Origin of the sequence: Achromobacter sp. MYb9, assembly GCF_002975275.1 — a bacterium.
Lineage (GTDB): Bacteria > Pseudomonadota > Gammaproteobacteria > Burkholderiales > Burkholderiaceae_B > Achromobacter.
Genome location: NZ_PCOQ01000020.1, coordinates 1 through 115,343, shown reverse-complemented (window position 1 = coordinate 115,343; position 115,343 = coordinate 1). Strand labels below are relative to the sequence as shown.

Sequence of the window (115,343 nt, the reverse complement as noted above, 5' to 3'; positions counted from 1 at the left end):
GGCGCTGCCAAGATCTGCCGCGCCCGGGCGCACCCGCAACGGGAACAGGGACGTAAACCAGCCGACGACTCGGCTCGCATCCACGCCCGTCGCGTCCTCTTCGCGGCCGTGTCCCTCAAGCTCCAGCAACACGCTTTCGTGGCCTGTCCAGGCGCACAGGACGCGCGCCACGGCCGTCAGCAAAAGCTCGGAAGCCTGCGCCCGATACGCCCGCGCACCGCCGGACAACAAGCGCGAGGATGCCGCCGGGTCCAACTGCGCCGCCACGCTGCGCTGGTCCGACACGCGGTTGGCGCCATTGGGCCGCGCCACGGGTAGCGGCGCGTCCTGCTCGCCGCAGATCGCCAGCCATTCCGGTAATTGGGCCTGCGTGGCGGGCAACGCACCATAGCGCGCAAGCGCCTGCGTCCAGTCGGCAAAAGACGTCGTGGCCGATGGCAAAGTCAGCGGCGCGCCACGGCGCGCCTGGTCATAAGCGGCTTCCAGGTCTTCCAGCAGGACGCGCCAAGAGACCGCGTCCACGACCAAGTGGTGCGCCACCCACAACAGCCGTCCTGGGCGGCCCGCGTCAGGGCGGCCCACGTCAGGGCGGCCCCCGTTCGGCTCGACCCACGCCGCGGCAGTCACGGGCCCGGATTCCACACTGAGGCTGCGTTGCAAGGCGTCCGCCAGGCCCGCGAATGGGGCGTCGGTGTCATCCCCGGATGGCGTCAAGGCCAAGCGCGGCGCCACGGCGTCGGTGTCGTACTCCTGCACCCAGCCCGCCTGCGCGTCCTGCCGATAGCGCAGCCGGAACGCATCGTGGTGCGCCAATACCGCGTCCATGGCGCGTTGCAGCGCGGCCACGTCGACCTCTCCATTGGGACGCAGCACCACCGACTGGTTCCAATGGCTGCGATGGGGCACGGACAGATCAAAGAAAGCCTGCTGCACTGGCGACAACAAGGCCGCGCCACGGGCCGGACCCGTTGCCGTCTCGGGACGCATCGCCGATGCCGACAAGGCCAGCGCCGCGATCGTCTGCCGCTCCATTACGTCGCGCGGCGCGATCTTCACGCCCTGCTTGCGCGCGGCCGCCACGATCTTCAGGGTCAGGATCGAGTCCCCGCCCAGTTCGAAGAAGTTGTCGTGCCGGCCGATGCGCGGCACCGCCAGCACGGCCCGCCAGATGCCGGCCAGCAAGTGTTCGGTGTCGCCGACCGGCGTCTCGAACACGCTATCGCGCTGGAAATCCGCCGCGGGCAGCGCCTTGCGATCGATCTTGCCGTTGGCGCTAAGCGGCAACGCCGCCAACACCACGATGACGGCGGGCACCATGTAGTCAGGCAGTTCGGCCGCCAGGGCCGCGCGTAGCATGACGGGGTCGGGTTGCTGCGCGGCGTCCCGTGGCGACACATACGCCACAAGCTTCGTGCCGCTGGCGGTCTCGTGCGCCACCGCCACCGCTGCCGCCACACCAGGCTGCGCTGCCAGGCGAGTCTGCACTTCGCCCAGCTCGACCCGAAAGCCGCGAATCTTGACCTGGTGGTCCGCGCGCCCCTGATACAGCAACTGCCCATCGGCGCGCCATGAGGCCAGATCGCCAGTGCGGTACAGCCGGGCGCCCGGCTCGGACGCATAAGGGTCCGCCACGAATCGGTCCGCCGTCATGCCCGGGCGGCGCACATAACCGCGCGCAAGGCCCATGCCCCCCAAGTACAGTTCGCCGACAGCGCCGGGCGGGCTCAGGTTCAGGTCGGCGTCCAGCACCCATGCCTGGGTGGCCGAGATGGGCGCGCCGATGGGCACGCGCGTGCCATCTTCCGTCGCGCAGCGCGATGCCGTTACGTCGATCGCGGCCTCGGTCGGGCCGTACAGATTGTGCAGTTCGGCCCACGGCATGCGTTGCAGCACGTCGTCGCGCACCTCGGCAGGCAAGGCTTCGCCGCTGCACAGAATACGGCGCAGCGATGCGCAGCGTGCGGCCGATTCGTACGCCATGAAGGCGGCAAGCATCGACGGCACGAAGTGCACGGTTGTAACAGCATGGCGGTGAATCAGCGCCACCAGGCGCTCGGGGTCGCGGTGATCGCCGGGTTGCGCCATGACCAGCCGCGCGCCGGTCATCAGGGGCCAGAAAAATTCCCAGACCGACACATCAAAGCCGAACGGCGTCTTCTGCAACACGACGTCGTCGGCCCCCAGCCCGTACGCCTGCTGCATCCATGCCACGCGGTTCGTCAAGGCGGCATGCCGATTCGCGGCGCCCTTGGGGCGGCCGGTGGAGCCAGAGGTATAGATGACGTAAGCCAGGTTTTCCCCGTGCAGCGTCACGTCCGGGTTGTGCACGGCGTCGCTGGGCGGGGCGTCACGCAGATCGACAATGGCAGGCCCATCGGACGACACCAAGCCATCGGGCAGATCTTGCGCGCAAAGCAGCAGCACCGCGCCGCTGTCCCGCAACATGTAGGCCAGCCGCTCGACCGGGTAGTCCAGATCCAGCGGCACATAGGCCGCACCAGCCTTCTGGATGGCCAGCAGCCCCACCACCATGTCTACCGAGCGCTGCACGGCGATGGCGACCAGCGCGTCAGGGCCTGCGCCCCGCGCGATCAAGTCATGCGCGCGGCGATTGGCGCGGGCGTTCAAGTCGGCATAGCTGAGCGTGTCGTCGCCGCACACCAGCGCAATGGCGTCGGGCGTGGCGCGGGCCTGCTGTTCAAACAAGCGATGCACCGGCGCGCACTCAACGTGTTGCGCGGCGTTGCGGCTCCAGGCCTGCACTTGCTCGCGCTCCTCCGGCAAGATCACGTCCAGAGCCGCCACACGGCTGTCCGGCTGCGTCACCAGCGCCTCTAACACGCACAGATAGCGCCGCCACATCCGCGCCGCGGTGTCCTCGCCATACAGCGCCGTGTTGAACTCCAGCCTGCCGTGCAATGCTGGGGCCGGCCCGGCGGCGTCATCCCACAGCAGGTCCAGCGACCATTCGAACTTGGCGCTGCGTTCGGGCACGGGCAAGCGCTCTACCTGAACGCCCGGCAAGGACAGCCCCGGACCGGCGCTGCCGACCTGAAGGCCGAACAGCACCTGGAACAACGGGCTGCGCGCCGGGTCACGCACGACCTCCCGGCTTTCCAGCAACAGTTCCAACGGCAGGTCGGCATAGTTCATGGCGGCGCGCGCGTCGGCGCGCACGGCCAGGCATACCTGGCGCAGGCTGGCCGATGCCGGCGCATCCACGCGAAACACCTGCGTCGTAACGAAGAAACCCAGCAGCTCCTGAAGCTCCGGGCGATTGCGGTTGGCGCTAGGCACGCCCACGGCAAAGCCGGTCTGCCCGCTGAGCCGCCCCAGCAACAGTTGCCACGCCGTGAACAGCGCTACGAACGGCGTGCATTGCGACGCGCGGCAAAATGCGCGCAGCCCTTCAACCAGCGCCGCAGGCACTTCGACGTACCGCGAAGCGCCCTCGGCGCCCAGTACGGCGGGACGCGGATGGTCCGTGGGCAAGGCCAGGTCTTGCAAGTCGTCACCCAGATGCGCATTCCAGTGCGCAACGTGCGCCGCATACCCCCCGGCCTGCGCGTGCCCGCGCTGCCAGGCGGCAAAGTCGCTGTAACGCCGCGGCGGTTCGTTGGCGACCGCAGCGCCGGATGTGGTGATGTCTTCATAGGCTTGCGCCAGATCCCGCATGAAGATGGGGTTCGACCACGCATCCGAAACGATGTGATGCAGGCTCCACGCCAACACGTGATCGTCGCGTTCCAACTTGATCACGCACGCGATCAACGCGGGCGCTCGGGTCAGGTCGAAGACATGGGTTGCGATGCGCGCGCTGTGGGTTTGCAGCGCGGCCTCGCGCGCCTCAGGCGCCAGCGCGCTCAGGTCCACCTCGTCCAGCGTGAACGCATGCACGGCGTTCACGCGCTGGCGCGGCTCGCCATCCTGTTCATGAAAGGTGCTGCGCAAGACCGCATGGCGACGAGCCAGCGCGGCGAAGGCGGCACGCAATGCAGAGACGTCCAGCTTGCCCCGGATGCGCAAGGCGCGCGGAAGGTTGTACGCGGTAGAGGCAGGGTCCAGCTTTTGCAGAAACCACAGCTGCTGCTGCGAGTACGACAGGGGCGCGTCGTGCCGCGTGTCGCTCACCGGTATCGCCGATGCGTCCAGCGTGGCGTCATCGTCGTTGTCGTCTTCGGCGAGCAACGCTCGCAACAGGGCTTGCTGGGTATCGCTCATGCGGGCTCCGTCACTTGGGCGGCCAGGGCGGCGCGCTCTTCGGGCGACAAGTTGTTCAGCTGGACGCGCAGCTGCGCGATCTGGTCCAGTTGCGCGGGGTCCTCGGCTTGCTGGCGTAATGCCGTGGCCAGGCGCGCCACGGTGGGATGGTCGAACACCAGGCCCGGCGCTGCCTCGACGCGCAATTGCTTGCGCAGCCGCGTGACCAGCTTGATGACCAGCAATGAATGGCCACCCAGCGAGAAGAAGTCGTCATGCACGCCCACGCGGTCGCGCTCCAGCAAGACGCCGACGCACCCCGCCAGTACGGCCTCCAACGCGTCGCGAGGCGCAACCGGTTCGGCCGAGTCCGCATCAAGCGCCGTGACGACCCGCGCTTGCAGCGCGTGGCGGTCTACCTTGCCGTTGGGCAACCGTGGCAGATCGGGCAGACACTGGATGCGCGCGGGCAGCATCGGTGCGGGCAGAAGCTGGGCCAGCGCCGCGCGCAGGTCGGTGTCGGTTTGGGACTGATGCGCATCGTCCATGGTCACGCACGCTGTCAGTTCGACGCCTGCCGCGCCGGGCATGGCCAATACCGCGGCCTGTTGCACGCCGGGCAGGCTCAGCAGCGCCGCTTCGATCTCGGCCGGCTCGATGCGAAAACCCCGGATCTTCACCTGATGGTCGGCGCGTCCGGCCAAACGGAGTCCGCCGTCCGGCAGCGCGTACGCCAGGTCGCCGCTGCGATAAAGACGTTGCCCGGGCAAGTAGGGATCGTCGATGAATGCATCGTCGCCGGACGCACGCAGGTAACCGTCGGCCAACTGCGCGCCGCCGATGTACAGCTGGCCCAGCGCCCCTTGCGCCGTGGCGGTCAGGTCTGTGTCCAGCAAGCGGATGCGGCAGTTGGGCAGCACGCGCGTCAACGGCAGCACACCGCCCGCGTCGGCATCCGCAGCATCCGTGACTGCATGAACCATGACGCCGACCGTGCTTTCCGTGGGGCCGTAGTGGTTGAACAAGCGGCAGCCGGGCGTCAGCTTGAATAGGCGCTGCACCAGCGCGGCGGAGGTCGCCTCGCCACCCAGCACCACCGTACGCGGCGCGACGGCGGCATCGCAATCGAGCAGCGCAGCCAGATGCGACGGCACCATCTTGATGGCATCAATGCGTTGTTCGCCAAGGAATCGCGCGAAGGACTGCGCGTCTTGCATCGCCGTGTCGCTGGCGATCACCAGCGCGGCGCCGTTGAACAACGCGCCTAACAGCGCCGTGTTGCCCAGATCAGCCGCCACGGTGGCCGTCAGCGCCCAGCGGCGCGCCTGGGCCAGCGCCATGGCATGCGTAGCCCCCACGACATAGTTCAGCAAGGCGCGCTGCCCCACCGCCACGCCCTTGGGCGCGCCCGTGGAGCCCGACGTATACAGCACATAGGCGGGTTGGCGCAGCAGCGCCGCGTCGTTCATTGTGGGCAGCGTGGCGTCTGACATGCCCGCGCCCAGCGTCACTTGCGCCACGCCGTCAAACAGCGGCGCGTCCTGCGCACGCTGCACCACGCACACGGCCGACGCATCCTGCATCAGCGCCGCGCACCGCGCGACAGGCCACTGCGGGTCCAGCGGCAGATACGCCGCGCCGCAACGCCATGCCGCCAGCAGTGCAATGATCAGGTCAGCGCCGCGCGGCAGACGCAACGCGACGACGGCGCCTGCCGCCACGCCCTGCCCTGCCAGGACGCGCGCCGCCTGGTCCACCCGAACCGCCAGCGCCGCGTAATCCAGTGTTTCGCCGTCGTCCACGATGGCCGGCGCTGACGGGGTGCGCGCGGCCCACGCCAGCACGTGCGCCAGTAGCGATTGCGCGCCGGCATCCCAGGTTTCTCCGGCATATTGCGCGGTATCGGGCGCGGCGGGCGGCAAGAGCTTGGACAAGGGCGTTTCCGGCGCGCTTGCCGCTTGCGAGAGCACATCCAGGTACTGCGCCAGCAAGCCCTGCACGGCGGCTGCGCCATAGCGCTGCGGCGCGTAGACGAACTGCAAATGCGCGACCTGGTCGGCTGCCGGTGTCAGTACAACGTGCAGGGCCAGCTCAAAATCCGCCATCCCGGCGCGGGTTTCCCAACGCACGGCCGCCACGTGAGCGCCTGGCAGGCCCTGCGGCATGGCGACGAACCCGACCTCGTGATGCCGGGAGCCGCCATCGGCGGCAAGGGCGTAATGTTCCTGCGCGCCGATATGGGCTTGGCGGCGCTGGGCAAGCTGCCGCGCGCAGTGCTCAAACGTGTCGTCCGGCTGCCAGTCGACCTCCAACGGCAACACTTTTTCGTAGGCACCGACCGCGCCGGCCAGCATGTCGTAATCGGCGCGGCAGTCGTGCCGCCAGCCGGTTATGTGACGATAGCTGCCCGTCAAACGGCCCAGCAACGCCAGCCACGCAGCGTGCAACAAGGTTTCAACAGGCAGCTCCAGGCGTTGCGCCAGTGCCGTCACGCCACGCGCGGCCGAGGCGTTCGCGGCGCACACGGCGATGCCGGCGTTATCCTGCGCCGCGCCCGCCGCACGATAGGACAGCCGAGGCACCTGCAAGCCGGACGCCTCGCCATGGTCGCGCCAATACGCGCGCCCCGCGTCGGCATCCGGATCGGCCGCCAGCTCCTGGCGCCACAGCACATAGTGGGTGTAATCGAACGCTGCAGCCTCGCCGGTATCGGAATCGGAGGGTGAAGTTGGACTTGGCTTCGAGGCGCTATCCATCACCCGCGCCACGTCGTTCAGCAGTTGCAGCATCGACCCCTCATCCGCGATGAGGGGCGTGGCGGCCAAGGCCAGCCAGCCACCCTGCCCGGCGCCCGTGAACCAGGCGGCGTGCAGGCCGTCCTGCTGGGCGGCAATGCGGTCATACCAGGCCTGCGCGGCGCGCTGCGGGTCCTTGCCCACGCCCGCCACGATCTCCCACGTCCAGACGGCATCGTCGCCCACCTGCTGGCGCAGGCCGCGATATCCCGGCACCTCGGCAAAGCGCAAGCGCAGCGCCGGATGCGCGGCAACCACGCGGCGTAACGCCGTCCGCAACGCTACGCCGTCGTGCCCGGATTCGATACGGGCCAGCATCAGGCGCGCCGCCGGGGCTGGCCCGGACCGGGCCACGCATGCCCGCTGCTCGGGGCTCAGCGGCAGGAAATCCGCCGCCGCGAAATCGGTGGTGTGGCTCATCGGCTGACTCCTGTATCCGCTTGGGCGTCCAGCGCCGCACGGTCGAACATCGACCCCATCGCCACCACGACCTTGCGCGGTTCCTCATAGGGGTCGCGCGCGTGCGCCGCCAGCATGTTGTCCAGCATCACGACATCGCCCCGCCGCCAGTCGAAGCGCACCGCGCATTCCTCATAGGTCTTGCCGATCAGGTCCATCACAGCGTCCGGAATGGGGCTGCCGTCGCCAAAGCACACGTGACGCGGCAGGCGCTCCAGGCCGGCCGTGCTCAACAGGTGTTCGCGGACTTCCGGCTCCAGGCAATGCAGGTGATGCAACTGCACCTGATTAAAAAAAACGCGCTCGCCCGTGACGGGATGCGTGATGACCGCCGGGCAGCGCGTGCGCGTTTGCAAGGCGTCGTCGCCCAGCCAGGCGAAATCGATACCGGCCTGACGCAGCGTGGTCTCTACCTGCTGGCGGTCATCCGTCTTGAAAAACGACTGCCAGCTGACGTCCAGGCGATCCGTGAAAGTACGGATGTAGAGCAACTGCTTGCGTTCAAACTCTTGCACCAAGGCGGCGGGCAGGCGGCGCAGCATCTCGCGGCAATCCACGATGGGCGTCGCGCCGCCGACCCGTGACGGCAGTTCGCAGAAGAACAGTTGTTTACGTGGCCAGCGATCCAGGTGCGCGCTTTCGTTGTGATACAGGATCATTTGCCTTTCGGGGTACGGCGTCGAGCGGTAGGTGTTGCGACCCCCCTCTTTCTTCGGCAGGTCGCCGTAGTCGCCGTACAGCACCGGTTCGACGGATTCGGCAAAAGACTCGAACTGCTGCGCCGTGCTGATCGCGAAGTTGCGGAACAGGATGCCGCCATGCGTTTTCAGCCAGTTCTCGATGCGCGCGCGCTCGGCTGCTGCCCACGCGATGGGGTCCAGGTCCGGGTCCAGCGCCTCGACGACGATGGGAAATTGCCGCTCAGGCGACAGGAACGAGGTGCGTATTGCAGCGTGCGTAGTGGCATGCGTAGCGGCGGGCGACGCCGGCCCCCGTGCCGACAAACTTCGCAGGCGGTCCAGCTTGGCGGCAGGTGACGGATTGGCGACAGACATGCGAGGCTCCTTGAATGAGGGCAAGGCGTAGCCGCTCAGTGGCAAGCCGGGGTCGGCGGCCACTTGGCGCAGCAGATCCGCCCATCCCTGGGCGACGCGTTCAATCGTGGACAGGTCGTACAACGCCGTGGCGTAGTTCCACTCGACGTCCAGGCCTTGTTCGCGCTCGTGCACGAACACACCCAGGTCGAATTTCGAATCCGTGGCGGGGGCATGGCGCGGTTCGATCGCCAGGCCCGACAGCGTGAATGCGTGGTGCGGCGTGTTTTGCATCACGAACAACACCTGCACCAAGGGGTTGCGGCTGCGATCACGGGCGGCGCCGGTGGCGTCGACAATGCGGTCAAACGGCACGTGTCGTTGTTCGAATGCGGTCAACACGCCCTCGCGCACCTGCGCCAGCCAGTCGCTGAATTCCTGATCCCGCCGCACGCGGGTGCGCAGTGGCACGACGTTGACGAAGAAGCCGATCAACGGCGCAAGTTCGACGTGGTCGCGGCCGGCGACGTCCGTGCCGATCACGAGTTCGTCCTGGCCCGAGCGGCTGTGCAAGACCCACAGGAAGGATGCAAGCAGCAGCTGGAACAGCGTGGCGTCGTGGCGGCGAGCCAGGTCGGCCAACTGGCGGGTCAGTGTGGCGGGAATGGGCAGGCGCAGTGTCGCGCCGCGCAGGTCCGCCACGGCGGCGCGCTCGTGGTCGCCGGGCAAGGTGCTAATCGCCGGAACGCCGGCCAACGCGCGCCGCCAATAGTCCAATCCTGCCTGCATGGCGGGCGACTGCGCGTGCGACCGGCTCCATGCCGCGTAATCGCCATACTGCAGCGCCAAGGGAGGCAGTTCATGGCCTTCGTAACCCGCGCACAACTCGCGCAGGAACACGCCGGCGGACCAGCCATCAAACACGATGTGATGCGCCACCAGCACCAGCAAGTGCCGATCGGCCGCCAGACGCAGGACCGCCGCACGCAACAGGGGCCCGGCATCCAGGTCAAAGGGCTGAGCGGCGCAGGCGGCAATGTGCATCGCGGCCGCATCCGGCTGCGCGCAGAGGTCGGTGACGGGCAGCGGCAGCGGCACGGACGGCAGCACACGCGCCACCGGATCGCCGTGCTCATCTTCCGGATAGATGCTGCGCAGAATCTCATGGCGCCCAACCGTGCCATTCAAGGCGCGCGCCATCCGGTCCAGGTCCAGCTCACCGCGCAGCTCGTAGACGGCGCTAAGGTTGTAGGCGGCGCGCTGCGCCGGTGTGGCGGCCAGCCGGTCCACCAGCCACAAGCGCTGCTGCGCAGGCGACAAGGGCATATCGGCCAGCCGCCGCGCGGGCGGCAATGGCACGGGCGCGGCCTCATGCTCCGGACTCAACCTGGGCAGCGTATCGATCAACGCGGCGGCCTGCGCCAGTTGCGGGTGTTCAAACACGGCGCGCAGCGGCATGTTCACCGACCAGCGCGCGCGAATCCGGGCGGCGACTTGCGCCGCGCTGAGGGAATTGCCCCCCAGATCGAAGAAGTGCGCCTCGCGGCCTGGCGCCTGGCGCGCCAGCACCTCGGCCCAGATCGCGGCCAGCGCCTGTTCGGTGTCGCCCCTGGCCGGCTGCGGCGTGGGTTCGTCAACCGGGCCGCCGTGCAAAAAGGCCCCGTCTTGATGGATGGCGTAGGCATCCAGGGTTTTTTCCAGCCAACCCAGCCGGGTGGCGGCGCGTTGCAGCTTGCCGCTGGACGTCTTGGGCAAGGCGCCCGGTTCCAGCAGCAGGGTCACGGAGGCAGGCTCGCCGCAAGCGATGCCGACGGCGTGGTTCAGCGCCGATACCGTGGCCGCGGCCGTCGCCTTCTTGCGATGCGTGCGCGAAATCTCGACCGCCACGCCGATGCCCTCGCCTTGCGGGCCGTCCACGCGAAACACCGCGACGCGCCCTTTCCGGGCGCCATCGATCCGCGCCTCGATCACGCGTTCTATGTCTTGCGGGTACACGTTGTGCCCGCGCACGATGATCAAGTCCTTGAGGCGGCCGTTCACGTACAACTGGCCGCCGTGAAAGCAGCCCAGGTCGCCGGAACGCAACCAGCGCACGCCGTCACGCGTCACAAAGGTCTGTTGCGTGGCTTGCGGGTTCCCCCAGTAGCCCGCCGCGATGCTGGGACCCGCCGTCCAGATCTCGCCCAGCGTGCCCGGCGCGGCTGGCTCGGCCGTCGTCGGGTCGGCGATCAGCACGCGGTGATCCGCGGCGGGAACGCCGCAAGCGACCAGTGGCGTTCCCAGGGGCGCCGGCCGCAATTGGCCGCCCGCCAAGCCCGCTTCGTCAAAGCGGGTGATTAAGGGCCCGTCACCCCGCTGGTTGCCGGTCACGAACAAGGTGGCTTCGGCCAGCCCATAGCACGGGTAGAGGGTCTGACGCGGCATGCCGGCCGGCGCGCACAGGGCAGCGAACGCGTCGACGGAGTCATTGCGCACCGGCTCGGCGCCCGAAAATGCGATGCGCCAGTGCGACAGGTCCAACATGCGGATCTGCTCGGGCGTTACGCGCTCCACGCACAGGCGATAGGCAAAGTCGGGGCCGCCGCTGACCGTGGCGCGATAGGCGGAAATGGCTTGAAGCCAACGCAACGGGCGCTCAAGAAAATACTTGGGCGTCATCAGCACCACGCGGCAGCCCACGTAGACGGGCTGCAACAGCGCGCCGATGAGCCCCATGTCGTGATACAGCGGCAACCACGACACGAAGGTATCGTCGCGCCGCGTGAGCATGCCGGCCTGGATGGAGCGTTCGTTCGCCATCAAGTTGGCGTGCGTCACCATCACGCCCTTGGGCGCGGCGGTCGATCCCGAGGTGTATTGCAGGAACGCGACGTCTTCGCCCGCCGGTTCGAAGGGCTGCCACCGTTGCGCGTGCGCCGTGTCGATGCCGTCCACCGCCATCACGTCCACGCCCGCGAATACCGCGTCACTGTCTTGCAGCCAGCTCGCAACGTTTGCGGTGGCCAGCACACCGGCGGCCTGGCAGTCCTTGGCCATCAGGCGCAACCGTTCCAGTTGCTGATCGCGCGCGGACTGCGGCGGAAACGCGGGCACCGAGGTCATGCCCGCCGCCATGCACGCAAAGAATGCAATGACGTAGTGCTCGTCGTTGTCCAGCAGCAAAAGCAAGCGCGAGCCGATCTCATGGCGCGCTTGCAGTGCGGCGGCCAACGCGCGCACACGCAGGTCCAGAGCCCCATAGCTATAAGACGTGTCGCCCTGGGCGTTCAGCACGATCAACGCGATGTCGTCGGCGCGGGTGTGCGCCAATTCGCGCAGGCGCGCCGCGATGCTGACGGTGGTTTCGGATACGGAAGCCGGATGATTCATCAACGTCTACGCCAGGCAGTCTAGGGGCTGGGAGCTTGCGCCGGACCCAGATTCGGACCCGAATGCGGATCGGTTGCCGTGCGGTTCGGCCATCGCGACCACCACCTTGCGCGGGCCGGAGAATGGGGTGCGGGCATGCGCGACCAGCATGTTGTCCAGCATCATGACGTCGCCATCCTGCCAACCGAACGTGACGGTCTCGTTGGCCAGCACGGCGCGCACCTCGTCAAAGACTTCGTCGGGGATGGGCCGGCCATCGGCGTAGTAGACGTTGCGCGGCAGGTTCTCCACGCCCAGGATGTCTTCAAGCGACTCGCGCACCTCGGGCTGCAAGCCCGATGCATGAAAGAGATGCGCCTGGTTGAACCACACCGCTTCGCCCGTCAGCGGATGATGTTCCACGCCCTGGCACAGCTGGCGCGTGCGCAAGGCGCCGTCGTCCAGCCATTCCCATTCGATGCCGCTTTGGCGGCAGAACGCCTCTACCTGCGACGGCTCATTGGTGTTGAACACGTCTTGCCAGGGCAAATCGAAATCGCCGTAGTTGCGCACGTACAGCAAGCCTGCCGCGAAGCGTTCGCGAATGGCGGCGGGCATGCGGCGATAGATGTTGCGGCTGTCGGCGATCGGGGTCTCGCCGCCCTGTGGCGCGGCCTTGACGCAATGGAACCAGATCTTCATCGGCCAGTCGCGTGTGTAGGCCTGTTCGTTATGCAGGGGAATGTGTTGATGCGCCGGATACTCGGTGCTGGTGTATACGCCCGAGGACACGGCGCTACGCGGCGTCGACGCAAATTCATAGCTCAGCAGGTCGTGGCCGAATGCCGCGGCGAAGCTTTTGAATGCATCCACGGACGGCACATCGAAGCCGCGCAGCAAGACCCCCCCCACCGTGATCAATGCCGTATCGATCTGGGCCCGCAGGCGCGCCAGCGCCATCATGACGGGTTCACCGGCGCTGGCCGGCGTCAGCAGCAGGGGCAATTCGCTGCCTGCCGGTGCTATACGCTCGAATCGTTCCATTGCTCTTTTCCCACAGTAATTGGGCGCCCACGGCGCCCGACGGCCCTTGTGCGAAAGGCGGCGTCAGAAAGGCTTGCCCACTCCGCGCCCGCCGGCCGCCGGCCTGCCGCCCTGATCGTCCAGCCAGGCCAGCGCCGCCAGGTAGCCGGCGGGCGCCGGCAACGCACAGGCAGAGATGGCACGATCGCCGTCGGCGACGGGAAGGCAGTGCTGCAAGCCGTAATCGCCGCTGGCGGCGGGCGTCACGGTCAGTTGCTGCATGTGCAGGCCGATGCCCAGCCCCAGCGCCTTGAGTACGGCTTCTTTGCCCACCCAGTGGCGATAGAAGCTGGCGGCATCCGCGGCATGCGCGACGCGTTCACGTTCAGCCGCGGTCAGGCAGACCGGCGCAATCGCCTCCACATCCAGGCACGGCCGCCACCATTCAATGTCCACGCCCACGGCGCGCTGATTCGACAACGCCACCAAGGCCGCCTGCCCAGAATGCGACACGCTGAATTCCCAGGCGCCGCGCTGCGCGGCAGCCAGCGCGGGCTTGCCATGCAGGCCGCGCGTGAAGACCAGCGCATGCGCGTCCACGTCGAGCCGCCGCGCCAGCAGTTCGCGCAGCGTTCGACGCGTGTCGGCAAAGCGGCGGGCGTCATCGGCTTGGCGAAAACGCCGCATGCGCAGGACCTCATCGGCCGATAGCCCGTGCGTGGAGACGGGCTCGGCGCCGTCCGCCAGCGCAATGCGCCAGACCTCGACGTCGGCGGGTACGCGTTCAGGCAGGTTGAGCGCTTGCATGTTGGCTTGCATTGCAGTTCACGCCCGCCAGTACGTCACGCAGGGCCGCCAGCACGGCGGGCTCTTGATGCCGGATGAAGAAGTGACCACCGTCGAACCACGTTTCGGTGCAACCGCGCGACGTCTCGGCACGCCAGCCCGTCACCTGCGCGGGCGTGATGTCGTCTTCGCGCCCGGCGAACACCGCGATGGGCAACGGCAAAGGGGGCTGCGCCGTGTAGCAATGGGATTTGCACAAACGGTAATCGGCCGCCAGCGTGTCCAGCGCCAGGCGCAGCAATTCGGCGTCGGCGTACACCGCTTCGGGCGTGCCGCCCTGCTTGCGCATGTCGGCGATCAGCGCGTCGTCGTGATCCAGGCCATCGAAGCGCGCCGGATCGCGCAGCGCGGGCGCCGGGCTGGCCGACGCGATCAACAGTGCCGGTAAGTGGCGACCCTGCCGGCGCAACCACGACGCCATGCGGTAGGCCAGCAGCGCGCCCATGCTGTGACCGAACAGCACAAAGCGCCCCTGCAGGTCGGCGTCATGCCGATCGCACAGCTGCGCCGCCAACGTATCCAGGTCCGTGGCATGGGCGTGTGCGTACCGTTCGCCCCGCCCGGGAAGCTCCACGGGAACCACGCGCAGCCAGGCGGGCAACGCCCGCCGCCAGCGCAGATACATCGTGGCGCTGGCGCCTGCGCACGGCAGGCACAGCAGGGTGACGGTGGGCGCGGTCATTGCGGAGTCGTCGGCGCCTGTTCATCCATGAAGCGGCGCAGCGATGCAGGCCGCATATCGGTCCACACGCGTTCAACGAACGCCAGGCAGGTTTGCTTGTCGCCCTTGGTGCCCGTGTCGCGCCAACCCGGCGGCGTTGCCTTGAAATCCGGCCACAACGAGTACTGATCTTCGTCATTCACCAACACGCGCAGCACGGCGTCATCACGATCAAAACAACTCATAGCGATCCATCTCCAGACGAGACTAGGTGCATCAATGCCGTCTTGAATACGGAATTGACTCTTATTTACATTGACGAATAAGAAGGCCCGGAATTTAAGCGTTTCACGATGTCCGGGCGATGCGGGCCTGGCAAACAGCAAACAGCAACCGGCAATGCGATGCGCCTCAGCCGGGCAGCAAATACTCGCGGCAGGAATTAAGCGCCACGTCCGCATCGCGGATCATGAAGTTCACCAGCGTGGTCGACACGCCCAGTTCGCGCGCCACGTCACGCTGGGTGCAGCCTTCAAAGCGGTGCAGCTCGAACGCGCGGCGGGTGCGCGCCGACATCGTGGCCAGGGCCTGGGCGGCCAGCGCCAACGCCTGATGGCTGACCGCCGCGTCTTCCGCCACCGATTCCGACACCGCGTACTGCCCGTCTTCCTGGCCCGCGAACAGGCGCGATTCCAGCGCGCGCCGTCGGTGATAGTCGATCGACAGATGCCGGACGGTCTGGAACAGATAGGCCACCGGCTCGCGCACGTCTTTGGGCGACGGGCCTTCGAGCAGCTTCAGATAGGTGTCCTGGACCACGTCGTCCGCCAAGTCCCGCGAGCCAAGAATGCGCGTGGCGGTGTGCAGCAATTTACGTCGATGAACCTGATACAGGGCAGCCAGCTCGTCCCTGATGGATGCTGTGTTGGACATGATGTCTCTCCTGATTCAATAGCGGTACGCGACGGCCGCGAGCACCGTGCGCTCGACGCCATAACGGCAATTGACGCGGTCGTTGCGACAGACCACGGTTTCTTTATTCAGCAGGTTCATGGCGTCGACCGAGAAGCGCCACGCGCCGGTGTCGTAGGCCAGCGATGCGTCGAACACGGCGGCGCCGCCGTTCTTCATCGTGTTGGCCACGTCCACATAGGTCGGGCCGATATAGCGCACGCCCAAGCCGGCATTCCAGCCGGACAAGGCGCCTTCGGAGAAGCGATGCCCCAGCCACAAGGCGGCCATGTGGCGTGGCGTGACGATGGGCGTCTTGCCGGCCGCCCCGCCGTCATTACTGGAGACGTTGGTCACGACGTTGTAGGTGTAGGCGGCGACCAGGTCCCAGCCATCGCCCTGGCTGAGCTTGGCCTCCAGCTCCACCCCGCGCGACCGCAGGCGGCCCGACTGCACGCTGAAGCCTGCGTGGGCCGGGTTGGGGTCCGCGGTCAGCGCGTTGCGCTGGTTCAGGTTGAACACCGCGACGGTGTACAGGTGTTGCGAATTCGCAGGCTGGAACTTGACGCCTAGCTCGACCTGATCCGATCTGGCCGGCGTGAAGGACGAGCCATCGAAGGCCGCGCCCGCCTGCGGCACGAAGCCCGTCGCGTAGCTGACGTAGGGCGCCACGCCCGATGCGAAGGCGTAGGACAGGCCGCTGCGCCACGTAACCGCCTGATCGCGTGTGCGTTGGCTGCCGCCGGCCAGTCGGTCGTCGGTATCGTCAACGTAGCGGTCGTGCCGGGCACCCAGGGTCAGCGTCCAGGCCCCGGCCTGAATCTGGTCCTGCGCGTACAGCCCCCATTGCGTGCTGACCTGCCGCACATCCAGGACCGTGTGACTGGCGTCCAACGCGTTGATCGACTGGTTGTAGACGGGGTCGTCAATGTCCAGCGGCGGCGCCAGCGCCTGCCGGTAGTTCTGTGAGCCCGCCAGCCTGCGATAGTCCACGCCTGCCAGCAAGGTGTGCGTCAGCCCTGCCCCTTCAAGCCGGCCTTCCAGCTGCGTGTCCACCGCAACGCCATCGGCGCGCTCGCGCGCTTGCAGCTGCATGCGGGAAAGCGTGCGCCCGTCAGCGGCCAGCGCCAACGGATACAGGTTGCGCAAGCTCATGTCGCCGCGCTGATAGCGCGCGTTCTGCCGCAACGACCACGAGCTGTTCAGCCGATGCTCGAACAGGTAGCCCATGCTGGCGAAGTCGCGTTCGTTGCGGTCATACGCGTAATCGCCAACCAGCGTGTGCGTGGGGTAGTAGGCGCGCGATTCGCCGTCGTTGCGGTCGCGCTGGAAATGCGTCAGCAACGTCACCGACGTGTCTGCATCGCGCCACCGCCACGCCGGCGCTACATAGGCAAGGTCGTCGCGGTAGCGGTGGTCGTCGTCGTACTTGTCTTGCGTGCCGGCCTCACGGGCCGTGGCGGTCAAGCGATAGGTGGCGTTGCCGGCTTCGTTGACCGGGCCGCCCAGATCCAGGAAGGCCTGCTTGTTGTCGAACGACCCGGCCTGCACCGCCACTTCGCGCAGCACGGTGGCGGTCGGACGCTTGGTTACGCGGTTCACGATGCCGCCCGGCGCCACCTGCCCGTACAGGGCCGAGGACGGCCCCCGCAGCGCCTCGATGCTTTCCAACGCGTACGCGGGCATGCGCGCACGAATCTGGTCGTAGGGCATCTGGCTCAGGCCGTCGCGGTAATCGCCCGTCAGCTTGGCGTCAAAGCCGCGCAGCACCAGCCAGTCATTGCGAACTTCGTTGCTGCCGAAGTTGTTGACCTGCACGCCGGGCGTGTATTGCAAGGCCTGCGTGACCGTGCGCGCGTAGCGGGCCTGCATCTCTTGCGCGGTCACCACCGACACGGATTGCGGCACACGGATGATGGGCGTCGCGGTCTTGGTGCCCGCGTCCGCCACCCGCGCGACGAAACCGTCCACGCCAACGGTCGCGCCTTCAACCAAGGTCAGCGGCATCCAGGTGACCGACGGCGTCCAGCCCACGCTTCTGAGCTGGTAGGCGCCCGGCGTGTCCTGGTGCACTTCCAGCCCGTAGCTGGCCAGCACCTGGGCAAATGCCTGCTCGACCGTGTAGCGGCCGGTCAGGCCATCGCTATTGAGATCACGCGTCAGCGACGGGTCGAAGTACAGCAGCACGCCCGCCTGGCTGGCGATCTGCTGCAACACTGCCACAAGTGGTCCGGCCGGCACGTCGTAGCGCAGGCTGACGTTCGCCCGCCCGGCAGTGCCGTCCAGCGCGACGGCTTTCTGCCCCAGCAGTGCGGCCAGCGCCAGCAGCAGCATCGTGACAAGCGCACGCACGCCCTGCCCCCTGGGGGGCCGGGCGATGCGCGCGCCGCTGCCTGTCTGCCTGGCCATGATGTCCGATGTCGATGCGTTGAATGCCGGTCCTGTTCAATAAAGAGGACACGCCAAAAACCAGAACCGGAAAGGTTTTCATGAAGTATTTTTTGCGGCGCGCGGCGCGCGGCGGGCGGCGGGCAGCCGACCTGCGCTCACTGGACGGCCGAGACCCGCACCCAGTAGGACGTGCGCCGGCTGATCTGCACCGGCAACATACGGCCCAGCGCCGCCAGGACCCGGTCCGTGTCGGCCAGCGGGAACAGCCCCGAAATGCGGAGCTGGCCCGCGCGCTCGTCACAGGAAATCAAGCCGGGCCGGTAACGGCTGAGTTCGGCCAGGAACTGCGACAGCGGCATGTTGTCCGCCGCGATCTCGCCGCGAAGCCAGGCGGTATCGCTGGCGGCCACGGGCCCGGTAGCGGTCACCTGCGCGGCCGTCTGGCGCGCGGTCTGCCCGGCGTCTAGCACCAGGCCGGCGCCAGCGGCTTGATCCGGCATGATGCGCACCGCGCCCTCGAACAAGGCGACACGCACGGAATCCGCATCCAGGCGTGTCGAAAACCGCGTGCCCAGCGCTTGCACCGATCCCAGCGGCGTCGCCACCCGGAACGGCATGGCGGCGTAGGCGGCGGCATGGCCGGTCACGACCAGGATTTCGCCCCGGCGCAAGCGGACGATCCGCTGGCCGCTTTCAAAGCGCACGTCAATGGCCGTGTCGGTATTCAGTGTGATCTTGCTGCCGTCGGCCAAGGTGATGTCGCGCCGCTCGCCCACCCCGGTCGCGTAATCGGGCGACAGGCGCAGCCAGCGGTTCCGATCGGCGGCCCACAGCGCGGGTCCAATACAGCCGGCCATGAAGGCGGCGGCGATCAGCACGCGGCGCCTTCCCTTCTGGCGGCGATCCATCGACAGCGCTTCATACGCCGGCTTGCCCGCCAGATCCCGCATTCGGGCGTCGGCGCGCGCCAGGTGGGCCCACGCCCGTTCATGGTCGGGATCCGCCTGGCACCAGTCGCGCCAGGCGCGCTTGTCCTCGTCGGTCGCCATCCCTGACATGAACAGTACGTACCAGCGCGACGCCTCTTCCGCCACGCGCGGCGCCAGCGGCATGCCGCCTGCATACATGGCCACGGCCCCCGCCTGCCGACTCACGTCGGGTGTTCCTGGGCAAAAAAGCACACCTGCACCGCGCGCACCATATAGTTACCCACGGTCCGCGTCGTGACGCCCAGGCGCGCGGCGATGTCGTCATATTTCATGCCTTCCAGTTGTGACAGCAGGAAGGCTTCCCGCGCTTTGGCCGGCAAGGTGTCCAGCGCCCGGTCAATGGCGCACAGCGTTTCCAGCACCAGTTTGCGGTCTTCGGGGCTGGGGCATTGCGCCTGGGGCAGGGTCGCCAGCGTCTCCAGGTAGGCCCTTTCGATGCTCTCGCGCCGATAGTGGTTGGCCAGCAGGCGGCGCGCGATGGTGGCCAGAAAGGCGCGGGGTTCCAGCAGTGTGGGCGCTTCCCTGGCAGTCAGTACGCGCAGGAAGGTGTCGTGCGCCAGGTCGGCGGCCACGTCCTCGCCTCCCATCCGGTGGCGCAGCCAACCTGCCAGCCACGAATGGTGTTCGGCGTATAGCGTCTCCGTTCGACGGTGCACGGTCGCGTCGGTGCTGGACATGGTGGATCTCCAAAGTTACAACCCGACTTGGCCGCCAGGGAACAGCAATGATAACCATTATCTATTGAGTCTAGTATCGGTTTTCGTTTACTTTGATGACATCCGCCCCTTACGGCAGTGGCGTCCAGGCATCAACAGCATGGCGGTACGAGAAGCGGCGATGCCCCGTGAAGTCTTCCAGATCGGCGAGGCTGTAGCGGGCAACGCTACAGCCCTGGCGCCCCTCTAATGGAACCCCGGAAAAGGACGCATCATGAAGACGACAACCGAAAAGGCCACCGCCCCCGCCCTCCAGGGTCTGGCTGCTGCCCATGCCGCCTATTGCCAACGCCTGGCCGAACTGGCCCGGGAAAGCCAGCAGCGCTGGCTGGAACTGGGCCAGCGCCTGGCCAGCGAAAGCACCCGCCAGTACCTGGCCGCGCTGACGCCGCTGAAGGTCGACGGAAACTGGCAGCAGATCGCCCCGGCACTGGGCGAACTGACCCGAAAACAGTGGCAATGCCAACTGGAAGCCACGCAAGCCGTGGCCCATGCCGCGCTGGAAGACCAGGCGGTGCTGGCCGCCGGTGTCAGCGAAGCGGTCAGCGGCTGGCTGCACTACGCCTCGGCCGCCGCAACCGGCGGCCTGGCGACCGTGCCAATCACGCGAATGTGGGCAAGCTTTTCTGACCAGATGGCCTCCACGTGCTCGGCCATGCGCGAGGCTAGCCAGGCCAAGGTAAAACATCCAGACTAAACGCACCGCGCGCGACTGAGGCGATGATAGGCATCGTCCATTGAACCCGGTATCGGTATTCGTTCGCTTTGATGACGTGCCCCCGTGCAGCGGACGCGTCAATCCCCTCTTTCCTTCGCTTTTCTTTCCTAACTTCCTAACGCTCTGTATAGTAATGATTCTTATTTATTTAATCTAGCGATAGTTCCATCATGCCGAGCCCCACATGGCCTGATGCGCAAAGGGCTGGCGCACGACTATGAGCGCAACATGTACTGACCTATCGACCATGATGCCTATGACGACGGGCGGTGAACTTGAAAGGGACGAATTGCGGCGCTTCCGGATACTGCGTCCCGGGCTGTCGCTACATTTCGGCAACGAGGTTCAATGTGAAGAAGCAATAGGACAGGCCGTCGTCCACGACAACATCCGCATCGTGCTATTGCTGGAAGGCGTCATCGATATTTCTTACGGCCGCAGCCATATCCAGCTTGTTACTCCCCATCAGCCAAGCCAGCACCGAAGCGGACAGAAGCAGGATGCCGCTATCGTCACGATACTGGAGCCTGAAGAATGCCGGCGGATCGTGCGCCAGGGAGACTGCTCGCGACGCATTAGCATTGGTCTTAGCAAGCAATGGCTGCAGGAGTCCCTATGCGAGGACATGGGTTCCGAGGTTGCCGGCTCTTTCGGCGCCCACCTTGAAACCCGCACCTGGAATGTGTCGCCGCGGGCGCGGATGCTCGCCGAGCAGATGCTCCATCCCCCTGCCATGCCGCGCCACATCATTGGCATGTATCAGGAGAGCCGCGCCATTGAACTAGTCATCGAAGGGCTCTCCCAGGCTGCGCCCGCCGTACGCCGGTCGGCGCCCTTGCCTACGCTACGGCCCGCGGCCTACCAGCGTATGCAGGACCTGAAGGTCTGGCTGCGCGAGCATGCGTCGGCACCGCTGTGCATCGAGCAGATCGCGCGGCACCTCAACACCACCTCCACTACGCTGCAGCGCCACTTCCGATTGGCGCACGGCATCACCGTCTTCGAGTATCTGCAGCAAGAACGCCTGAGGCAGGCGCGCTGCGCGCTCGAGCGCGAAGGCGTCAGCGTGGGGGACGCGGCGGCCCTTGCCGGCTACGCCAACCAGAACAGTTTCGCCACGGCGTTCAAACGACGCTTCGGTCTGTCTCCGAAGCAGGTTCGACCGCAGCGCTGACCCCCACGCACGCCGGAAGGGTCAGGCTTGGCTGCGTGGATCGCGGTCGCCTGCCCCCGCCGGACAGATTGCCGCGCGCGCGAAGATTTGCGCCGTTTCCACGAAGGACTGAAACCGGCGGAACGGGCAAAATTAACAAATGCGAACAACTCGTATTTGCAATTAAGGACCCTTTTCGTGCAGATCTTCGTCATCACGCCCTCCCCATCCGGCCACGCCTTGCCGTCAGCGCCCAATTCCGCAGTGCCTGGCGCAGACCCGCGACGCTGCTCGCAGCAGCGCGCCCTGCTGTTCGTGCTGCTGATGACGGCATGGGGCGGCGCTACCGCGCAGCCGCTCGCCGCGTCCCAGGAACAGGCATCGACCCTGGAAGCCATTACGGTCAATGCCTACCGCGCGGCGGAGACCATTGGCGGCTCGACCAAGACGGACACCCCGCTGATCGAAGTGCCGCAGTCAGTATCGGTCATCGAGCGCGAGGAAATGGATGCTCGCGGCGTAAGCAACCTGAATGAGGCCACCCGCTACACCGCCGGCGTGCTGCCTGAAAGCCAGGGCATCGATAACCGGGTCGACGACCTCTACATCCGCGGGTTCGATGCCGGCAGCTTCGGCACCAACGTCATGCTTGACGGCTTGCGTGCGCCGTCGGACAGCAACCTGAGCTGGAATCGCACGTCGTTCAACACCTGGAACCTGGAGCGCGTGGAGGTGCTCAAGGGGCCGTCCAGCGTGCTGTACGGCCAACTCGCACCGGGGGGCATGGTCAACCAGGTTAGCAAGATTCCGACGCTGGGCCAGGAGCAGATCGTACGATTCCAGGTGGATGGGCACGGCCGGCCCCAGACCTCGTTCGATCTGGGCGGCGCCAACGACAACGAGAACCTGCTGTGGCGGCTCGTGGGACTTTATGGCGATGGCGATACACAGATCAAGCATACCGACCACGAGCAATGGTTCATCGCCCCCAGCACGACGCTGCGCTTCAACGACAATCGCTCGCGCCTGACACTCCTGGGCCTGTTCCAGCGCGACCGGGGCGGCAGCACCTTCCAGTTCCTTCCCTATGAAGGCACCGTGGTGCCGGCAGCAGACGGCTACATCGACAACGACACGTTCCTGGGTGAACCGAACTGGAACGTCTACAACCGCGACATCTGGACGGCGGGCTGGCAGTTCGAGCACCAATTCAACGACAACTGGAAGTTTGACCAGAACGCCCGCTATACCCACGTCGATTCGCTGTACCGTGCCACGGTGGGCAACGGCGTGCGCGGCGCTCCCCTTACCCAGCTCAACACGCTGATCAATGGCCGCGTCTTGAACCGGCGCGCCGTACAGGGTCAGGGCGACTCGGACGCGCAGACCATCGATAACCGCATCGAAGGCAAATTCGACACCGGCGCGCTCTCGCACACGGTGCTGGCCGGATTCGACTGGCAAAAGACCAACTGGACCTTCCTGCGCCAGGCCGCGCAAGTATCGCCAACCGCCATCGCGATCGACGTCTACGATCCGGTCTACACCTACTACGATTTCGAGCCCACGCTGGCCAACCAGATGTCCACGCGTGAGACCGACGAGCAGTTCGGTCTTTACCTGCAGGACCAGATCGCCGTTGGCAGATGGCATTTCACGCTGGGCGGCCGCCAGGACTGGACGCGCATCGACACGCTCGACCGCCTGACCGACAAGCGCACCCTCACCAAGGACAGCGCCTTCACCGGACGCGCGGGAGTGACCTACCTGTTTGACAACGGCCTGGCGCCCTATCTCAGCTACGCGGAATCGTTCCAGCCCACGGGCGGCCTCAAGCGCGACGGCGGCAGCTTCAAGCCGGTGACCGGCTCGCAATGGGAAGTCGGCCTGAAGTACGAGCCGCGTCATATCGACGGCATGGTCACGCTCTCGGCCTATGAGCTGAACCAGGAGAACGTGCTGACGGCTGACCCGCTGAACCAGGGGGACGAGGCCTATCAGGTGCAGACCGGCAAGGTGCGGGTACGCGGCATCGAACTGGAAGGCCGCATCACGCCCCTGCGCGGCTTGAGCGTAATCGGCGCCGTCACGCGCATGAACTCCGAGGTGGTGCGCAACAACGACGGCTACACGGGTAACCGCATGGCGCGCGTGCCAGACTGGATGGGTTCGCTGTGGCTGGACTACACCATCCAGGACGGCCCGCTGCGCGGGCTGGGGCTGGGCACGGGCGTGCGCTACGTGGACGAGACCTACGGCGACCTGGCCAACAACCTGCGCATTCCGTCATATACCCTGTTCGACGCAGCCATGCGCTACAACGCCGGCAAGATAGGCGGCATGCACCTGAACCTGGCCCTGAACGCCAGCAACCTGGCCGACAAGCGCTATGTGGCCACTTGCACGGCGGCGACCTCGTGCTACTACGGTACCGGCCGCCGTGTGATGGCGACCGCCACGCTGAGCTGGTAGAGCCGATGAAGCCTGGCACCGCACTCGCAAGGCGTCGCGTTCTGTTGTCGATGGCGTGGTTTGGCACGACGGTGCTCGCCCTGCCCGTGCGAGGCGCCCCGGCGCCCAGCGACGGCTGGCCGCGCCGCTTCGCCAACGCCGATGGCACGTTCACGGACCTGCCGGTCCGCCCCACACGCATCCTGTCCACCTCGGTCACCATCACGGGGACGCTGCTGGCCATCGATGCCCCCGTGGCGGCCAGTGCCTCGGCCGCCAACGGCGAGTTCTTCCCACAATGGGCCGAAACGGCCCGCCAACGCGGCGTGGAGAACCTCTGGCCCGCCGGCGGCGTGGACCTGGAGGCTGTGTACGCGGTCGCGCCCGACCTCATCGTCGTGTCCGCCACCGGCGCGGATTCCGCGCGCGAGCAGCTCTCACGGCTGCGCGCGGTCGCCCCCACCATCCTGGTGGATTATGGTCGGCAGAGCTGGCAGGAGTTGGCGTCCGAACTGGCGCAGGCCACCGGCATGGCGGCGCAGGCCGCGCGGCGCGTTGCGGAATTCGATCGCTACCTGGCACAGGCTCGCGCAAAACTGAAGCTGCCGGAGGGCCAGGTGAACCTCATCAGCTACAACGGTCCAGGTACCAGCAACCCCATCGCCACCCGCGAAGGCGTGCATGGCCGGCTACTTGACACGCTGGGCTTCGACGTCGAGGCTCCGGACCCGCGCTGGCACAGCACATCAGACGCCCCAAGCGACTTCATCTGGGCGCAATACGAGTTTTTGCCCCAACTCAAGGCGTCCACCACGTTCCTGCTCCGGGCCGATGACACCAGGACCGCCGCGATGCTCAACGACCCAATTCTTGCCAACCTGCCTTCGGTGCGGTCGCGGCAGGTCTACGCGCTGGGCCTGAATGCATTCAGGATCGATTACTACAGCGCGACCGAACTCGTGGACCGCATCGTGCACGTGTTCGGCCGTTGAGCGGCCGCGCTCCCAAAAATCGTCCACCGATACATGCAAGTACTGATCAAACCCCAAGCGCACCTGCCCGCCGTCGCAAGCATCAGGGCCGGACGGCGCCGGACTCGCCTGCTTGCGTTGTCGGCGGGACTGGCGGCGCTCGTGCTGCTGGCCGCGACCAGCCTGGTCGTGGGCGCGCGCGAGATATCGCCGGGCATCGCCTGGCAGGCCATCTTCGCGTTCGATCCCGCGAACAGCGATCATCTGCTGCTTCGCCATCTGCGGATACCGCGCACGCTGCTGGCTGTGACGACAGGCGGTGCACTGGGCACGGCCGGCGTCCTGATGCAGGCGCTTACGCGCAACCCCCTGGCCGACCCAGGCCTGCTGGGCGTAAATGCAGGCGCCGCTGTCGCCATCGCCGCCGCGATTGCCGCCTTCGGCGTCACCGATATCGCGGGCCAGATGGGCTTCGGCTTCGCGGGCGCCGCGCTCGCCGGCGCGGCGGCCTACTTGTTCGGTGGCATCCGCCAGGGTTTCGATCCGCTACGCATGGTGCTGGCCGGCACGGCGCTGTCGGCGGTACTGCTGGCGGCCACGCAGATCATCACCATCAACAGCGACAACGCCGTATTCGACCAGTTCCGCCATTGGGCCGTGGGCTCACTGCAAGGACGTGGCTATGCAGTGCTGGGCCCGGCTGCAGCGGCGACGGCCGCCGGCCTGGCCCTTGCGCTGGCCATGGCGCGAGGGCTGGATGCAGTGGCGCTGGGCGCGACGTTGAGCGCGACCCTGGGCGCACGCCCGACGCTCGTATGGCTGGGCTGCGCGACGGCCATCGTGCTGCTGGCCGGCGCCGCCACGGCTGCGGCGGGCCCCATCGCCTTCATCGGACTGGCCGCGCCCCACCTGGCGCGCCACGCCGGCGGACCGGACCACCGCTGGACGCTGCACTTCTCGATCCTGCTTTCCGCGCTACTGGTCCTGACCGCCGACGTCCTTGGGCGCATGATCGCTCCTCCGGATGAGATCTCGGTCGGCATTCTGTCGGCCCTTATCGGCGGCCCGGTGTTCGTGGCCCTGGCCAGGCAACGCCGGCAGGGGGCGTCATGACAACGTCCCGGCCATCGAAGCCGCACGCCTTGCCAGCGCCGCGCGTCTGGCGGCTGGGCGGCTACGCCGTGCTCGTGCAGCCCCGGGCGCTGGCGGTTTTCCTGATCCTGTTGGCCCTGCTGCTGATCCTTTCCGCGGCCGCCCTGAGCGTCGGGCGGACCGGCATGGGCCTGCCGCGCCTATTGGAAGTGCTGCTTGATCCGCTTAGCGCCGGCACCGGTGAACGGATGGTCCTGAATATCCGCGTGCCAAGAGTACTGACGGCCTGTTTCGTGGGCGCAGCCCTGGGCGTTTCCGGGGCGGTGTTCCAGTCCGTCACGCGCAATCCACTGGGTTCGCCCGACGTCATCGGCTTTACCACCGGGGCGGCCACGGGTGCGCTGATCCAGATCGTGATCCATGGCCAGTCCGCGTTGGGCGTCACGCTGGGAGCGGTGCTGGGCGGATTGGCGACGGCCATCGCCGTCTATCTGCTGTCGATCAGCAACGGGGCGGCTCGTGGGCACCGGCTGGTGCTGGTGGGCATCGGAGTAGGCGCCATCCTCCACGCGCTTAACGGACTGATGCTTGTAAAGGGCGAACTGGACGACGCGGTAATGGCCAACCTGTGGCTGGCCGGCACTCTCAATGCGCGCAACTGGATACATGCCGGATTGGCGACGGCGGGCGTGGCCCTGTTCCTGCCGCCCGTGCTGCTGGGTGCGCGCAAGCTTGCCGTGATGGAAATGGGCGACGAGATGGCCAGCCAGCTCGGCATACCCGTGGAACGCACACGCTTGGCCATGGTGTTCTGCGCGGTCATGCTCGCCGCGTTCGCCACGGGCGCGGCCGGCCCCGTTGCCTTCATCGCGCTGGCGGCGCCGCAGCTCGCCAAGCGCCTCGGACGATCGCACGGCGTGCCGGTGCTTGGCGCGGCCGCCATGGGCGCCTGCCTGCTGGTCAGCGCGGACCTGCTCGGCCAATTGCAGCCCCTGCGCCTGAATCTCCCCGTGGGCAGGGTGACCGGGATGCTAGGTGGCCTCTATCTCATTTGGCTGCTGACGGCCTCGTCCCGCCGTGTGCGCCCGGGAAAACCAGTATGAAGAACGAACACGCGCAACACGGCAAGGAAGAGAACGGCGGCCAGGCGCTGGCGGGCCATCGGCTCGAACTCTCCTACGATTCCCGGCGCATATCCGTGGACCTGGACGTCGCGATACCCCGTGGCCGGATCACCGTGATCGTCGGCCCCAACGCCTGTGGCAAATCGACGCTGCTGCGCGCCCTGTCGCGGCTGCTGGCCCCGCGCTCGGGCCAGATCATCCTGGAGGGCAAGGACATCCGGCGCTATGGCGCCAAGGAACTGGCGCGCAAGCTGGGACTGTTGCCGCAATCTTCGGTAGCGCCTGCCGGCATCCGCGTGGCGGACCTGGTCGCGCGTGGCCGCTATCCGCACCAGACACTGGTGCGGCAATGGTCGAAGGCGGACGAGGCCGCGCTATGGCGCGCCATGGCCGACGCCCGTGTAACGGCGCTGGCGGACCGGGCCGTGGACGAACTGTCCGGCGGGCAGCGCCAGCGCGTCTGGCTTGCCATGGCGCTGGCCCAGGAAACGCAGGTCATGCTGCTCGACGAACCCACCACCTACCTGGATATCGCCCACCAGCTTGAAGTGCTGGAGCTGTGCCGGCGGCTCAACCGGGAAGGCGGCCGGACCTTGGTCATGGTGTTGCACGACCTCAACCAGGCGGCGCGCTACGCCGATCACCTTATCGCCATGCGCGCGGGCACGATCCAGGCGGCCGGCCCGCCTGGCGAGGTACTTACGCCGTCGCTGGTAGAGCAGCTCTTTGGCATCCGATGCCTGGTGGTGCCCGACCCGGTGACCGGCACCCCCATGGTGGTCCCCATCTCCGCCGTTCCGCAGGCGGACGACAGCCCGGCGCCCGCCTGAGGCCAGCGCCACAAGACGCACCTCCCTTCATTCGACCAGAAAGGAACCTCGACCATGTCTCACCGGAATCCCTTGTGCATCGGGCTGTCCCTGGCCATTACCTGGCTGGCCGGAAACGGCTGGCGCCGGGCCGATAGCCGAGTGGAAGACATCCACTCGGCCGGCTTCTATGCCGGCGTCGCCAGGCGGGCGGAAGCGGCATGCCTGGATTTTCTGTTCCGCCCCGACGCTCTCTACATCGACACGCAGGTGCTGGACCGCTCACCCGGATTCAGCAGCCTGGATCCCACCACGTTGCTTGCCGCCCTGGCCCCCGCCACCGAGCGCATCGGCCTGGTCACGACGGCCGCGACCACCTTCAACCCGCCCTACGTAGTCGCTCGCCAGCTACAGTCGCTGGACTGGATCAGCGCCGGCCGCGCCGGCTGGAACATCGTGACCGCGTTGGACGGCAGCCACAATTTCGGCGACGCGCCCATGCCGCCCTCCGAAGAACGCTACCGCAAGGCGCTGGAATTCACCGAGGTCGTGCAGCAACTGTGGCGCAGCTACCCGCGCGAGGCGCTGTTATTGGATCGTGTCGCGGGCAGGTATGCCGATGCCGCGCTCGTCCAGCCCATCGACCACCGCGGCCCCTACTTCAGCGTACAAGGTCCGCTGAACCTGCCCGCCCATGGAACGGGCCGCCTGCCCTTGTTCCAGGCCGGCGCCTCGGCCTGGGGCCGCGACTTCGCGGCGCGCGTCGCCGACGCCGTGTTCGCCGCCACGCCGGACGTCGCCGCTGGCGCCGAACTGAGGCAGGATCTGCGGCGCCGCGCCGCTGCGCATGGCCGCAGCCCCGATGCCATCCGCGTCCTGCCGGGCCTGAGCTTGTACCTGGGCAGGACGGCCAGCCGGGCTCGCGATCTCTACGAAGACACGCACGCGAACGCAGACCAGGAACGAAAGCTGGCGTATATCGAGCGCCTGCTGAACATTGACATGCGCGGGCTAGCGCCGGACCAGCCATTAACCAGCGCCATGCTGGGCGAAGCTGGCGCGCCCGTGCGCAGTCAAACGCATGCGGATCTGCTGCGCCGACTGGTGGCGCGCGAGCGCCCGACATTGCAGCAGCTGCTACGGCGCCCGGAGGTCTGTGGCTCGGCACACTGGCTGGTCGTAGGCACCGCCGAGGAGGCCCTGCATGAGATCATCGCGCGCGTCGAGGCCGGCGCTGCAGACGGTTTCATCGCGCTACCGGGCGGCGCGCTCGAGTCGCTGGACCTCTTGCTTGACGAATTAATACCCAGGCTTGTCGCGCGGGGGCTATTCCGTAAGGACTACGCGGGGGAAACGCTCACTGAGCACTTGGGAATCGCGCCCTAGATTAGGTTGTAGACATTGATCCGCCGCGCAGCCGGCGCCGACTCGGATCGGGCCGCGGTACCGCGGAGATCAATTTGCGGGTGTAATCATGCGTCGGCGCCTGGAAGATCTGGTCACACTCCCCCTCTTCCACCAGCTCGCCCGCCGCCATGATCGCTACCCGGTCCGCGAAGTGCCGCACCACACCAAGATCATGGGAAATGAACAGATAGGTCAGGCCTTGCTCGGCCTGCAGATCGGCCAACAGGTCCAGCACCTGCGCCTTTACCGAAACATCCAACGCAGACACGGCTTCGTCGGCGATGATGAATCGTGGCTCCAGCGCCAGTGCGCGCGCGATGGCGATGCGCTGGCGTTGCCCACCCGAAAACTGATGCGGATAGCGCCGCGCATGGTCGGGCTGCAACCCTACCCTCGACAACAGCGCCAACATGCGGGCATGGCGTTCATCCGCGCTATGCATTCTGTGGATGACCATGCCGTCCATGATGGCGTCACCCACCGTGCGACGCGGGTTAAGGCTGGAATACGGATCCTGGAAGATGGTCTGCACCTGGCGGCGGAATGACATCAGCGACGCGCCGGCCAAGCCCAGCACGTCGTGGCCGGCCAACTGGATGCGCCCCGAGGTGGGACGCAGTAGCCCGGCGATACAGCGGCCCAGTGTGCTTTTTCCCGACCCGGATTCACCCACCAGCGCCAAGGTGGTGCCCGGCGCGATCGACAGACTGACGCCCTTGACGGCCTGTACCAGGCGCGATGGCCTGCCCAGCAGCGTGCGCGCGGCCACATAGTCCTTGGTCACGGCTTGTGCTTGCAAGAGGTATTCACTCATCGTGCCGCTCCTTGCGTCGCGGCAGGCCGTGGCGCCAGCCGGCGCATACGGTCCCGCGGCGCATCCACGTCCGGCACAGCCGCCAGCAGCGCCTGCGTATAGGGCTGGCGCGGCTGCTTGAAGATCTGCCGGACGTCGCCCTCTTCGACTACCCTGCCGGACTGCATGACCACCACGCGGTCGGCGATCTCGGCCACCACGCCCAGGTCATGGGTGATGAACAACACTGCCGCGCCGGTTTCGGCCTGCATCGAAAACAGCAGTTCCAGCACCTGGGCCTGGACGGTCACGTCGAGCGCGGTGGTGGGCTCGTCGGCAATGATCAGTTTGGGCGTCAGGGCGCACGCGATCGCGATCATGACCCGCTGGCGCATGCCGCCGGACAGTTCATGGGGATAGGCCCGGGCGCGTTCCCGCGGCTCGCGGATGCCGACCCGGTCCAGCAGCGCCACCGCCCGCTCCCACGCGGCCTTGCGGTTCAAGACGCCATGGATGCGCAGGACCTCGGCGATCTGGTCGCCCACGGTGCGGCCCGGATTGAGCGCGGTCATGGGCTCCTGGAACACCATCGCGATGTCTTTGCCGCGCAGCGCGTCCTTGTCGTGTTCCGATGCCTGCAACAGATCGTGCCCGTCGAACCACAGGACATCGGCCGCAACCCGCCCCGGCGGATCGACCAGGCCCATCAACGAAAAGCCCGTGACGGACTTGCCCGAGCCGGACTCGCCGACCAGGCACACGACCTCGCCGCGACGCAATGTCAGATCCACGCCCTTGACCGCCGATACCGTGCCCTGGGCGGTGTGGAAATCAACGGTCAGGTTCCTGACCGACAGCAGCAGATCGGGCGTCAAGTCATCGTGGGGGGTCATCGTTGCAGCTCCGGGTTCAGCGCATCCTGCAGACAGTCGCCCAGGACGTTGACGGCCAGCACGGTAAAGAACAAGGCCAGCGCCGGCACCAGTACGGGCCAGGGATTCGTGTACAGGTAGTCCTTGAGCGACCCCACCATCTGGCCCCACGACGGCTCCGGCGGCCGCACGCCCAGCCCCAGGAAGCTCAGGCCCGCTTCCAGCAGCATGGCGAACGAAAACGTAAAGGACGCCTGCACCGCGATGATAGAGCGCATGTTTGGCAACACCTCGTGCCAGATGATCCAGCCCGTGCCCGCACCCAGCGACGTGGCGGCCAGCACATGTTCACGCGCCCGGATGCCGCGCGCCACGCCCCACGCCACCCGTGCGAACTGCGGCGCGTACAACAGGCCGATGGTGGCGACCAGGGTCGGCAGGTTGCCGCCAATGAAGGCCAAGACCACCAGCGCCACGAAGATCTCGGGCAGCGACACGAACACGTCCACCGCCCGGATCGCGGCGGCCTCCAGGCGTCGGCCCAGAAAGGCGACGCCCACTCCAACGGCCACGCCCAGTACCCCGGCCAGTACGACCGCGGCGGCCGCCACCGTCAGCGAAACGCGGGCGCCATGCACGGCGCGCGACAACAGGTCGCGCCCCAGTTCGTCGGTGCCCAGCCAATGCATGGAAGATGGCGACGACAACAGGTTCGCGGCGTCGATCTGGTAGGGATCCGCCAGCCCCAGCGCCGGTCCGAAGATGGCGGCTAGCACCATCAGGACCAGGAAGCCCAGGGCCAGTCGGGCTGACCAGCCGCCCGGGAAGGTTCGAAGGAATGCGATCATGCGGACGGCCTGCGGATGCGGGGGTCGACGAAGCCCTGAGCCAGGTCGATGACCAGGCTGATCAGGATGAAAAGCGCAAAAATTGCCAGCAGCGACCCCTGGATCACCGGGTAGTCGCGCGAAAACGCCGCGCTGACCAGCAGCGAGCTAAGGCCCGGCCAGTCGAACAGCGCTTCGATGATGACCGTGCCGCCCAGCAGGTTGCCCGCGCGGATACCGACGATGGCGATCACCGGCACCAGCGCGTTGGGCAACGCATGCCGCAGGATCGCCTTGCCGCGTGGCAGGCCCTTCGCCCGGGCCAGCTTCACATAGTCGCGGCCCATGACGTCGGACAGGCTGGCGCGGGTCATCCGGGCCACCACGCCCATGAAGTTCAAGCCAATCGTCAGCGACGGCAGGACCAGGGCCAGGCAATGCTGCAATGGATCGTCCGAAAACGCCACGAAGCCGGACGACGGCAGCCAGCCCAGCGCCAGACTGAACAGCAGTACCAACAGGATGCCCAGCACGAACACCGGCGCCGAGAAGCCGGCCACCGCCAGCACCGAGGCCGCCATGCCGGTCAGCCGGCCGCGCGAACGTGCCGCCACCACGCCCAGCGGAATGCCCAGCAGCATCGCCACCAGGAGGCCGGCGCCGATCAGTTCCAGGCTGCGCGGAATGCGCCGCGCCAGTTCGTCGGCCACCGGTTCGCCTGTACGCAACGACACGCCCAGGTCGCCATGTGCCAGCGCACCGGCCCAATGCGTGAATTGCACGCCCAGTGGCAGATCCAGCCCAAGCTGGGTGCGAACGCGGGCCACGGCGACCGGGTCGCTGCCGGCCTGGTCGCCCAGCATGATGGCCACCGGGTCGCCAGGCAGCAGATGGATGGCGATGAACACCACGCCCGCCGCCAACATCAAGGTCAGCGCGGCCGACGCCAGGCGCCTCAGTAGAAAAGGCAACATGCCGGCGCGCTCAGTTCAACCACATGGTGGGCAGCGAGATGCCGGGGCTGCTTTCGCTCAGCGCCCCGCCCAGCTGCGTGTAGCCATGTACCTTGCGCAGATAGCCCTGCGCCTGTTCGCGCCAGCTCACGAAGACCCACGGGCTGGTCTCCAGGATGCGCTTTTCGGCTTGCTGGTAGATCGGCTGGCGTGCCTTGGGGTCGGTCAGCGCGCGGCCCTGGGCCAGCAGCTTCTCCAGTTCCGGGTCGCGATAGCCAACGGGCTTGGCCCAATAGCTGGAATCGCCGCCCAGGTAGTAGGCGTAGGCATCGGGATCCGGCAACTTGACCGAGACGCCGTAGATCATCGACTCATAGTCGCCACGGTTCTTACGTTCGACCAGCGTGGCCCATTCCACCGGCTCCAGCTTCAGGTTGATGCCGACTTCCTTCAGGTTGGCCTGCACCACCTGCGCCATGGTGGTGTAGATGCCCAGCCCCTGGAACACCACCATCGATGCGTCCACGCCATTGGCGTAACCGGCTTCGGCCAGCAAGGCGCGCGCCTTGGCGGTATCGCGCTGGTAGGTCCCGTCCAGCGCCTTGTCGTAGTATGGCGAATCCTGTGGCGTCGGCGCGCCGTAGATCGGCTTGCCGTAGCCGAAGAACGCGGCCTTGGACACGGCTTCGCGGTCGATCGCATACGACACCGCGCGGCGCACGCGCGCATCGTCGAACGGCTTCTTGCCGGTATTGAACCAGACGCTCATGAAGGCCCCGCCAGCCGTATCGATCCGGGTGCCGGCATTGCGGCGCAGCACGTCGATGTCCTTCCACGGCACGAAGTCGATCATGTCCAGCGACTGGCTGCGCAGCGCATTGACGCGGGCGTCGTCGCTCTTGATCATGCGAAAGTCCACCCCGTCCAGGTACGGCTGGCCGGTGACGAAATAACGCGGGTTGCGCACCAGGCTGGCACGCACCGCGGGTTCGTAGCTTTTCAGCAGGAACGGGCCAGTGCCATTGGCCGACAGCTTCAGGTTCGCGCCGCCCTGCACCCACTTGCGCGACACGATCGCGGCCTCGGGCAACGCCAGCACGCTGAGCATGGTGGCATCGGGCGTCGGCTTTTCGACCTTGACGGTGGCGGCGTCGACCACGGTGACCGTGGCGCCTTGCAGGTTCGACCGCAGCGTGGCACCCGTGGCCGGATCCAGGATTCGGTCCAACGAGAATTTCACGTCGTCCGCGGTCACCGGCGTGCCGTCCTGGAACGTCACGTCCGGGCGCAGGTGGAAGACCAGCGTGCGCGCATCGGGCTGGTCCCAGCGCTGCGCCAATCGGGGCACGATCGCCCCGCTCTTGTCGTAGCCCGCCAGCGGGCTGTACAACGCCTGGATCAGCACCTTCCATGCGCTGCCGCCATAGATGTGCGGGTCAAGCGATACGATTTCCGACACGGTGCCGTAGCGTAGCGTGCCGCCCGGCTTGGGCGTCTCGGCGGCGGCCGCGCCCGACGTCCAGGCCGTCAGGGCGCAGGCGCCCAGGGCCAGCGCCAATCGGCGCCAATTTTTCAGCATTGCCATGATGTTCCCCTTGTGCATGATGTTCGTCCGGTGTCGGGCGCGCCGTCAGGACGGCAGCGCGTCGACCAGGCGATCGATTTCACTCGTATCGTTGTAGTAACTGGGCGAAATGCGCAGATTGCCGCCACGCACCGCCAGGTCCACGCCGGCCTCGCGCAAGCGCTCGGCAAGATCCTGCGCGTCGTGGCCGGCATGCTTGAACGACAAGTTGCCGGACGCCTCGCCGGGCACCCGCGAACTGACGACCTGGTAGCCCTTGCGCTGCAACGCAGCGGCGGCATGGTCGGTCAGTTCCAAAATGTGCGCTTCGATGCGGGCCGGCGTCAGCGCCAGCTGGATACGTACCGCCGCGTCCAGTCCCCAGATGCCGGTGAAGTTGGCCAGCGCCTCTTCGAAGCGGCCGGCATTGGGCCGGTATTCCAACAGGTAGTGCATGTGGTCTTCCGTGCTGTCAACGCTGTGGTACCCGACGCTTGGGGGGTCCAGCAGGCCCAGCACGCTCTTGCGGCAATAGAAATAGCCCGTGCCGATCGGCGCCAGCATCCACTTGTGCCCCCCCACCGCCAGGAAGTGGATCCCCAGCCGCTCCACATCCAGTTCCAGCGCACCGGCCCACTGGATGGCATCCAGGTTCAGGTACACGCCGCGTTCGTGGCACAGGTTCGACGTGGATTCCAGGTCTTGGCGAAAGCCATTGGAGAACTGCACCGCGCTTAGGGAAACCAGGCGGGTGCGATCGTCCATCAGCTTGCGGATATCGTCCACCAGGATGCGGCCGTTGCGGTTCTTCACCCAACGGATCGTAACGCCGCGCGCGGCCAGCTTCATCCAGCAATACACGTTGGACGGGTACTCGATGTCGGCCAGGATCAAGTTGTCGCCATCGCGCCAGGGAAAGCCGTTGGCCACGTTGACCAAGCCTTCGGTGGTGTTCTTGACGTAGGCGATCTCGTCGCGGCTCGCGCCGATCAGCCGGCCGATGCGTGTCTTGATGGTCTCTTCGGCGTAGCGGCACCATTCCGGATAGGCGTTGCGACCGTTGTCGCGCACGTCTTCCATGAAGCGATTCACCGCTGCCACCACCGGCAGGCTCAACGCTCCGATCGACGCGTTGTTCAGATACGCCCGCCGTTGCTTGATCGGAAATGCCTGCCCGATGTTGCTCCAGTCCAGTTGTTCGATGCCGTTGCGGTCATCGGGAAACAGTGCCACGGGCCCGCCCACGGATGCCGATTTTTCCAGGATATTCACGCCGCGCCTCTTTCATTGAAGATGAGATGATCCTAAGATTGCGTGAATCCATGCGTCAATTTCGTTTGGGGTATCGATTCATGCACTTTTGTAATGTGTCGCCGCGGCTTGGCCCCGTTCTCCTATGGTGCGGGGTGGCTACGTCCGACGAGCCCCCATTCCGCCTTTCGGGTTTGTCCTTATGCGCCTGAACCGCTTGCAAGCGTTGCGCGCCGTCATGGAGACGGGCAGCGTTACCGAGGCCTCGCGCCGCATCCATCGCACCCAGCCCCAAATCAGCCGGCTTATCTCGGCGCTGGAGGACGAGGTGGGATTTTCACTGTTTTCGCGTCAGGGGCGCGGCCTGATTCCCACCCAGGAATGCCTGCGCTTCTATGAAGGCACGCGGCATATCCTGGCCGGATTCGAAGAAGTGTCACGGATCGCCGATTCCATTCGGACCCAACAGGACGCGTGGCTGCGCATACTGACCCAACCGTACTTTGCCTATAGCGTCACGCCGGGCGCCATCGCGGAGTTTTCCCGCCGTCATCCACGGGTGCGCGTGTCGCTGGAAGTCCGGTCCCGAGTAGATGTCGGGCTATGGATGTCCGGCCAGCAGTTCGACCTGGGACTGGCGGCGCTGCCTATCGACTTTCCCGGCATTCGGTCCCGCCCGTTCGCGGACGTCCGTCTGGTCATCGCCATGCAGGCAGGCCATCGCCTGGCCGCCAAGACCGTATTGACGCCCGATGACATCAAAGACGAGCCTTTCATTGCGCTGCGCCCGTTCACCCTGTTGCGCCAGCGAATCGACGACTTGATGGAAAAGCAACGCTTGCCATTGCGCCTGGTCATGGAGACGTCGTCCGGCCAATCCGCCTGCCAGCTCGCGGCGTTGGGCGTGGGCATTGCCTTGGCAGATCCGATTCTGGCGATGAACGTGCCGGGTATCGTGCTGCGCGATTTCGAGCCCGCGCTGAGCATTCCCTATGGCTTCTTGCTGCCCCGCAGCTATGCGCCTTCAGAACAGGCTCGCGAATTCGCCCGTCTTTTCGTGCGTATCGTCAAAGAGACGGCCCCGGACCGGGTGCAGCTGATCACGTTGCCGCCCACTGACGACGACGGGCTATTTTCCGCTTTCTGAGCGAGATCCGCATGAATTTCAAGAGCCTCGAAGTTTTCTACTGGGTGGTGAACCTAAGCAGCTTCAACAAGGCCGCGGTGAAATTGCACACGACGCAGCCCGCCGTGTCGCAGCGCATTGCAGCCTTGGAAGCGGAGCTCGGAGTCAAGGCGCTGGACCGCAGCTCACGCGCCATCAAGCTCACCACCAAGGGGCGCGTCTTGTACGACTATGCCGAACGGTTCATGGCGCTGCATACCGAAATGATGTTGAAGGTTGCGGAAGAACAAGCCGTCAGCGGCGTGGTGCGCCTCGGTGTGGCCGAGACCATCGTGCACACGTGGCTGGTGGAGTTCCTGGAGCAGGTGCAGCGGAAGTATCCCAACCTGAGCATCGACATCGTGGTCGACATTACTCCTACCCTGCGTGACTCGCTCAAGTCCGGCGAGCTGGACATGGCGTTTCTGTTGGGCCCACAACTGGATGACGAGCTGGTCGAGACCACGCTCTGCAGCTACGAGCTTAATTTCCTATCTTCGCCATCGCTGAAGCCGGGCAAGGAACCGTTGTCCAATAGCGATGTGGCTGCGCACCCCCTGATTACCTTCCCCAAGCGTACGTACCCCTACACGTATTTACGTCAGGAACTGACCACGCCCGAGCATGGAGCGCCCCGTTTTTTCACCAACTGGTCGCTATCCACGATCGTGCGCATGGCGGAAGACGGCTTTGGCATTTGCGTGGTGCCTCGGCTGGCGGTGCTGAAAGAGGTCGAGCAAGGCCGCCTGAAGATACGCAATACGCAACTGCAACTGCGTGACCTGACATTTGCGGTGGCCTACGCGCGCGGCAGCGACGAACCCACCAAGCTCGCCCTGGCCAAGCTCGCCGGCGAAATCGCCCAAGCGTCCATGGCGGCCAGTCCACGCCGCCGCAGCATGCGCCGCATGGCAAAGTAGCGCGACGGTGCGAATGCGGGTCGCCTGCCCCGCATCCTATTAGTGCTTTCCCTGATTGCCGAAGGCGTCGTCTCCGCGCGCTCGCCGGGTTTCCAGGGCGTGGCCCCCATGGATAAGCTGAACTTATCCAGTTCGATCCATATTCACGATTGGTTCTTATCGAACGGTCACGCTGTAATGGCTGCGCAATATCGCATTCAGCCAGGAAAGAAACACCGTGACCCTTCCCTCTACTCCGCCTCCATTCGCTATATCGCTCAGCGAAGTGCAACAAGCGCATGAACGCATCCGTGCGCACATCGTCCGCACGCCGCTGTTGGAAAGCCAGACGCTGAACCACCTGTTGGGCGGCCGGATTATTGTCAAGGCCGAATGCCTTCAGCATGCGGGCGCCTTCAAGTTCCGCGGTGCGTGCAACCGTCTGCTGCAGCTCAGCCCGGCGCAACGCCAGGCAGGCGTCGTGGCGTTTTCATCGGGCAACCACGCGCTGGCGACCTCGGCAGTTGCCCGCAAGCTGGGCATTCCCGCAACCATCATCATGCCGTCGGACGCACCCAAGGCGAAGATTGAAGGATCGCGCGCCAATGGCGCGACAGTCATCCTGTATGACCGCCAGAACGATGACCGCGAAGCAATCGGAGCGGAGATCGCCACCCGCACCGGCGCGGTCATGGTGCCGCCTTATGACGATCCGCACATCATGGCGGGCCAAGGCACGGTGGGCCTGGAAATCATCGAACAAGCCACCGAACGGGGCGTAGCCCTGGACGCGGTCATCGCCGCCAGTAGCGGCGGCGGACTGGTCGCCGGCGTTGCCACGGCCGTGAAAAGCTTGTCGCCCAAGACGGCGGTCTATGCGGGCGAGCCGGCTGGCTTCGACGAGTTGGCACGTTCCCTGGCGTCGGGTCAGCCCGAGTCCAATGCACCAGGCGCCCGCTCCATTTGCGACGCATTGCAGGTCGTGCGCCCCGGCAAGCTCACCTTTCCGGTCAATCTGCACCTATTGGCAGGCAGCCTGGTCGTGACCGACGACGACGTCCGGCAAGCCATGAAGGCCGCATACCAACACCTGAAGCTGGTGGTTGAACCGGGCGGCGCCGTGCCGCTGGCCGCCTTGCTGGCGGGCAAGCTGGACGCCGCCGACAAGACCATCGTGGTCATCCTGAGCGGCGGCAACGTGGATACCTCTGTCTTCATTGAAGCGCTCAATCGTTAAGCGGCGCTTGTCACCGGAAACATCATGCTGAATCCCGAATCGACTACTTATCAACGCGTTGCCCGCACGATCGACGAGTTCATGCGGCTGGATTACACGGGCGTCGGACTGATCGGCAACCTGTACGCTGCGCTCCAGACCCGGCAGCCGGGGCATGCGTGCATGGGCGCAGCCGAACGCCTGTACCAGGCGACGCAAGCACAAACCGGCCCGATACTGATCGCCACCGGCTTTCCGGAGGGCGGTGGCGCACCCGAGACCGACGGCCCGATTGGCGCTGCGTTGATGGCGCGCGCCTTCTTTCTTGGCATGCGCCGCGAAACAGTCATCGTCATAGACGAAGATTGGGAAGCAATGATGATTGCCACCTGCCGCGGCGCTGGCATGGCACCCATGCCCTTCCCGGCCGATGGCGTCATCCGGCCCATCGAGTACCTGCGGCCGGTATACATCAAGACCGTACCCAAAGGCGACGAGGCCTCGCAGGCCATCTGCGATGAACTGATGCGGGTGACGCGCCCCTGCGCCGCCATCGCCATCGAACGTCCGGGCCGTAACGCCAAAGGGCTTTATCACGGGTTGGGGGGGCGACCGCTGGACGGCCTGGTGGCCAATCTCGATTATCTGTTCGAACAGGTGCAAGCGGCCGGCATCCCATTCATCGGTATCGGCGATGGCGGCAACGAGCTGGGCATGGGCGTGATTGCCCAGGACCTGCCGCGCTTTTCCCCAAAAGCGGCCGATACCGGCATGCCGGGGCGTGGCGGCGTAGCGGCCGTAACGGCCGCCGATTGGCTGGTAGTGTCCAATGTGTCCAATTTCGGGGCAACGGGCGTAGTGGCGGCATTGTCTGCCTTATTGGAGAACCCCGTGGTGTTCCATACGCCCGAGCTGGAAACCCGCAGCACCGAAATGTGCGTGGCCAGCGGCGGCGTGGACGGCATGTTCATGGCACCAGAGCCGGCACATGATGGCATTGCCATGGAGGAATACGCCGGAATGGTGCGCGCGTTGCGTGGCAGCGTGATGCGCGCCCTTGGTCACTCCATCAACTGGCAGGGCCATCAGGGTGATTGGAGGCAGATCAAATGAGCGCTGCCACGATCTCCGCGCGGGTTCGCGGCCTGGGCCTGACACTGCCGGCCGCCAACCCGCCTCGCGGCAGGTACGTGCCTGCCGTGCGGGCCACGGACCTGCTGTTCGTCGCAGGCCAGGCACCGCGCCTGGACGGCGTCCTGATGTTCTCGGGCCGCGTCGGACGCGACCTGACGATCGAGCAAGGCCGGGAGGCCGCGCAACTGTGTGCGCTGAATGTTCTGGGCCATCTTGCGCAGGCATGCGGCGACGACTTAACGCGCGTGGTCGGCGCGGTACGGCTGGCAGGCGTGGTCAATTGCGCCGACGATTTCGACGCGCATTCGCAGGTTTTGGACGGCGCTTCCAACCTGATCGCTGCCGTGCTGGGCGACGCCGGACGCCATGCCAGGATCGCGACTGGCGCCTCGTCCCTGCCGTCGCGCATGGCCGTGGAAGTGGAAGCCATCTTTCAACTCAAACCATAACGGCCGCGTCCGGGCCAGCCAGGTGCGAGTCCGGACGTCTGCCGATCAAACAAGGGGTAAGCCGTGCAAGCAACATTGAATCCTCCCGCGCAGGCGGGCCAGGCGCTGGAGCGCAACGCTGTCTACCGCAAGGTCGCCTTGCACATTATGCCGTTCCTGATGCTGTGTTACGTAGCCGCCTATCTGGACCGCATCAACATCGGCTTCGCCAAGCTGCACATGCTTAACGATCTTGGCTTCAGCGACGCCATCTACGGCCTGGGTGCAGGCCTGTTTTTCATTGGCTATCTAATCTTCGAAGTGCCTAGCAACCTACTGATGATGCGTATCGGCGCCAAAAAGACGATTTCGCGCATCATGATCCTGTGGGGCTTCATCTCGGCCGGATTCGCCTTCGTCGAAACGCCCACGCAGTTTTACGTACTGCGCTTTCTGTTGGGCGCGGCCGAGGCCGGTTTCTACCCCGGCGTAATTCTGTACCTGACCTATTGGTTTCCTGCGAACAAGCGTGCAAAGATGGTGGCGCTATTTGTTGGCGCCGTGCCCCTATCTGGCATGATCGGCGCACCGCTGTCCGGCGCGATCATCGGCTGGGGCCATGGGGCGCACTCCCTCGCGGGTTGGCAATGGATGTTCCTGATTGAAGCGATTCCTTCGCTGGTGCTGGGGCTGCTGTGCCTGAAGTACCTAGCGGACAACCCCGCCAATGCGCGTTGGCTGGCAACCGACGAGCGCGATCTGATCGAGCGGGAAATTCAAGCGGAACGCGATCTGACCAGGCACGACAAGGCAACGGGTTCGCTCGCGGCAACCCTTCGGGACAGACGCGTTTGGAAGATGACGTTCATCTGCTTCTGCTCGGCGATTTGCTCGTACGGCGTGTCGTTCTGGCTGCCGACGCTGGTCCAGCAACTCAATGTAGGGGACGTCATGCACGTGGGCCTATATACGGCCGTGCCCTTTACCGCCGCCTTTGTCGTGATGATTCTCATCGGCCGCAGCTCCGACCGAATGCGCGAACGCCGTTGGCACCTGGTGGGCCCCTTCACCTGCGTCTGCGTTGGTCTTATCGGCAGCGTCTGGTTCCATGACTCGATTGGGCTGGCCTTACTGTCATTGACGATTGCCGCAATCGGCGCCTACAGCACTACCTCCATGCTATTCACGATTCCAGGCCTTTTTCTGTCCGGCGTCGGCATGGCCGCAGGCGTGGCGATGATCAATTGCTTTGGCGGCCTGGGAGGGTTTGTCAGCCCCTATGTAGTGGGGCTGGTCAAGGACATGACGGGCAGCACCGACAACGGCGTGATCTTTATCGCCTGCGTCGCCCTGATCGGCGCGGCCCTGACCCTTACCTTGCCCAAACGGCTCGTTAACCGCTAGGTTCCGGATTTGGCCGGCCCCGGACCGCTGATCCCAACATCATTTCCGTCGCCCGACTGCCAGTACGCGCCGGGGAGCATCACAATTTCGGCCGGATTACCTTGCCGGTGCGCGACCCGGTGCCTGCGCCGGCCCGCCACGCAACGCTGCCATTGACCAGCACGTAGTCAATGCCTTCCGCCTGGCGCGTCGGCGACGACCACGTCGCGGTGTCGGCGATGGTGTCCGCGTCGAACACGACGAGGTCCGCCGCGTGGTCGACCGCAATGCGGCCGCGTTGCGGCAGGCGGAAATAAGCGGCGGGCTTGCCGGTCATCTTGTGCACGGCCTGCTCCAGCGTGAACAGCCCGACGTCGCGGCAGTAATGGCCCAGCACGCGGGGGAACGTGCCCCACAGGCGTGGGTGCGGCGCCGGGTCGTGCGGCATGCCATCCGAGCCGATCATCGTGCCGGGATAGGCCAGGATGCGTTCGACGTCGGCCTCGTCCATGATGAAGTAGATGGCGCCCGCCGGTTGCAGCGCGTCGACCGCCTCTTCCGGGCTTACGCCCATATCGTGCGCGATATCGTCCAAGTCCCGTCCCGCGTATTGCGGGTGCGGCACGGACTTTGTCACGATGACGCGGCTGGACACTGCCAGACGATCCTTGCGCAGAATCGTCGAGCCGGCCACGTAGGGATAGCAGTCCAGCGCCACTTCCTGGCGCTGGCTGGCTTCGGTGATGTGCGCCAGCGTTTGCACCGAGCGGCCGTGGTTGCGCGGGCCAATCAGCTTGTGATGCGAGATCAGCACGGGTGCGCCGCCCGCCTCGCCCACGGCGAAGGCTTCGTCCAGCGCCGCGAAGATGCGGTCGCCTTCGTCGCGGATATGGCTGGCGTACATGCCGCCCTGCTCGCGCAGCACGCTGGCCACCGCCATCAGTTCGTCCAGCGTGGCGGGCATGGCGGCCGGATACGCCGTACCGGTGGACAAACCAATCGCGCCGCTTTGCATGGCCTCGCGCAGCAAGGCCTGCATGTGCTCGATCTCGCTGGCGGTGGCGGGCCGGTCGAACTCGTCCATCGCAGCGGCGCGCAGCGAGGTGTGGCCCACCAGGCAGGCGGCGTTCACGGCGGGCGGGTGGAGGTCCAGGTTGCGCAGGTACGCGCCAAAGGTCTCGTAGGGAAAATCGCTGACGTCATTGCCCAACAGATTGACCGGCGCCGGCACATCGCTGCGCCAGCCCGAACGCCACGGGGCCTGACTGATGCCGCAGTTGCCCGTCACTACCGTCGTCACGCCCTGGCTCAGCTTGGCGGGCATGCCAGGGTCGATCGACAGGTAACGATCGTCGTGCGTGTGCGTGTCGATGAAGCCGGGCGCCACGATGCGGCCGACGGCCTCCAGCACCTGCGTGGCGTGTGCGCCGTCCAGGTCGCCGACGGCCGCTATGCGGCCGGCGCGCACGCCCACGTCGGCGCGGAAGCGGTCGGCGCCCGTGCCATCGATCACCGTGCCTCCACGGATCAGCAAGTCGTAGCGTTCATGGGTCACGGTGGTCAGGTTCATGGCGTTCAGTCGATCTTCACGTTGGCTTGCTTGATCACCTGCGCCCACACCGGACGTTCGGCATGCGCGCGGTCAAACAGCTGCTGGCGTGGGCCGATGTTCGGCACATAAGACAGGCTCTTCAGTTTCGCCTGCACGTCGGGCGATTGCAGCGCCTTGTTCATGGCCGCGTTCAGGTAGTCCAGCACCTTGGGATCCGTGCCGGCGGGCGCCACATAACCGGTCCACGCCACCGCGCGATAACCCTTCAGGCCCTGCTCATCCAGCGTGGCAAGGGCAGGCATGGACGGGTCACGTTGCAGATCGGTCACGGCCAGCGGCACGACCTTGCCCTGGTCCACGAACGATGCGATGGACGAGATGTTGTCGAACACCAGGTCGGCTTCGCCACGCAGCACGGCCAGGTCCGCCTCGACGCCGCCCTTGTATGGCACGTGCATGAACTCCACGCCGGCCATCGAACTGAACATGGCGGCGCTCAGGTGCCCCGTCGTGCCGTTGCCGCCCGACGACACCACCAGCTTGCCTGGCTCCTTCTTGGCCAGCGCGATCAGTTCGGCCACGCTCTTGACGTTCAGGCCCGGCCGTACGGCCAGCAGGTTCTGCACGGAACCCGTCAAGGCCACGGGCGCCAATTGCTTGTCGGCGTCGTATTGAAGCTTGGCGTACAGGCCCTGGTTGATGGCCAGCGTGGCCACGTTGGCGAAACCGATCGTGTAGCCATCGGGTGCGGCGTTGGCCACCGCCTGCGTGCCGATAATGCCGGAGGCCCCCGTGCGGTTCTGCACCACGTAGTTGCCGCCCGTCTGCTTGGCCATTTCCGCGGCCAGCAGGCGTGACACGAGGTCGGGTGTCGTGCCGGTATTGAATGGCACGATGATGGTGACCGGGTGCTCGGGGTAGGCGGCCTGGGCGGCGGAGGCCGCCGTCAGGCTCAGCGCGGCGCTCGCCGCGGCGAGCCAGCGCTTGGCGCTGCTTTGGTGCGTGGACATGGTTTTCTTCCTTGGACTGTTATGGGTTTTGCCGCGCCAGCTCTGCGTCCGGCGCGGGTACGGCATGGCCGGGCCTTGCGGCCCCGCCGATCTGGAACCAAACGCTTGCGCGCTTAGCCCAGGGCAATCTGGCGCAACAACGGCAAATCGATATTTCCGCCCGACAGCACGATGATGGCGTCGCGGCCCTCGGCCGTGATATGGCCAGCCAGCAAGGCCGCCAACGCTACGGCGCCACCCGGTTCCACGACCAGCCGCAGTTCATCCAGCGCGAAGCGGATGGCGGCGGCGACTTCGGCATCGCTGACCGACACCGCCGCGCTCAGGCTGCGGCTGTTGATGGCATAGGGCAGTTCGGCCGGCGTGGCCGCCTGCAAGGCGTCGCAAATAGTCTTGGCGCCGGGCGGGTTGCCTTCACGTTTGCCGGACGCAAGGGATCGCACCGTGTCGTCGTATTCACGGGGCTCCACCGCCACCATGCGGGCCTGCGGCGCCAGCTCTCGCAACACCAGCGAACACCCCGCCGCCATGCCCCCGCCGCCGCACGGCGTGGCGAAGAGCCCCAGGTTTGCGCGCGAGGCGGTGGGCAGGTCTTGCAAGGCTTCCAGCGCCAGCGTGCCCTGCGCCGCCAGCACATCGGGGTGGTCCCCCGGCGGCAACAAGGTCGCGCCGGTTTCGGCCAGCAGCCGCATGCCGATTTCCTCGCGGCTTTCGCGCAGCCGGTCGTAGCGCACGACCTTCGCACCATGGCGCAGCGCCTTTTCGACCTTGTTCTCCGGCGCATCCACCGGCATCACGATGGTGGCGGGCACGCCTAGGCAACGGCTGGCCCACGCCACCGCCTGCCCGTGGTTGCCGGTGGAATACGCCACCACGCCACGCGCGCGTTGTTCGGCATCCATATTCAGCAGCGCGTTGAACGCGCCACGCGCCTTGAACGAGCCCGTGACTTGCAGGTTTTCCAGCTTCAGCCAGATGGGCGCTTGCGCGCATTCATCCAGCACGGGCGAGCGCAGGAGCATCGTGCGGCGTACGTAGGGGCCCAGGCGCTCGGCGGCGGCGGTGACGTCGGCGTAGCCGGGCACGCGCATCGTGCCCAGCATTTCATGTTCGATGGTCGGAGGCAGAAGCGTCGCGGTCATGAGGAATGTTCAATCCAGGGGGAAGAGTCGATTGGGGCGCGTCAGACCGACGGCGTCCACACGGCGGGGGCCACGCTGCCGGTCTGTTCGACCAGGCGGGTATACGCTTCGGGGCGGCGGTGCTTGGCAAAGTTGAAGACGGTGTTGCGGCCCAGCTCGCACAGATCCAGGTCGCAGTCGGCAACGATCAGCTCGTCGTCCCAGGTGGCCGCCATGGCGATGATTTCGCCTTGCGGATTGACGATGATGGAATGGCCCAGCAGTTCGTGGCCGTCTTCGGTGCCGGCCTTGGCGACGGCGGCGGCGAAGGTGGCGTTCTGGTAGCAACCCGCCTGGATAGACAGATGCGAATGCAGCACGCGCAGGTGATGCGCTTCGAAACCGCGGTTGTCTTGATTTCGGCTGGGCGTGTTGTAGCCCAGCATGACCAGTTCCACTTGCTGCAGGCCCAGCACGCGCCACGCTTCCGGCCAGCGCCGGTCATTGCAGATCAGCATGCCGAGATTGGCGTCCAGGCCCGGCGCGACCGGTGCACGCACCACCGGGAAGCCCAGATTTCCCACTTCGAAATAGCGCTTTTCCAGATGCTGCACCTGACGGTGTTCGGCAAACTCTGCGTGGCCCGGAAGATGGACCTTGCGGTACTTCAGCACGATCTCGCCATTGGGCGCGATGACGACCGACGTATTGAAGCGGCGCTTGCGCGCGATGCCTTGCTCGTCCGGCTCCCACGCCAACTCTGCATAGCCCAGATACACCATCACGCCAAAGCGCTTGATGGCGTCAAACAGGGGTTGCGTGGCGGGCGATGGCAGGCTGGGTTCGAACCAGCCATCAGCCTCGTCCAGGTCTTCACAGTACCAGCGCGGAAAGAACGTCGTCAGCGCCAACTCGGGAAACACCACCACCTGCGCGCCCCGCTGGTGTGCACGCTCCAACAGTCGGAGCATGCGGCCGATCACCACCTCGCGCCCCTCCAAACGTTGAATGGGACCCAACTGGGCGGCGGCGACAGTGACGATGCGAGACATGAGGCGATCCTGGAAGGGGTAAAAGACAGGTTGCTGGCAGCATGCCGCGCCCCGCGCTTGCCGGAAAGCCGTCCCCTTGCGCGGGATAGCGAGGACACCGCCGGCGGGAATCGACTGGAAGTCCTTGAAAATAAAGGGTTCTGGCCGCAGCGCCGAATGCACAAGCATCGCCGAGGACTGTGCATTTAGTTATGGGCTACGCGCAAAACGTCATGGCGACCGCGTGGCGGGCGCGCCGCAGCGCCTGTCAGGCCATAAAATGGCAGCCACCCTTTTCCTTTGCGGACATTCCTTCCCATGGCCGGCCCCCTCCCCTCCGCGCCCGGAGCCCTGACGCTTCGCCAGATCGAGGTTTTCCACGCGGTGATGTTGACCGGTTCGCTGAGCGAAGCCGGCCGCATGCTGTCCGTGACGCAGCCCGCTGTGAGCCGCGTGCTGGCCTCCGCTGAAAACCGCTTGCGCTATCAGCTGTTTGAACGCGTCAAAGGCCGGCTGCATCCCACGCCGGAAGCGCGGCGGCTGTACGCCGAGGCCGAAGAGATCTTTGGCCGCGTTAACCGCTTCAACGCCCTGGCGGGCGCATTGGGCGCAGGGTCCGCAGGCGCGGTCAGCCTGGTGTCCAGCCCCAGCTTCAGCGAATGGCTGATTCCGCACGCCATCCAGAAGTTTCGTGAACGCCACCCCGACACGCCCATCCGCTACCGGCCGCTGGCCTTTGATGCGCTGTTGCCTCACCTGCTGCTGGGTCAGGCCGACTTTGGCCTTGCGTCGATGCCGCCGCCGGTCAACGCCAATATCGTCAGTGAAGAAATCGGTCAGGGCTGGCTGGGCTGTGCGGTGCCGCGCGGCCATCCGCTAGCGGTGCGCAGCCGTGTGCGGGCCGAAGATCTGCAGGGGCATCTGCTGATCGGCTACGGCGCGGACACGCCATTCGGGCGGCTCGCCAGCCGCTTCCTGAATTCCGGCCCGGTGCCGGTGCAGCCGCAGATCGAAATCCGCTCGACACCCGAAGCGCTGGCGCTGGTGCGGCAAGGCGTGGGCGTGGCGTTGATCGAGTCATTTGGTTATCACCCGAGCTTCGGCAAAGACTTCGTGCTGCTGCCCACCGACCCGGCGCTGGGCCACGCAATCCATCTGCTGAATTCGGCCAGCAGCCCGCTGTCCAGCACCGCCCGGCGCTTTGCAAGCGTGCTGAAGGCGCTGATCAAGCAGGCGCAGAAAGACGCGCCTTTCTAAAGAAGCCCTACTGAAAGTCCAGCTGCGAGATCGGCCGCAGGCGCACGCCTTCGGCCAGCAGCGCGTCGCGCACGGCCTGCGCAATCGCAACCCCTTGCGGGTTGTCTCCATGCACGCAGATCGTGTGTACCGGCATCGCCACAACCTTGCCGCCTACCGTCCGTATCGCCTGTTCGCGCACCATGCGCAGCGCCTGCGCGGCCGCCGCCACCGGGTCATGGATGACGGCGCCCGGCTCGCTGCGCGGCAGCGTCAGACCGTTGTCGCCATACAGACGATCCGCAAATACTTCACACGCCACGCGGATGCCCGCCCGGCGCGCGGCGCGCTCGGTTTCGTTATGCGGCGTGCACACCAGCACCAGGTCCGGGTCCAGCGCGCGCATGGCCCACGTCAAGGCCTCCGACAACGCGCGGTCTTCGAAGGCCTGCGTGGCCAGCGCGCCATGCAGCTTGACATGCGACACGCGATGCCCCGCCGCGCGCGCCATCCCCTGCATCGCGGCGATCTGGTACGCAATCATGTCGCCAATCGCTTGCGGACTATCGCCCGTGATCTTGCGCCGGCCAAATCCCCACAGGTCGTTAAAGCCCGGATGCGCGCCCACGTCTATGCCCCGTTTTAGGGCGGATGCCGCGGTTTGGTGCATGACGGAAGCATCGCCACCGTGAAATCCACAGGCCACGTTGGCTGATGTGATGAGGTCGAGCATGGCCTCGTCCGAGCCGATTTTGTAGGGCCCAAAGCTCTCTCCCAGGTCGGAATTGAGGTCTACGTCGTACATGTGAAGAACTCCGAAAAAAAACGAATTGCGATGCTTGGCATACCGTTGGCATGCAATTTGCATGCCAAGGACTTGCTGAGGCGATATGCCCAGGATCGGGGCAGGTTTGCCCATCGCGTTTTTCTTCTCGAACGGAGTCCAAGCAATGCATCTCAAATGGAAGAACGTCACGTGCGCTGTTGCCGCCACGTTGGCAATGGCCACGGGCGTGGCACAAGCAGCAGAACTCAATTTCGCAAGCTGGGGCGGCAACTACCAGGGCGCCATCCGTGACGCGTGGCTCAAGCCGTTCTCGAAGGAAAGCGGCATCACCATCCACGAGGACACCGACCCGCAAGTGGCGAAGATCCGCGCCATGATCGACACCAGGTCGGTTACCTGGGACGTGGTGACCGAGAACAGCGCCCGCCTCACGCGCGGCATCAAGCTGGGCGTGTTTGAAAAGATCACGCCCGACATGGTCAAGCAGGATCACGTCATTGCCAACGCGCGCAGCGACTACGGCGTGCCGTCGGAAATCTTCTCGACCAACATCGGTTTTTCCACGCAAGCCTTTCCCGCAGGCAAGCCGCAACCCAGCACCTTCGCGGATTTCTGGGATGTGCAGAAATTCCCCGGCAAGCGCACCCTGCAGGATGATCCGGCCACGGTGATCGAGGCCGCGCTGATCGCCGATGGCGTGGCGCCCGCCGACGTCTACAAGGTGCTGGCCACCAAAGAAGGCCTGGATCGCGCCTTCAAGAAGATCGAAGCCATCAAGCCGCATGTGGCGCGCTGGTGGAAAAGCGGCGCCGAGCCCGTCAACGCGCTGGGCAGCGGCGAAGTCGTGATGGCGCTGGGTTGGAACGGGCGCTTTCAGGCCGGTATCGATTCAGGCCTGCCGATTGCGATGGGCTGGGGCGACAGCATTGCGCAAGTCGGCTACTTCGCCATCGTCAAGGGTTCACCCAACCGCGATGCGGCCATCAAGCTCTTGAACTTCATGATCCAGCCCAAGAACCAGGCGGAGTTCAGCAAGTACATCGCCTACGGCCCGACCACCGAAGCGGCCCTGCCCCTGATAGATGCCAAGCGGCTGGAACGCCTGCCGTCGACCACCGAGCGCCTGAAGAACAGCATCTTCCTGAACTCGGAATTCTGGGACGCCAACGGCCCCGCCATCACCGAGCGCTACAACCAGGTCCGCGCCCGCTGATCCGCCACCTTCCTTACCCAACGCCGGCGTGCGCGCCGGCGTCCCCTGCCATGACTACGAGCACCGACGCCCTTCCCCTGCCCGCCGCCCGACTCCGTCCGGCCGCCGCTCGCCGGCGCGGCCGCGTGGCGGCCCTGGCCGCATTGCCGTTACTGTTATTCCTGTTGCTGTTCTTCGCCGGCCCCATCGCTGGCTTGCTCAGCAATGGATTCAAAGGCGAGGACGGCGGCCTGACGCTGGCGCATTACCGCCATCTGCTGGACACCCCGATCTACCGGATCGTGCTGGGCAACACCTTCACGATTGCCGCGGCGGTCACCGTGTCTTGCGTGGTGTTGAGTTATCCGCTGGCCTATCTGATGGCGACGGTATCGCCGACGGTGGCGCGCGTACTGTTCTTCGCGGTGCTGTTGCCGTTCTGGTCCAGCGCGCTGGTGCGCACGTCGGCGTGGATTGCGCTGCTGGGCAAGAATGGGCCGCTGAACACGCTGCTGACCACGGTGGGCGTCCTGGATCAACCCATGGCGTTTCTCTATAACTTCACCGGCGTGATGGTCGGCATGACGCATGTGCTGATGCCGTTTGTCGTGCTGCCCTTGTATGCGTCGTTCCGGTCGCTGGACGGCAGCCTGGTGCAGGCCGCGCAGAGCCTGGGCGCCGGGTCCGCGGGGATCTTCAGCAAGGTCATCCTGCCGTTGACGAGCCCCGGCGCGGTCGCGGGCGGCATCATCGTGTTCATGAATGCGGTGGGCTACTACATCACGCCGTCGCTGATGGGCGGCCCTGCCCAGCGCATGGCGGCCGAACTGATCTCGCACAACATCACCGAAGAACTGAACTGGGGGCTGGCGTCGGCGCTGGCTGGCGTATTGCTGGTGACGGTGCTGCTGTCGCTATGGCTGTTCAACCGGCTCTTCGGCCTGAACAACCTGATCAGCGCGAGTTCCGGCAAGGGCAGCAACCACGCCGGCTACCGGCGCACACCCGGCGGGCGCGTGGCAGCGCTGCTGGGCGTGGCCTGCGCGATCTTCCTGCTGCTGCCCATCGTCGTCGTGATTCCGATGAGCTTTGGCACGACAGATTTCCCGATCTTTCCGCCGCCCAGCTATGGGTTGCGCTGGTACGAGAACTTCTTCACTGACGGCAAGTGGCTGGCGGCGTTGGCCTCCAGCACCAAGATCGCCATCGTCGTGACGCTGCTTGCCACGGTGCTTGGCACCGCTGCCGCGCTGGGCGTGAGCCGGCTGGCCGCGCGCCGCCAGGGCTGGCTGGACGCGTTCTTCATCATTCCGATGTCGGTGCCGGCCATCGTCACGGCGGTGGCGCTGTACTACCTGTTTGCACCCATTGGCTGGGTGGCGAACTCGATGGCGGTGATTCTGGGCCACACGGTGCTGGCCGCGCCCTATGTCTACATCACCATGCGCGCCGCGCTGCGCAGCCTGGACCCGAATCTGGAATTGGCCGCGCTGGGCATGGGCGCATCGTGGCCGCGCATGTTCCAGCTGGTGATGCTGCCCGCGCTGATTCCCAGCCTGGTTGGCGGCGCGGTGTTCGCCTTGGTGAGCTCGTTCGACGACGTCGTCATGGCGCTGTTTCTGACCACGATTCGCAACCGCACCCTGCCAAAACTCATGTTCGAAGGCCTGGCCAACGACTTCGATCCCACTGTTATCTCGGCCTCTTGCCTGCTGGTTGGGGCAACGGCGCTGATTTTGCTTGCCAACCTGCTGCTGCGCAGGAAGAAGGAAGACTGATATGCAAACCGCTTACGACATCCGTCCGCAACGCCCGCCCGAGAGCCAGGGCAAAGAACTGGTCATGACCGGCATTCACAAACGCTATGGTGATTCCGTGGCGCTGCCCGAGGTCGACCTGACGGTTGCGCGCGGCGAATTCTGCACGCTGCTGGGCGCGTCGGGCTCGGGCAAGACGACGCTGTTGAAGATCATTGCGGGCTTCGAGACGCCTGATGCGGGGGGGGTGAAGATCGGCGGGCGCGACGTCACGCATACGCCAATATCGGATCGCAACATCGGCATGGTATTTCAGAACTACGCGCTGTTTCCGCACATGAGCGTGTTCGACAACGTGGCCTTCGCCTTGCGCATGCGGCGCTTGAACGAAGACGACATCCGCCGCCGCGTGGGGGAAGCGCTTGATCTTGTCAGCCTGGTGCCGCTTCAAGACCGCAAACCGGGCGCGCTGTCGGGCGGCCAGCAGCAGCGCGTGGCGTTGGCGCGCGCGCTGGTGTTTACGCCCGACATCCTGTTGATGGACGAGCCGCTAGGCGCGCTGGACAAGAACCTGCGCCAGGCCATCCAGCTGCAACTGCGCCGCCTCCATCAAGACCTGGGGCTGACGGTGGTGTTCGTGACGCACGATCAGGAAGAGGCGATGAACCTGTCTGACCGCATCGTGATTCTGGAGCAGGGCCGCATCGTCGATGCTGGCTCGCCAGAAGGCTTGTACCGCCAGCCGGCCAGCGCTTTCGTGGCGGGGTTCCTGGGCGAGTGCAATTTTCTTCCAGCTGAAAGTGCCGCTACCGCTGCCACATTGGGCGTGCGGCCCGAACACCTGCGGCTGGGCAGCCTACTGGCGGGTTCGGATGTGCGCCACAGCGGCCGTGTCGTAGCGGCAACCTTCTGCGGCCTGCACTGGAAAGTGTTCATCGAAGCCTTCGACAAAGTCATTCTGGCGTATGCGCCGCTGGGCATTGACGCCGCTGACCGCACGCCGGGCCAAGCCGTGACGTGGGGCTTTCGCCCCACCGACGCCATGGAATTTGCCGCCGCAGCATGACGAGCGCCACGCTTTCCTCTTGCAGCAGCAACGCGCCGCGCATCCTGACGGCGGGCGATGGCACGCTGCTGGTCGAATTCGCCAACCGCATCGACGCCGATACCAATGCGCGCGTGCTGGCGCTGGCGCAGGCACTTCGGGCGCAGCAGCGCAAGACGTGTGGTTTACTCGGCGTGGTGCCGGCGTACCGCTCGCTAAGCATCCGCTTTGACCCACTGACGATCAGCCCTGCGGGGGTGCGAGACGTGATCGCGCGTTGCCTGGACACGCCGGCCATCGCCATCCACACCCTCCCGCGCCGCTGGGACGTGCCCGTCTGCTATGGCGGCGCGTATGGCGAAGACCTGCACGCGCTGGCGGAACGTCATCAGCTGGAACCCGCCGACGTCATCGCGCGCCATCGCGCACCGGTGTACCGCGTGTTCATGGTTGGGTTTCTTCCGGGCTTTGCATATCTGGGCGGGCTGGACCCCATCTTGCATACGCCGCGCCGCGCCATGCCCCGCTCGCATACGCCGGCCGGCAGTGTGAATATCGGCGGCCAGCAAACCGCCATCGCCTCGGTGCCCGGCCCCAGCGGCTGGCACTTGATCGGGCGCACGCCGTGGCGCAGTTTTGATTTGCGCCATGCGCAGCCATTCCTGTTCGAGGCGGGGGACGAGATCGTGTTCACGCCGATCAGCGAAGACGAATTTGCGCGCATCGATGCCTTGCATGCTGATCCCGGCTACCGGCCGCAGCCACGCACCGGAGGCCACTCATGAGCGCGCGGCTGCTTGTCGTTACGCCCGGCATGCTGACCACCGTGCAAGACCTGGGCCGGCCGGGCTATGAACACATGGGCGTCCCGCCATCTGGCGCGATGGACCCAGGCGCGCTGCGGCTGGCGAATGCCCTGGTGGGCAACCCTGGTGATCTTGCCGCGCTGGAATTCACGGTGACGGGTGGCCGGCTACGCGTCCTGGACGCCGCCTGCACCCTGGCGTTTGCGGGCAGCGCCGCGCTGCATGTGTCGGCGGCGGGCGGCTTGCCCGCGCGCGCGTTGGCACCCTGGCAATCCCACCGCGTGCCGGCCGGCGCCCTCTTGACCATCGGCCCGCTGGAACGCGGCATGCGCGGCTACCTGGCCGCAAGCGGCGGCATCGTGGTGCGCCCGGTGTTGGGCAGCGCGTCAACGCTCACGCGTGCGGCCATGGGCGGCATTGAAGGCCGGGCGCTAAAGCGCGATGACGTCCTGGCCGTCGGCCGCGCCGGCGCGCCTTTCCTGCGGCGCTGGGTGCCATTGCGCCACACCGCGTGGTTCTATCGCGATACGCCCATCGGCGTCATCCTTGGGCCGCAGCAAGATCATTTTTCCGCCAGCGAGATCCGCCGCTTCTTGAACGCCACCTATCGCCTCGCGCCGCAGTCCGACCGCATGGGGTTGCGCCTGGACGGACCCGCCATCGCGCCCGCCCTGGGCGCTGATATCATTACCGACCCCATCGCGGCAGGCAGCATCCAGATCCCTGGCGCGGGCCAGCCCCTGATCGCCATGAATGACCGTCAAACCACCGGCGGCTACCCCAAGATCGCAACCGTTATCAGCACCGACCTGCCGCGCCTGGCGCAGATGCGGCCGGGTCAGCCGCTGCGATTCGAAGCGATGGACGCGGCCGCCGCCGTAAGACGTTTGCGCACCGATACGCAATGGCTGGACACTCGCGAACGCGAGCTGCGCGCCGATCCGAATTTTTCCATCTTCCCTCTTCTGCATCCGTGATTCCTATGCCACCCACCCCTGCCATGGAAAGCCCCCCGCGCGCGACCGCACCGGTTGCGGCAAGCGCCGCCGATGAGTCGCGCGATCTGGTCGATGAAGCCTATTCAACCTTGCTCGACATGATCCAGCTGGGCCAACTGCCCATCAATCAGCCGTTGCAGGAACGCAATCTGGCCAGCGCCCTGGGCGTCTCGCGCACGCCGCTGCGCGAAGCGATGAGCCGCTTGATCGGCGCCGGTTTCGCGGTGCGCACGATGCGCGGGCAGTTGATCGTGCCCGAGCCGACGCTGCGCCAGTACCTGGAGATTTTTCAAATGCGCCTGCTGCTGGAAGGCGACGCGGCGGCGGCCGCAGCCACTCGCATGACGCCCGAGCAGGCTGCCGCGATTCTTGAACAGGTCAGCGAGATCAAACGCCGCCAGCATTCGACCCATGAAGAAAATCACCGCGTCGACAACCTGCTGCATGACAGCATTGCGGGAGCCAGCGGCAACCGACTGATGGCGCAGGCCATTCACGACCTGCGCATCAAGGCGCGCTGCTTTGATCAGAACGGCGCGCCCGAGCGGCTGATTCCCTGTTGCGATGAGCACATGGATATCCTGCAAGCCATCCTGGACCGCAACCCCGAGGCCGCGCGCGCGGCCATGCAGCGGCACCTGAGCAATGTACGCGTGGGCCTGGTGGCCCGCCACACCCAACTCTGAATTTCCTTCGACCCCATGCCGTCTTCCTCGCCTTTGCTCATCATCATGAACCCGGTCACGCAGGCCGACCGGGTTCAGATCGCCCAACACTTCGAAGTGATCTTCGCGCCCACGCCGGAACAGTACGCCGAGGCCGTGGCCGCGCACGCCGCGCGCGTTGAAGTCGTTCTGACGATCGGCGCCATCGGCCTCACTGCGCAACAGATCGACGCGCTGCCCAACTTGAAAATGATCTATTCGATGGGCGCGGGCTACGAGAAGATCGACCTGGCGCATGCCAGGTTGCGCGGCGTGAAAGTCGCCAACGGCGCTGGCACCAATGACAGCTGTGTGGCGGACCACGCGATGGGGCTGATGATTGCCGTCATCCGCGGCATTCCCCGGCTGGATCAACTTACGCGCCAAGGCGTCTGGCGCACGCAGCTGCCGTTGCCGCCCAACGTGTCAGGCAAGAAACTGGGCATCGTGGGCTTGGGCGGCATCGGCGAAAAGGTGGCGACGCGCGCGCAGGCCTTCGAGATGGAGATCGGCTATTTCAACCGCCGCCCGCGCGCGGGTGCAACACATCGGTACTTTCCGACGCTGAGCGAACTGGCGCAATGGTCCGACGTGCTTCTCGTCGCCATCCCTGGCGGCGACTCGACCTTCCACCTTATCGACGCCCGCGTCCTTGCGCAGTTGGGCCCGAATGGATACCTGGTCAATATTGCGCGCGGCAGCGTTGTGGACACGGCCGCGCTGGAAGGCGCGTTGCGCGAACGGACGATTGCTGGCGCGGCGCTGGATGTCTATGAAGGCGAACCACACCTGCCTGAGGGCTTGGCCGGCCTGCAGAACCTGGTGTTAACCCCCCACGTTGCCGGATGGTCGCCCGAGGCCATGCAGTCCATGGTGGAGAAGTTCCTGGAGAACGCGCGCCGCCTATATGCCGGCGAGCCACTGTTGACGCCACTTTGACGCTTGGTCAATGGCGACGACACCGCCGCGCGGATCCCATTGTTCACGGACGCCAAGATCGGTTCAGATGGCCCCGCTGGAGCCAATAGTCCGGTCCGTAACGTCCAAACCACTTGTCCGCCCTGGGCCTCTTTGCCGCGCCCTTCGCGCCTGTTTGTCGGCATACATCAGCCGATCAGCCTCCTTGAGTGCGGCCTGCACGGAACTGACGGCCGGATCGACGCTGACAATGCCAAAGCTCGCGCCTCGGTATTCAAAACTACACTCGCCCAAGGTAAAGGCGCCGATCAACGGCATCGCCAGCCGGTGACGCATCTCGTCGACGGCCTCTCGCAGGGCCTCGGGTCTAGGGGCAGCCACCAGACCAATCACAACGAACTCGTCGCCCCCCCACCGGCCCAGCATGTCGCTCGCTCGCAGTGCCGCTGACATACGCCGGCCGACCTCGATCAAGAAGCTGTCGCCGACCTCATGCCCGTAGGTATCGTTGATCGGCTTGAACCCATCCAGATCAATAAACGCCACGAGGACCCATTGCTGGGTGCGCTTTGCCAACGCGAACAACCGGTCCAATTCCGTCAACACTGCGCGTCGATTGGGCAGGCCGGTCAGCGCGTCATAGTTGGCCGCGTACCGTTCATCTTGACGCCGCATCACCATCTGCGCAGCCGCGTGGCCGGATAGCAGGATCAGGACCAGACCTAACGCCGCGAACAACCCTGCCACCCAAAGGTGCTGCTTGCGCATGGGCGTCAAATGCTCCAGTGACGCCAGCGTCAGCAATTGATATTGCGTGCCAGCCAGCGGCTGCCGCCGCAGCAGATAAGGCTTGCCATCGATCAGCCATTGGTCGGCCTGGATGGCGTCGGCTACCGCATTGACGTCCATGGGCTCGCCCGGCTCTTCTTCGCCGTCCGGCGGCAGCACCGTGCCTGGCGGCAGAAGCGCCGCGACGTTGCGCAGCATGAACGGCGCGGAGGAAGTGGTGATTACGCGCCCTTGGCGATTCACGATCAATGCAATATGGCGGCCCGTCAGGTAGAGCGCCACATCCGGCGCGTCGAACTTCACGGTGACGGAGCCCAGCGGCGCGTCGTTCGAGTCCTCGATGCGACTGGCTACGAAATAGGAGGGAGTCTTGTTCAGGCGGGCGATACCGAACGAATGGCCATTACCGGTGCGCAACGCCTCGATAAGGTACGGCCGCCCCGAGTAAATCATCCCCACGATGCTATCCGGCTCGGCCCAATTGCTGGCCGTCACGGTGTCGTCGGACATGTTGTTCATGTAAATGCGGGCGTAGCGCAGGTCGGCAGCCAGCGCATTCATGACGTCGCCGACCCTACGCACCAAGGGGTCGCGCGTAAACTGCACAGCCCGCTCCTGCCGCGTGAGTTCGGCGACGCCTGGAGGGTCGATGCGATAGCGGGTGGCAAGTTCGATCACCAGACGCTGGCGCGCCAACATATTGGCCACGCTAGCCATCTCGGTAAACAGGCGATCCATGACGCGCGCGGTGGTTTTCGTTTCGTATTCGGCGCTGGCAGCCAATCCATCCAGCTGTGCCGTCACGATCCGCTGGGATGTCCACCAACCTATGCCAGCCACCAGCGTCAACCAACCTGCGGCCAAGCCGAATGTCACTTGGCGCGCGATCGGCCGCATCTGCCTTACATGCAGACTATGCTGCTGCAACACGTCGCCTCCCCACAATAATCGATCATTCAAACCGATATTATCCAGCGTTCGTGCCCTTTTTTCTCCTGGCGGCAGTATAGATCTACATTATGCGCGAATTTATCCCCGGATATTCTTTAATAATCCTTGACGGTGAAATGCTTGCGATACCCGGCGACACACTGCAATCGTCGACGCAAGCATTATGTCGGACAGTAATGGACTGCGACCGCCCTTCCCTTCGTGCCGGTCAGCGGCTCGAAAGGACGATCTTCTCGAGATAGTCCAGGTCTTCGCGCACCAGACGCAGCGATTCCCGCACGTCAGCGGGGGCCCGTGGGCGGCGCGCCTCGTCGCGCAACAACGCATTGACGGCCATCTCCGCCATGATGTCGGCGACTTCCGCGCGGCTGAGCCGCCCGCTGGACTTGTACCACCACGCCGACCAATTGCACATGCCGATCAGGCTGAACGCCGCAACGTGCGCATCGACGATCCGGAACTGTCCTTCCCGAACGCCCCGTTCGATCACGCTGCTGAAATTCTCCAGGATGTTGCGGCGCGCGTCCTGCACCGACGCCCGCTGCTTCGGCGTCATGTCGGCCTCGGTGCGGTCCGCCACGCGAAACTCGGCAGGCCGCGACAAGATCAGTTCAGCGTGCTGCGTGACCAGTGCGCGCAAGGCGGTGACGGGGTCGATGTCGTCGCGCGAAACCGTCTCGCCGGCTAGCTTGCGCGCGGCGCTGAGCACTTCCTCGGTCAGCGAGCGCTGGATCGCTTCCTTGTTCTTGAAGTAGTAGTAGACCGCGGTGCGGCTAAGCCCCAGCGCTTCGGCGATGTCCTGCATGCTGGTGCCGGCGGTTCCCCTTTCGATGAACAGCTTGGCCGCCACATCGAGGATGGCGCTGCGCAGTGCCTCGCCCTTCAGGGTTGCCTTGGTCGATACGTCATTCACGGTTGCGGTGTCCCTTCATTGCTACACGAGGACGGTCCGCGCGTGGTTTCGCGGCCCGTCGGATCAGCCATTATTTTCCTCAAATTGACGCTCACGTCAAATTATTTACTTTAATTGACACGCACGTCGAATATTTGTCTAATGCGACAAAACAGGCTGCATTACAGCTTGGAAGGAGACAGACGTGGCAATCGAAACCTCTACGGGCCCGGTCAACGCGGGCTTCCTGAACACCGACTGGAATCCCCGGGACCTCCCGGCCGGCGCCTCGACTCGCAATGTCGTGCTGCGCACGGCCGATGGCGCCGCGACCTCCGGCTCCCTCTACCTGCCCGCCGGCAAACGGCCCGACGTGGTGGTGTGCGTGATGCACCCGCGCGAATTCATGGCCTGCCATTACCTGATTCCCGACATCGTCGCGGCCGGCTGCGCGGCGTGGTCGCAAGGCGCGCGATCCGTCGGCAACGACCTGCGCCTGGAACACGAAATCGCGCTGCATGACGTCGCCGCGGGCATGCGTTTCCTACGTGAGCAGGGCTACACCCACATCGTGCTGCTGGGCAATTCGGGCGGCGCCGGCCTTTATTCGCTGTACGCGCAGCAATCGGCGCTGCCTGGCGCGCAGCGTTTCGCACGCACGCCAGGGGGAAAGCGAACCGGACTTGAAGAATTGGACATGCCCGGGGTACAGGGCATGGTGCTGGTCGGCCCGCATCCCGGCCAGGGCGCTTTGCTCATGAACTGCATCGACCCGTCGGTAGCCGATGAGAACGACGCGCTGTCGGTGACGCCGGATCTGGACCCGCTGGATCCCGCCAATGGCTACCGGCCAAAGGGCCAGGCGCGCTATGCGCCGGATTTCGTTGCCCGCTACCGGGCCGCGCAGCAGGCGCGCGTCGAACGACTGGATGCGCTGGCACGCGGAATGATCGCCGCGCGCCAGCAAGCCCGCGAGCAGGTGAAGACCGGTGCGGACACGTCCGCCGGCCGCCGTCGGCAGGCGGCCCATACGCCTGTCCTGACCGTCTGGCGCACCGATGCGGACCTGCGCTGCCTGGACTTGGAGATGGACCCTTCCGACCGCCACCCGGGCTCGCTTTGGGGCAAAGACCCCTATGCCTCGAACTATGGGGCGGTGGGTTTCGCACGCTTTTGCACGCCTGAAAGCTGGCTGTCCACCTGGTCGGGCCTGTCTTCCAACGCCGCCCTTGCCCGTACCGCGCCGGCCATCGTCCAGCCCACCTTGCTTATTGAATACACCGGCGACCAAGCCTGTTTCCCAGCCGACGTGCGGGCCATCAACGATGCCATCGCTGCGCGCGACAAGCAGCATTTACGCATCCGCGGCGATCACCACGGCCGTGCGCTGCAGGACGGTGAAGAGCCCGGGCGCTATCGCGCCGGCCGCGAACTCGCCGCCTGGCTGCAAGCCCATTTCCTGTAATCACCGACTGACGGAGTAGCCGCATGACTTCCTGCCAAACAATGCCCGGCCCGCTGAGGCTGCACGGTGTGGATCACACCGCCAGGCCCACCTGGCGCCTGCGCGCCACCGTGGCCTTTTACCGGGACATCCTTGGACTGCCCCTCGTCCACGTCATTTCCGCACGCGGCTGGGGTCCACGGACACATCCCGACTTCCTGCACTTTTTCTTCGATAGCGGCCAAGGCAGCACGATTGCCTTCTTCTATTACCTGGGTTCGGAGGAACCCGAGTTCGTGCAGGGGCGGAGCCGCATGCGTCCGCTGCCCGACGACCATATCGGGGACGCCACGCATACGGCCTGGCTGGTGCAAAGCGAAGATGAGCTCAAGGCCTGGAAGAAAAAGCTGGAAGACGCCGGCCTGGAGGTCTCGGTCGAGACCCGCCACGAGGTGATCGAATCCATTTACGTGCGCGACCCGAACGGCTATTTCATCGAATTCACGCGCAAACTTCGGCCGCTGGGCAAGATCGATGCCCTGGACGCGGACCTGACCCTGCAGGCCGCCATCCAGGCCGAGGATGAAGCGCTGGCCGCAGGCACGCGCATCAGCCATATCGACGGCATCTGGGCGCGCAAGGCGGCACTGGTCGAAGCCTTGCAATCGGACCACGATGGCAAGCGCCCCGGCGTGCGCATTTTCGTGCCGCGCGTCGAGGAGTTCGCACCGCTCGTGCGCGACGCCGAACAGCGCGACGATTGCGCCGTGGTGCAGGGCGAGTATTTCGATTGCATCCAGGGCGACGCCCCTCTGGAATTCCGCCGTAAGACATTGGGCCTGAAGCCGGCCGTCTGGTATGGGCTGTTCACCGGCGGCGTAAGCGGCACCATCGCCGTCCTGGACCGCGATCACGTAAGAATCGAGCCCATGGCCGCGTGAGCCCCACAAGGAGGAGACAGACATGCGGAACATTCGCTACCCCATAGAGGGCGTCATATATCACCCCGAGGAACGGGCCCGCGCCTATTTCGCCAGCGGCGCCTGGCGCCCGCTGACGGTCGGCCAAGCCTTGCGCGAAACCGCGCGGCGCTGCGGCAACCGCCCGGCCATCATCACCGACGAAGGAAGCCTGGGCTTCGCCGAGCTGGACGCCCGCAGCGAAAGGCTCGGGGCGGCATTGCTGGAAGCCGGCCTGCGTCCGGGCGACCGCGCCATATTCCAGATGGGCACCACCCTGGAGACCGCGCTTGCGCTGCTGGCCTGCTACAAGGCAGGCATCGTACCTGTGTGTTCGCTGCCGCAGCATCGCGAACTCGAGATCGGCCAATTGATCCGGCAGTCGGGCGCGCGCGCCTACTTTGTCCAGGCCGATTTCAGCACCTTCGACTTGCCCGGGTTCGCGTCCCGGATGATGCAGGCCCATCCCGGGCTGGAGCACCTGATCGTGGCGCGCGGACAGGCGTCCGAGGGCGCCTGCCTGCAGGCGCTGATAGACGGCATGCCGCTGGAGCGCGCGCGTGACATGTTGGCCGGGCAGGAACCCGGTTGCGAGGATGTGCTGGGCTTCCAGCTATCAGGCGGCACAACCGGGGTGCCAAAGATCATTCCGCGCTTTCATGCCGAGTACCTGGCGCACGCGCTGGCATGTGCAGAGCGCTATGAACTGCGCGAGGACGATCGGATCATCTGGGCCCTGCCCCTGCTGCACAACGCCGCCCAGGTCTACGTGCTGATGCCGATGGTTCTGCTGGGCCTGTCGGCGGTGTTCATGTCCCGGGTGGATGTGCCGCGCATGCTTGAGCTCATCGAAGCCCATCGCGTCACCCGCGCCATTTCGATCGGGCCCATTGCTCCTCAGCTCATGGCCTACGCCGATCTTGCGCGGCATGACCTGTCTTCTTTGCGGCTGTTCACCACCATGAGCGCTGCCGACCGCCTGGAAGCCCACCTTGGCGTCCCCTGCTCCAACCTGTTCGGCATCACGGAAGGCCTGCTGCTGGGCTCTCCCGCCAGCGCGCCCGCCCATGTGCGCCACAAGACCCAGGGCCGCTCGGGCAGCGCCGAAGACGAGATCCGGCTGCTGGTGCCAGGCAGCGAAGCGCGCGCGGCGCCCGGCCAGATGGGCGAACTTTGTTTTCGAGGCCCTTCCACGGTGCCCGGTTTTTTTGACGCGCCACAAGCCAATGCCGAAGCCTATACCTCGGATGGCTTCTACCGTACCGGCGACATGATGACCGAGCACGTGCACGATGGCCAGGTCCACTACACCTTCGAGGGCCGTCTGCGCGACAACATCAACCGTGGCGGAGAGAAGATCGGCTGCGAGGAAGTCGAAGCCTTGGTCAGCGCGCATCCGGCGGTGTCCGAGGCGCGGCTGGTCGCCATGCCCGACCCTTTCTATGGCGAAAAAGGTTGCATCTTCGTCATCCCGCGCCCAGGCCACACCGCCCCATCCGTGCAGGAACTGTTGTCCTTCCTGGTTTCGCAGGGCCTGGCGAAATACAAATGCCCCGAACGCGTCGAGGCCATCGAGGCGTTCCCCATTACCAAGGTAGGCAAGCTCGACAAGACGGCCCTGCGCAGGATGATCGGCGAAATTCTCAACCAGGAGGCCGCCCGCGCGGCAGGAAGCCAGCCATGACCAGCACCGAATATGTGATCGGCGTAACGCCCTTCGTCGTCCGGCGAAGGGTCAAATGGGGCGATTGCGACCCCGCTGGCGTGGTCTACACCGTTACCTTCAGCGAATACGTGATCTCGGCCGCGGAACTCTTCTATGGACGGCTGCTCGGCGGCACACCGCAACGCCTCAAAGACGAACACGGTTTCGGCACCCCGACGCGCGCGCTGGCCTTCGATTTCCAGGCTTCGCTATGGCCTGACGAAGAGTTCGACATGGCGGTTCACGTCGAACGCATCGGCGAACGTTCCTACACCCTGCATATCGCGGCCAGCGTGCAGGGCCTGCCTGCCTTCGATGCGCGGCTGACGCCCGTTTGCGTGGCCCGCGGCGAACGCCGGGCCATCCCCATTCCCACCGCGATGCGCGATGCTTTGCTTGCCTATCAGACCGCCTGCGCACAGGCGGCGCCCCTCCAGGAGTCCTGAACCATGAAGATCGCCGTTATCGGGGCCGGCCCCGCCGGCCTGTATTTCTCCCTGCTTGCCAAAAAGCACGATCCCAGCCATGACATACAGGTCTATGAGCAGAATCCACAGGGCGCCACCTACGGCTGGGGCGTGGTGTTTTCGGATATCGGCCTGGCCTTCCTGCGCGAGGCGGACCCGGAGTTCTTCCATGCCTTCGTCGCGCACCACGAACGCTGCAACTACATGGAGATCGTGCACAGGGGCGAACGCATCCAGGTACAGGGCAACCATTTCTCGCGCACCTCGCGGCTGGACATGCTGAAGGTGCTGGAGCAGGCCTGTTTGAAGGCCGGGGTACGCATTACCCATGACCATCGCGTCGAGGACGTTTCGCAACTGGCCGATGAGGTCGACATGGTGGTCGCCGCCGATGGCTCCAACAGCGCCGTGCGCAAGCAGTTCGCCGATCATTTCCGGCCCAGTTTCGAACGCCGGCGCAACAAGTTCGCCTGGTATGGCACGCGCCAGCGCTTCCACCCCGTATCGCTGATCTTCCGCCAGACCGGACACGGAATATTCATCGCCCACAGCTATCAGTACAGCCCCGAACTGAGCACGTTCCTGGTCGAGGTCGATCCCGATACCTGGCGCCGTGCGGGCCTGGACTGCGCCAGCGAGGAAGAAGGCCGCCGCTATTGCGCCGACGTGTTCCGGGCCGACCTGGGCGCCCATGAACTGCTGGGCAATCGTTCCCTCTGGTTCGAGGCGAACATCGTGCGCAACGACAACTGGTCGCACCGCAACATCCTGTTGCTGGGCGACGCCTTGCGCACCGTGCATTTCTCCCTGGGCTCTGGCACCCGCATGGCCATGCAGGACGCGATTGCCTTGCATGAAGGGCTGAAACAACACCCGGCCGACACGCAAGCCGCCTTCGCGGTCTTCGAGTCCCTGCGTCGGCCGGCTTCGTCCAACTTCCAGGCGGCCGCCGCCCGCAGCCTGGACTGGTACGAGAACGTCGCCGACAAGATGCACCTGAATCCGGTGTCTTTCGCCTACGACTACATGCGGCGCACCGGCCAGGTCAGCCATGAAGACTTGCGCCAGCGGGACCCGGCGTTTACCGCGGCCTATGAAGCCCGGGCCGGCGTGACGGCCGACAACAAGGATGGCCAGACCATCCGATAAACCATCCATGGAGTATGGAGGAGACATGACAAAAACCCTGATCCTGGCGTCTATCGCCCTGACCGCCGTAGCGGCGGCTACCTTTGCGCCGCCCAGCCAGGCGCAACCATCCGGCTATCCCAGCCACAGCGTGCGCGCCGTGCTGCCCTATTCTGTTGGCAGCGGCCCGGATGCCGTCACCCGCATCATCGGCGAGCAATTGACGGCCACCTGGAAGCAGGCCTTCATCGTCGAAAACAAACCCGGCGCCAACGGCTGGCTGGCCATCGGCGAAATCAAGCGATCAGCGCCGGACGGCTATTCCCTGGCGGTGGTGGACAACACCCACATGACGCTGCAGCCCCATCTGTACAGCAAGCTGCCGTTCGATCCCGTGCGGGACTTCACCCCCGTCGCCCCTATTTACACCACTAACTTCTTCATCGTCGTTTCGGCCAATTCGCCGTGGCGCAGCGTCACCGACCTGATCGATGCCGCACGCCGGAAACCGGGGTTGCTGACCTACGGAAGCTGGGGAATGGGCAGCGTGGCCCACCTGGGGTCGACCCAGTTCGAACGCAAGACCGGCACGACCATGACGCACGTGCCCTTCAAAGAGCTGCCGCAGCTGTACACGGCCGTGGCCAATGGCGAGGTGGACTGGGCCTTCGGCACGGCCGCGACGGTGCAGAACCTGTACCAGGCCAAGCGGGTCAGGCTGTTGGCCCTTGCGGCGCCCGCCCGCCTGGCGCTGTATTCCGACGTGCCGACGGTGTCGGAAGCTGGCGGCCCCGGTGATTTCGAACTCAAGACCTGGGTAGCCGCCTTTGCACCCAAAGGCACATCGGTCGACGTGGTGCGGCGCCTGAACGGCGACATCGCCGCCGCCTTGGCAACCCCCGCCGCGCGCGAGCGTTTCCGTACCTTCGGCTTTGAACCGTGGGCCGGCGATGCCGCAACCGTCGCCCGCGCCCAGGAGCAGGACTGGGCGCGCTTCGCCGACATCGTCAAGCAAGCCAACCTTTCCCTGGATTGATCCGCAAAGGAAACACCATGAGCCGTCCATATCGCATCGGTCAGATCGTCCCCAGTTCCAATACCACCATGGAAACGGAAATCCCGGCCATGCTGCGAGCGCGAGAGGCCATGCGGCCAGAACGCTTCACGTTCCATAGCAGCCGCATGCGCATGCATAAGGTCACCCCCGCCGAGCTACAGGCCATGAACCGTGAAGGGCTGCGCTGCGCCGCGGAACTGGCCGACGCACGCATGGACGTCATCAGCACCGCCTGCCTCGTGGCCATCATGGCCATGGGGCCGGGCTACCATCGTCAGACGGAGGACGAGCTTGGCGAGGTCGCCCGCGCCAACCACTGCCAGGCGCCCGTGATGACCTCGGCGGGCGCGCTGATAGACGGTTTGCGCCACCTGGGCGCGCGAAAGATCTCCTTGATGGCGCCGTACATGCGGCCACTGACCGACCAGGTGGTCACCTATATCGAAAACGAGGGCATCGAGGTCGTGGACGCCCTCAGCTTCGAAATTCCGGACAACCTCGAAGTGGGCCGGCGCGATCCCATGCGGCTGATCGAAGACGTCAAGCGCCTGGACACGCGCGGCGTCGACGCCGTGGTGCTTTCGGCCTGCGTGCAAATGCCATCGTTACCCGCGCTCCAGTCCGTGCAGGACACGATGGACATTCCTGTCGTGTCGACGGCTGCGTGTACGGTTTGGCGCATGCTTGGGCACCTGGGCCTGGAACCCGTCACATCGGGCGCCGGCGCATTGCTGTCCGCCAGGTAGCAAGTTCCGCCGTGCGGATGCGCCCAGGCCATCAACATGATCACCGCCCTAGGGGTATGCCGGAATGGAGCCTCGGGCGCCGGATCCGGATAATGCCGGGCAGACATGACCGTTTTTATCCGAGCCCGATGACTTCCCCCCTAGCCGAGACCATTGTTGGCGACCACGCGTCCATTGTCGCGTTGCGCGACCTTGTGCTGCGCGTGGCGCGCAGCCGCGCCAGCACCGTGTTGATCTATGGCGAAACCGGCACGGGCAAAGGCCTGGTGGCGCGGGCCTTGCATGACCATTCCAGCCGGGCCGACAAAGGCTTTACCGAAATCAACTGCGCGGCCATTCCCGGCAATCTTTTGGAGTCGGAGCTTTTCGGCCACGAACGCGGCGCGTTCACGGGCGCCGTGACGCGCAAGGAGGGGCTGCTGGAGATCGCGCATGGCGGCAGCGTGTTCCTGGATGAAGTCCGCGAACTTGACCCCATGATGCAGGCCAAGATCCTCACCTTGCTGGACAGCCGACGCTTCCGGCGCATCGGTGGCGTGCGCGAGCTGTCCTCCGATGTGCGCTTCATTGCCGCCACCAACAAGATCCTGCTGGGCGAGGTCAACGCCGGAAAATTCCGCGACGATCTTTATTATCGGCTGCAAGTCGTGTCGATCAATCTGCCCCCTTTGCGCGAGCGCGGCGACGACGTTTTCGTGCTGGCCGAGCGCTTTCTGGCACGCTTTAACCGAACACACGCCAGCGGCTTCAAGCGCATCGACCCGGCCGTCGAACAGGCCTTTCGACGCTATGCCTGGCCCGGCAATGTGCGGGAACTGGGCAATTTGCTGGAACGAATCTGCATCCTGGAGTCGGGCGACACGGTCGGCCTGGAACATCTGCCCGCACGCATCGTGCGCGGCGCGCCCATCACGGAGGCAGGCGGTTATGCGGAACGCACAAGCCGCTTCCAGCGCGACATGATAGAAACGGCGCTGGCTGCCGCCGGCGGCCATGCCGGGCGCGCCGCCGAGTCGCTGGGACTGTCGCGCCATGCGCTTCGGCACCAGATGGCCAAGCTCGGCCTGGCCGCAAGCGCCAGTCCGGCCTGAGGCGGCCCCGGCCGGCCTGCATCGGCGCGAGCCGCCTTGAACCGGTTATTCCACGCTGATATGGTGGCTTTGCGCGACGGTTCGCCATTGCGCCAGATCGTCGGCCACGCGTCGTCCGAAATCTGCGCTGCTTAACGCGGTCGGCACGGTGCCATCCATATCCAGGAGCGCGGTCGTCTCCCTGGATGTGGCGATGCGATTGATGGCATCGTTATAGACGTCGACCAGGTCTTGAGGCGTTCCGGCCGGGGCAAAAACGCCCACCCAGATTTCGATGGCATAGCCGGAAAGCAACTCGGCGGCGGCCGGCAAGGCGGGAAAGGCGGGATGCGCTTTTGGCGCTGTCGTGGCCACCAGCCGCACTTTGCCGCCCTGCACCAATGGCGCAAGCGAACTGTAGTTGGCCAGCATCAGGTCGATCTGCCCGCCGGCCAGGTCGGACGCGGCATTGGCGGCGCCCTTATAGGGCACGTGGGTCATGGACACCCTGGCCGCTTCGTTCATCATTACCGTGGCCAGGTGGGCCAGCGAGCCGACGCCGGCCGTGCCGTAGTTCAGCGCTTCGGGCCGGGCGCGCGCGGCATCCAGCAAGGCGGGCAGATCGGCATAAGGCTTGGCACCGGACACCGCCAACACCAGCGGGCCCTGCCCCACCATGGCCACCGGCGCGAAGCTCTTGACCGGATCGTAGGGCATTCGCGGCTGCGTGGCTGCCGAGGTAAGAAAGGATGACGAGGTGAGCAGCAGCGTGGCGCCATCCTTGGCCGACCTGGCCACATACTCCGAACCGATGACGCCCGCCGCGCCAACGCGGTTCTCGACAATGACGATGGTCTTGAGCCGTTCGGCCAATTGCGGTGCGATGGCCCGCGCGATGGCATCATTACTGGCGCCGGCCGAGAACGGCACCACGATCTTGATCTGCTTGGGCACCGGACTCTGCGCGGCCGCGGAACCGGCCAGCGCGCAAGCCAGCAGCGCCACGCCGCGAATCAGTTTTTTCATGCGTTTCCCCTTGTTTTGTGGGCCGGCGACGCCCTGGCGCGCGCCGCCGGCAAAGCCGCCTAAAGCGTCACGGGCAAATCCAGCAACGGCGCATACTGCTGCGCGCCGAAGATATCGCCGTCGCCAGCCGAGCCGCTGGGCCGTAAACGGTAGATGGTGAACTTGATCGCCAGGCCGGGATCGTATTCCACAAAGTCCGAGATGCGCTCCTGGCTGATGCGGTACAGCGCGGCCATGGTCTCGCGCGTCAGGGCGCGTGAACGCCTGACGGCGTCATAGGTGTCGCGGTCACGGAAGATGATGTCGAACGTGATCTTGTTCACGCCCGCGTTCTTGCTGCGTATGGTCTTGGCGAGTTCGCTCAATTTACGTGTGTTCATGGTCTCAGGCCTCGGTCATATGGGTTTGGAACAGTTCGAACACATCGTCCACGGGAATGGTGTGATTGAGCGTCCAGCGGTAGGCGGCGCTAACGCGCACGACCTCGTCCAACGGAAAGGCCACCGAACCCGCCGTCCCCTTCACGTCGGGCAGGCGCGCATAGAACATCTGGCGCAGGCCGGTAAGGGTCAGTTCTTCGGCCATTTCGGTCGTGGGGGCCACACCCTGCACCATCACGCAGAGTTCATGGCCTGGCTGCTCCCTCAAGGGCTCCAGTTCCCCCATCACACCGTCGCGCCCATAGACCTTGTAATGCAGCTCGTAGCCGTTGTCGCCGAAGCGTTCGCGCACCTTCTCGCGGGCCCACCCGATGACGCGGTCCACATTGGCAATCGTGTAGGGGTCGCGGATGCCGCACAGGCCGAGGTAGCGTTCGCCCACTTTGCCGGAGCCCTCCAGCTTCACGGTGATCTTGTCCGACGGAACAAAACGCGAGCCGGTGATGCGTGTGGTCTTCTCGCTGATCTGTTCATAGTGGCATTCGCGCATGTCGAGCCTGCCGCCGGCAAAGAACTCGTCGTAGGGGTTGGAACGCTCATACATGGCGTGTCCCGCCACCGAAGCAATGGTGCAGCGCTGATCGGGGTGCATGGCAGTGACGCGCACATCGTCATGGCTGATCTCGCCCAGCACGGTTTCCTTGCCGCCATACGGCTCGGCGCAGAACGACGCGCATTCCAGTACCTTGCCAAGGTAGTAGGCCTGGTCGGCGGCGTAGCCGTGGTGCAGCGCCGGGGCGGCAAAGACCGCCGCGTCTGAACTACGCCCTCCGATGATCACGTCGGCCCCGGCCTCGAGCAATCTCAGGTAGGGCTGAACACCCGCCACGGCCACGATGCGGTCCGTCGCATCCAGCTCGGCTTCGACCAGATCGGCATAGCCGTCCAGGCCGGCAACGGCGGCCCCCGCTCGCATCTTGGCGCGCACGAATTCCGGATCGACTTCGGAATAGAAATAGCCGATTTTGAAGGGTTTCAGTCCATGCTGCCGGGCAAGGTCCTTGATGATACGAACGTACAGGTCGACTCGGCTGTTCGAACCCGTGTCGCCCGCGGACCCGATGATCATCGGCACGCCATGGGCGCGCGCGGCTAGCAGCATCTGCTCAAGGTCATGGCGCTGCCACGCTTCGGGGCTGGTCGAGGTGTCGGAACCCAGGGGCACGGGCCCGACATCGTCGCTGCCCGAATCGGCGGCAATGTAGTCCGGCTGCGCAAGCACGCCCGCCTGGAAACTCTCGGTACGCAGGGGCGCGAAGCCCAGGTGTCCGTTAGGACAAATAATTTTCAACGAGCGCATCTGTCTGACTCTGGTGAAGTGATGACAAGGCCACGCGAACCGTGGCAACTTATCAACGCAAACACCGTGCCAACTTGGAGAAAGACAGAAACTTCAAATAAATCAATGGATTGGATTTCCGGGAATGCTATTCGCCAGCCGGAAAATGCGTGATAAGCACGCAATATGCGTGAATTTCACGCATTACACTTGCCACATTGCCGAACGCGGCTTTCTTGCCCCGCCGATCCCTGCGGCACCTGCATTCAACGCCACGCGCTACCCACCTGGATGTATACGGCGTTCTGGTCCTTGCTGTGCGCGACGTCGATACCCACGGCAAGCCCCAATTTCTGCGCAAGCAGATAGCGGAACCCGGTGCCGACGCTGACGACGTTGGACGCGTCTGAAAACGGAAGGCGCTCGCCATACGCCTTGCCTACGCCCGAAAATGCCAGCAAGGACCATCGCGGCGTCACGTTCCAGCGCAGTTCTCCTTCCGTCACCACCGCATTGCGGTCTTGGTAGCGGCCGCGCGACACGCCGCGCAGGTCGACGTAAGGTTGTGCGTAGAACGGGACCGCCCCGCTGGTGAACTGCGCATCCGCGCGCAGCCCCAGCGTCCAATTGGGCGCGGTTGGAATCCATGTGAATCCGCGCGCCCGATAGGTCTCGAAATTCTGGTCGCTACCGGCCCATGGGCGCGCCATCTGCGCTTCCAGCTCGACGTAGCTTCCGTTGTTGGGATAGAACATGTTGTCGCGTGTGTCGTAGTCCGCCACCAGGCCGACTTTCCCGATATGGCGCGCGGCGTTCGCATCCAGCGCATCGGCCGCGTTGCCTGTGAAGCGGGTCTCGGACCGGAAGTACGTGTAGCGCGGCCCAACGTACCAGGACGAACCGCCTATCCGCGCAAGCAATTGTTGAATCAGCATCGTGCCCTTGAGCTCGTAGCTGCGGCCATTCCCAAGCGGACCGTAATAATCCAGGTTCACGCGCCCCGAGACCAGCGCGCCAAGATAGCGGTATTTGTCGCCGCCCCAGGTATGGAAATGGAATAACCCGCCGCCCCGCGACCCATTCTCGGTGAGCCCCCCGCCGACGCCGGTGACGTTCGGCGGCACATCCTTGCCATCGGGCCGCGCGGTGGGCGGTTCCGCGCCGTCGGGCGCCGAAAAGTACAGCAGCATGACCCCGCCTCCGTATCCGACGGCGGGCTCCGTGATCACCATCGGCACCGGCAGCACGCCTTTACGGTTCAAGAGGAAATCGCCGGCGTCAAAGCCCCCTGCTTCGGCATTTTCCCGCGCGGGATCGCTGGCTGATGCGGCCAGGGGGAAAAGGCAACACGCCACGGCGCGCAGCGTCTTCACACTTGCGGATCGCGTCCTGGCGTTCACGGCCTGCTGCCCTATTCCGCTTTCCCGCTCGTAAACCAACGCAAATAGGGGTTGTCGCGGCTGGCCGCCGCCAGTCGGGCGCCGTTGCGCGCCCATCCGTCGCGGTCGCCTTCATAGGCCGCCAGCGCGCTTTGATAGAACACGTCCAGCACACTGCGTTCGCGATCGATGTCCTGCGCCATGTCGGCATCAACGGAGGTTAGCGGCGGTTCGCTTCGTTCCGAAAGCAAGGCGGGCAAGGTGCGAACGACCTCACGCGGGCGAACCCAGGTTGCGTACTCGATCGCCGGCCGGTCATCGGTGACGGCGGGCGTCGACCCGGCAAAGCGCGCCAGGCCGTCGCGATCGGTCACCCAGGTGGCCAACAGCGCGGCCGGGGATGCGATCCCGACCTCGGCCAGCGCCGTTTTCACTTTCGGGTCGGTGAACCGGGCGGCAATGCGGGCGGCATCCAGCGGCAGCGGGGCCATCGAGCCAATCATCAGCATTTCGTGGAACTCGGTGGTCCAAAGGGTGGCGTGCGGAAACACGTTGATGAAACTGGCGACCAATGCGCGGGTGTCTTCCAGATTCTGCGTGGGCAGCGGCAGCCACTGCGCAACGATGCCTTGCGGGTTCAGCCGCGAGGACGCCAGGGCATAGAAGTCTTGCGAGTAGAGATTGACCACGCCCGCGGCCGACGGCGGAGGCGGCTCCAGCGTGATGAGGTCGTAGCGGTCGGCGCTGCCCAACAATTCCCGCCGCCCGTCTTTCAGCCGTACTTCCAGCCCGGGGTCGGTCGACGCCCCATAGCTGCCCTTGAACAGCGGCGCGGCATGCAGCACGCCGGGAAGCAGTTCGGCGACCACCCTGTGTTGCAGGCCGGGATAGCGCGACAATGCGCCCGCGGTAATACCGGTGCCGTAGCCGATCACCAAGGCGGAGCGCGGTTCGCCTGCATGCACGATCAGCGGCAAGAGCGCCTGCAGGCGCATATAGCGCAGCGACGGCATCGCGTCGCCGGAATTGGACACGCCCTGGATGTACAGGCGATGGAAGCGCCGATCGCCCTTCCCTTGTTCGACCACCGCGACGGTGCCGCCGTGGTTCTCTTCGTAAAAGGCCAGGTTGCCCCCTTGCGCGCCCGGCAAGAGACGGGCCAGGTGGTCGACCGGCATGGCAACACCCAGAATGACGGCGGCCCCCGCGAATGCCGCGCCCAAGCCTTTTGCCAGCGGCGATGACGCTTGCGCGCGCCATATCGCCACGACCCCGATGCAGCAAGCCAAGACCGTCAACAACGCCAGGCTGCGCACCGTGCCCAAATAGGGAAGCAACACAAACCCCGTCACCGCCGTTCCCGCGATGCCGCCGAGCGTGTTCGACGCCAGCACCGCGCCCGCGCCCTGCCCTCGGCGGTCGGCTGGCACGGCAATGCGCAATACTGCGGGAAAGGCCGCGCCCAGCAGCAGCGTGGGCAAGAGCACCACGGCGCTTGCCGCCACGGTGAACCGCCCGGCCATGCCGGCCATATTGCTTTCGGTCCAGCTTAGAACGGACGCTTCCACCAGGCTTTGCGCGCTGACCAGCCAGCGCCCCAGCAGCGCGGCTTCGATCAGCGCGATCAGGCCGGCGCCTGCCACCAGGAACCCGAAGACGCGCCAGGGCTCGCCCAGCCAGCGTTCGCAGCGGGCGTACAGCGCCGAGCCCACTGCCAACCCGGCAAGATAGACGGCCAGCACGATGGAAAATGCGAATGCCCGGGTGCTCATGAAGGGCACCACCATTTGCGACCAAAGCACTTCATAGCCCATTGCGACCGCGCCCGCGGCTGCATACAGCCCCAGCGCCGCACGCGCGTCGCGGGGCAACGCCAGGGCTGGCGATTTCACGCGTGGCGGCGGCGCATCGCCAGCAGCGGGCAGGTGTTTACGGTCCAGCGACCACGCGCCCAGCGCGGCAACGAGATTCAGGCTGGCGGCCGCCCAGGCGGCGCCATGCACGCCAAGCGCGGGGATAAGAAGAAACGCGGGAAGCAGCGCGCCGATGATCGCGCCGCCCGTGTTGGCGGCATAGAGGGTGGCGCCTGCCCGGCCCACCCGTCCGGCGCCTGTCGCGCGCAGCAGCACCGGCAAGGTGCCGCCCATGAAAAAGGGAGCAATGCCGACCACCAACACCACGGCAAGCCAGGCCAGCAAGGGGCTGAACGCCTCGCCACGCGCAAACGCCGGCGCGCCCAGCGCCAGGATTGCCGTCACGCCCACGCCCAGGACGGCGATGGCCGCTTCAATGCCCGCATACAGCAGGAACGGCCGCTCGGACAGGTCAGCCCGGCGTCCCAGCACCCAGCTGCCCGCCGCCAGCCCCAAAAAGAACGCCCCGACCGCCGCCGCGATCGCATGCACTTCGACGCCCACGATCAGCGACAGTTGTTTGATCCACAGAATCTGGAAAATCAAGGACGCCGCGCCGGACAAGGCCAGCAGCACGGCCGCCTGCCACAAAGTCGTGCGGGAAAGAAAGGCCACGCCTGCCGCAGGGACCGCCGTCATCGGGCGCGCGGATGCATTCATGGAGTTGTCCTCTTCCTCTTATCGGGTCCACCAACATACCAGCGGCGGGCGCAGCCGCAAAGCCGCGCCCGCCCCTTACTGCTTAACTACCCTTCTTTTTCGCCTGCTGCGCGAAATACTCCTCGATCTTCTTGTCCACTTCCTTCTGCACCTGATCGGTACTGAAGCTGGGCGGATTCTGGCTGGGCGGCCAGTCGATGAAGGTCTGCAGGAATTCCCCGGCCTTGGCGGATCCGATGAACGCCAGATACGCGTTCTTGGTCAGCCAGTCGTTGTACTGATCGGAAACGACGTCGGCGCGTTCATAGGGGTCCATGCGTAGGTTGAACACCTTGGGCACGCGCAGGCATACGAACGGTTCCTTCCATACGGCGAACCCGCCCGGCGCTTTTTGTTCGCAAAACACGACCTTCCAGTTCTCGAACCGCATGGCGACCAGCAGGCCGTCATCGTTGAAGTAATAGAAGTCCTCGCGGGCGCTCTTGTCGCTCTTGCCGGTCAGGTAGGCCAACTGGTTATAGCCGTCCAGATGGACCTTGAAGTCCCGATTGGCGCCGCTGGGTCGCCAGCCCTTAAGCAACTGATCCTTCACTCCCTCGTTGCCTGCGGCGGCCAAGAGCGTCGGGAACCAGTCCAGTCCCGAGACGATGTCGTTCTTGACCGTGCCCGGCTCAATGTGGCCTGGCCACCGGATCATCGCCGGCACCCGGAAGGCGCCTTCCCAGTTGGTGTCCTTCTCGCTGCGGAATGGCGTTGTGGCAGCATCCGGCCAACTGAACTGGTTGGGCCCGTTGTCCGTCGTGTAGATCACGATGGTGTCCTTGGCGATGCCCAGGTCGTCCAGCTTTTTCAACAGCTTGCCGACATCCTGGTCATGCTCCCACATGCCGTCGGCGTAGTCGTTGCCTGGCATGCCGCTTTTGCCCTTGTGCTCGGGCCGGATATGCGTGAACACGTGCATCCGCGTGGTGTTCATCCACAGGAAGAAAGGCTTTTCCGCCTTTCCATGCTTGTCCAGGTAATCCAGCGCCGCACCCACGGTTTCGTCGTCGATGGTTTCCATGCGCTTGGTCGTCAAGGCCCCGGTGTCCTCGATCTTGCCATCGGCCGACGCCTTGATCACGCCGCGCGGCATATAGGCTTTGACGACGGGGTCCTTTGCATTTTGCGGAAAGTACGGGCGCTCGGGCTCTTCTTCGGCGTTCAGGTGATAGAGGTTGCCGAAGAACTCGTCGAAACCATGTTTGATGGGCAGGTATTCGTCGCGGTCTCCCAGGTGGTTCTTGCCGAATTGCGCCGTGTTATAGCCTTGCCCCTTCAAGGCTTGAGCAATGGTGATGTCGCGGTCCTGCAACCCAACGGGCGCGCCCGGGATGCCCACCTTCGACAAGCCCGTGCGGCGGGCCGACTGGCCAGTGATGAAGGTGGACCGGCCCGCCGTGCAACTGTTCTCGGCGTAGTAGTCGGTGAAGATCGCGCCCTCGTTGGCAATCCGGTCGATATTGGGCGTCCTGTAGCCGACGACCCCCTTCGTATAAGCACTGATGTTGGCCTGCCCCACGTCATCCCCGAAGATGACAAGGATGTTCGGTTTTTTGCCGGACGTTTGCCCCTGAGGGCTGGACTGGGCATTCTGGGCCTGCGCATAAGCACCGCCCATCACCGCAAGTCCGCTTGCGGCCACCAGCGCCGCTCCCAACCATCGTCTTGCTTTCATAACTGCTCTCCTCGCCCAACAGGGCCGTGTACTCCCGACTCACACTTGCTCAAGGCTTTTCGAACGCGTATATCCGTTTCCACTCCGTCTTCATGTCAACCACCGTCCAGCCACTGCGCTGCGCTTCGTCCAGCGCGCGGTCCAAACGCCCGATACTGGAATCCCGGTCATAGGCCCATTCGCGCTGCGCATCAGTGTGATGGACGATGCCGGCAAAGCGCTTGCCCGCGCCGGCAGCCGTCCACTGCAACATCTGAAGGTCGCCGTCTGAATTGCCGAAGGCCAACAGCGGCCGGCGGCCGATGTAACGCTGGATGGCCACCGGCTTTCCGGGACCGTCATCGTTGAACTCGAGCTTGCCCTGGCGCCAGAGCACCGGCTTGTCGCCGCGCATTTCAAACGTCGTGGTGAACCCGCTGCCAATGACCTGCTCTGGCGGTACGCCGTAGGCGGCCTGTGCCCAAGGGCGCATGAATTCGGTTTCGCCACCCGATACGATGTAGGTCTTGAAGCCGTTCGCGCGCAGGTAGTCCAGCAATTCGCGCATTGGCACGAACGTCATCGAGGTATAAGGCTGATTGAACCGGGGATGCCGCGCCGTCGCGGCCCACTGGGTCACGCTTTGCGTGAAATCGTCCACAGTCATGCCGGTGTGCGTCGCGCCCACGATCTTCAGCAGGCCCTGCTGGCCGGTCTTGGCCAAAGCGGCCTTATCGCCTTCGATCGCCGCTTTGAAAGGCGGACGCTTGGCCCATTCGGGGTGCGCCGGCGCCATCTCCTTGACCCGGTCCAGCGCGAACAGCACCTCGAAATACATGGGCTGCTCGGACCACAGCGTGCCATCGTTGTCGAACACCGCGATACGTTCCTCGGCCTCGACGAAGTCCGGGCCGCCTGGCTGTGTCACCGCGCGCACGAAATCCACGATGGCGGTGCGCGAGGGCCCGTCGTTCCACGACGGCAGCTCTGCTTGCGCAGGCGGAGCCTTCTGCGGAGAGGCGCAGGCCGTCAAGAGCAGCGCGATGAAAGCCGGCGCCAACCACGCCGTCCAGCCATGCCGTCGTTCAGTCGTTTGCGTCATCATTGCCTTCCTTGCGCATCTTGCGCCGTTGCAGTTCGCCCGGCGTGGACCGGGTTCAAATCGTCCGGCAGGGCATGGGCGGGCGTCGGCGCCCGCCGTCGCCGCCACGCCTGTCTCCACTGAGCCGATGACCGGGAAAGCATGTCCCGCCATGCCGAAGCGGCTTGCGGCGCACCATAGGCATCGCGCAGCACCGCCGCCGCCGTCTGCCGCGAATCCTGGCCTAGCGGCGCCACGGCCGCGCGCAAGTCCTGCGCGCCCGAGGCCACGCGCAACCAACGATAGAAGGCGCCAAGCGTTGCAGTCGGCCCGCGCGCTTCCTGCCGCCATGCGCGCCAATGCCAGGCTTCGCTTGCCCGCCGCGCCACGGCCACTTGCACCGCGCGGGCGCGCAGCGCCACGGCAAGACGCCGCCACAAAGACCAGGTCAGCCACAGCGCGACAATGACAGCCAGCAAGGCCCCACCCCACGCCAACCAGGCCGTCGGGATGACCCAGCGCAGTCCATGGCGCAATCGGGCCAGGTCTTCAGCCAGCGAGAACGGCGGGGTGACGGCAGGGGCTGGCGCCACGGTGAATTCCCGCCCGGGCAATTCCGATTTGGCGGGCTCGCCGGTTGCGCCATCGCGCCATCTCACGGTCAGTGGCGGCAGGCGGAATGTGCCCGCGGCTTGCGCGACGTAATCGGCGCTGTCCGTCCGCTGGCCTCCGACAAAGCCGCCGCGGCCGTCGTCCAGGGTGGTCACCTCCGGTTCGCGCGGGTAGCGTTTGAAGCCCGGCAGGTCCGGCAGCGCCACGGCGGGAAGTAGCATCGCCTGCACGCCTTCGCCGCGCTGCGTGACCGAGCGTGTGATCCGCCCGCCCACGACCAACGGGTCGGGCGCCATCGAGAAGGCCTGGGTGACTTCCATTTTTCCAGCCGCCACCGCTTGCCCGGCCACCGCCCCCTGCGGCAGCACGGAAAACGAAACGGGTTTGCTCGTTCCCGATGCCATCGGGCCGCCGGGACCCACCTTGGCCGTCACTCGCAACGCTGGCACCTGCATGGCGCCAGCGGCCGTGGGACTCAGGACATAGGTATAGCGCACGCCGCTATAGGAAACCCCGGCTACGGTATCGCGCACCAGTTCGCCTTCGCCCTGTGGCGGCGTCACCAGCACGCCCGGGATGTCTAGCGCGGGCAACACCGGCGGTTGCGTGAACCAGGTGGCGGTCAGCACCTCAAGTTCCAATCGCACTGTCGCGCCCACCCGCACTTCCGCGGGCGCCTGCAAGGTCGCGGTGACGCGCAGGGCCGGCGCGTCTTGCGCGACGGCAACACCGAGCTGGCTGAGCAAGCCGAAGAGGCCAAGCAGGCAAGACAGGCCAAACAAGCCCAATGGGCCCCGCGTCAGGAACGAAAGCACTCGATGCAACCCCATCATGGGCGCCCTCCCGCCGCCGCGTCTTCGACGGCGAACCTGCCGCGCAGGAAACGCGTCGGCGATAACGTCAGGTTGCGCAACCACACCTCTTCGGACGCAGCCTGCGCGACCGGAGCGGCGACCATCTTGCCGCCCTTTGCCGTCTTGTCGGCGATGGTCTGATCCGGCGGCTCGGCTTGGTCGCCCTGCTGTTCCTGGCTCATGGCCGCCAGCAGCCTCTCGACGATGCCGCGGTTCACGGCGGCGGCCTCCCAGCCCGGCGACAAGGCCAGGGCCCGATCGTAGGCGGCCAATGCGGCGTCGTATTGCCGCAGGCGCGTCTGGGTATTGGCCACATAGAAGACGCCTTCGGGGGTCTCGACCTTTGAAAACGCGGCCAGGGCGTCGGCGTACTTGCCTGCCTGGTAGGCGGCCCGCCCCTTCCAGTACGGATCCTGGAACAGCGCGGCGGCTTCTTCAAAGCGGCCATTGTCGAACGCCCGGCGCCCTTGCTGGTCCGGCGTCAGAAACGCATCGGCCAGCGGATTGGCGCGCGATTCCGTCGGCATGCCTACCGATACGGCGATCAGGATCGCAGCCATCCAAGCCACATTCCAACCCCGCCGCACCGTCAACCATGCCAGCAATGCCAAGGGCCAGCAGAGCCAATAGCCCGCGTCCTTCCAGTGAATGGCGCCAGACTGCGCGTCCTGCACGGCCTGGAAGTGCTGCTGGGCGTGCAGCGTGATCCAATCCAGGTCGTCGGGCGTGGCGGAAAGGCTGCCCAGCGGCGCGCCAGCTGCCCGCGCCAAGCCTTGCAGCGCATCCTTATCCATGCCGGATTGCCCCACCGCCATCACCAGCACCTGCAGGTCGGATGCCGCTTGCGCGCGCTGACGTACCGCGTCCAGGCTGCCGGCATCGGCGCCATCGGTCAGCAGCAGCAATGTGCCGCCGGCGCGTTCTGCCGCCAACACCTGCGCGGCCAATGCGATGGTGCCTGCCGCGTCGCGTCCTTGCGGGCCGATCAGATCGGACGCCAACGCCTGGGTGAACAGGTCCAGCAAATTGGCGTCGTCGGTGGGCGGCAGCACCAGGTGGCTACTGCCCGCGTAGGCGATCAGGCCCGTCTTGGCGCCGGCGCGACGCGCCGCCAGGTCGCGCACCAGGTGCTTCGCCGCTTCCAGACGCGTGGGCGGAACATCGGCGCCGTCCATGGACGGTCCCAAGGCAACAGCCACGATCAGCGGCGCCACATTGTCCAGAAATTCGGGCTGGTCGCGATGCCACGCCGGGCCTGCGGCGGCGACGGACCCGATGGCCAGGATCAGCGCCAACACGTCGATCGGGCGCGGTCCGCGGCTGCCGGGAGAACGCACGATCAGATAGGGCAACAGCACGGGTGAAATCCGGCTGGCGCGCCCCACGGCGTCTCCTTCGCCGCGCCGCGCCCACCAGGCCAGAGCCGCGCCCAGCAGGCCCAGCAACCACCAGGGGCGCAGGAAGTGGAAGGCGCTTAGGTCGAGGTCCATGCATCCCCCTCTTCCGTCCGCCCTTTCCGTGGGCCCGGCGCACGCCGGGATCGCCACGCCGACATGGCGGCCCCGCCGTGCCAGGCGGCCAGCAGGCACAGGGCCAGCCCAAGCGGCAACCAGAAATAATCGCGCTTGGGTTGATGCCGCAACGTCTTGACCTCCTGCGGCGTGATGCGGTCCAGCGTGTCATACACCGATTGCAGGCTGGCCAGGTCTTCGGCCTTGAAGAACTGGCCATTCGTTGCGCGGGCGATTCCTTCCAGCACGCCGAAGTCGACCCGGTCTTCGCCGCTTGCCGCCGGATCGCCAATGCCGATGGTATGCACGATGATGTGGTGCTGGGCCGCCAGCGCAGCGGCGCGCGCAGGCGGCACGGCGCTTCCGGTGTCGTTGCCATCGGTCAGCAGAATCAATACCTTGTCCCGCTCTTTCGCGACATCCAGCATCCGTATGCCCAGGCCGATGGCGTCGCCAATGGCCGTGTTGGGGCCCGCCATGCCCACGGCCGTCCGGTCCAGCAATAAGCTCAGCGCGACATGGTCGCCCGTCAGCGGCGCCTGCGGATACGCACTGGTGCCAAACACGATCAGCCCCAGCCTGTCGTCCGCCCGCTTGGCGATAAAGTCCGCCACCACGGCCTTGACGGCCTTCCACCTTGACTCGGGCCGCCCGTCGGCGTTCCGGAAATCAGCGGTATCCATCGACTGGGAAATGTCCACGGCCAGCAAGACATCGCGGACCGCTTCGGTGTGCGTCAGCGGCGGTTCGACCCACTGCGGCCGCGCCAGCGCCAGCACCAACAACAGCCACACCACGACGTTCAGCCACAGCTGGCCAGGGCTGGCCCGCACGCCGGGCCGCGATGGGGACTGCCCCGTGATCGCGGCGACGGAATCGAAGAACGGCACGCGCAGCGCGTTGCGCTGCTGCACATAGGCGGGCAGCCAGCGATACGCGGCCAGCGCCAGGGGCGCGGCGGCAAGCAACCAGGGATATTCAAGCCGCCACATGGTGCTTCACCATCCAGTCGCGGCTTGCCCGGATCAATTGCGTAAGGGTGGCGCTATCCAGTTCACGCACCGCCTCGTCCGGGGCATATGCCAGCAATCGCATCAACGCAGGCGCCTCTTTCGGGAAGCCCTGCGGCACGTCGCGCTCCAGGTAGTCCAGCCACGACTGGCCGCTCAGCGATGCCACGCCGGCGTGCCCGCCGGACGCCTGGGCCGCCAGCGCCGTTCGCTTCAGCAGCGCCGGCAGGCCGCGCGCCGCCAAGGGATCGCGTTCGGCCTCTCGCGCCAGTTGCTGTAACGCCTTCAACGCCTGCCGGCGGTAGAGATTGCGTCGGCGGCGGCGCCAAATGGTCGCTGCGGCCCATGCGCCGCCACCCCCCAACACGACGGCCAGCACGGCCCAGCCCCAAGTCTGGGGCCAGTACGAGACCGCTGCCGGCAGCGGTAGCTCGCGCAACGCGTCCAATCCTGGCAGCGCGTCGCTCATCCCAACGCCTCTTGTCGCGTGGGCGCAGCCAACGCCGTCGCCGGTTTGCCGAGTTCACGGCGCAGCTGGGCCAGTTCGTCTTCCGCCGTATCGATGGACAGCGACGGTACGTGGCTGCGCCGCAGCAGTTCCGCGACTTGACGCAGGCGCTCGCTGAAGAAATGCGCAAGCGGTTCGCGTTCTCGCTGCCTGCCCACCGCAACTTCCAGCTGCAGCTCGCCTTGCGTGACGACCAGTCTGCCGTTGCGGGGCAATTGTTGCGCCATCGGATCGAACACCAGCATGGCCAGCACATCGTTGTGGGCGGCCAGAAGACGCAGCGTGCGCAACGTTTCCTCGTCCGCGCCGGCGAAATCGCTGATGACGCAGACCAGGCAATCGTGCGGCGCGTTCAACAAGGCGCCGCGCAATGCGCGGTTCAGCCCCTGCGCGGCAGGCGCATCCGGCTGCGCCGCGCGCAAGTTGGCGTTCGCGCGAGCAACTTCAGCCAGCAAGGCGCGGACCCGGTCGCGGCTGCGCAACGGCTTGAACGCCTTCACCCCGGCGTCGTCGAATACCAGGCCACCGACACGGTCCCCTCCTCGATAGGCGATCCAGGCTGCAATCGCCGCAAGCCGCGCCGCCACCGCGCACTTGAACGCGCGCACCGATCCGAAGTACATGCTCATGCGTTGATCGACCACGATCATCGCCGGGCGGTCCCGTTCCTCGGTGTACGAACGCACGAACGGTTTGCCGTAGCGCAGGGACGCGCGCAGATCCAGACGGCGCAGGTCATCGCCTGCCACGTAGCGGCGAAGTTCGGCAAAATCCAGCCCCCGCCCCCGCAAACGCGATCCGTGCGGCCCGGCAAGCACACTGCTGAGCGGCTGGTTCGCCAGGAACGACAAGCCGCTGGCGGCCGCCTCCAACGCGATCAGCTCGGACAGCGGTGGATGAACGGGGTGCGGCATGCGGTTCATGGCGATCTCTATGCCGGCACGGCGACAACGTCCAAGACCCGGTCGATGACCTGATCGGCCGTAATCCCGTCCGCAACCGCGTCGTACGAAAGGTGCAAGCGATGGCGCAGCACCGCGTGAGCCACCGCGCGCACGTCGTCCGGCGAGCTGAAGTCGGCGTTTTCCAGCCAGGCATGCACCCGAGCCGCGCGGTCCAGTGCGATGGCGCCACGCGGGCTGGCGCCGACCTGGATCCATCGGCCCAGATCCGCGTCGTAGTCGGCGGGGCGGCGCGTGGCGTTCACGAGGTCTACCGTATAGCGATCCACCGCGGGCGCCACATGTACGGCCGCCGCTTCGGCGCGGCAGGCGAACAAGGTTTCCTGCGACATCTGGGCAGTTTCGTGGCGATCGCTCGTGGCAGCGTCCCCTGGCGTGCCCCTCAGCAGCGCCAGCATCGCCATTTCGTCCTCGGCGCCGGGGTAGTCCAGCTTGATCTTCATCAGGAAGCGATCCATCTGCGCCTCGGGCAAGGGATACGTGCCTTCTTGTTCGATCGGGTTCTGCGTGGCCAGCACCATGAACAGCGCAGGCATCTTCCGCGTGTTGCCACCGACGGTGATCTGCCTTTCTTCCATGGCTTCCAGCAGCGCGGATTGCACCTTTGCCGGCGCGCGGTTGATTTCGTCGGCCAGGATCAGGTTGCCGAACAGCGGCCCGGCCTGGAACGCGATGCGGTTGTGCCCTTCGGCATCCTGCTGCAGCACATCGGCGCCCGTGATGTCCGACGGCAGCAGATCCGGCGTGAACTGGATGCGGCTCATATCCGCCGCAAGGTGCGCGGCCAGGGCCTTGACCATGCGCGTCTTGGCCAGCCCGGGCAGGCTCTCAAGCAGCACATGGCCGTCCGCCACCAACGCGATCAGCATGTGGCGTATGACCGGTGCCTGCCCCAAGACCTGCTCGGAAATCGCCGCTTCCAACGCCAGAATTCCATCGCGCTGCGCCATGCTTATCCCTTTCGTCTGATGCAAAACGGGTAGATCTCGCCGGGGCTCCCGGCGAGCGATCAACGGCTGGCGACGCGTCCCGGGCGGCTTTGCGCCTGCTTCCATTGCTCGGGCGTCATCACCGTGCGAAAGCCCAGGTGCGACATTCCGTTCAACGGGTCGGTGCCCCGGCGCGCGCTGGCCCGGTAGCTGATGCAGTACGTATCGCTGCACAGGAACGAGCCGCCGCGCGTGACGCGCTTGGGCGCGGAAGCCGGCACGTTTCCATCGTCGGGATCGAAGCTGTCTGCCGGCCCGGCGGGATCTTGCGGCGGCTGACGGTACTGGGCCTGAATGCGGAATGCATCGGCGCGATACCAGTCGGCCGTCCATTGCCACACGTTCCCCGCCATGTCATAGAGGCCGTACGCATTGGGAGGGAACGAACCCACCGGGGTCGTGCCGACTTGAATCTTCTCGTCCTTGACCACCGGGAACGGCTGCTGTTGCTGCGTGTCCCAGATGTTGGCCATGGGTTTGCCATCGGGACTGAGCTCGTTGCCCCAGGCGTAGGTCGCCTGCTCCAGGCCACCGCGCGCGGCAAACTCCCATTCCGCTTCCGTGGGCAGGCGCTTGCCCGCCCACTTGGCATACGCCTGCGCATCCTCGTACGACACTTGCACGACCGGATGGTCGTCCTTGCCGTCGATGCTGCTGCCCGGGCCTTGCGGTTTACGCCAACTTGCGCCGGGCACGAACCGCCACCAGCGGGTGTAGTCGCGCAACGACACTTCGGACTCGGACCCCACAAAGACCATGGCGCCGGGCACAAGCAGGCGGTCATCCGGACGCGGCGTGCCCGGCGGCAACTGGACCTTCAGGTCTTCCCACTTGGGCTTTTGCTCGGCCGTCGTCACATAGCCCGTCGCCTCGACAAAACGGCGGAACTCGGCGTTCGTGACATCGTGGGTGTCCATCCAGAAGCCGCTTACCCGCACGCTATGCGGGGGCAGTTCGTTCGGCTGCGAGAGTTTGTGGTTATTGCCCATGAGGAATTCCGCAGGAGGAATCCAGGCCATGCCGGCCGGCCCCTGCTTGCCGTCGCCAAGCGTGGCCACCACCGCCGCAGGCTTGGGCGTCAGGCTGACGCCCGCGACATAGGCCCCCAGCGCGCTGGCGCCAAGAAGGACGCCGGCTATCGTCAATCCAACTTTCAGTTGTTGCTTCACGTGCCCCTCCGTACTGCTATGGAAACGAAACGGTGCGCCGTTACGCTGGCGCATGGGTATCACGAATTGCTTGTCACGCTGAATCGGAAATGCATTCGGCGAATGCCGACGGAGACCTTCAACACACACGTTGCCCGCCTGGGCAGTCAATCCACGCTGAAAGCGTGGCGATCCTTACCCCTGACCCAGTTTGGCGGACGGCCGATGCCGTTCCACGTCTGGCCGGTATCCGGGTGGCGATAGCGCACCAGGTCGGAAAGATCGGGGCCAAACAAATGGTCTGGCTTTATTCCATACTCTTTTATCTTGCGCCGCATGTCGACAAGAATAATTTGCAACTCCTGGCGACGCAGGCGTTCTGCCTCGGCCTCCAGCGTGCGTATGCGCGCTTTGACCTGCCGATAATTTTCCTCCATGGACCCACCTTTCAGCCGTTCGGTGCGTGCGAAAAAAATACCGGGTCGCGTTATTTGGCGATATCCGAAAAGCGAAATCTTTGGGAGGCAATTTGTTATTGTTAGCTACGAACGCGCCGCAGCGTCTCGCGTGGCGATTCGCCGAATGCCTGCCTGAAATACTGGGCAAACCGAGACATGTGCCGAAACCCCCACTTCGTGGCAACCTCGGACACGCTACTCTGGCCGTCCGTAAGCAGGTCTCGCAACGCACCATTCAACCGGGCAGTCATGAACCAGCGTCCCGGTGTCATGCCCACGCTGCGCCGGAAAATCAATTCCAACGAACGCAGGCTGTAGCCGCTGCGCCGCGCAATCTCGGTCATCGCGACATCGGCGTCTTCGCCCGACAGGACCAAGCGCTCGCAGGCGGAAATCAAGTGGTGATGACGCCGTTCGACGACGGAGCGCGCGGCCTCACGCGACGGTGTCGCGCTGCCTAACGCGTCGATATAGCCGTTCAGGAGCGACTCGCGGATCACCGCGGCCAGTTCGGGGGCCAGTCCGCCCCCGGGTTGCACCCGCCTGGCCACATCGAACGCGTCGTCGGCCAGGCACGTCAATGCGTGGCGGCCACCCGCCGTCAGGTGCAGCGATTGCGCTGACTGCGTCGGCAGCGCCAGCGTAAACCCCAGCCTGCGCGTGGCCTGCAATTGAAGCACCGCTTCCGGAACAAAGAAATTCACCCACCGCGAGGGGCCGAATGCGTGATAAAGAAGTTCCAGGCTTGCGGGATAAATCTGTATTTCATCCGCGCCGAGCGACGTTGTGTTGACTTTCGTTCGGTCGCCCCCGACCGCCATGAATCCGATGCAAATGCCGTCTTCCGGCATGCACCCTTGCGCAATCACGGGAAAGTCATAACACCCGGTTTCCAGGCGAATGTCGCCGAGGATCAGCCGTTGATGTTGCAGCACGGTTTGCCGGGACGAAAGCAGGCGATGTTCGAAGCGGCCGCCGTAGACCACATCGAATGCCTGCGACGGCTCGAAACCCGAATAGACCTGCGTCATGTAGACCGACTGAAAGGACACGGCAAAACCCCTGCATGATTTCGCTTTTCGGATAACGGCCGACAGAGATTATCACCGGCAGATAAATCGCTACAAGGCTAAAACTCGTCTTTAATCGGTATACCTCAGAATCGTTACGCCCCATCGATTTTCTGGGAGCGCGGCACAGGAATGCCGACCACGGCCCGCACCGAAGGCAACGAGCCGCGACAAGAGGACGCCCCACTCCAGGCTACAGCCGGTTCAGGCTGTACACGGACGCTGGCGGCAGGTTCAGCGGCACGAAGCGTTCCCGGCGAGCCGACAGCCCGCAGGCGTCCAGCACGTTTTTTGATATCGGGCACCGCACGCCATAGGTGAAAAAGTGCATGGCCGCCCCGGGCCGCATGGCCTCGAAAACCGCCGTCAGCAATTGATGATGGTGCGCCCCGCTCATGTTGCGCAGCGGCAAGCCACAGATGGCGGCGTCGATCCCATCGAGCTCGGGATGCAGATGCCTGGACAGGTCTTGCGCCGACACCTGCAGCACGGCGGCTTCGGGAAACTGCGTCTTCAAGCTTGAACTCATGCCCGAGTCCTGTTCGACCAGGACCAGGCGGGAAGGATGGACGCCCTTGCGCAGCAGTTCGCGGGTGAACACGCCCGTGCCGCAGCCCAATTCCAGGACTTTTCCCGCCATGGCGGGCACCGCCGCGGTAATGGCGGCGGCCAGGGCGGGGCCGGACGGTGACACGGCGCCGATGGCAGACGGGTTGGACAACAGGGCTTTGACGAACTGCTTGCGCTCTTGCAGCCAGCTCATCCGCCACGACGAAGGATGGCTGTGACGGGTGCCGGTCTTGCACGACGACGAGGAATGCATGGGTGCCTTTTATCTCCGGATTTTCGAACCCCATGCACACCGTATTGCTGCGCGGCACGAGAGAACTACGCAGACATTACCTGCACCTGGCCGCCCAGGCTGGCAACCGGACGTAAGCAGCCTTATCAAATGGCGGCGGCGCGACGGTCCGGCCTCCTTGGCGAGCGGCTGTCGCTGTCAGCTTGCGTTGCAAGTCCCTGCGCGACACGGTCACTCGCGGCACCCGCCACTGGCACCAACCGGCCCTAGTCGATACGCGCGATCTCGGCCCCTGCCGCCACCGCCTTGCCTGCGGCCGCCTGGTGCTTGAGCACGCCATCGCGATGCGCCAGCACCTGCATTTCCATCTTCATGGCTTCCATCGTGGCGATCAGGTCGCCTTGCTTGACGGTGGCGCCGTCTTCGGCGTTCCACGACTGGAGGGTGCCTGCGATGGGCGCCGCCACGCTGTGGGCGCTGGCCGGGGCCGACGCGCCAGCCATGCCGGCCGTCGCGGGGCCTGCCGCCGCGCCTGCAGATTGCAGGCCGCGCAGCAACTCGGCGGGCAGACCCAGCGACACGCGGCGGCCATCGATCTCGACGGCGGTGCGGTGCAGGCTTGCATGACCCAACGGCGCCGGGCGCACAGCGGCCTCCAGGTCATTCGCGAAGTCGGTCTCGATCCAGCGGGTATGCACCTTGAAGCCTTCACCGTCGCCGATGAAATCGGCATGGTCCAGCACGGCCCGGTGAAACGGCAGCACCGAGGCCACGCCTTCGATACGGAATTCAGCCAGTGCACGGCGGGCCCGTGCGATCGCCTGTGCCCGGGTGGCGCCGGTGACGATCAGCTTGGCCACTAGTGAATCGAACGTGCCCGGAATGGTGGAGCCGGATTCCACGCCGCTGTCGACGCGCACGCCCGGCCCGGACGGCGCGGCGAACGCCGCGATGCGGCCCGGTGACGGCAGAAAGCCGCGGCCCACGTCTTCGGCGTTGATGCGGAACTCGATGGCATGGCCGCGTGGCGCGGGGGCCGCATCGATGGCCAGCGGCAGACCGTCGGCGATGCGCAGTTGCTCGACCACCAGGTCCAGGCCGCAGGTTTCCTCGGTGACGGGATGCTCCACCTGAAGGCGGGTGTTCACCTCCAGGAACGAGATGGCGCCCGACGCGCTAAGCAGGAATTCGACCGTGCCCGCGCCGACGTAGCCCGCGTGGGCGCAAATGTCGCGCGCCGACGCGTGGATGCGCTGGCGCTGGTCGTCGCTGAGGAACGGCGCCGGGGCCTCTTCCACAAGCTTTTGGTTGCGGCGTTGCAAGGAGCAGTCCCGGGTGCCCAGCACGACCACCTTGCCATGCGTGTCGGCCAGCACCTGCGCTTCGACATGGCGAGGATGGTCCAGGAACTGCTCTACATAGCATTCGCCGCGCCCGAAGGCCGTGACCGCTTCGCGCACGGCCGACTCGTACAGATCGGCCACGTCCTCCATGCGCCAGACGACTTTCAGGCCGCGACCGCCGCCGCCAAACGCCGCCTTGATCGCGATGGGCAGGCCGTGTTCCTGCGCGAAGGCCAATACCTCTTCAGCGCCGTTGACCGGGCCTGGCGTGCCGGCCACCAGCGGTGCACCGACGGCCAGCGCGATCTTGCGGGCCTGGACCTTGTCGCCCAGCCGTTCGATGGTGTCGGGCGACGGCCCGATCCAGCTCAGGCCCGCGTCGATCACGGCACGCGCGAACACTGCACTTTCAGACAGGAATCCGTAGCCGGGATGCACGGCATCGGCGCCGCTGCGGTGCGCCACGGCCAACAGCTTTTCGATGTTGAGATAGGTGTCGGCCGGGCGGTCGCCCTCCAGGCCAAATGCTTCGTCGGCCATGCGCGTGTGCAGCGCGTCGAAATCGGCGTCGGCGTAGACCGCCACGGATTTCACGCCGTAGTCGGCGCAGGCGCGGATGATGCGCACCGCGATTTCGCCACGGTTGGCAATCAGGACTTTCTTCATGGCTGGCATATTCAGGTTATGGCGTTGCGACCGGTGCCGCGGGGACGTCGACCGGGACAAATTCAGAAATGGGATTGAAGCGCACGCGCGCGCCGATGGGAATCTGGGCCGCGCGGTCCAGGTGCCAAGGGGCTACGGAACCGATCACCGGGTAGCCGCCCGTCAACGGGTGGTCGGCCAGGAACAGCACGGGCTGGCCGCTGGCCGGCACCTGGATTGAACCTTTGCGCGTGCCCTCGCTGGGCAGTTCGGCGTGGTTGGCGCGTTGCAGCGGGCGTTCACCGTTCAAGCGGATGCCCACGCGGTTGGACTGGGGGGTGACGGTCCAGGCTTGATGGGCCAGCAGCGCCACGGCATCGGCGTCGCACCAGTCGGTGCGCGGCCCCAGGACGACGTCCAATACGACCTCGGTGTCTTCCGCAGGCAGGTCGGCCGCCGGCAGTTCCGGCGCGCCGACGATGGCGCCCTGCCCCACGGGCAGGATCCCGATGCGGTCGCCCGCGGCCAAGGCGTCGGGCCCGACGTGCGCAAGCGTATCGGTCGAGCAGCTGCCCAACACGGGCGCCACGTCGAAGCCGCCGCGCACGGCCAGGTAATAGCGGATTCCCGCCACGGGCTGTCCCAGCGTCAGCGTGTCGCCATCGTTCAAGGCGATGGCCTCGTGGCTGGGCACGGTCCAACTGGCTCCCGTGGCGTCTCGTAGCGCAAGCTCGCCTTGGGCGCCCGTCACCGCCGCGACGCACGCGCCACGGGCGCGGACCTGGAAGCCGCCGTACACGATTTCGATGCAGGCCTGGCCCGGCGGGTTACCGACCAGCCGGTTGGCGGCGCGAAGCGCGCCCCGGTCCATCGCGCCCGACGCCGCCACGCCCTGGCGTGCCTGCCCGGGCCGGCCCAAATCCTGGAAGACGGCTTGCAGGCCGGGCGCCACCACTTCAAGCGATGCGCTGGCGTCGTCGATCGGCCGGAACCCGGCAGGCGTGGCGCGCGCGGCGGCTGAAGGCGCAGCCGTCGAAGCGGCCGCGGGGCCGGCGTCGATGAAGCGGACGCGATAGCCGGGCTGGAGCAACGCCGGCGTGTCGCGGGACAGATCCCACATGGCCACCGGCGTTACGCCCAGGATCTGCCATCCGCCCGGGCTGGCTTGCGGATAGACGCCGCTGAACGTACCGGCCAGCGCCACCGCGCCTGCGGGAATGCGGGTGCGGGGCGTCTTGCGACGGGGCACATCCAGGCTGGGGTCACCGCCGCTGAGGTAGGCAAATCCGGGCGCGAACCCGGTGAAAGCGACGCTGTAGGTGCCGCCGGTGTGCCGGCGCACCACTTCCTGGCGCGTGATGCCAAGCAGCGCCGCGACTTCATCCAGGTCTTCGCCGTTGTAATGCACGGGAATGTCGATCAGTTTGCCTTCGCGCGCGACACGGTTCGAGGTATCGCGGGCGCCGATATCGGCGATCAGCGCCTCGCGCGTCACGGTGTCGGGCCGGAACACCACCAGCACGGTACGCGCCGCCGGCACCAGCTCGGTCACGCCAGCGATGGGCCTGGCCTGCAGCGCATCAAACAGCGCCAGGGTCTGCTCAAGATCGTCCAGTTCAACGAGCAAGGCATCGGTATTCACGGGCAAAAAGCGCACGAGGCCTCCTAGGCGGCAAACGAGCGAATGGTAACGCCAGCCTGCTCCAGGCGGCGGCGCACTTCGCGCGCCATGCCCACCGCGCCCGGACTGTCGCCATGCACGCAGATGGAGTCCGCCTCGACGCGCGTCAGCGAACCGTCGATGGCTTCAACCAGGCCGTCTTCCACCAGGCGCAGCATGCGCTGCGCCACCACCTCGGGATCATTCAGCACCGCGCCTTTTTCCCGGCGCGACACCAGCGTGCCTTGCGGCGTATAGGCCCGGTCGGCGAACGCCTCGGCCACGACCCGCAAGCCGCGCTCGCGCGCCAGCGCCAGCAATGGCGAACCGGCCAGCCCGACCAACGCCAGCGACGGGTCCACCGCAAGCATCGCCGTGATGACGTCGTTGGCCTGGCGCGCATCGTGCGCAATGGTGTTGTAGAGCGCGCCGTGCGGTTTGACGTAGCTGACCTGCGTGCCGGCCGCGGCGGCCAGGCCTTTCAGCGCGCCAATCTGATAGATAACGTCGGCGACCAGGTCGGCGCTGGCGACATCCATGTTGCGGCGTCCGAACCCGGTCAGGTCCGGGTAGGACACGTGCGCGCCCACCGCCACGCCGTTGGCCGCCGCGCCCTTCAGCGTGGCAAGGATGCCGGCCGGGTCGCCGGCATGAAAGCCGCAGGCCACGTTTGCGCTGGACACCAGCCGCAGCATCGCGGCATCGTCGCCCATGGTCCACGCGCCCAGGCTTTCGCCCAGGTCGCTGTTCAGATCTATGCTAACCATCGCTTGCTTCTCTATTGACCGTCAGAGCCGGATGCAGGGCTTCTGTTACAGGATTGTTCTACAATATCTATAAATAGTAGATCAAACGACAGTCCATTGCCTATCAGTATTTCCACCCGGTCTGCACAAAACAGGCGGATGTGAGGGGCAATCTGGTGGGGGCTCAGATACACTCATACGGAAAGGCCATCCCGCCTATGCAGATTTCCCGTCAATGACCGATCCCCACGCGCACCAGACCCTGACCGACAAAGTCACCGAACAGATCCGCCGCCGGTTGATCAACGGCGAATTCGCGCCCGGCCAGCGCCTGTCGGAAGCGACCCTGACGCAAAGCCTCGACGTATCGCGCAATACGCTGCGTGAAGCCTTTCGCAACCTGACCAAGGAAGGCCTGCTGACCCATTCACCCAACCGTGGCGTTGCCGTGGCGGTGCCCAGCATGGCCTCCATCATCGACTTGTATCGCGTGCGGCGCATGATCGAATGCCAGGCGCTCGCGCAGGCGTACCCGCATCACCCGGCGCACCAACGCATGCGCCAGGCGGTGGACGATGCGGTCGCCTGCCGGCTCAGCCACGACTGGCCGGGCGTGGGCACGGCCAACATGGCCTTCCATATGGCCATCGTGGAACTGGCCGACAGCGAACGGCTCAACGCCATGTTTTCGCTATTGCTGGCCGAACTGCGGCTGGTGTTCGGCCTGCTGCAGGACCCCGAATTCCTGCATGCGCCCTATGCCGAAATGAATGCGCGGATTCTGGAATGGGTCGAGGCCGGCGAATTCCAGAAGGCCGCCGATGCGCTCAAGGACTACCTGGCGCAGTCCGAGCGCATCGTGCTGGCAAGCTATGCGCGCCGCGTCAGCGCCTTGGGCGGCTGAGCCCGCCACGACCGCAGCGCGTCCACCACCAGGAACGCCAGCAGGCTCGCCCCCATTGCCGGCAGGCACCACCCCAGCGCCAACGCCACGACCGCCACCCCAAGCCGCCCCGGCCACGACAGCTCACGCCACGCTTGCGTCAGCGTTTGACCGGATGCGCCCGACACCGGGCGGCGCAGCCACCACATGCGGTAACCCAGAACAATCATCGTGGTCAGCGCCACGCCGATGGCCGCCATCAGCAATTGGTTGGGCCAGCCGAAGAGAATGCCCATGTGCATGTCCACGCCCCAGCGGATCAACTTGGCGATCAACGGGAAGGTGGCGAAATCGGCGCGGCTGGTGATGGCGTAGGTGGCCGGGTCGATGGCGATGGTGTCGACCTGCGTGGGCCACGACCGGTCCACCTCCCGCACCGTCCAGGCCTGATCCGCCGCACGCGGTGGACGAATCTCCAAGGCGTCGCTGTCGATGCCGCCCGCCCGGGCGGTCTGCCGGATGCGGTCGATATCGCCCACCGCGGCGGACGAAGGCGCCATGGCCATGCCGGCCATGCCCGCCATTGAGCCGTGATGATGCGCGTGTTCGCCCTCGCCTGCGCCCTGCCCGGGCAGCGCCCCGGCGGCGGGCAGCTTCGACGAAATTGACGGTGTGATCCAGCCGAGTTGCGCGCGCAGCTGGTCCACGCGCCCGCCCGCCCAGTTCGACCAGGTCAGCCCCGTCGCGGACAGGAACAGCAGGCCGACCGCCAGCCACAACCCCAGCAACACATGCCAGCGTCGCGTGCGCAGCCGCGGACTGCGTGCCGCCCCGGCCGCATGGCGGCGGCGTCCCGCCCACCACATCGCCAGCCCGCCCAGCGTGGCAAGCCACATCCATGACGCGGCCAGCTCGCTATAGTTGCGGCCCACTTCGCCCAGCATCAGGTTGCGGTGCAGATAGTCCAGCGCCGTGCGAAATGGCAGCGTGCCGCTGGTGCCGTAGACGATCAGGTCGCCCTTGATCTCCAGCGTGGCGGGATCGACGAACAAGGCGCGGCTTTCAGAATCGCCCAGGCCGGGCTGCGTGAACATGACGCGCGTGGTGTCGCCCGGACCGGGCGCCGGGCGCACCGCGAACAGGCGTGGCCCTGGGCCGATACGCGCCTGCGCCGCCTGGACCTGGCTGGCCAGGGATTGGGCCGGTCCTGTCGACGCGGTGCGCAATTGATCGGCATACAGCAGGTTTTCGATCTGGGGGGTCAGCACGAATAGCGTGCCGGTAATGGCCGCCACCAGGATGAAGGGGCCGACGAACAGCCCGATATAGAAATGCAGGCGGGTGATCAGCGCCATCAAGGCGCTGCGGCCCGCGGTCCGTTCACGCCCGGGCGCGGTGCGGGAATCCAGCGTTTGCGTGGACATGGGGTCCTCCGAATACGAACGACGCCGCCCAATGCGGGCGGCCTTCATGCGCGCGATGCGCGCACGTCGACAGGGGTCATTCGAGTATCGAAGGCGGGGCGCGCGATCCCAGTGGCGGGCCGGCGGCCGGCATGGCCGGACGCGGACTATCAACCTGCGCAGGCGTCTGCGCGAGCCAGCGCAACAGCACCGGCGCCACCGCCATCATCGGCGGCACATCCAGCACCTGATGCGCGCTCAGGCCAAACGGGCATTCCTGTCCGGCCGCGCCATGGTCGCCGGGCGCGCCGCCGCCATGATCCCCGTGGTGGCCGTGGTGCGCGTCCATCTGGGCGGCCGGCGCCCGCAGCACCGGCGGCAAGCCGCCGCCTGCCGCGCAAAACCCCAGCGCCAGCCGGCCTTGCCGGAGCGCGTCGATATCCGGCATATAGCCAACCGGCACCCAGGCCCGCACCACCAGCAACAGCAGGAGCAACAGCCGCCCGATATCGGCGGCGAACGCGGTACGAGGGGAGCGACAGGAAAGTCCGGTGCGCATGGGCCCAATCCAGCACGCCGGCGGATTCCGGCGCGAAGCTGGAATTCTACCCGCCGCCTTGCGGCCGACGGCCAACGCATTCTGCTTGCGGATGCCTTCTTTCGGGCATAAATTGAGCAGACCCGTTTTGGCCCGGGCACCCTGCCCGTCCAACGCGGCGTCGAAAGGTCGTTTTTTATCTTTTAAGCCCGCGAGGAGCGTTGCGATGAAAGTGAAACACCTGTTAGGCCCGGCAGCCCTTGCGCTGTCTCTGCTGTTCACCCCGCCAGGCGTCGCCCAGACCGCCGACCCAGCGCCCATCATTACCGGCAAGCAATGGACGGAATCAGACGCCAGCCATAAGAAAGCCTACCTGCTGGGAATCGCCAACCTGCTGCAAGTCGAACGCGCCTACCAGGAACGGCGCAAGCTGAACGACACCCAGACGCTGGTTCCCCGGTTCACGGCCGGCCTGCAATCCCACACGCTGGATTCGGTGCGCGACGGCCTGGACCGTTGGTACGCCGCGAACCCCACCAAGCTGGACCGCCCCGTGATCGAGACCCTGTGGTTCGAGATCGTCGTCCCCGGCGCCAAGCGCAAGCCTTGAAGGAGCCGTCATGAAGCTTATTCGATCGATTGTCATCAGCGTCGCGATCGGGACGCTTGCTGCCTGCACGAACATGTCGCCGAAGCAGCAAGGCACCGTGTCGGGCGCGGCCATTGGCGCCGCGGCGGGCGCGGGCATTGCCGCCATCGCTGGCGGCAGCGCCTGGACGGGAGCCGCCATCGGCGGCGTGGCGGGCGGCGTCGCGGGCAATATCCGCGGCGGCAACTCCTACTAATTGGGCATTGCGCCCTGCTTGGCACGCCAGGCCTGATACCGGGCCTGGTTTTCCTGATTCGGCGGATACAGCCCGGGCAACTTTTCCCCTGCCTCGACCTGCTGCATGATCCAGCCTTCCAGCCGTTCCTGCTCGATGGCGATGTCCACGACTTCGTCCAATATGGCGGCCGGGATCAGCACCGCGCCGTCGCGGTCCAGCACGATCACATCATTCGGAAATACCGCGACGCCGCCGCAACCGACAGGTTCCTGCCAGCCCACGAAGGTCAGCCCGGCAACCGACGGCGGCGCCGCCGCCCCGCTGCACCACACCGGCAGGCCGGTGCCCTCGACGCCTTCCAGGTCACGGACTACGCCGTCCGTCACCAGCGCGGCCACGCCGCGCTTGTGCATCCGCGCGCAGAGAATGTCGCCGAAGATGCCGGCATCCGTCACGCCCATCGCGTCGACCACGGCGATGCAGCCTTCGGGCATGTCTTCAATCGCGGCCCGCGTTGAAATGGGCGACGCCCACGAGGCCGGCGTGGCCAGATCCTCGCGGGCCGGCACGAAGCGCAGCGTGAACGCGCGCCCCACGATCCGCCTGGCACCCGGCGCCAGCGGCCGCGCCCCGCGCAGCCACACGTTGCGCAGCCCTTTCTTGAGCAGCACGGTGGTCAAGGTGGCGGTGGTGATGCCGGACAAGGCCTGAACGACGCGCGCGTCCAAAGGCTGAGGTGCAATCGTCATGATGCAGGTTCTCCTGGAATGGAATTCGATTGTGACCCCGCGCAAACCGCAATACAACACGGCTTTTGCAGATTCAGAATCCGTTTTTTATACCTGCTTCCTTAGCGTTCGGGTGTGCGCCGTGCCGCGCGCGCGCCTTAGCGCTTACCAGCGGTGCTGGTACGTCAACGTCAGCACCGTGCCGGCCGCCGGAAGACGGCTGGTGTTGGTGCCGCTGCGCATCAGTTGGCTGTACAGCGGGTAGTACTCACGGTTGAACAGGTTTTCGATGCCGACCGTCACCGTGTCCTTCTTGGTGAACTGGTAGCGGCTCATGACGTCCACCGTGAAATAGCTATTGACCTCGCGCCGGCCGAAGCTGGCGACGCCATCCAGGCGGTAGTCCTTGCTGGCGTAGTAGTTGGCCTGCAGGCGGTTGCTCCAGCGCTCGTTCGGCCGGTATTGCACGTAGCCCGTCACCTTGACCGGCGGGATGCGATACCCCGTCATGTTGCGCCATTCACCACCCTCCGGCTGCTCCTGCCCCTTCATCCATGTGAACGTGCCGCCCGCGCCCCAGCGTTCGTCGTCCGTCAGATAGTCGGCGGCCGCTTCCACGCCGTACACGCGTTCCTTGGTGCGGGTCAGGATCAGGCCATTGTTGAAACTCTGCACATCGCCCAGCTTCGAGGTCGTGTAGAACACGGCCAGCGACGCCGTCGTGTTGCCCAGGCCGCCGCGCCAGCCCAGCTCGTAATTGTTAGTCTTGACGGGTTCCAGGTCCGACGAGCCGATGTCGAAGCCCGGACGCGCGTTGCGCATCTGCACGCCGATGTCGGGCAACTGGAAGCCCTGGCTGAACGACGTGTAGAACTCTTGCCCGCGCACCGGCTCGTAGCTCAGGCCCAGGTTGAACAGCAAGGCGTCGTAGTTCACGGTGCCGCCCTGCACGGTCGCCGGCGACGGCACCCGCGACTGCGACAGCGGCACGAAATCATTGAAACGCGCGGACGAATATTCGTAGCGCACGCCGCCCTGCCCTGACCATTGGTCGTTGATGCGATGTTCCAGCTGGCCAAAGATACCCGTGCTGCGGGTGGTCAGTTCCGGCATGTAGGTCAGCGTGCCCGTCTTGCGGAATACGCGGCCGCCACTGCCGTCGAAGGCGGTCGGATCGAAAATGTCGATCGGCATGTCGCTACGTTCCTGGTTGAAGTCCGCACCCCACAACAGGCGGGTCTTGTCGGAATCGCCCAGTGGCGTGTCGATCGTCAGGCGGCTGCCCATCACCTTGGAATTCTGCATGGCCTGGTCCACGTTGCCGCCCCGCGTCACCACGGCGCGGGCGTCGAACGGCGTGAAGCGCGTGTAGTAGTCGCGGTAATAGACCTGGGCCGACAGCTTGCTGCCCCACAGGTTCTGATGCTGGTATTCCAGGTTCACGAGGGTATTGCGGATCTGGTTCTGGTCGGCCAGCACCAGGCCGTCCAGCGGCAAGGCGCGCGCCGTGCCCGGCGGCAGGCGGGCCACCGACGGGTCCGACCCGTAATCGCTGTCCTGGTCGGCGTTGTAATAGCTGGCCGACAGTTGCACGCGCTGATCGTCGTCGATGCGCAAGCCGAGCTTGCCGCCCAGACTGTAGATGTTGGAGTCGAACAGGTCGCCCTGGCTGGGCTCGGAGGCGATGCGGCGGCCCTGCGCGTCGTAGGAGGCGCCGTTGTGGCGCGCGCCCAGATCCAGCGCGTAGTCCAGTTTGCCCTGGCTGCCCGCGAAATGCTGCTGCAATTGGCCGCCAAGGCCATCGGCGCGCAAGCGGCTCAGGGGCGACACGGCGGTCAGCGTGGTTTCGGACACCGGTTCGCCGCCTGCCGGCCGCGTGGTGACCGAGACGATCCCGCCCGTGGCGCCCGCGCCGTAGATCGAGCTGCTGCCGCGCAACACTTCGACCCGCTCGATGATGGCCGGGTCGATGTTGGCCAAATTGCGCGACGAATCGCGGTTGGTGTTCAGCGGAATGCCGTCCACCAGCACCAGGATGCCGCGACCGCGCAGTGTCTGGCCATAGTCGGTCATCGTGCGGCTGGAATCGGCCATGCCCGGCACGACCTTCGACAGCACCGTTGCCAGGCTGTCGGACCCCGTGCGCAGTTCCTGCAGGCTGTCGCGTTCCAGCACGATGGTCTGCTGCACCGGGCTGACCAGGTTGCTGGCCATGCGCGAGGCGCTGACTTCGATCGGCGCGAGCACCGTCGGGGCGGCCGCGCCGGCAGCGCCGGCGGGTTCAAGAATGATGGCGCTGCCTTCGTGGCGGGCACGCAGCGGCGTGCCGCGCAGCAAGGCATCAAGCGCCTGGTCGGGCGTCATCGTGCCGGACACGGCCGGCGCCTGGATGCCTGCCACCGCTTGCGGGGTGTAGAAGATCTGCAGGCCATGCTGCTGCGCCAGCGTTTTAAGCGCGCCGTCCAGCGGCTGGGCCGGCACGTCCACCGCAACCGGCGGCGACGCGGCCCACGCGGCAGGCGCCCCCAAGGCGATCAGCACCGCCGCGCTAACGGCCCGGATCCGGCCGCCCATCGGCTGCGCGCGCTTGTTCTTATTGCGATCCACTTCATCCTCTCCTGAGTCGGGCGGTCTCCGGCCCCCTGGCCGGATGTGCCCCGCGTTAAGAGAGAAGACGCGAAAGCGGAAAAAAACCTGAATGCCCGACCGAAATATTTTTCAAGGCGTGTGGATCGCCGCCTTAACGGGCCACGACTTCAGCGCGTCCGTCGGGCAACTTGCGCACCGTCACCGGCAGGATGTGCGGCAACGCGGTCAGGAAGGCGTCGGTGTCGTCGATGCGGAACACGCTGGTCAGGCGCAGGTCGGCCACGCCTTTGTCGCCGCCCAGCACCACCGCCTGCGCGCGGTAGCGCGACACCTCGCGCACCGCGCTGGCCAGATCGGTGTCGCTGAAGACGATCTGCCCCGCGCGCCAGGCCAGCGCCGACGCCACGGGCGTCGTCTGCGGCGGCTCGACCTTGCCCGACGCGGTAACGCGGGCACCCAGCCCCGGAGTGACCGAGACCGCACTGGCAGCGTCATCTTGCCGCCCGGCCACCCGGACCGAACCGGATTCGACCAGGACGCGCACTTCCTGCGCATCCCGGCGGACATCGAAACGAGTGCCCGTCACCGTGGCGGTGGCCAGGCCGGCATCCACCACGAACGGACGCCGGGCGTCCTTGCCGACCGAGAAGAGCGCCTCGCCTTCCAGCAGTTCGACCTGCCTTGCGTCGGCGCTGAACCGCAGCTTCACATGGGTACGGCTATTCAATTCGGCACTGGATCCGTCCGGCAACGCCACCACTCGCCGTTCTCCCGGCGCCGTGCGGTATTCGGCCGTCTGCACGGCCAGCGGCTGCTGCCGCTGCCAGAACAGCACGCCGGCCCCCACCGCCAGCGCCGTCATGCCAAGCGCCAGCACCTGGCGCCGGCCCGATGACCGCGCGCGCCGGCGCGGCTCGGCCAGCGCCCGCAGACGGTCCGTCGGCACCTCGGCGGCGGCTTGCCAGATGGATTCCAGCACGCGGTATTCATAGGCATGGCGGGGATCGGCCGCCAGCCACGCCTGCCACTCGGCCTGGCCCGCGGCGTCCAGTTCCCCGGATCGTGTCCGGGCAAACCATTTGGCGGCTTCGGCGCGCGCGGCATCGCTAGCTGGGCGCATAAGCCCCCAGCCGTTCGCGCAGATGCAAGGCGGTGCGGATCATGTACTTTTCGACCATGTTTTTGCTCAGGCCCATGCGCTCGGCGATCTCGGCCTGGGTCAGGCCTTCCAGACGCTGCCAGATGAAGACCTGGCGGCACTTGAGCGGCAATTCGGCCAGCGCCGTTTCCAGCGCCTGCCCCAATTGCTGCGTGCGCGCCTGCGCCACAGGGTCGCCCAGCGCGCTGGGATGGGCCGCTATGGTATCAAGCGGCACCCACTCCTGCCCGCCTTCCCGGCGAAAGCTGTCGATAGCCGTATTGCGCGCCGCCTGGTGCAGATAGGCGCGCGGCTGTTCGACATGGGCGGAACCGGCCTCCAGGCATTTCACGAAGGCGTCATGGGTCAAGTCCTGGGCGGCGTCGCGGCATCCCAGCTTACGGGTCCAGACGGCGAGCAGTTCTTCGTAATAGGCAAGAAAGCCGTGTGGACGGGACCGTGAGGATGACATGGGGTGAGTTCTAGGCGAAGCGGCATGATAATGCTTTTTATTACCGATTGCCACGTTCGCGGCGGCGAACGGCACATCAGTGTGGCGCGCGGCCTTCAAACAAAAAACACGGCAGTGGCCGCTTTGTTGCAATTCGTAAGACACCGGAAAATTCTGCCGGGCGTACCGGCTTTTCCGCACCATTGCGCCCCGCCAGCGGCGTCGGCATCGGGGCGATCACCCCTCGCGAGCGGCGTCGGGGCACCCCGGGCACGCTAATTGCGCCTGATGTGGGTTTTCCGCCTACGGAGAGTCCATGCCTGCCCCGACCGACGATTCCCCTCGGGTGTTAACGGTACTTACCGTCAACACCCACAAGGGATTCACGAGTTTCAACCGGCGCTTCATGCTGCACGACCTGCGCGCTGCGTTGCGCGGCGCCGCGCCCGACGTGGTGTTCCTGCAAGAGGTGCTGGGCGAACATCAGGCACACGCCGAACGGCACCCGGCCGCGTGGCCGGCACTGTCGCAATACGAATTTCTGGCCGACACGCTGTGGTCCGATTTTGCCTACGGGCGCAACGCCGTCTATCCCGCAGGGCATCACGGCAACGCGATCCTGTCGCGCTACCCGATTGACCGATACGAGAACCATGACGTCAGCGTGGACGGACACGAAGGCCGCGGCCTGCTCCACTGCGTGCTGCGCGTCCCGGGAAGCGCGCCGGTGCATGCGATTTGCGTGCACCTGGGTCTGCGGGAACGGCACCGCGGGCAGCAATTGAACCGGCTGTGCGAACTGGTTGGACGCGACGTGCCGGCCGACGAACCGTTGCTGATTGCCGGCGACTTCAATGATTGGCGGCTTACCGCCGACCGCCTGATGGCCAGTTGCGGCACGCAGGAAGTCTTCACCACGCGCGTGGGCCGGCCCGCTCGCACCTTCCCCGCGCGATGGCCGTGGCTGCGGCTGGACAGGATCTACGTGCGCAATGTGCGCGACTGGCGGCCGGTGCCGCTGGCGTCCCGAGTCTGGTCGCGGCTGTCCGACCACGTACCCATTTCGGCGGAGATCGCGCTATGACGACCGTTGATCTGGGGTGGCGGGAAGGCAATCGCTATACGCTGCTGGAGAACGGCGAGGCCTACTTCCCCGCCGTCCGCCGCGCCATCGATTCGGCCACCCGCGAAGTGCTGGTCGAAACGTTCATTCTGTTCGACGACAAGGTGGGCCAGGCGCTGCAGCAGACGCTGATCGCCGCCGCCCGGCGCGGCGTCAGCGTGGACGTGCTGGTGGATGGGTACGGGTCCGACGAACTGACGGACGAGTTCATCGGCGCCATGACGGAAAGCGGCGTGCGCTTCCACATTTTCGACCCGCGGCCCCGGCTGCTGGGCATTCGCACCAACGTGTTCCGCCGCATGCACCGCAAGACCGTGGCCGTGGACGGCCGATGCGCCTTGGTGGGCGGCATTAATTTCTCGGCCGACCACCTGCCCGACTTCGGTCCGCAGGCCAAGCAGGACTACGCGGTGCAGGTGGATGGGCCGCTGGCTGCGGATATCGCCGACTACGCCCGGGCGGCGCTGAAACGGAATGCGCCGCGCCGTTGGCGGCGGCGGGCGGCGGCATCGGTGCCCGACGGCGACGGCGGGGGGCGGCTGGTCGTGCGCGACAACCAGGCCCATACCACCGACATCGAACGCTATTACCGCGCCGGCCTGCGTTCGGCCAAACACGACGTGCTGATCGCCAACGCCTATTTCTTCCCCGGCTATCGCCTGCTGCGCGACCTGATCAGCGCCGCGCGCCGAGGCGTGCGGGTGCGCCTGCTGCTTCAAGGCGAACCCGACGTGCTGGTGGCGCGGCTGGCCGCCTCGATGCTCTATGACTACCTGATGAGCGCGGGCGTCGAGATCTTCGAATATTGCAAACGGCCGCTGCATGGCAAGGTGGCTTGCGTGGACGACGACTGGTGCACCGTCGGGTCCAGCAACCTTGACCCCTTGAGCCTGGCGCTGAACCTGGAGGCAAACGTCGTGGCCCGCGACACGTCGCTTAACCGGGCGCTGCGCGACAGCCTGGACCACCTGATCGAACAGGACTGCAAGCGGGTGCCGATGAGCCCCAAGCCCACGCGGGTGCTGCGGCGTTTCTGGGTGGGCGTGGTGGTGTTTCACTTCCTGCGGCGCTTTCCGGCCTGGGCCGGCGCGCTGCCTGCCCACAAGCCCAAGCTTCAGACCATCAAACCCGCCGCTCCCGGCGAAGGCGAGGCGGCATGAGAGTGTTCCGAACGAACTTCATGCGTTCCTTGCGCCACCGCTGGCCGCGCATCAAGAAGGTGCTGCCCTGGCTGATCCTTGCCCTGGTGGCCGGGCTGCTCTTCTATTTCGGGCGCTCGGTCGACTGGCCGCAAGTGTGGCAAGCCATGCGCCGCATTCCCCGCGACGCCCTGTTGCTGGCCGGCGGCCTGACGGTGCTTGGCTACCTGAGTTATGGCGTGCTGGACTTGCTGGGCCGCCGCTACACCGGCCACAAGCTGCCGATGCCGACCGTCCTGGGCGTGGCGATCGTGAGCTATGCGCTGAACCTTAGCCTGGGGGTGCTGGTGGGGGGCCTGGGCGCGCGCCTGCGCCTGTATGCCCGATTGGGATGCCGCAAGGCGGTCGCCACCCGCGTCGCCCTGTTCGCCGCGGCGTCCAACTGGATCGGCTATGCCTGGGTGGCCGGCACGGTGTTCGTCAGTGGCGCCATGCCCGTGCCCGAGGGCTGGGATGTGGGTAGCGGCGTGCTTCGGCTGATGGGCGCCGCCATGCTGGCCGCGGGCGCCGGCTATGTGTGGGCATGCGCCCGCGCGCGCCGGCGTTCGGTTACCTGGATCGGGCAGCACGTCACATTGCCGCGGGCACGCATGGCGGTGTTGCAATGTCTGTTCGCCGGCCTGTCATGGATGTTCATGGGCGCCGTGGCGTATGTGCTGTTGCAAGGCAAGGCGCCCTATCCCGTCGTGTTGGGCATTTTGCTCAGCGCCAGCTTCGCAGCGGTGCTGACGCGCGTGCCGGGCGGGCTGGGCACCACGGAAGCGATCTTCATTGCCGTGCTGTCGCCCAAATTGCCGTACTCCGAGGTGCTGGGCGCCGCCCTGGCGTACCGGGCCTGCTATGCGCTGGCACCCATGTGCCTGGCATTGGCCGCATTCCCCTTGATGGAGGCCCGCATTGCGTGGCGCAAGCGCCATGCGAATGCAAGCGTGCCAGGCCACGGGAAACCTTCCCTGTAGCGGGGCCGGGCACGCCGCTTGCTGCTATGGCGGCCATGACAAAACACCCGTCCCCATCCGAGTCCGACCTGGTGGTCGCCTATCCCCGCCGCGCCAACGCGTCGGAACATGAAATCGCGTCACAGGAAGCCCTGGCCTCGCGCCTGGCCGCATTGCTGGGGCGCCGCTTCGAGCCGGGCTACCGGCCCAGCCTCTATCGAGATGCGCCGCCGCCCTACTACGTGCCCGACCGGACGATCATCGGCCTGGTCCTTGCCGCGCGGTTGGGCATCACTCGCGCCGCCGATCTGTATGGCGGCGTTGCCCCGCATTCCTTCGTCGCGGGGAAATCCATCACCCACGGGTTGCCGGACCCGCATTCCAAGGCGCCTAAAGCCTGGGTCGCCGGCCTGGCTGAAACACTGCGCGACGTGGTGCTGACGGGATACACCGCCTTCACGCCGCAAGACGCGGAGACCGCAGGCATGCGGCTGCTGAAACGCGGGCCGCTACGCATCAAGCCACCCGATGGCACGGCGGGGCGCGGCCAAGTGGTCGTGCGCAACGCGGCCGAGTTGCACGCGGCACTGGCGAACCAGTCCGTCATGGCCATGCGCAGGCTGGGACTGGTGCTGGAGGAAGATCTGGAAGACGTCGCCACCTACAGCGTGGGCTGGTCCCGCGTCGGAAAGATGGAGATCTCGTACGTCGGCACGCAATCCCTGACCCCTGACAACGGGGGCGTATCGGTCTACGGCGGCTCTGAGCTGCGGCTGGCGCGGGGCGGCTTCGACGCCTTGCGCGCCCTGGACCTTGCCCCCAGGGAGCGCCAGGCGGTAGACCTGGCCTGCCGCTACGACACCGCGGTGTCCACGGCCTACCCCGAGCTGTTCGCGTCGCGCCGCAATTACGACATCGCGTTCGGACGCGACGCCTCGGGACAAACGCGCGCCGGCGTTCTTGAACAATCCTGGCGGGCGGGCGGCGCAAGCCTGGCCGAACTGGCGGCAATGCAGGCCTTTGCGTTGTCGCCCTCGCTGGCCACCGTCCGCGCCGCCACCCGCGAACGGTACGGCGAGAACCAGCCGCGGCCGATCCCGCAGCATCTGGTCTTTCATGGGAAGGACTCCGCCGTCGGCCATATCAGCAAATCAGGCGGCGTACTGGAGGATGCCGATGGCGGCGCATAGCGATCCCATCGCGCTATCGGTCGACGGCCAGGTGCTTGATGGCACGTTCCTGACGCCGGAAGACAAGGTGCCCGGAGTGCTGTTCATTCACGGTTGGGGCGGCAGCCAGGAATTCGACCTGTCGCGCGCCAAGGGGATCGCGGCGTTGGGGTGCGTGTGCCTGACCTTCGACCTGCGCGGCCATGCCGCCACCCGCCAACAGCAACTGCAAGTGACCCGCGAAGACAATCTGCGCGATGCGATGGCGGCCTACGACCGCCTGGCCGCGCACCCGTCACTGGACTCGGGTTCCGTCGCGGTGGTGGGCAGTAGCTACGGCGGCTACCTGGCCGCGCTGCTGAGCGGCCTGCGGCGCGTGCGCTGGCTGGCGCTGCATGTGCCCGCCCTATACAGGGACGACGAATGGCTACTGCCCAAGAACCAGTTGAACCGCGACGTGTTGCGCGCCTACCGCAACACTTACGTGCCGCCAGAGTCGAATCGCGCGTTGAAAGCCTGCGCGGAATTTTCCGGCGACGTGCTGATCGTGGAGGCCGAACACGACACCTTCATCCCGCATTCCACCATCATGAGCTACCGCTCCGCGTTCCGGCGGTCGCATTCGTTGACCCACCGCATCATTGATGGCGCCGACCACGCCCTGACGGAAAAATCCTCGCAGCGGGCGTATACGTCGATCCTGGTCAACTGGGTCACGGAAATGGTGACCGGCGCGCGGATGGGAGATCCGCGGCCGGCGCCTTGAGGCACGCCGGGCCGTGCGGCCCGGCGCCGCGGCTTACCAATAGATGTCTTGCTTGTAATAAGTATGCAGGCTGCGCGCCCACGTTTCGTCCGCCATGCTGGGCCAGTTGTCCTTATCGAAGCCCGGCGCGTTCTTCAGCGTTTCCTTGTCGACGTTCAGGACGAAGCACTTGCGGTCCGTGTCCAGCGTCAAGGCGCCCCAGGGAATGGCGAAGAGCTTGTCGCCGATGCCAAGCACACCGCCGCGCGACAGCACGGCATACGCCACGCGGCCACGCGGCACATCGATCATGATGTCCTTGATCGATCCCAACTCCTCGCCGGCGGAGTTGTACACATCATTGCCTTCCAGCGTGTCCGCCGCCATGACCTGCGGCCCCGGGCCGCTCGGGTCGCTCTTGGGGCCGCCCACGATGTTGGTTTGAGTTTCCATGGTCTATCTCCTTTGCCGGGCTTTCGCCCCGCGTTCTTGTGGCAGGAATCCCCTCCTCCGCAAGCGCCGTGCCGCAAGGCCGGTCAACTTGCCCACCACTGCTTGATCGTGGCGCGCAAGGCCGCGCCGCCCGTGGTTGCGCCCTCTTTGCGCAGCGCGGTCATGTACGCGCCGACCTGTTTCAACGAGATATGCGGCGGCATCGGCGGCACTTCGGGGTCGGTGACCATTTCGAGCACGGCAGGCCGGCCGGCGGCAAGCGCGCGGTCCCACGCGGGGCCGATCTCGTCCGGTTCGGTCACCCGGATGCCCTCAAGGCCCAGCATGCGGCCGTAGTCGGCATACGAAAACGGCGGCAGCCATTGCGAGTCGCCAAACCGCGGATCGCCGCCCATGACGCGTTGTTCCCACGTCACCAGGTTCAAGTCGCCGTTATTCAGCACCAGCACCACCAGCGTCGGGTTGGACCAATCTTTCCAACGATGCGCAATCGTGATCAGTTCATTGATACCCAGCATCTGCATCGCGCCGTCCCCCACCAGCGCGACCACCGGCCGCCCCGGATGCGCCAATTTGGCCGCCAGCGCGTATGGCACCCCGCAACCCATGCTGGCCAATCCGCCCGACACCGATCCCATCATGCCGTCGCGCAATTGCACGTCGCGCGCATACCAGTTGGCGGCCGTGCCGGAATCGCAGGTGACGATGCACTGCGCCGGCAGCCGCCGCGACAATTCCAGGAACGGACGTTGGGGATTGATGCCATTGGCCTGGACCATGGCGCGCGCCGCCACCGTCTCGCGCCAGCGCGCCACGCGTTTTTCGATCCCCTTGCGCCAACGGTCGGACGCCTTCGGTTCGAGCCGGGGCAGCAACGCCTGCAAGGTCAGGCGCGCATCGCCCACCAGGCCGGCTTCGACCGGATAGCGCAGGCTGAGCTTGCGCCCATCGACGTCGATCTGCACGGCCCGGGCCTGCCCCTCTTTCGGCAGGAATTCGGCATAGGGAAACGATGTGCCGACCATCAACAACGTGTCGCATTCATTCATCATTTCCCAACTGGGTTGCGTGCCCAGCAGGCCGATGGCCCCCGTCACGTAAGGCAGTTCGTCCGGCACCACCGCCTTGCCCAGCAGGGCTTTGGCCACGCCCGCGCCCAACCGGTCGGCCACCGCCTGCACCGCTTCGCCCGCCTCGAGCGCGCCCGCGCCCACCAGCATCGCCACGCGTTCGCCCCGGTTCAGGATCGCCGCGGCATTGTCCAGCGCCGCCTCCGGCGGCACGGCGGCGTGCGACGTCAGGCCGATGCCGGTATGCACCGTGCCATGCTCGCGGGGCGGCGCCTCCACGGCCTCCAGGTCCTGCACGTCGTTCGGAAAGATCAGGCAGGTCACGCCGCGCCGCTCCATCGCGATACGCATGGCGCGGTCCACCATATGGCGCACCTGCAGGGGCGACGTCACCATGTGCACGAAGTCGTGCGCCACGTCCTTGAACAAGTTCACCAGGTCGACTTCCTGTTGATAGTCGCCCCCTAGCGCGCTGCGCGCCTGCTGGCCCACGATGGCCACCACCGGCTGATGGTCCAGCTTCGCGTCGTACAGGCCGTTGAGCAAATGGATGGCCCCGGGGCCGGACGTCGCCAGGCACACGCCGACCTGCCCGGTGAACTTGGCGTGGGCGCAGGCCATGAACGCCGCGCCTTCCTCGTGGCGCGTCTGGATGAACTCCAGGTCCTTGTTTTTCCCGAACGCGCCGATCAACCCGTTGATCCCGTCGCCGGGATAGCCAAACACGCGTTGCACGCCCCATTCGCCCAACCGGGCGAGCACAAAATCGGAAACGGTTTTCAAGTTGACGCTCCTTGCCATGGTTGTCGGGAACCCCAGCGCGCCGCAACCGCCATGCCTGGCAGCGCCGTTTCCAGGGGAAATGGTGCGCCGCTCCCAGTTTTACAAAAGTCAGCAACAACGACACCCGGCGCCCCGGCCCCGGGCGGCGCGCCATTGTGGCGGCGACGCGGGCACGCCTCTTGCGCATTGAAAGGCTTACGGAATCGGGCCCCCTTTTTCAGTGGCCCTCCGACTCTCCCCGGAGCAACAAGCATGGCGACGACGACAATACTCATAGTGGCTGCCGAAGCATTCCCCCTTGCCAAGACAGGCGGGCTTGGGGACGCCATCACCGGCATGGCGCGGGCGCTGTCCGAACGCGGCATCGCCGCGACCATCCTGCTGCCCGCGTATCGCGGCGTGACGCGCCGCCTGGCGGGCGCGCGTGAAGTGGCCAGGCTGGACGACCTGCCAGGAGGCGACGCCCGACTGCTGGCTGGCGTGTGCCCCGCCTCCGAGCTGTCCTTCCTGCTGCTGGAGAACGACGCGCTTTATGACCGCGCCGGCCTGTACATGAACGACGACGGCCAGGAACACGCGGATAACGGGGTGCGCTACGCCGCCTTGTGCCATGCCGCCGTGCGGGTCGCGCAGGGATTGCCCGGCCTGCCCCGCCCCACCGTGGTGCATGCGCATGACTGGCACGCGGCGCTGACGCCGTTGCTGTTGCGCGAAGCGGGCGTCCAGGACGTCAAAAGCGTGCTGACGATCCACAACCTGGCTTTCCAAGGGCAATTCCCCCTTGAGGACGCCCCGGCCCTGGGCATTCCTCCCGCGTGCCGCAGCGAAGACGCGATGATCGCCTGGGACAAACTGAACTTCATGAAGGCAGGCATCCGCCACGCCGACCACCTGACGACCGTCAGCCGCACCTATGCCCGCGAGATCCTGACCCCGGCATTCGGTTGCGGGCTGGATGGCCTGCTGCGCGAGCGCGCCGCGGACCTGATGGCGATTCCCAACGGCATCGACACGGCCCTGTGGGACCCCGCCCGCGACCCGCAACTGGGGCCGTTGCGCTACCACGCTGGGGACTTGGCGAACAAGCGTCTGTGCAAGACCGTCCTGCAGCGCGAGTTCGACCTGCTGCCGGACGCCCAGGCCACGCTGGTGGTGCTTGGCAGCCGCCTGACCGAACAGAAGATGGCGGACGTGGCCGCCGAGGCGCTGCCCCGTGTGCTGGATGCCCATGCCGACATGCAGGTGGCCATCTTGGGCCAGGGCGACCGGCGCCTGGAAAACGCGCTGGCGTCGCTGGCCACCCGATACCCGAAGCGCTGCGCCACGCGCATTGGCTACAACGAGACCGGCGCGCACCGGCTGCATGCCGGGGGCGACATCCTGCTGCATGGCAGCCGCTTCGAGCCGTTCGGACTCACCCCGCTTTACGCCATGCGCTACGGCACCGTGCCCATCGGGTCGCGCGTCGGCGGCATGGCCGACACCATTGAAGACCCGGGCGCCGACGCGCCGCTTACCGCCATGGCGTTCGCCAATGGCCTGTTGTTCGATGGGGACAGCCCGGACGCCATGGCGGACGCGCTGTCCCGCGCGATGCACTTGCGCCGGCACCCGACGCTGTGGCGGGCGATGCAACGCAACGGCATGACCCGGGATTTCAGCTGGCAGCGCGCCGTCGGTCCGTATGAACAGCTTATCCAGGCCCTGGCCGGGGATTCCACCGTCGAAGACGCCGCCGCCGTGCCCGCGCCGGCCCAGGCGTCCGAGGCGTCCCAAGCATCCCAGGCGGGGCACCGGCGAACACGGCAGGCGCGCGGTTCCATGCCGATGCCCCTATAAGCGAGGCGCAACCGCATGACCGCCACCGTCCCCCTTACCCCGGCCCCCCATACCCCGCTGCGCATCTGCCATGCGAGTCGAGGCTTTCCGGACGGTGCGCCGGTGGAAGGCGACGCCGAGTGGGACACCAGGCTGTCGCGCATTCGCCAGGCGGGGTTCGATGCCGTGCTGATCGCGCCGCCCTGGTTGCGGCCCGCCGGCGCGCCTTCGCTGGCGCCCGTCGACGCCGACCTGAGCCCGGCGTCGAACCAGACAGAGCCGATCACGGACAGATTGTCGCGGCTGGCGCAGGCGGCCGCGAATCACGAGCTGGCGTTGTGGGTCCGCGTAATGTTCGACCGCGTCTCGGTGGATGCCAGCCCCGGCACCGCGCCGCCGGGCTGGTACCGCGCGCACCCCGAAGACCCGGCGCGGGACCCCCGCCTGCCTGTCAGCGATTGGGGGCTGATGGCGCTGAACGACGGCCCGCCCGACGGCTTCACGGCCTCGTGGGGCGCGCGGCTTGCGCGCTGGGCCGACGCCGGGGTGACGGGCTTCCTGTTCGAGGCCCCGCAGTGCCTGCCCGCCGTGGCGTGGCAGGAACTGTTGGCCCCCTTGCGGCGGCACGCGACGCAACCGCCCTGCGTGGCCTGGACGCCCGGCATGAGCCCGCCGCAACTGGAGGCGTTGCGCAACGCTGGCTTCGACGGCGTGTTCTCGTCGCTAGCCTGGTGGGACTACAAGTCGGGTTGGCTGGCGGAAGAGGCCGCGCGGCTGGAGAAAGTCGCCCCCGTCCTGGCCTGCGTCTCGCCCTTGGATGGCTCGGCGTCCGCGGCCGTGCCGCCGGCCGACGGCCGCCGCGCCTGGGCTGCCGCCTTTACCGCCAACGGCTGGCTGGCCGACGAAGCGGATGTCGATTCGCCCGGCCCGGCGCGGCAGATCAACCAATGGCTTGGCGCACTGCCGTTGCAAACGGGCCGGCCCCATGTGCTGGGCGGCCGTGACGGCCGCGCGACGCTGGTGCTGCGCGACGCCGCGGAAGGCGCAACCGCGATCCTTGCCTTGAATCCCGCCGATTCGGCGCTGGCCCGGATCGATTGGGATGCCGTGGCGTCCTGCCTGCCGCCTGGCGACATCGCGCCGCACCCGGACGCCGGAATGCCAATGCCGGATGGCGATGCCCTGGCCCCCGCCGGCTACGCGGTGATGGCGATCACGCCGATGCCGCCCGTGCGCGAAGCCTCTCGCCACCCCGGCCCCCGCACGGAAGGCGGCGCCGGTTTGCGCATCGCCATCGAAAGCGTCTCTCCCGCCGTGGACGACGGCGCGCTCCCGGTCAAATGCGTGGTCCACGAACGCGTCACCGTGCAGGCGGATCTGGTGATGGACGGCCACGATCGCATCGGCGCCGAATTGCGGTGGCGCGCGGCCGACGAGCCGAACTGGCGCCGCGTACCCCTGCAACTGATCGCCAACGACCGCTGGCAAGCCAGCTTTCGCCCGCGCCGCATCGGGCCGCACGAGTTCCAGGTCGCCGCATGGTTCGACGCCTGGGAAACGTTCCGCCACGACCTCGAAGTCAAGCATCGGGCCGGCCGCGCGTTGGGCCTGGAAATCGCCGAGGGTCTGCAATTGCTGCGCGACGCCGACAGGCGCGCCAGCCGCCTCCCCTCCGCAAGCGATGGCGCGGCCGAAATCAAGCGCGTGCTGAAGGCGCTGCCGGACGTGCCCGCCGACGCCGCGCCGACGGATGAGCAGGTCGCCCTGTTGCTGGGCGCCGGCCTGGCCCACGCCATGCGCGAACTGGACGCGCATCCGTTTGAATCCGTGACCGCCACGCGGTATCCGGTATGGGTCGACCGCCCGCAAGCGGCCCACGGCGCGTGGTATGAACTGTTTCCCCGGTCGCAGGCGCGCGAACCCGGCCGCCACGGCACCTTCGACGACGTCATCGCGCGGCTGCCCGACATCCAGGAAATGGGGTTCGACGTGCTTTACATGCCGCCCATTCATCCCATCGGGCGGCGCAACCGGAAAGGCCCCAACAACAGCCTGACCGCCGGCCCGGACGATGTCGGCAGCCCCTACGCCATCGGCGCGGCCGAAGGCGGCCACGACGCCATCGACCCCAAGCTGGGCACGCTGCCGGACTTTCTGCGGCTGGTGGAGGCGGCGCATGGCCACGGCATGGAAGTGGCGCTGGATTTCGCCATCCAGTGTTCGCCCGACCATCCCTGGCTGCAGGCGCACCCCGACTGGTTCTCGTGGCGTCCGGACGGGTCGCTGCGCTACGCCGAGAATCCGCCCAAGAAGTATGAAGACATCGTCAACGTCTCGTTCTACGGCCCGCCGCCGCGTCGCACCCGCAAGCTCTCGTTGTGGCGCGCGCTCCGTGACGTGGTGCTGTTCTGGGTCGACCATGGCGTGCGCATTTTCCGGGTGGACAATCCGCACACCAAGCCGCTGCCGTTCTGGCAATGGCTGATCGCCGAAGTGCATGGCCAGCATCCCGACGTGCTGTTCCTGTCCGAAGCGTTCACGCGCCCGAAGATGATGTACCGGTTGGCCAAGGTGGGCTTCACGCAGTCCTACACCTATTTCACGTGGCGCAACGAAAAGGCCGAACTGCAGGCCTATCTGGAAGAAGTTTCGCGGCCGCCGCCGGCCGATTTCTTCCGCCCGCATTTCTTCGTCAACACGCCCGACATCAACCCGCTGTTCCTGCAGACCTCGGGCCGCGCCGGCTTCCTGATCCGCGCAGCGCTGGCCGCGATGGGAGCCGGCCTGTGGGGCGTCTATAGCGGATTCGAGCTGTGCGAGGCCGCCGCCGTGCCCGGCAAGGAGGAATACCTGGATTCCGAGAAATACGAGCTGCGTCCGCGCGACTGGCGCCAGGCCGGCAATATCCGCGCCGAAATCGCCCGCCTGAATCAGATCCGCCGCGCCAATCCCGCGCTGCAAACGCACCGCGGGCTGACCGCGGTCGCCAGCGGGAATGATCGCGTGCTGGCCTTCTTGAAGGCCACGCCCGGTCTGGGCAATGTCGTGCTGACGGTGGTCAGCCTGGATCCGTTCAACCCGCAGACCGCGTACCTGGAGCCGCCGTTGTGGCGGTTCGCGGAACGGGGCGCGGAGGTCGCGGCGCATGCCGGCGCGGTGCATGCCGGCGCGGTGCAGGCCGGCGCGACGCAGTTGACCGCCGAAGACCTGCTGACGGACAGCCGCGACACCTGGCGCGGCGCGGCGCGCGCCGTGACGCTGTCGCCCGACCAACCCTATCGCGTCTGGCGCTTGTCGCTGCATGGCTGACGCCGCCCGGAGCCCAAGAACATGATCAGTGAAACCCAGCCCCTCAAGGACGACGGCCTTTGGTATAAGGACGCGGTCATCTACCAGTTGCATGTGAAGTCGTTCTTCGATTCGAATGACGACGGGGTGGGAGACGTGCCCGGCCTCATCATGAAGCTGGACTACATCGCCAGCCTGGGCGTGAACACGATCTGGCTGCTGCCGTTCTACCCGTCGCCCCGGCGCGACGACGGCTACGACATCGCCGACTACCGGGGCGTGCACCCCGACTACGGCACCGTGGCCGACGTGCGCAAGCTGATTCGCGAGGCGCACGCCCGGGGCCTGCGCGTGATCACCGAACTGGTCGTGAACCACACCTCGGACCAGCATCGGTGGTTTCAGCGCGCCCGCACGTCGCGTCCGGGCTCGGCGGCGCGCAATTTCTATGTCTGGTCGGACAACGACAAAGCCTACGCCGGCACCCGCATCATCTTCTGCGACACCGAAAAGTCGAATTGGACCTGGGACCCCGAGGCCCAGGCGTATTTCTGGCACCGCTTCTATTCGCATCAACCCGACCTGAACTACGACAACCCTCAGGTCCTGAAGGAGGTGCTGTCCGTCATGCGGCACTGGCTGGACATGGGCGTGGACGGGCTGCGGCTGGACGCCGTGCCGTATCTGGTGGAACGCGAAGGCACCAACAACGAAAACCTGCCCGAGACGCACCAGGTGCTAAAGCAGATACGCGCGGTGATCGACGCCGAATACCCGGGCCGCCTGTTGCTGGCGGAGGCCAACCAATGGCCCGAGGATGCCCAGGAGTATTTCGGCGCGGGCGACGAATGCCATATGTCGTTCCATTTTCCGCTGATGCCGCGCATGTACATGGCGATCGCGCAAGAAGATCGGTTTCCCATCACCGACATCATCCGCCAGACGCCCGACATTCCGACCACCTGCCAATGGGCCATCTTCCTGCGCAACCACGACGAGTTGACGCTGGAAATGGTGACCAGCCGCGAACGCGACTACTTGTGGAGCGTGTATGCCGCCGATCCGCGCGCGCGCATCAACCTGGGCATCCGCCGCCGGCTCGCGCCCTTGCTGGAACGCGACCGCCGCCGGGTCGAACTGATGAACAGCCTGTTGCTGTCGATGCCGGGCACGCCGGTGCTGTACTACGGCGACGAACTGGGCATGGGCGACAACGTGCACCTGGGCGACCGCGACGGCGTGCGCACGCCCATGCAATGGTCGCCCGACCGCAACGGCGGATTTTCGCGCGCAGACCCCGAACGCCTGCCGCTGCCGGTGCTGATGGGGCCGCTCTATGGCTACGAGGCCGTCAACGTGGAAGCGCAGCAGCGCGACCCGCATTCCCTGCTGAACTGGACGCGCCGCATGTTGGCGCAGCGCCGCCAGACGCACGCCTTCGGGCGGGGGTCGCTACGCTTCATCCTGGCCGGCAATCGCAAGATCCTGGCCTATCTGCGCCAGTGGAACGACACCATCATCCTGTGCGTGGCAAACCTGTCGAACGCCGCGCAACCGGTGGAATTACCGTTGCAGGCCTTCAATGGACGGGTACCCGTCGAGATGCTGGGCGGCACGCCTTTCCCCGCCATCGGCGAACTGCCCTATCTGCTGACGTTGCCGCCGTATGGCTTCTACTGGATGGACCTGAGCGCCGACGCCGCCCCGCCCGGCTGGCACGCCAGCGGCCCGGCGCAGATGCCCGAGCTGACAACGCTGGTACTGAAATCGCGCGGCGGCGCCGCGCTGACCGACGCCTCGCGCGTCACGCTGGAAAATGAAGTGTTGCCCGAATACCTGGCGCGCCAGCGCTGGTTTCCCGGCACGCACGCGCCCGCCCGGGTCCGGCTGGCCTACGCCACGCCCTTCACCGGGGCGGGCGGCGAGTACTACTGGGCCGAAGTACAGCCTGAAGACGGCGTCGACGGCTGGCGCGCCCAGGCCCCCTTCGTGCTGGTATGGGACGAAACGGCCCAAGTCCAATACCCCATCGCACGCGTGCGCCGGGGCGCCGAAGTCGGCACGCTTGCCGATGCCTTCCTGCAACCGGGCTTTGTGCTGGGCGTGATCGACGCCTTGCGCGCCGGGCGCGAGCTGGACGGCCGCGACGGCGGCAAGCCGGGCGACAAGCCCGGCGTCATCCGCTATCTGCCGGAACCGGGCCTGACGGCGCTGGACCTTGGCGAAGACCCCGCGCTGCAATGGATCAGCGGAGAACAATCCAACAGTTCGGTCATCCTTGGCGGGCAGGCGATCCTCAAGCTGATACGCAATGTGCAGCCCGGCGTGTCGGCCGAAGTTGAAATGACGCGTCATCTGACCCGCGCCGGCTACGCCAACATTCCCGCGCTGCTGGGCGAAGTGCAGCGCGTGGATGCCGACAATGTTCCGCATACGCTGGCCGTGCTGCACGCCTTCGTGACCAACGAAGGCGACGCCTGGACCTGGACGCTGGACTACCTGAAGCGCACGCTGGGCGCCGCGCTGCTGGGGGGCGACAGCCCCGAAGAATTCGAAGCCAGCCTGGAAGGCTACGCCGTCATGGCCGCCACGATCGGGCGTCGCCTGGCCGAGCTGCACAACGCCCTGGCCCAGCCGTCCGACGATCCTGCCTTCGCTCCGCGCACGGCCACGCCCGAAGATGCCGACGCGCATGCCACGCGGGTCATCGCCCAGCTGGACCGCACGGCCGAAGACCTGCGGGCGGTGCTGCCTGCCCTGGAGGCGCCGTCGCGCGCCTGCGCGCAGTGGTTCTTCGAGCACCGCGCGCGCCTGACCCAACAAGTCAGCGCCATGGCGCAGGCGCTGACCGGCGCGCCGCTGACCCGCGTGCATGGCGACTTCCATCTGGGGCAAGTGCTGGTGGCCCAAACAGACGCCTACCTGATCGATTTCGAAGGCGAGCCCATCCAGTCCTTGCAAGCGCGGCGGCAGGCGGCCAGCCCGTACAAAGACGTCGCCGGCATGCTGCGTTCGTTCGATTACGCCGCCGCGTCCATCGCGCGTGGCGATCCCCTGGGCGGCGCGCCCACGGACGCCAATGCCGGCCCCGCCGATTCGACCGCGGCGCCGGGCGCGCCAGTGGAACTGCGCGACACCTTGCTGGCGCGGTTCGGCTCACGGGCCGCCGAGGCGTTCCTGCAGGGGTACGCCGAAGCCGCCACCACGGCCGTTGCGCGGCCCGCCACGCAGGAGGAGCCCTTGCTGAAACTGGCATTGCTGGAAAAAGCCGCTTACGAGGTCAGCTATGAAGCCGCCCATCGTCCCGACTGGATCTCGATCCCGCTGTGCGCCTTGACGGAGCTGGCCCGAGAGCAGCTGCAGGCCGCCGCCATCAGCACCGAGGAAAAATCCCAATGAACCGCCGCCCCACCCCCACCC

At 66.2% G+C, this 115,343-nt stretch carries 93 protein-coding genes (1 of these 93 running past the window's edge); 41 read left to right on the top strand and 52 right to left on the bottom strand.

Annotated elements, in window-relative coordinates:
• From CQ050_RS23570 to CQ050_RS23520, 11 genes are all read right to left on the bottom strand, one after another.
• On the bottom strand, positions 1-4,221 hold the 5' portion of the coding sequence (locus CQ050_RS23570) for a non-ribosomal peptide synthetase (protein ID WP_105559237.1). The gene continues 3,699 nt to the left of window position 1, outside the view; only the first 4,221 of its 7,920 coding nucleotides appear in the window; the start codon lies at positions 4,219-4,221; its stop codon lies beyond the left edge, outside the window.
• Positions 4,218-7,415: an amino acid adenylation domain-containing protein gene (locus tag CQ050_RS23565; RefSeq protein WP_105559236.1), complete on the bottom strand. Its 3,198-nt coding sequence runs from the start codon at positions 7,413-7,415 to the stop codon at positions 4,218-4,220. Before CQ050_RS23565 ends, CQ050_RS23570 begins: the two co-directional genes overlap by 4 nt.
• A complete protein-coding gene (locus CQ050_RS23560) occupies positions 7,412-11,857 on the bottom strand; it encodes a condensation domain-containing protein (RefSeq protein ID WP_105559235.1) in 4,446 nt (1,481 codons plus the stop codon). The genes CQ050_RS23565 and CQ050_RS23560 overlap by 4 nt, the downstream gene beginning before the upstream one ends.
• A gap of 6 nt (positions 11,858-11,863) precedes the next feature.
• Positions 11,864-12,880: a TauD/TfdA family dioxygenase gene (locus tag CQ050_RS23555; protein WP_105559234.1), complete on the bottom strand. Its 1,017-nt coding sequence runs from the start codon at positions 12,878-12,880 to the stop codon at positions 11,864-11,866.
• 63 nt (positions 12,881-12,943) lie between these two features.
• Complete coding sequence (locus tag CQ050_RS23550; protein ID WP_158266080.1) at positions 12,944-13,666, bottom strand: 4'-phosphopantetheinyl transferase superfamily protein; 723 nt, start codon at positions 13,664-13,666, stop codon at positions 12,944-12,946.
• Positions 13,644-14,387: a thioesterase II family protein gene (locus CQ050_RS23545; RefSeq protein ID WP_105559232.1), complete on the bottom strand. Its 744-nt coding sequence runs from the start codon at positions 14,385-14,387 to the stop codon at positions 13,644-13,646. Before CQ050_RS23545 ends, CQ050_RS23550 begins: the two co-directional genes overlap by 23 nt.
• Positions 14,384-14,611: an MbtH family NRPS accessory protein gene (locus CQ050_RS23540; protein ID WP_050444828.1), complete on the bottom strand. Its 228-nt coding sequence runs from the start codon at positions 14,609-14,611 to the stop codon at positions 14,384-14,386. The genes CQ050_RS23545 and CQ050_RS23540 overlap by 4 nt, the downstream gene beginning before the upstream one ends.
• 166 nt (positions 14,612-14,777) lie before the next feature.
• The gene (locus tag CQ050_RS23535; protein WP_050444829.1) at positions 14,778-15,299 is read right to left on the bottom strand and encodes a sigma-70 family RNA polymerase sigma factor; all 522 of its coding nucleotides are present in this window, start codon (positions 15,297-15,299) and stop codon (positions 14,778-14,780) included.
• A 15-nt stretch (positions 15,300-15,314) separates the two neighbouring features.
• Positions 15,315-17,726: a TonB-dependent siderophore receptor gene (locus CQ050_RS23530; protein ID WP_233214263.1), complete on the bottom strand. Its 2,412-nt coding sequence runs from the start codon at positions 17,724-17,726 to the stop codon at positions 15,315-15,317.
• A 137-nt stretch (positions 17,727-17,863) separates the two neighbouring features.
• Positions 17,864-18,862 (bottom strand): FecR domain-containing protein, encoded by a 999-nt coding sequence (locus CQ050_RS23525; protein ID WP_105559230.1) that lies wholly within the window; start codon positions 18,860-18,862, stop codon positions 17,864-17,866.
• Positions 18,859-19,374: a sigma-70 family RNA polymerase sigma factor gene (locus CQ050_RS23520; protein WP_105559229.1), complete on the bottom strand. Its 516-nt coding sequence runs from the start codon at positions 19,372-19,374 to the stop codon at positions 18,859-18,861. Before CQ050_RS23520 ends, CQ050_RS23525 begins: the two co-directional genes overlap by 4 nt.
• 253 nt (positions 19,375-19,627) lie before the next feature.
• Here CQ050_RS23520 and CQ050_RS23515 point away from each other — a divergent pair, with 253 nt between their 5' ends.
• From CQ050_RS23515 to CQ050_RS23480, 8 genes are all read left to right on the top strand, one after another.
• Positions 19,628-20,110: a hypothetical protein gene (locus tag CQ050_RS23515; protein WP_105559228.1), complete on the top strand. Its 483-nt coding sequence runs from the start codon at positions 19,628-19,630 to the stop codon at positions 20,108-20,110.
• 268 nt (positions 20,111-20,378) lie between these two features.
• Positions 20,379-21,305: a helix-turn-helix domain-containing protein gene (locus CQ050_RS23510; protein ID WP_158266079.1), complete on the top strand. Its 927-nt coding sequence runs from the start codon at positions 20,379-20,381 to the stop codon at positions 21,303-21,305.
• 177 nt (positions 21,306-21,482) lie between these two features.
• Positions 21,483-23,756: a TonB-dependent siderophore receptor gene (locus tag CQ050_RS23505; RefSeq protein ID WP_233214261.1), complete on the top strand. Its 2,274-nt coding sequence runs from the start codon at positions 21,483-21,485 to the stop codon at positions 23,754-23,756.
• Positions 23,702-24,727, top strand: a complete 1,026-nt coding sequence (gene fepB / locus CQ050_RS23500) for a Fe2+-enterobactin ABC transporter substrate-binding protein (protein WP_233214260.1) — start codon at positions 23,702-23,704, stop codon at positions 24,725-24,727. Before CQ050_RS23505 ends, fepB begins: the two co-directional genes overlap by 55 nt.
• Before the next feature lie 33 nt (positions 24,728-24,760).
• Positions 24,761-25,819: an iron ABC transporter permease gene (locus CQ050_RS23495; RefSeq protein WP_105559225.1), complete on the top strand. Its 1,059-nt coding sequence runs from the start codon at positions 24,761-24,763 to the stop codon at positions 25,817-25,819.
• The gene (locus CQ050_RS23490; RefSeq protein ID WP_105559224.1) at positions 25,816-26,901 is read left to right on the top strand and encodes an iron chelate uptake ABC transporter family permease subunit; all 1,086 of its coding nucleotides are present in this window, start codon (positions 25,816-25,818) and stop codon (positions 26,899-26,901) included. Before CQ050_RS23495 ends, CQ050_RS23490 begins: the two co-directional genes overlap by 4 nt.
• Entirely contained in the window at positions 26,898-27,752 is an 855-nt protein-coding gene (locus tag CQ050_RS23485; protein ID WP_105559223.1) for an ABC transporter ATP-binding protein, read from the top strand. The genes CQ050_RS23490 and CQ050_RS23485 overlap by 4 nt, the downstream gene beginning before the upstream one ends.
• A 54-nt stretch (positions 27,753-27,806) precedes the next feature.
• Positions 27,807-29,117 (top strand): NtaA/DmoA family FMN-dependent monooxygenase, encoded by a 1,311-nt coding sequence (locus tag CQ050_RS23480; RefSeq protein WP_105559222.1) that lies wholly within the window; start codon positions 27,807-27,809, stop codon positions 29,115-29,117.
• Position 29,118: 1 nt separating this feature from the next.
• On the opposite strand, the gene CQ050_RS23475 is transcribed toward CQ050_RS23480, so the two are convergent.
• Genes CQ050_RS23475 through CQ050_RS23450 form a run of 6 tightly spaced genes read right to left on the bottom strand, consistent with a single transcriptional unit; the run spans position 29,119 to position 35,419 of the window.
• Positions 29,119-29,952, bottom strand: coding sequence for an ABC transporter ATP-binding protein (locus CQ050_RS23475; protein WP_105559221.1), 834 nt, complete (start codon positions 29,950-29,952; stop codon positions 29,119-29,121).
• Entirely contained in the window at positions 29,949-30,824 is an 876-nt protein-coding gene (locus CQ050_RS23470) for an ABC transporter ATP-binding protein (protein ID WP_105559220.1), read from the bottom strand. The genes CQ050_RS23475 and CQ050_RS23470 overlap by 4 nt, the downstream gene beginning before the upstream one ends.
• Positions 30,821-31,651: an ABC transporter permease gene (locus CQ050_RS23465; protein WP_105559219.1), complete on the bottom strand. Its 831-nt coding sequence runs from the start codon at positions 31,649-31,651 to the stop codon at positions 30,821-30,823. The genes CQ050_RS23470 and CQ050_RS23465 overlap by 4 nt, the downstream gene beginning before the upstream one ends.
• The gene (locus CQ050_RS23460) at positions 31,648-32,604 is read right to left on the bottom strand and encodes an ABC transporter permease (RefSeq protein ID WP_105559218.1); all 957 of its coding nucleotides are present in this window, start codon (positions 32,602-32,604) and stop codon (positions 31,648-31,650) included. The genes CQ050_RS23465 and CQ050_RS23460 overlap by 4 nt, the downstream gene beginning before the upstream one ends.
• A 10-nt stretch (positions 32,605-32,614) precedes the next feature.
• Complete coding sequence (locus CQ050_RS23455) at positions 32,615-34,168, bottom strand: ABC transporter substrate-binding protein (protein ID WP_105559246.1); 1,554 nt, start codon at positions 34,166-34,168, stop codon at positions 32,615-32,617.
• 45 nt (positions 34,169-34,213) lie between these two features.
• Entirely contained in the window at positions 34,214-35,419 is a 1,206-nt protein-coding gene (locus CQ050_RS23450) for an aminotransferase class V-fold PLP-dependent enzyme (RefSeq protein WP_105559217.1), read from the bottom strand.
• 181 nt (positions 35,420-35,600) lie between these two features.
• Here CQ050_RS23450 and CQ050_RS23445 point away from each other — a divergent pair, with 181 nt between their 5' ends.
• From CQ050_RS23445 to CQ050_RS23420, 6 genes are all read left to right on the top strand, one after another.
• The gene (locus CQ050_RS23445) at positions 35,601-36,545 is read left to right on the top strand and encodes a LysR family transcriptional regulator (RefSeq protein WP_105559216.1); all 945 of its coding nucleotides are present in this window, start codon (positions 35,601-35,603) and stop codon (positions 36,543-36,545) included.
• A gap of 11 nt (positions 36,546-36,556) precedes the next feature.
• Positions 36,557-37,483, top strand: a complete 927-nt coding sequence (locus tag CQ050_RS23440; RefSeq protein ID WP_105559215.1) for a LysR family transcriptional regulator — start codon at positions 36,557-36,559, stop codon at positions 37,481-37,483.
• Positions 37,484-37,700: 217 nt separating this feature from the next.
• Positions 37,701-38,699 carry a threonine/serine dehydratase gene (locus CQ050_RS23435; protein WP_233214258.1) on the top strand — a complete coding sequence of 333 codons (999 nt, stop codon included), beginning with the start codon at positions 37,701-37,703 and terminating at the stop codon, positions 38,697-38,699.
• A 24-nt stretch (positions 38,700-38,723) separates the two neighbouring features.
• Positions 38,724-39,791: a DUF4392 domain-containing protein gene (locus tag CQ050_RS23430; protein WP_233214257.1), complete on the top strand. Its 1,068-nt coding sequence runs from the start codon at positions 38,724-38,726 to the stop codon at positions 39,789-39,791.
• Positions 39,788-40,261 (top strand): RidA family protein, encoded by a 474-nt coding sequence (locus CQ050_RS23425; RefSeq protein WP_105559214.1) that lies wholly within the window; start codon positions 39,788-39,790, stop codon positions 40,259-40,261. The genes CQ050_RS23430 and CQ050_RS23425 overlap by 4 nt, the downstream gene beginning before the upstream one ends.
• Positions 40,262-40,324: 63 nt before the next feature.
• Positions 40,325-41,644, top strand: a complete 1,320-nt coding sequence (locus CQ050_RS23420; RefSeq protein WP_199196909.1) for an MFS transporter — start codon at positions 40,325-40,327, stop codon at positions 41,642-41,644.
• Between the two features lie 79 nt (positions 41,645-41,723).
• Here CQ050_RS23420 and CQ050_RS23415 read toward each other — a convergent pair whose 3' ends face one another.
• The 4 genes from CQ050_RS23415 to CQ050_RS23400 form a co-directional block, all read right to left on the bottom strand.
• On the bottom strand, positions 41,724-43,193 hold the full coding sequence (locus CQ050_RS23415) for an amidohydrolase family protein (RefSeq protein WP_199196908.1): 1,470 nt from the start codon (positions 43,191-43,193) through the stop codon (positions 41,724-41,726).
• 5 nt (positions 43,194-43,198) lie between these two features.
• Positions 43,199-44,185: a tripartite tricarboxylate transporter substrate binding protein gene (locus CQ050_RS23410; protein WP_105559213.1), complete on the bottom strand. Its 987-nt coding sequence runs from the start codon at positions 44,183-44,185 to the stop codon at positions 43,199-43,201.
• Between the two features lie 113 nt (positions 44,186-44,298).
• The gene (locus CQ050_RS23405; protein ID WP_105559212.1) at positions 44,299-45,327 is read right to left on the bottom strand and encodes a threonine/serine dehydratase; all 1,029 of its coding nucleotides are present in this window, start codon (positions 45,325-45,327) and stop codon (positions 44,299-44,301) included.
• Positions 45,328-45,368: 41 nt separating this feature from the next.
• On the bottom strand, positions 45,369-46,358 hold the full coding sequence (locus CQ050_RS23400) for an N-carbamoyl-D-amino-acid hydrolase (protein WP_105559211.1): 990 nt from the start codon (positions 46,356-46,358) through the stop codon (positions 45,369-45,371).
• A 297-nt stretch (positions 46,359-46,655) separates the two neighbouring features.
• Here CQ050_RS23400 and CQ050_RS23395 point away from each other — a divergent pair, with 297 nt between their 5' ends.
• On the top strand, positions 46,656-47,594 hold the full coding sequence (locus CQ050_RS23395) for a LysR family transcriptional regulator (protein ID WP_105559210.1): 939 nt from the start codon (positions 46,656-46,658) through the stop codon (positions 47,592-47,594).
• Between the two features lie 7 nt (positions 47,595-47,601).
• On the opposite strand, the gene CQ050_RS23390 is transcribed toward CQ050_RS23395, so the two are convergent.
• Positions 47,602-48,378, bottom strand: a complete 777-nt coding sequence (locus CQ050_RS23390; protein WP_105559209.1) for a LamB/YcsF family protein — start codon at positions 48,376-48,378, stop codon at positions 47,602-47,604.
• A gap of 145 nt (positions 48,379-48,523) precedes the next feature.
• On the opposite strand from CQ050_RS23390, the gene CQ050_RS23385 reads away from it, so the two are divergent.
• The 7 genes from CQ050_RS23385 to CQ050_RS23355 are packed head-to-tail and all read left to right on the top strand — an operon-like array spanning position 48,524 to position 55,801.
• On the top strand, positions 48,524-49,573 hold the full coding sequence (locus CQ050_RS23385) for an ABC transporter substrate-binding protein (RefSeq protein ID WP_233214255.1): 1,050 nt from the start codon (positions 48,524-48,526) through the stop codon (positions 49,571-49,573).
• A 50-nt stretch (positions 49,574-49,623) separates the two neighbouring features.
• Positions 49,624-51,330, top strand: a complete 1,707-nt coding sequence (locus CQ050_RS23380; RefSeq protein WP_105559207.1) for an ABC transporter permease subunit — start codon at positions 49,624-49,626, stop codon at positions 51,328-51,330.
• Between the two features lies 1 nt (position 51,331).
• Positions 51,332-52,375 carry an ABC transporter ATP-binding protein gene (locus tag CQ050_RS23375; protein WP_105559206.1) on the top strand — a complete coding sequence of 348 codons (1,044 nt, stop codon included), beginning with the start codon at positions 51,332-51,334 and terminating at the stop codon, positions 52,373-52,375.
• On the top strand, positions 52,372-53,139 hold the full coding sequence (gene pxpB / locus CQ050_RS23370; protein ID WP_105559205.1) for a 5-oxoprolinase subunit PxpB: 768 nt from the start codon (positions 52,372-52,374) through the stop codon (positions 53,137-53,139). The genes CQ050_RS23375 and pxpB overlap by 4 nt, the downstream gene beginning before the upstream one ends.
• Positions 53,136-54,137 (top strand): biotin-dependent carboxyltransferase family protein, encoded by a 1,002-nt coding sequence (locus CQ050_RS23365; protein WP_105559204.1) that lies wholly within the window; start codon positions 53,136-53,138, stop codon positions 54,135-54,137. Before pxpB ends, CQ050_RS23365 begins: the two co-directional genes overlap by 4 nt.
• A gap of 5 nt (positions 54,138-54,142) precedes the next feature.
• On the top strand, positions 54,143-54,844 hold the full coding sequence (locus CQ050_RS23360; RefSeq protein WP_233214249.1) for a GntR family transcriptional regulator: 702 nt from the start codon (positions 54,143-54,145) through the stop codon (positions 54,842-54,844).
• A gap of 15 nt (positions 54,845-54,859) precedes the next feature.
• The gene (locus tag CQ050_RS23355; protein ID WP_105559202.1) at positions 54,860-55,801 is read left to right on the top strand and encodes a 2-hydroxyacid dehydrogenase; all 942 of its coding nucleotides are present in this window, start codon (positions 54,860-54,862) and stop codon (positions 55,799-55,801) included.
• Between the two features lie 63 nt (positions 55,802-55,864).
• On the opposite strand, the gene CQ050_RS23350 is transcribed toward CQ050_RS23355, so the two are convergent.
• Positions 55,865-57,466, bottom strand: coding sequence for a sensor domain-containing diguanylate cyclase (locus CQ050_RS23350; RefSeq protein WP_105559201.1), 1,602 nt, complete (start codon positions 57,464-57,466; stop codon positions 55,865-55,867).
• A gap of 262 nt (positions 57,467-57,728) precedes the next feature.
• On the bottom strand, positions 57,729-58,433 hold the full coding sequence (locus CQ050_RS23345) for a TetR/AcrR family transcriptional regulator (protein ID WP_105559200.1): 705 nt from the start codon (positions 58,431-58,433) through the stop codon (positions 57,729-57,731).
• A 184-nt stretch (positions 58,434-58,617) separates the two neighbouring features.
• Between CQ050_RS23345 and CQ050_RS23340 the strand changes: the two genes are divergently transcribed.
• The 8 genes from CQ050_RS23340 to CQ050_RS23305 all read left to right on the top strand — a co-directional run bounded on the left by CQ050_RS23340 (position 58,618) and on the right by CQ050_RS23305 (position 67,009).
• Positions 58,618-59,877 carry an alpha/beta hydrolase gene (locus CQ050_RS23340; protein ID WP_105559199.1) on the top strand — a complete coding sequence of 420 codons (1,260 nt, stop codon included), beginning with the start codon at positions 58,618-58,620 and terminating at the stop codon, positions 59,875-59,877.
• A 23-nt stretch (positions 59,878-59,900) separates the two neighbouring features.
• Positions 59,901-60,797, top strand: a complete 897-nt coding sequence (locus CQ050_RS23335; RefSeq protein ID WP_105559198.1) for a VOC family protein — start codon at positions 59,901-59,903, stop codon at positions 60,795-60,797.
• Positions 60,798-60,819: 22 nt separating this feature from the next.
• Positions 60,820-62,499 (top strand): AMP-binding protein, encoded by a 1,680-nt coding sequence (locus CQ050_RS23330; protein ID WP_105559197.1) that lies wholly within the window; start codon positions 60,820-60,822, stop codon positions 62,497-62,499.
• Positions 62,496-62,966 carry a thioesterase family protein gene (locus CQ050_RS23325; protein ID WP_105559196.1) on the top strand — a complete coding sequence of 157 codons (471 nt, stop codon included), beginning with the start codon at positions 62,496-62,498 and terminating at the stop codon, positions 62,964-62,966. The genes CQ050_RS23330 and CQ050_RS23325 overlap by 4 nt, the downstream gene beginning before the upstream one ends.
• A 3-nt stretch (positions 62,967-62,969) precedes the next feature.
• The gene (locus CQ050_RS23320; RefSeq protein WP_105559195.1) at positions 62,970-64,136 is read left to right on the top strand and encodes an FAD-dependent monooxygenase; all 1,167 of its coding nucleotides are present in this window, start codon (positions 62,970-62,972) and stop codon (positions 64,134-64,136) included.
• 25 nt (positions 64,137-64,161) lie between these two features.
• Positions 64,162-65,151, top strand: a complete 990-nt coding sequence (locus CQ050_RS23315; protein ID WP_105559194.1) for a tripartite tricarboxylate transporter substrate binding protein — start codon at positions 64,162-64,164, stop codon at positions 65,149-65,151.
• A 17-nt stretch (positions 65,152-65,168) separates the two neighbouring features.
• The gene (locus tag CQ050_RS23310; RefSeq protein ID WP_105559193.1) at positions 65,169-65,918 is read left to right on the top strand and encodes an aspartate/glutamate racemase family protein; all 750 of its coding nucleotides are present in this window, start codon (positions 65,169-65,171) and stop codon (positions 65,916-65,918) included.
• 128 nt (positions 65,919-66,046) lie between these two features.
• Positions 66,047-67,009 (top strand): sigma-54-dependent Fis family transcriptional regulator, encoded by a 963-nt coding sequence (locus CQ050_RS23305; protein WP_105559192.1) that lies wholly within the window; start codon positions 66,047-66,049, stop codon positions 67,007-67,009.
• A 45-nt stretch (positions 67,010-67,054) separates the two neighbouring features.
• On the opposite strand, the gene CQ050_RS23300 is transcribed toward CQ050_RS23305, so the two are convergent.
• The 20 genes from CQ050_RS23300 to CQ050_RS23205 form a co-directional block, all read right to left on the bottom strand.
• Positions 67,055-68,014 carry a tripartite tricarboxylate transporter substrate-binding protein gene (locus tag CQ050_RS23300; protein WP_105559191.1) on the bottom strand — a complete coding sequence of 320 codons (960 nt, stop codon included), beginning with the start codon at positions 68,012-68,014 and terminating at the stop codon, positions 67,055-67,057.
• Positions 68,015-68,073: 59 nt separating this feature from the next.
• Complete coding sequence (locus CQ050_RS23295; RefSeq protein WP_105559190.1) at positions 68,074-68,394, bottom strand: DUF4387 domain-containing protein; 321 nt, start codon at positions 68,392-68,394, stop codon at positions 68,074-68,076.
• Positions 68,395-68,398: 4 nt separating this feature from the next.
• A complete protein-coding gene (locus tag CQ050_RS23290; RefSeq protein WP_105559189.1) occupies positions 68,399-69,754 on the bottom strand; it encodes an acyclic terpene utilization AtuA family protein in 1,356 nt (451 codons plus the stop codon).
• A 245-nt stretch (positions 69,755-69,999) separates the two neighbouring features.
• Positions 70,000-70,995, bottom strand: coding sequence for a BamA/TamA family outer membrane protein (locus tag CQ050_RS23285; RefSeq protein WP_369868696.1), 996 nt, complete (start codon positions 70,993-70,995; stop codon positions 70,000-70,002).
• Positions 70,996-71,144: 149 nt separating this feature from the next.
• A complete protein-coding gene (locus CQ050_RS23280) occupies positions 71,145-73,664 on the bottom strand; it encodes a fused MFS/spermidine synthase (RefSeq protein WP_233214265.1) in 2,520 nt (839 codons plus the stop codon).
• A gap of 103 nt (positions 73,665-73,767) precedes the next feature.
• A complete protein-coding gene (locus tag CQ050_RS23275; RefSeq protein ID WP_105559188.1) occupies positions 73,768-75,402 on the bottom strand; it encodes an arylsulfatase in 1,635 nt (544 codons plus the stop codon).
• A gap of 49 nt (positions 75,403-75,451) precedes the next feature.
• Positions 75,452-76,486, bottom strand: a complete 1,035-nt coding sequence (locus CQ050_RS23270) for an HAD family phosphatase (RefSeq protein ID WP_105559187.1) — start codon at positions 76,484-76,486, stop codon at positions 75,452-75,454.
• The gene (locus CQ050_RS23265; protein ID WP_105559186.1) at positions 76,483-77,907 is read right to left on the bottom strand and encodes a BatD family protein; all 1,425 of its coding nucleotides are present in this window, start codon (positions 77,905-77,907) and stop codon (positions 76,483-76,485) included. Before CQ050_RS23265 ends, CQ050_RS23270 begins: the two co-directional genes overlap by 4 nt.
• Positions 77,904-79,418 carry a VWA domain-containing protein gene (locus CQ050_RS23260; RefSeq protein WP_105559185.1) on the bottom strand — a complete coding sequence of 505 codons (1,515 nt, stop codon included), beginning with the start codon at positions 79,416-79,418 and terminating at the stop codon, positions 77,904-77,906. The genes CQ050_RS23265 and CQ050_RS23260 overlap by 4 nt, the downstream gene beginning before the upstream one ends.
• A complete protein-coding gene (locus CQ050_RS23255; protein WP_105559184.1) occupies positions 79,403-80,431 on the bottom strand; it encodes a VWA domain-containing protein in 1,029 nt (342 codons plus the stop codon). The genes CQ050_RS23260 and CQ050_RS23255 overlap by 16 nt, the downstream gene beginning before the upstream one ends.
• Positions 80,418-80,918 (bottom strand): DUF4381 domain-containing protein, encoded by a 501-nt coding sequence (locus CQ050_RS23250; RefSeq protein ID WP_105559183.1) that lies wholly within the window; start codon positions 80,916-80,918, stop codon positions 80,418-80,420. The genes CQ050_RS23255 and CQ050_RS23250 overlap by 14 nt, the downstream gene beginning before the upstream one ends.
• Positions 80,915-81,880, bottom strand: a complete 966-nt coding sequence (locus tag CQ050_RS23245) for a DUF58 domain-containing protein (RefSeq protein ID WP_105559182.1) — start codon at positions 81,878-81,880, stop codon at positions 80,915-80,917. Before CQ050_RS23245 ends, CQ050_RS23250 begins: the two co-directional genes overlap by 4 nt.
• A gap of 8 nt (positions 81,881-81,888) precedes the next feature.
• The gene (locus CQ050_RS23240) at positions 81,889-82,869 is read right to left on the bottom strand and encodes a MoxR family ATPase (protein WP_105559181.1); all 981 of its coding nucleotides are present in this window, start codon (positions 82,867-82,869) and stop codon (positions 81,889-81,891) included.
• A gap of 59 nt (positions 82,870-82,928) precedes the next feature.
• Positions 82,929-84,077 (bottom strand): formylglycine-generating enzyme family protein, encoded by a 1,149-nt coding sequence (locus CQ050_RS23235; RefSeq protein WP_105559180.1) that lies wholly within the window; start codon positions 84,075-84,077, stop codon positions 82,929-82,931.
• A gap of 146 nt (positions 84,078-84,223) precedes the next feature.
• Positions 84,224-84,493, bottom strand: coding sequence for an H-NS family nucleoid-associated regulatory protein (locus tag CQ050_RS23230; protein ID WP_105559179.1), 270 nt, complete (start codon positions 84,491-84,493; stop codon positions 84,224-84,226).
• A gap of 101 nt (positions 84,494-84,594) precedes the next feature.
• Complete coding sequence (locus CQ050_RS23225; protein WP_105559178.1) at positions 84,595-85,566, bottom strand: helix-turn-helix transcriptional regulator; 972 nt, start codon at positions 85,564-85,566, stop codon at positions 84,595-84,597.
• Between the two features lie 211 nt (positions 85,567-85,777).
• Positions 85,778-86,407, bottom strand: coding sequence for a class I SAM-dependent methyltransferase (locus tag CQ050_RS23220; RefSeq protein ID WP_105559177.1), 630 nt, complete (start codon positions 86,405-86,407; stop codon positions 85,778-85,780).
• A 245-nt stretch (positions 86,408-86,652) separates the two neighbouring features.
• Complete coding sequence (locus tag CQ050_RS23215; RefSeq protein WP_105559176.1) at positions 86,653-88,395, bottom strand: biotin carboxylase N-terminal domain-containing protein; 1,743 nt, start codon at positions 88,393-88,395, stop codon at positions 86,653-86,655.
• Positions 88,396-88,411: 16 nt separating this feature from the next.
• Positions 88,412-90,031, bottom strand: a complete 1,620-nt coding sequence (locus CQ050_RS23210) for a 5-oxoprolinase/urea amidolyase family protein (protein ID WP_105559175.1) — start codon at positions 90,029-90,031, stop codon at positions 88,412-88,414.
• An 8-nt stretch (positions 90,032-90,039) separates the two neighbouring features.
• Entirely contained in the window at positions 90,040-90,801 is a 762-nt protein-coding gene (locus CQ050_RS23205; protein ID WP_105559174.1) for a LamB/YcsF family protein, read from the bottom strand.
• Between the two features lie 214 nt (positions 90,802-91,015).
• Between CQ050_RS23205 and CQ050_RS23200 the strand changes: the two genes are divergently transcribed.
• Entirely contained in the window at positions 91,016-91,684 is a 669-nt protein-coding gene (locus CQ050_RS23200) for a GntR family transcriptional regulator (RefSeq protein ID WP_105559173.1), read from the top strand.
• Here the strand turns inward: CQ050_RS23200 and CQ050_RS23195 are convergent.
• Both CQ050_RS23195 and CQ050_RS30905 read right to left on the bottom strand, forming a co-directional pair.
• Positions 91,651-93,087, bottom strand: a complete 1,437-nt coding sequence (locus CQ050_RS23195; RefSeq protein ID WP_105559172.1) for a PepSY domain-containing protein — start codon at positions 93,085-93,087, stop codon at positions 91,651-91,653. The genes CQ050_RS23200 and CQ050_RS23195 overlap by 34 nt on opposite strands.
• A 76-nt stretch (positions 93,088-93,163) precedes the next feature.
• Complete coding sequence (locus CQ050_RS30905; RefSeq protein ID WP_105559171.1) at positions 93,164-93,625, bottom strand: DUF2946 family protein; 462 nt, start codon at positions 93,623-93,625, stop codon at positions 93,164-93,166.
• A 205-nt stretch (positions 93,626-93,830) separates the two neighbouring features.
• Here CQ050_RS30905 and CQ050_RS23185 point away from each other — a divergent pair, with 205 nt between their 5' ends.
• Together CQ050_RS23185 and CQ050_RS23180 are read left to right on the top strand one after the other, a co-directional pair.
• Entirely contained in the window at positions 93,831-94,214 is a 384-nt protein-coding gene (locus CQ050_RS23185) for a hypothetical protein (protein WP_105559170.1), read from the top strand.
• Between the two features lie 10 nt (positions 94,215-94,224).
• Positions 94,225-94,449 carry a YMGG-like glycine zipper-containing protein gene (locus tag CQ050_RS23180; protein WP_105559169.1) on the top strand — a complete coding sequence of 75 codons (225 nt, stop codon included), beginning with the start codon at positions 94,225-94,227 and terminating at the stop codon, positions 94,447-94,449.
• Here the strand turns inward: CQ050_RS23180 and CQ050_RS23175 are convergent.
• The 4 genes from CQ050_RS23175 to CQ050_RS23160 form a co-directional block, all read right to left on the bottom strand.
• Positions 94,446-95,180, bottom strand: a complete 735-nt coding sequence (locus CQ050_RS23175; protein WP_105559168.1) for a ribonuclease activity regulator RraA — start codon at positions 95,178-95,180, stop codon at positions 94,446-94,448. The two genes, CQ050_RS23180 and CQ050_RS23175, sit on opposite strands and share 4 nt — an antisense overlap.
• 144 nt (positions 95,181-95,324) lie before the next feature.
• Complete coding sequence (locus tag CQ050_RS23170) at positions 95,325-97,733, bottom strand: TonB-dependent receptor (RefSeq protein ID WP_199196910.1); 2,409 nt, start codon at positions 97,731-97,733, stop codon at positions 95,325-95,327.
• A 166-nt stretch (positions 97,734-97,899) separates the two neighbouring features.
• Positions 97,900-98,868 carry a FecR family protein gene (locus tag CQ050_RS23165; RefSeq protein WP_105559167.1) on the bottom strand — a complete coding sequence of 323 codons (969 nt, stop codon included), beginning with the start codon at positions 98,866-98,868 and terminating at the stop codon, positions 97,900-97,902.
• Complete coding sequence (locus CQ050_RS23160) at positions 98,855-99,358, bottom strand: sigma-70 family RNA polymerase sigma factor (protein WP_105559166.1); 504 nt, start codon at positions 99,356-99,358, stop codon at positions 98,855-98,857. The genes CQ050_RS23165 and CQ050_RS23160 overlap by 14 nt, the downstream gene beginning before the upstream one ends.
• 295 nt (positions 99,359-99,653) lie before the next feature.
• Here CQ050_RS23160 and CQ050_RS23155 point away from each other — a divergent pair, with 295 nt between their 5' ends.
• From CQ050_RS23155 to CQ050_RS23135, 5 genes are read left to right on the top strand one after another with little or no spacing between them, the layout of a single operon-like run.
• The gene (locus tag CQ050_RS23155; RefSeq protein ID WP_105559165.1) at positions 99,654-100,421 is read left to right on the top strand and encodes an endonuclease/exonuclease/phosphatase family protein; all 768 of its coding nucleotides are present in this window, start codon (positions 99,654-99,656) and stop codon (positions 100,419-100,421) included.
• Positions 100,418-101,620 (top strand): cardiolipin synthase ClsB, encoded by a 1,203-nt coding sequence (gene clsB / locus CQ050_RS23150; protein WP_105559164.1) that lies wholly within the window; start codon positions 100,418-100,420, stop codon positions 101,618-101,620. The genes CQ050_RS23155 and clsB overlap by 4 nt, the downstream gene beginning before the upstream one ends.
• On the top strand, positions 101,617-102,618 hold the full coding sequence (locus CQ050_RS23145) for a lysylphosphatidylglycerol synthase domain-containing protein (RefSeq protein WP_105559163.1): 1,002 nt from the start codon (positions 101,617-101,619) through the stop codon (positions 102,616-102,618). The genes clsB and CQ050_RS23145 overlap by 4 nt, the downstream gene beginning before the upstream one ends.
• 35 nt (positions 102,619-102,653) lie before the next feature.
• The gene (locus CQ050_RS23140; protein ID WP_105559238.1) at positions 102,654-103,787 is read left to right on the top strand and encodes a DUF3182 family protein; all 1,134 of its coding nucleotides are present in this window, start codon (positions 102,654-102,656) and stop codon (positions 103,785-103,787) included.
• On the top strand, positions 103,774-104,532 hold the full coding sequence (locus CQ050_RS23135; RefSeq protein WP_105559162.1) for a S9 family peptidase: 759 nt from the start codon (positions 103,774-103,776) through the stop codon (positions 104,530-104,532). The genes CQ050_RS23140 and CQ050_RS23135 overlap by 14 nt, the downstream gene beginning before the upstream one ends.
• Positions 104,533-104,565: 33 nt before the next feature.
• Here the strand turns inward: CQ050_RS23135 and CQ050_RS23130 are convergent, their stop codons facing one another.
• The gene (locus CQ050_RS23130; protein WP_105559161.1) at positions 104,566-104,964 is read right to left on the bottom strand and encodes a PRC-barrel domain-containing protein; all 399 of its coding nucleotides are present in this window, start codon (positions 104,962-104,964) and stop codon (positions 104,566-104,568) included.
• 83 nt (positions 104,965-105,047) lie between these two features.
• Entirely contained in the window at positions 105,048-106,817 is a 1,770-nt protein-coding gene (locus CQ050_RS23125) for a thiamine pyrophosphate-requiring protein (protein WP_105559160.1), read from the bottom strand.
• 252 nt (positions 106,818-107,069) lie between these two features.
• Here CQ050_RS23125 and glgA point away from each other — a divergent pair, with 252 nt between their 5' ends.
• The 3 genes from glgA to treS are packed head-to-tail and all read left to right on the top strand — an operon-like array spanning position 107,070 to position 115,322.
• Entirely contained in the window at positions 107,070-108,656 is a 1,587-nt protein-coding gene (gene glgA / locus CQ050_RS23120) for a glycogen synthase GlgA (RefSeq protein WP_105559159.1), read from the top strand.
• Positions 108,657-108,671: 15 nt separating this feature from the next.
• Positions 108,672-111,944: an alpha-1,4-glucan--maltose-1-phosphate maltosyltransferase gene (locus tag CQ050_RS23115; RefSeq protein WP_105559158.1), complete on the top strand. Its 3,273-nt coding sequence runs from the start codon at positions 108,672-108,674 to the stop codon at positions 111,942-111,944.
• 21 nt (positions 111,945-111,965) lie between these two features.
• Complete coding sequence (treS, locus tag CQ050_RS23110; protein ID WP_105559157.1) at positions 111,966-115,322, top strand: maltose alpha-D-glucosyltransferase; 3,357 nt, start codon at positions 111,966-111,968, stop codon at positions 115,320-115,322.
• Positions 115,323-115,343: the final 21 nt, after the last annotated feature.

Excerpts from the sequence above, each read along its gene's own strand:
- CQ050_RS23565 (WP_105559236.1), bottom strand. The coding sequence starts at position 7,415 with ATGAGCCACACCACCGATTTCGCGGCGGCGGATTTCCTGCCGCTGAGC.
- CQ050_RS23560 (WP_105559235.1), bottom strand. The coding sequence starts at position 11,857 with ATGAATCATCCGGCTTCCGTATCCGAAACCACCGTCAGCATCGCGGCG.
- CQ050_RS23555 (WP_105559234.1), bottom strand. The coding sequence starts at position 12,880 with ATGGAACGATTCGAGCGTATAGCACCGGCAGGCAGCGAATTGCCCCTG.
- CQ050_RS23550 (WP_158266080.1), bottom strand. The coding sequence starts at position 13,666 with ATGCAAGCGCTCAACCTGCCTGAACGCGTACCCGCCGACGTCGAGGTC.
- CQ050_RS23545 (WP_105559232.1), bottom strand. The coding sequence starts at position 14,387 with ATGACCGCGCCCACCGTCACCCTGCTGTGCCTGCCGTGCGCAGGCGCC.
- CQ050_RS23540 (WP_050444828.1), bottom strand. The coding sequence starts at position 14,611 with ATGAGTTGTTTTGATCGTGATGACGCCGTGCTGCGCGTGTTGGTGAAT.
- CQ050_RS23535 (WP_050444829.1), bottom strand. The coding sequence starts at position 15,299 with ATGTCCAACACAGCATCCATCAGGGACGAGCTGGCTGCCCTGTATCAG.
- CQ050_RS23530 (WP_233214263.1), bottom strand. The coding sequence starts at position 17,726 with ATGGCCAGGCAGACAGGCAGCGGCGCGCGCATCGCCCGGCCCCCCAGG.
- CQ050_RS23520 (WP_105559229.1), bottom strand. The coding sequence starts at position 19,374 with ATGTCCAGCACCGACGCGACCGTGCACCGTCGAACGGAGACGCTATAC.
- CQ050_RS23515 (WP_105559228.1), top strand. The coding sequence starts at position 19,628 with ATGAAGACGACAACCGAAAAGGCCACCGCCCCCGCCCTCCAGGGTCTG.
- CQ050_RS23510 (WP_158266079.1), top strand. The coding sequence starts at position 20,379 with ATGATGCCTATGACGACGGGCGGTGAACTTGAAAGGGACGAATTGCGG.
- CQ050_RS23495 (WP_105559225.1), top strand. The coding sequence starts at position 24,761 with ATGCAAGTACTGATCAAACCCCAAGCGCACCTGCCCGCCGTCGCAAGC.
- CQ050_RS23490 (WP_105559224.1), top strand. The coding sequence starts at position 25,816 with ATGACAACGTCCCGGCCATCGAAGCCGCACGCCTTGCCAGCGCCGCGC.
- CQ050_RS23485 (WP_105559223.1), top strand. The coding sequence starts at position 26,898 with ATGAAGAACGAACACGCGCAACACGGCAAGGAAGAGAACGGCGGCCAG.
- CQ050_RS23480 (WP_105559222.1), top strand. The coding sequence starts at position 27,807 with ATGTCTCACCGGAATCCCTTGTGCATCGGGCTGTCCCTGGCCATTACC.
- CQ050_RS23475 (WP_105559221.1), bottom strand. The coding sequence starts at position 29,952 with ATGAGTGAATACCTCTTGCAAGCACAAGCCGTGACCAAGGACTATGTG.
- CQ050_RS23470 (WP_105559220.1), bottom strand. The coding sequence starts at position 30,824 with ATGACCCCCCACGATGACTTGACGCCCGATCTGCTGCTGTCGGTCAGG.
- CQ050_RS23465 (WP_105559219.1), bottom strand. The coding sequence starts at position 31,651 with ATGATCGCATTCCTTCGAACCTTCCCGGGCGGCTGGTCAGCCCGACTG.
- CQ050_RS23460 (WP_105559218.1), bottom strand. The coding sequence starts at position 32,604 with ATGTTGCCTTTTCTACTGAGGCGCCTGGCGTCGGCCGCGCTGACCTTG.
- CQ050_RS23455 (WP_105559246.1), bottom strand. The coding sequence starts at position 34,168 with ATGGCAATGCTGAAAAATTGGCGCCGATTGGCGCTGGCCCTGGGCGCC.
- CQ050_RS23445 (WP_105559216.1), top strand. The coding sequence starts at position 35,601 with ATGCGCCTGAACCGCTTGCAAGCGTTGCGCGCCGTCATGGAGACGGGC.
- CQ050_RS23440 (WP_105559215.1), top strand. The coding sequence starts at position 36,557 with ATGAATTTCAAGAGCCTCGAAGTTTTCTACTGGGTGGTGAACCTAAGC.
- CQ050_RS23430 (WP_233214257.1), top strand. The coding sequence starts at position 38,724 with ATGCTGAATCCCGAATCGACTACTTATCAACGCGTTGCCCGCACGATC.
- CQ050_RS23425 (WP_105559214.1), top strand. The coding sequence starts at position 39,788 with ATGAGCGCTGCCACGATCTCCGCGCGGGTTCGCGGCCTGGGCCTGACA.
- CQ050_RS23415 (WP_199196908.1), bottom strand. The coding sequence starts at position 43,193 with ATGAACCTGACCACCGTGACCCATGAACGCTACGACTTGCTGATCCGT.
- CQ050_RS23410 (WP_105559213.1), bottom strand. The coding sequence starts at position 44,185 with ATGTCCACGCACCAAAGCAGCGCCAAGCGCTGGCTCGCCGCGGCGAGC.
- CQ050_RS23405 (WP_105559212.1), bottom strand. The coding sequence starts at position 45,327 with ATGACCGCGACGCTTCTGCCTCCGACCATCGAACATGAAATGCTGGGC.
- CQ050_RS23400 (WP_105559211.1), bottom strand. The coding sequence starts at position 46,358 with ATGTCTCGCATCGTCACTGTCGCCGCCGCCCAGTTGGGTCCCATTCAA.
- CQ050_RS23395 (WP_105559210.1), top strand. The coding sequence starts at position 46,656 with ATGGCCGGCCCCCTCCCCTCCGCGCCCGGAGCCCTGACGCTTCGCCAG.
- CQ050_RS23390 (WP_105559209.1), bottom strand. The coding sequence starts at position 48,378 with ATGTACGACGTAGACCTCAATTCCGACCTGGGAGAGAGCTTTGGGCCC.
- CQ050_RS23385 (WP_233214255.1), top strand. The coding sequence starts at position 48,524 with ATGCATCTCAAATGGAAGAACGTCACGTGCGCTGTTGCCGCCACGTTG.
- CQ050_RS23380 (WP_105559207.1), top strand. The coding sequence starts at position 49,624 with ATGACTACGAGCACCGACGCCCTTCCCCTGCCCGCCGCCCGACTCCGT.
- CQ050_RS23375 (WP_105559206.1), top strand. The coding sequence starts at position 51,332 with ATGCAAACCGCTTACGACATCCGTCCGCAACGCCCGCCCGAGAGCCAG.
- pxpB (WP_105559205.1), top strand. The coding sequence starts at position 52,372 with ATGACGAGCGCCACGCTTTCCTCTTGCAGCAGCAACGCGCCGCGCATC.
- CQ050_RS23365 (WP_105559204.1), top strand. The coding sequence starts at position 53,136 with ATGAGCGCGCGGCTGCTTGTCGTTACGCCCGGCATGCTGACCACCGTG.
- CQ050_RS23360 (WP_233214249.1), top strand. The coding sequence starts at position 54,143 with ATGCCACCCACCCCTGCCATGGAAAGCCCCCCGCGCGCGACCGCACCG.
- CQ050_RS23355 (WP_105559202.1), top strand. The coding sequence starts at position 54,860 with ATGCCGTCTTCCTCGCCTTTGCTCATCATCATGAACCCGGTCACGCAG.
- CQ050_RS23350 (WP_105559201.1), bottom strand. The coding sequence starts at position 57,466 with ATGCGGCCGATCGCGCGCCAAGTGACATTCGGCTTGGCCGCAGGTTGG.
- CQ050_RS23335 (WP_105559198.1), top strand. The coding sequence starts at position 59,901 with ATGACTTCCTGCCAAACAATGCCCGGCCCGCTGAGGCTGCACGGTGTG.
- CQ050_RS23330 (WP_105559197.1), top strand. The coding sequence starts at position 60,820 with ATGCGGAACATTCGCTACCCCATAGAGGGCGTCATATATCACCCCGAG.
- CQ050_RS23325 (WP_105559196.1), top strand. The coding sequence starts at position 62,496 with ATGACCAGCACCGAATATGTGATCGGCGTAACGCCCTTCGTCGTCCGG.
- CQ050_RS23320 (WP_105559195.1), top strand. The coding sequence starts at position 62,970 with ATGAAGATCGCCGTTATCGGGGCCGGCCCCGCCGGCCTGTATTTCTCC.
- CQ050_RS23315 (WP_105559194.1), top strand. The coding sequence starts at position 64,162 with ATGACAAAAACCCTGATCCTGGCGTCTATCGCCCTGACCGCCGTAGCG.
- CQ050_RS23310 (WP_105559193.1), top strand. The coding sequence starts at position 65,169 with ATGAGCCGTCCATATCGCATCGGTCAGATCGTCCCCAGTTCCAATACC.
- CQ050_RS23305 (WP_105559192.1), top strand. The coding sequence starts at position 66,047 with ATGACTTCCCCCCTAGCCGAGACCATTGTTGGCGACCACGCGTCCATT.
- CQ050_RS23300 (WP_105559191.1), bottom strand. The coding sequence starts at position 68,014 with ATGAAAAAACTGATTCGCGGCGTGGCGCTGCTGGCTTGCGCGCTGGCC.
- CQ050_RS23295 (WP_105559190.1), bottom strand. The coding sequence starts at position 68,394 with ATGAACACACGTAAATTGAGCGAACTCGCCAAGACCATACGCAGCAAG.
- CQ050_RS23290 (WP_105559189.1), bottom strand. The coding sequence starts at position 69,754 with ATGCGCTCGTTGAAAATTATTTGTCCTAACGGACACCTGGGCTTCGCG.
- CQ050_RS23280 (WP_233214265.1), bottom strand. The coding sequence starts at position 73,664 with ATGACGGCGGTCCCTGCGGCAGGCGTGGCCTTTCTTTCCCGCACGACT.
- CQ050_RS23275 (WP_105559188.1), bottom strand. The coding sequence starts at position 75,402 with ATGAAAGCAAGACGATGGTTGGGAGCGGCGCTGGTGGCCGCAAGCGGA.
- CQ050_RS23270 (WP_105559187.1), bottom strand. The coding sequence starts at position 76,486 with ATGATGACGCAAACGACTGAACGACGGCATGGCTGGACGGCGTGGTTG.
- CQ050_RS23265 (WP_105559186.1), bottom strand. The coding sequence starts at position 77,907 with ATGATGGGGTTGCATCGAGTGCTTTCGTTCCTGACGCGGGGCCCATTG.
- CQ050_RS23260 (WP_105559185.1), bottom strand. The coding sequence starts at position 79,418 with ATGGACCTCGACCTAAGCGCCTTCCACTTCCTGCGCCCCTGGTGGTTG.
- CQ050_RS23255 (WP_105559184.1), bottom strand. The coding sequence starts at position 80,431 with ATGTGGCGGCTTGAATATCCCTGGTTGCTTGCCGCCGCGCCCCTGGCG.
- CQ050_RS23250 (WP_105559183.1), bottom strand. The coding sequence starts at position 80,918 with ATGAGCGACGCGCTGCCAGGATTGGACGCGTTGCGCGAGCTACCGCTG.
- CQ050_RS23245 (WP_105559182.1), bottom strand. The coding sequence starts at position 81,880 with ATGAACCGCATGCCGCACCCCGTTCATCCACCGCTGTCCGAGCTGATC.
- CQ050_RS23240 (WP_105559181.1), bottom strand. The coding sequence starts at position 82,869 with ATGGCGCAGCGCGATGGAATTCTGGCGTTGGAAGCGGCGATTTCCGAG.
- CQ050_RS23230 (WP_105559179.1), bottom strand. The coding sequence starts at position 84,493 with ATGGAGGAAAATTATCGGCAGGTCAAAGCGCGCATACGCACGCTGGAG.
- CQ050_RS23220 (WP_105559177.1), bottom strand. The coding sequence starts at position 86,407 with ATGCATTCCTCGTCGTCGTGCAAGACCGGCACCCGTCACAGCCATCCT.
- CQ050_RS23215 (WP_105559176.1), bottom strand. The coding sequence starts at position 88,395 with ATGAAGAAAGTCCTGATTGCCAACCGTGGCGAAATCGCGGTGCGCATC.
- CQ050_RS23205 (WP_105559174.1), bottom strand. The coding sequence starts at position 90,801 with ATGGTTAGCATAGATCTGAACAGCGACCTGGGCGAAAGCCTGGGCGCG.
- CQ050_RS23200 (WP_105559173.1), top strand. The coding sequence starts at position 91,016 with ATGACCGATCCCCACGCGCACCAGACCCTGACCGACAAAGTCACCGAA.
- CQ050_RS23195 (WP_105559172.1), bottom strand. The coding sequence starts at position 93,087 with ATGTCCACGCAAACGCTGGATTCCCGCACCGCGCCCGGGCGTGAACGG.
- CQ050_RS30905 (WP_105559171.1), bottom strand. The coding sequence starts at position 93,625 with ATGCGCACCGGACTTTCCTGTCGCTCCCCTCGTACCGCGTTCGCCGCC.
- CQ050_RS23185 (WP_105559170.1), top strand. The coding sequence starts at position 93,831 with ATGAAAGTGAAACACCTGTTAGGCCCGGCAGCCCTTGCGCTGTCTCTG.
- CQ050_RS23180 (WP_105559169.1), top strand. The coding sequence starts at position 94,225 with ATGAAGCTTATTCGATCGATTGTCATCAGCGTCGCGATCGGGACGCTT.
- CQ050_RS23175 (WP_105559168.1), bottom strand. The coding sequence starts at position 95,180 with ATGACGATTGCACCTCAGCCTTTGGACGCGCGCGTCGTTCAGGCCTTG.
- CQ050_RS23170 (WP_199196910.1), bottom strand. The coding sequence starts at position 97,733 with ATGGGCGGCCGGATCCGGGCCGTTAGCGCGGCGGTGCTGATCGCCTTG.
- CQ050_RS23165 (WP_105559167.1), bottom strand. The coding sequence starts at position 98,868 with ATGCGCCCAGCTAGCGATGCCGCGCGCGCCGAAGCCGCCAAATGGTTT.
- CQ050_RS23160 (WP_105559166.1), bottom strand. The coding sequence starts at position 99,358 with ATGTCATCCTCACGGTCCCGTCCACACGGCTTTCTTGCCTATTACGAA.
- CQ050_RS23155 (WP_105559165.1), top strand. The coding sequence starts at position 99,654 with ATGCCTGCCCCGACCGACGATTCCCCTCGGGTGTTAACGGTACTTACC.
- clsB (WP_105559164.1), top strand. The coding sequence starts at position 100,418 with ATGACGACCGTTGATCTGGGGTGGCGGGAAGGCAATCGCTATACGCTG.
- CQ050_RS23145 (WP_105559163.1), top strand. The coding sequence starts at position 101,617 with ATGAGAGTGTTCCGAACGAACTTCATGCGTTCCTTGCGCCACCGCTGG.
- CQ050_RS23140 (WP_105559238.1), top strand. The coding sequence starts at position 102,654 with ATGACAAAACACCCGTCCCCATCCGAGTCCGACCTGGTGGTCGCCTAT.
- CQ050_RS23135 (WP_105559162.1), top strand. The coding sequence starts at position 103,774 with ATGGCGGCGCATAGCGATCCCATCGCGCTATCGGTCGACGGCCAGGTG.
- CQ050_RS23130 (WP_105559161.1), bottom strand. The coding sequence starts at position 104,964 with ATGGAAACTCAAACCAACATCGTGGGCGGCCCCAAGAGCGACCCGAGC.
- glgA (WP_105559159.1), top strand. The coding sequence starts at position 107,070 with ATGGCGACGACGACAATACTCATAGTGGCTGCCGAAGCATTCCCCCTT.
- CQ050_RS23115 (WP_105559158.1), top strand. The coding sequence starts at position 108,672 with ATGACCGCCACCGTCCCCCTTACCCCGGCCCCCCATACCCCGCTGCGC.
- treS (WP_105559157.1), top strand. The coding sequence starts at position 111,966 with ATGATCAGTGAAACCCAGCCCCTCAAGGACGACGGCCTTTGGTATAAG.